The organism is Anaerobacillus sp. 1_MG-2023 (assembly GCF_030547345.1).
Lineage (GTDB): Bacteria > Bacillota > Bacilli > Bacillales > Guptibacillaceae > Guptibacillus > Guptibacillus hwajinpoensis_B.
The window spans coordinates 57,672-148,498 of sequence record NZ_JAUORD010000013.1 but is presented as its reverse complement, the minus strand read 5'-3'; the positions used below and the strand labels follow the sequence as shown (position 1 = coordinate 148,498).

At 39.2% G+C, this 90,827-nt stretch carries 94 protein-coding genes, 1 other RNA gene, 2 pseudogenes and 1 riboswitch (1 of these 98 only partly in view); of the genes and pseudogenes, 25 read left to right on the top strand and 72 right to left on the bottom strand.

What is annotated here, in order from left to right:
• Positions 1-684 precede the first annotated feature (684 nt).
• From Q4550_RS19175 to Q4550_RS19165, 3 genes are all read right to left on the bottom strand, one after another.
• Complete coding sequence (locus Q4550_RS19175; RefSeq protein ID WP_303535305.1) at positions 685-1,503, bottom strand: bacteriochlorophyll 4-vinyl reductase; 819 nt, start codon at positions 1,501-1,503, stop codon at positions 685-687.
• 281 nt (positions 1,504-1,784) lie between these two features.
• A complete protein-coding gene (locus Q4550_RS19170; RefSeq protein WP_303535303.1) occupies positions 1,785-2,600 on the bottom strand; it encodes a lipid II flippase Amj family protein in 816 nt (271 codons plus the stop codon).
• A 184-nt stretch (positions 2,601-2,784) separates the two neighbouring features.
• Complete coding sequence (locus tag Q4550_RS19165; RefSeq protein WP_303535302.1) at positions 2,785-3,609, bottom strand: S1 family peptidase; 825 nt, start codon at positions 3,607-3,609, stop codon at positions 2,785-2,787.
• A gap of 410 nt (positions 3,610-4,019) precedes the next feature.
• On the opposite strand from Q4550_RS19165, the gene Q4550_RS19160 reads away from it, so the two are divergent.
• Complete coding sequence (locus Q4550_RS19160; protein ID WP_303535301.1) at positions 4,020-4,568, top strand: restriction endonuclease; 549 nt, start codon at positions 4,020-4,022, stop codon at positions 4,566-4,568.
• 5 nt (positions 4,569-4,573) lie between these two features.
• A complete protein-coding gene (locus Q4550_RS19155) occupies positions 4,574-4,987 on the top strand; it encodes an endonuclease domain-containing protein (protein ID WP_303535300.1) in 414 nt (137 codons plus the stop codon).
• 116 nt (positions 4,988-5,103) lie between these two features.
• Here the strand turns inward: Q4550_RS19155 and Q4550_RS19150 are convergent, their stop codons facing one another.
• Positions 5,104-6,006: a GIY-YIG nuclease family protein gene (locus tag Q4550_RS19150; protein ID WP_303535299.1), complete on the bottom strand. Its 903-nt coding sequence runs from the start codon at positions 6,004-6,006 to the stop codon at positions 5,104-5,106.
• A gap of 175 nt (positions 6,007-6,181) precedes the next feature.
• Here Q4550_RS19150 and Q4550_RS19145 point away from each other — a divergent pair, with 175 nt between their 5' ends.
• Genes Q4550_RS19145 through Q4550_RS19135 form a run of 3 tightly spaced genes read left to right on the top strand, consistent with a single transcriptional unit; the run spans position 6,182 to position 7,522 of the window.
• The gene (locus Q4550_RS19145) at positions 6,182-6,871 is read left to right on the top strand and encodes an HNH endonuclease signature motif containing protein (RefSeq protein WP_303535298.1); all 690 of its coding nucleotides are present in this window, start codon (positions 6,182-6,184) and stop codon (positions 6,869-6,871) included.
• The gene (locus Q4550_RS19140; RefSeq protein WP_303535296.1) at positions 6,868-7,251 is read left to right on the top strand and encodes a hypothetical protein; all 384 of its coding nucleotides are present in this window, start codon (positions 6,868-6,870) and stop codon (positions 7,249-7,251) included. The genes Q4550_RS19145 and Q4550_RS19140 overlap by 4 nt, the downstream gene beginning before the upstream one ends.
• Positions 7,235-7,522 (top strand): nucleotidyltransferase family protein, encoded by a 288-nt coding sequence (locus tag Q4550_RS19135; RefSeq protein ID WP_303535294.1) that lies wholly within the window; start codon positions 7,235-7,237, stop codon positions 7,520-7,522. The genes Q4550_RS19140 and Q4550_RS19135 overlap by 17 nt, the downstream gene beginning before the upstream one ends.
• 637 nt (positions 7,523-8,159) lie before the next feature.
• Here Q4550_RS19135 and Q4550_RS19130 read toward each other — a convergent pair.
• On the bottom strand, positions 8,160-8,882 hold the full coding sequence (locus Q4550_RS19130) for a YebC/PmpR family DNA-binding transcriptional regulator (protein WP_303535292.1): 723 nt from the start codon (positions 8,880-8,882) through the stop codon (positions 8,160-8,162).
• 204 nt (positions 8,883-9,086) lie between these two features.
• Between Q4550_RS19130 and Q4550_RS19125 the strand changes: the two genes are divergently transcribed.
• On the top strand, positions 9,087-10,103 hold the full coding sequence (locus Q4550_RS19125; RefSeq protein ID WP_483298573.1) for a DmpA family aminopeptidase: 1,017 nt from the start codon (positions 9,087-9,089) through the stop codon (positions 10,101-10,103).
• Between the two features lie 36 nt (positions 10,104-10,139).
• Here the strand turns inward: Q4550_RS19125 and Q4550_RS19120 are convergent, their stop codons facing one another.
• Positions 10,140-10,898: an SDR family NAD(P)-dependent oxidoreductase gene (locus tag Q4550_RS19120; RefSeq protein WP_303535289.1), complete on the bottom strand. Its 759-nt coding sequence runs from the start codon at positions 10,896-10,898 to the stop codon at positions 10,140-10,142.
• 96 nt (positions 10,899-10,994) lie between these two features.
• Here Q4550_RS19120 and Q4550_RS19115 point away from each other — a divergent pair, with 96 nt between their 5' ends.
• Positions 10,995-11,363 carry a MerR family transcriptional regulator gene (locus tag Q4550_RS19115; RefSeq protein ID WP_303535287.1) on the top strand — a complete coding sequence of 123 codons (369 nt, stop codon included), beginning with the start codon at positions 10,995-10,997 and terminating at the stop codon, positions 11,361-11,363.
• A gap of 66 nt (positions 11,364-11,429) precedes the next feature.
• Here the strand turns inward: Q4550_RS19115 and Q4550_RS19110 are convergent, their stop codons facing one another.
• The 11 genes from Q4550_RS19110 to Q4550_RS19060 form a co-directional block, all read right to left on the bottom strand.
• Positions 11,430-12,536: a glycerate kinase family protein gene (locus Q4550_RS19110; RefSeq protein WP_303535285.1), complete on the bottom strand. Its 1,107-nt coding sequence runs from the start codon at positions 12,534-12,536 to the stop codon at positions 11,430-11,432.
• Positions 12,537-12,552: 16 nt separating this feature from the next.
• Positions 12,553-15,168, bottom strand: coding sequence for a mannosylglycerate hydrolase (gene mngB, locus Q4550_RS19105; RefSeq protein WP_303535284.1), 2,616 nt, complete (start codon positions 15,166-15,168; stop codon positions 12,553-12,555).
• Positions 15,169-15,190: 22 nt separating this feature from the next.
• Entirely contained in the window at positions 15,191-17,134 is a 1,944-nt protein-coding gene (gene mngA, locus Q4550_RS19100) for a PTS 2-O-a-mannosyl-D-glycerate transporter subunit IIABC (RefSeq protein ID WP_303535282.1), read from the bottom strand.
• 120 nt (positions 17,135-17,254) lie between these two features.
• Positions 17,255-17,986, bottom strand: coding sequence for a MurR/RpiR family transcriptional regulator (locus Q4550_RS19095; protein ID WP_303535281.1), 732 nt, complete (start codon positions 17,984-17,986; stop codon positions 17,255-17,257).
• 152 nt (positions 17,987-18,138) lie between these two features.
• Positions 18,139-19,233, bottom strand: a complete 1,095-nt coding sequence (gene proB, locus Q4550_RS19090; protein ID WP_303535279.1) for a glutamate 5-kinase — start codon at positions 19,231-19,233, stop codon at positions 18,139-18,141.
• A 157-nt stretch (positions 19,234-19,390) separates the two neighbouring features.
• Positions 19,391-20,428 carry a ribonucleotide-diphosphate reductase subunit beta gene (locus tag Q4550_RS19085; protein WP_303535277.1) on the bottom strand — a complete coding sequence of 346 codons (1,038 nt, stop codon included), beginning with the start codon at positions 20,426-20,428 and terminating at the stop codon, positions 19,391-19,393.
• A gap of 14 nt (positions 20,429-20,442) precedes the next feature.
• Positions 20,443-22,674 (bottom strand): ribonucleoside-diphosphate reductase subunit alpha, encoded by a 2,232-nt coding sequence (locus Q4550_RS19080; protein ID WP_303535275.1) that lies wholly within the window; start codon positions 22,672-22,674, stop codon positions 20,443-20,445.
• Between the two features lie 136 nt (positions 22,675-22,810).
• Positions 22,811-22,986, bottom strand: a riboswitch (cobalamin riboswitch).
• 358 nt (positions 22,987-23,344) lie between these two features.
• Positions 23,345-24,682 (bottom strand): sensor histidine kinase, encoded by a 1,338-nt coding sequence (locus tag Q4550_RS19075; protein WP_303535273.1) that lies wholly within the window; start codon positions 24,680-24,682, stop codon positions 23,345-23,347.
• The gene (locus tag Q4550_RS19070; RefSeq protein ID WP_303535271.1) at positions 24,654-25,391 is read right to left on the bottom strand and encodes a response regulator transcription factor; all 738 of its coding nucleotides are present in this window, start codon (positions 25,389-25,391) and stop codon (positions 24,654-24,656) included. The genes Q4550_RS19075 and Q4550_RS19070 overlap by 29 nt, the downstream gene beginning before the upstream one ends.
• Before the next feature lie 95 nt (positions 25,392-25,486).
• Complete coding sequence (locus Q4550_RS19065; protein WP_303535269.1) at positions 25,487-26,017, bottom strand: hypothetical protein; 531 nt, start codon at positions 26,015-26,017, stop codon at positions 25,487-25,489.
• A 103-nt stretch (positions 26,018-26,120) separates the two neighbouring features.
• On the bottom strand, positions 26,121-27,206 hold the full coding sequence (locus tag Q4550_RS19060) for a mechanosensitive ion channel family protein (protein ID WP_303535268.1): 1,086 nt from the start codon (positions 27,204-27,206) through the stop codon (positions 26,121-26,123).
• A gap of 172 nt (positions 27,207-27,378) precedes the next feature.
• Between Q4550_RS19060 and Q4550_RS19055 the strand changes: the two genes are divergently transcribed.
• Positions 27,379-28,278, top strand: coding sequence for a DUF4349 domain-containing protein (locus tag Q4550_RS19055; RefSeq protein WP_303535266.1), 900 nt, complete (start codon positions 27,379-27,381; stop codon positions 28,276-28,278).
• Between the two features lie 11 nt (positions 28,279-28,289).
• Here Q4550_RS19055 and Q4550_RS19050 read toward each other — a convergent pair whose 3' ends face one another.
• From Q4550_RS19050 to Q4550_RS19030, 5 genes are read right to left on the bottom strand one after another with little or no spacing between them, the layout of a single operon-like run.
• On the bottom strand, positions 28,290-29,231 hold the full coding sequence (locus tag Q4550_RS19050) for an ABC transporter permease (RefSeq protein ID WP_242057283.1): 942 nt from the start codon (positions 29,229-29,231) through the stop codon (positions 28,290-28,292).
• A gap of 1 nt (position 29,232) precedes the next feature.
• Complete coding sequence (locus Q4550_RS19045) at positions 29,233-30,159, bottom strand: ABC transporter ATP-binding protein (protein WP_303535264.1); 927 nt, start codon at positions 30,157-30,159, stop codon at positions 29,233-29,235.
• A 1-nt stretch (position 30,160) separates the two neighbouring features.
• Positions 30,161-30,859, bottom strand: a complete 699-nt coding sequence (locus Q4550_RS19040; RefSeq protein ID WP_303535262.1) for an ABC transporter ATP-binding protein — start codon at positions 30,857-30,859, stop codon at positions 30,161-30,163.
• Complete coding sequence (locus Q4550_RS19035; RefSeq protein ID WP_303535260.1) at positions 30,856-31,236, bottom strand: GntR family transcriptional regulator; 381 nt, start codon at positions 31,234-31,236, stop codon at positions 30,856-30,858. Before Q4550_RS19035 ends, Q4550_RS19040 begins: the two co-directional genes overlap by 4 nt.
• Before the next feature lie 3 nt (positions 31,237-31,239).
• Positions 31,240-32,010: a hypothetical protein gene (locus Q4550_RS19030; RefSeq protein ID WP_303535259.1), complete on the bottom strand. Its 771-nt coding sequence runs from the start codon at positions 32,008-32,010 to the stop codon at positions 31,240-31,242.
• A 187-nt stretch (positions 32,011-32,197) separates the two neighbouring features.
• Between Q4550_RS19030 and Q4550_RS19025 the strand changes: the two genes are divergently transcribed.
• Positions 32,198-33,166, top strand: coding sequence for a class F sortase (locus Q4550_RS19025; RefSeq protein ID WP_303535257.1), 969 nt, complete (start codon positions 32,198-32,200; stop codon positions 33,164-33,166).
• 76 nt (positions 33,167-33,242) lie between these two features.
• Here Q4550_RS19025 and Q4550_RS19020 read toward each other — a convergent pair whose 3' ends face one another.
• From Q4550_RS19020 to Q4550_RS18985, 8 genes are all read right to left on the bottom strand, one after another.
• Positions 33,243-34,652 carry an alanine/glycine:cation symporter family protein gene (locus tag Q4550_RS19020; protein WP_303535256.1) on the bottom strand — a complete coding sequence of 470 codons (1,410 nt, stop codon included), beginning with the start codon at positions 34,650-34,652 and terminating at the stop codon, positions 33,243-33,245.
• A gap of 209 nt (positions 34,653-34,861) precedes the next feature.
• Entirely contained in the window at positions 34,862-35,500 is a 639-nt protein-coding gene (locus tag Q4550_RS19015) for an SDR family oxidoreductase (protein WP_303535255.1), read from the bottom strand.
• An 82-nt stretch (positions 35,501-35,582) separates the two neighbouring features.
• On the bottom strand, positions 35,583-36,632 hold the full coding sequence (locus Q4550_RS19010) for a GGDEF domain-containing protein (RefSeq protein ID WP_303535254.1): 1,050 nt from the start codon (positions 36,630-36,632) through the stop codon (positions 35,583-35,585).
• A 186-nt stretch (positions 36,633-36,818) separates the two neighbouring features.
• Positions 36,819-37,922: an NADH:flavin oxidoreductase gene (locus tag Q4550_RS19005; RefSeq protein ID WP_303535253.1), complete on the bottom strand. Its 1,104-nt coding sequence runs from the start codon at positions 37,920-37,922 to the stop codon at positions 36,819-36,821.
• A 261-nt stretch (positions 37,923-38,183) separates the two neighbouring features.
• Positions 38,184-38,651, bottom strand: coding sequence for a divergent PAP2 family protein (locus tag Q4550_RS19000; RefSeq protein WP_303535252.1), 468 nt, complete (start codon positions 38,649-38,651; stop codon positions 38,184-38,186).
• 229 nt (positions 38,652-38,880) lie between these two features.
• Positions 38,881-39,252, bottom strand: a complete 372-nt coding sequence (locus Q4550_RS18995) for a VOC family protein (protein ID WP_303535251.1) — start codon at positions 39,250-39,252, stop codon at positions 38,881-38,883.
• 132 nt (positions 39,253-39,384) lie between these two features.
• Complete coding sequence (locus Q4550_RS18990; RefSeq protein WP_303535250.1) at positions 39,385-41,313, bottom strand: endonuclease MutS2; 1,929 nt, start codon at positions 41,311-41,313, stop codon at positions 39,385-39,387.
• 413 nt (positions 41,314-41,726) lie between these two features.
• Positions 41,727-42,494 carry an SDR family NAD(P)-dependent oxidoreductase gene (locus tag Q4550_RS18985; protein WP_303535249.1) on the bottom strand — a complete coding sequence of 256 codons (768 nt, stop codon included), beginning with the start codon at positions 42,492-42,494 and terminating at the stop codon, positions 41,727-41,729.
• Positions 42,495-42,672: 178 nt separating this feature from the next.
• On the opposite strand from Q4550_RS18985, the gene Q4550_RS18980 reads away from it, so the two are divergent.
• Positions 42,673-44,043 carry an alanine/glycine:cation symporter family protein gene (locus Q4550_RS18980; protein WP_483298572.1) on the top strand — a complete coding sequence of 457 codons (1,371 nt, stop codon included), beginning with the start codon at positions 42,673-42,675 and terminating at the stop codon, positions 44,041-44,043.
• A gap of 38 nt (positions 44,044-44,081) precedes the next feature.
• Here Q4550_RS18980 and Q4550_RS18975 read toward each other — a convergent pair whose 3' ends face one another.
• The 7 genes from Q4550_RS18975 to Q4550_RS18945 form a co-directional block, all read right to left on the bottom strand.
• Positions 44,082-45,836: an ABC transporter ATP-binding protein gene (locus Q4550_RS18975; RefSeq protein ID WP_283153657.1), complete on the bottom strand. Its 1,755-nt coding sequence runs from the start codon at positions 45,834-45,836 to the stop codon at positions 44,082-44,084.
• Positions 45,837-46,054: 218 nt separating this feature from the next.
• Complete coding sequence (locus Q4550_RS18970; protein WP_194218849.1) at positions 46,055-46,690, bottom strand: nitroreductase family protein; 636 nt, start codon at positions 46,688-46,690, stop codon at positions 46,055-46,057.
• Positions 46,691-46,804: 114 nt separating this feature from the next.
• A complete protein-coding gene (locus tag Q4550_RS18965; protein WP_283153656.1) occupies positions 46,805-47,305 on the bottom strand; it encodes a Crp/Fnr family transcriptional regulator in 501 nt (166 codons plus the stop codon).
• A gap of 71 nt (positions 47,306-47,376) precedes the next feature.
• Positions 47,377-47,793, bottom strand: a complete 417-nt coding sequence (locus tag Q4550_RS18960; protein WP_194218847.1) for an RrF2 family transcriptional regulator — start codon at positions 47,791-47,793, stop codon at positions 47,377-47,379.
• 70 nt (positions 47,794-47,863) lie between these two features.
• On the bottom strand, positions 47,864-48,214 hold the full coding sequence (locus Q4550_RS18955) for an IDEAL domain-containing protein (RefSeq protein WP_303535247.1): 351 nt from the start codon (positions 48,212-48,214) through the stop codon (positions 47,864-47,866).
• Between the two features lie 84 nt (positions 48,215-48,298).
• Positions 48,299-49,306, bottom strand: a complete 1,008-nt coding sequence (locus Q4550_RS18950; protein WP_194218845.1) for an LLM class flavin-dependent oxidoreductase — start codon at positions 49,304-49,306, stop codon at positions 48,299-48,301.
• Positions 49,307-49,524: 218 nt separating this feature from the next.
• A complete protein-coding gene (locus Q4550_RS18945; RefSeq protein ID WP_283153654.1) occupies positions 49,525-50,286 on the bottom strand; it encodes a DeoR/GlpR family DNA-binding transcription regulator in 762 nt (253 codons plus the stop codon).
• A gap of 285 nt (positions 50,287-50,571) precedes the next feature.
• Between Q4550_RS18945 and purU the strand changes: the two genes are divergently transcribed.
• A complete protein-coding gene (purU, locus tag Q4550_RS18940; protein WP_428845873.1) occupies positions 50,572-51,438 on the top strand; it encodes a formyltetrahydrofolate deformylase in 867 nt (288 codons plus the stop codon).
• 43 nt (positions 51,439-51,481) lie between these two features.
• Here the strand turns inward: purU and Q4550_RS18935 are convergent, their stop codons facing one another.
• The 5 genes and pseudogenes from Q4550_RS18935 to Q4550_RS18915 form a co-directional block, all read right to left on the bottom strand.
• Positions 51,482-51,568 (bottom strand): YjcZ family sporulation protein, encoded by an 87-nt coding sequence (locus Q4550_RS18935; RefSeq protein WP_136948892.1) that lies wholly within the window; start codon positions 51,566-51,568, stop codon positions 51,482-51,484.
• Between the two features lie 119 nt (positions 51,569-51,687).
• Positions 51,688-51,792, bottom strand: a pseudogene (locus tag Q4550_RS18930) (YjcZ family sporulation protein); the annotation flags it as partial.
• A gap of 376 nt (positions 51,793-52,168) precedes the next feature.
• Positions 52,169-52,786, bottom strand: coding sequence for a flavodoxin family protein (locus Q4550_RS18925; RefSeq protein WP_283153652.1), 618 nt, complete (start codon positions 52,784-52,786; stop codon positions 52,169-52,171).
• Positions 52,787-52,896: 110 nt separating this feature from the next.
• The gene (locus Q4550_RS18920; RefSeq protein WP_283153651.1) at positions 52,897-53,199 is read right to left on the bottom strand and encodes an EthD family reductase; all 303 of its coding nucleotides are present in this window, start codon (positions 53,197-53,199) and stop codon (positions 52,897-52,899) included.
• Between the two features lie 99 nt (positions 53,200-53,298).
• The gene (locus Q4550_RS18915; protein ID WP_283153650.1) at positions 53,299-53,880 is read right to left on the bottom strand and encodes a TVP38/TMEM64 family protein; all 582 of its coding nucleotides are present in this window, start codon (positions 53,878-53,880) and stop codon (positions 53,299-53,301) included.
• A 354-nt stretch (positions 53,881-54,234) separates the two neighbouring features.
• Here Q4550_RS18915 and Q4550_RS18910 point away from each other — a divergent pair, with 354 nt between their 5' ends.
• Positions 54,235-55,521, top strand: a complete 1,287-nt coding sequence (locus Q4550_RS18910; protein ID WP_303535243.1) for a hemolysin family protein — start codon at positions 54,235-54,237, stop codon at positions 55,519-55,521.
• A 54-nt stretch (positions 55,522-55,575) separates the two neighbouring features.
• On the opposite strand, the gene Q4550_RS18905 is transcribed toward Q4550_RS18910, so the two are convergent.
• From Q4550_RS18905 to Q4550_RS18845, 13 genes are all read right to left on the bottom strand, one after another.
• Positions 55,576-56,355 carry a sulfite exporter TauE/SafE family protein gene (locus Q4550_RS18905; protein WP_283153649.1) on the bottom strand — a complete coding sequence of 260 codons (780 nt, stop codon included), beginning with the start codon at positions 56,353-56,355 and terminating at the stop codon, positions 55,576-55,578.
• A gap of 56 nt (positions 56,356-56,411) precedes the next feature.
• The gene (locus tag Q4550_RS18900) at positions 56,412-56,639 is read right to left on the bottom strand and encodes a sulfurtransferase TusA family protein (RefSeq protein WP_194218836.1); all 228 of its coding nucleotides are present in this window, start codon (positions 56,637-56,639) and stop codon (positions 56,412-56,414) included.
• 16 nt (positions 56,640-56,655) lie between these two features.
• Positions 56,656-57,777, bottom strand: coding sequence for an MBL fold metallo-hydrolase (locus Q4550_RS18895; protein ID WP_303535242.1), 1,122 nt, complete (start codon positions 57,775-57,777; stop codon positions 56,656-56,658).
• A gap of 79 nt (positions 57,778-57,856) precedes the next feature.
• Entirely contained in the window at positions 57,857-58,420 is a 564-nt protein-coding gene (locus Q4550_RS18890; RefSeq protein WP_303535241.1) for a sulfurtransferase TusA family protein, read from the bottom strand.
• A gap of 17 nt (positions 58,421-58,437) precedes the next feature.
• Positions 58,438-58,746 (bottom strand): rhodanese-like domain-containing protein, encoded by a 309-nt coding sequence (locus Q4550_RS18885; RefSeq protein ID WP_283153646.1) that lies wholly within the window; start codon positions 58,744-58,746, stop codon positions 58,438-58,440.
• An 11-nt stretch (positions 58,747-58,757) separates the two neighbouring features.
• The gene (locus Q4550_RS18880) at positions 58,758-59,117 is read right to left on the bottom strand and encodes a rhodanese-like domain-containing protein (RefSeq protein ID WP_303535239.1); all 360 of its coding nucleotides are present in this window, start codon (positions 59,115-59,117) and stop codon (positions 58,758-58,760) included.
• Positions 59,118-59,129: 12 nt separating this feature from the next.
• Positions 59,130-59,609: a DsrE/DsrF/DrsH-like family protein gene (locus Q4550_RS18875; RefSeq protein WP_194218831.1), complete on the bottom strand. Its 480-nt coding sequence runs from the start codon at positions 59,607-59,609 to the stop codon at positions 59,130-59,132.
• A 53-nt stretch (positions 59,610-59,662) separates the two neighbouring features.
• Entirely contained in the window at positions 59,663-59,923 is a 261-nt protein-coding gene (locus Q4550_RS18870) for a metal-sensitive transcriptional regulator (RefSeq protein ID WP_194218830.1), read from the bottom strand.
• A gap of 137 nt (positions 59,924-60,060) precedes the next feature.
• The gene (locus Q4550_RS18865) at positions 60,061-60,429 is read right to left on the bottom strand and encodes a YidH family protein (protein WP_226615201.1); all 369 of its coding nucleotides are present in this window, start codon (positions 60,427-60,429) and stop codon (positions 60,061-60,063) included.
• Positions 60,430-60,542: 113 nt separating this feature from the next.
• Positions 60,543-61,670, bottom strand: a complete 1,128-nt coding sequence (gene msrB, locus Q4550_RS18860; protein ID WP_303535236.1) for a peptide-methionine (R)-S-oxide reductase MsrB — start codon at positions 61,668-61,670, stop codon at positions 60,543-60,545.
• 3 nt (positions 61,671-61,673) lie between these two features.
• Positions 61,674-62,717 carry a sensor histidine kinase gene (locus Q4550_RS18855; protein ID WP_194218827.1) on the bottom strand — a complete coding sequence of 348 codons (1,044 nt, stop codon included), beginning with the start codon at positions 62,715-62,717 and terminating at the stop codon, positions 61,674-61,676.
• Positions 62,714-63,406, bottom strand: a complete 693-nt coding sequence (locus tag Q4550_RS18850) for a response regulator transcription factor (RefSeq protein WP_303535235.1) — start codon at positions 63,404-63,406, stop codon at positions 62,714-62,716. The genes Q4550_RS18855 and Q4550_RS18850 overlap by 4 nt, the downstream gene beginning before the upstream one ends.
• Positions 63,407-63,418: 12 nt before the next feature.
• On the bottom strand, positions 63,419-63,907 hold the full coding sequence (locus tag Q4550_RS18845) for a DM13 domain-containing protein (RefSeq protein WP_303535233.1): 489 nt from the start codon (positions 63,905-63,907) through the stop codon (positions 63,419-63,421).
• 240 nt (positions 63,908-64,147) lie between these two features.
• Here Q4550_RS18845 and Q4550_RS18840 point away from each other — a divergent pair, with 240 nt between their 5' ends.
• Entirely contained in the window at positions 64,148-64,516 is a 369-nt protein-coding gene (locus Q4550_RS18840) for a winged helix-turn-helix transcriptional regulator (protein WP_283153641.1), read from the top strand.
• A gap of 88 nt (positions 64,517-64,604) precedes the next feature.
• Here the strand turns inward: Q4550_RS18840 and Q4550_RS18835 are convergent, their stop codons facing one another.
• On the bottom strand, positions 64,605-65,582 hold the full coding sequence (locus Q4550_RS18835) for an acyltransferase family protein (protein ID WP_303535232.1): 978 nt from the start codon (positions 65,580-65,582) through the stop codon (positions 64,605-64,607).
• Between the two features lie 338 nt (positions 65,583-65,920).
• On the opposite strand from Q4550_RS18835, the gene Q4550_RS18830 reads away from it, so the two are divergent.
• The gene (locus Q4550_RS18830) at positions 65,921-67,363 is read left to right on the top strand and encodes a carbon starvation CstA family protein (protein WP_283153639.1); all 1,443 of its coding nucleotides are present in this window, start codon (positions 65,921-65,923) and stop codon (positions 67,361-67,363) included.
• A gap of 18 nt (positions 67,364-67,381) precedes the next feature.
• Here the strand turns inward: Q4550_RS18830 and Q4550_RS18825 are convergent, their stop codons facing one another.
• The 3 genes from Q4550_RS18825 to Q4550_RS18815 form a co-directional block, all read right to left on the bottom strand.
• Positions 67,382-67,987 carry a nitroreductase family protein gene (locus tag Q4550_RS18825; RefSeq protein WP_303535231.1) on the bottom strand — a complete coding sequence of 202 codons (606 nt, stop codon included), beginning with the start codon at positions 67,985-67,987 and terminating at the stop codon, positions 67,382-67,384.
• 176 nt (positions 67,988-68,163) lie between these two features.
• On the bottom strand, positions 68,164-69,156 hold the full coding sequence (locus Q4550_RS18820) for a Gfo/Idh/MocA family protein (protein WP_303535230.1): 993 nt from the start codon (positions 69,154-69,156) through the stop codon (positions 68,164-68,166).
• 15 nt (positions 69,157-69,171) lie between these two features.
• On the bottom strand, positions 69,172-69,828 hold the full coding sequence (locus Q4550_RS18815; RefSeq protein ID WP_283153636.1) for a GTP pyrophosphokinase: 657 nt from the start codon (positions 69,826-69,828) through the stop codon (positions 69,172-69,174).
• Between the two features lie 193 nt (positions 69,829-70,021).
• Here Q4550_RS18815 and Q4550_RS18810 point away from each other — a divergent pair, with 193 nt between their 5' ends.
• Complete coding sequence (locus Q4550_RS18810) at positions 70,022-70,219, top strand: hypothetical protein (RefSeq protein ID WP_303535228.1); 198 nt, start codon at positions 70,022-70,024, stop codon at positions 70,217-70,219.
• A gap of 43 nt (positions 70,220-70,262) precedes the next feature.
• Here the strand turns inward: Q4550_RS18810 and Q4550_RS18805 are convergent, their stop codons facing one another.
• Both Q4550_RS18805 and hpaB read right to left on the bottom strand, forming a co-directional pair.
• The gene (locus Q4550_RS18805; protein ID WP_371018773.1) at positions 70,263-71,585 is read right to left on the bottom strand and encodes a short-chain fatty acid transporter; all 1,323 of its coding nucleotides are present in this window, start codon (positions 71,583-71,585) and stop codon (positions 70,263-70,265) included.
• Between the two features lie 121 nt (positions 71,586-71,706).
• Positions 71,707-73,149: a 4-hydroxyphenylacetate 3-monooxygenase, oxygenase component gene (hpaB, locus tag Q4550_RS18800; RefSeq protein ID WP_303535225.1), complete on the bottom strand. Its 1,443-nt coding sequence runs from the start codon at positions 73,147-73,149 to the stop codon at positions 71,707-71,709.
• 190 nt (positions 73,150-73,339) lie between these two features.
• On the opposite strand from hpaB, the gene Q4550_RS18795 reads away from it, so the two are divergent.
• Positions 73,340-74,074: a SurA N-terminal domain-containing protein gene (locus Q4550_RS18795; RefSeq protein ID WP_303535223.1), complete on the top strand. Its 735-nt coding sequence runs from the start codon at positions 73,340-73,342 to the stop codon at positions 74,072-74,074.
• A gap of 25 nt (positions 74,075-74,099) precedes the next feature.
• On the opposite strand, the gene Q4550_RS18790 is transcribed toward Q4550_RS18795, so the two are convergent.
• Positions 74,100-74,513 (bottom strand): acyl-CoA thioesterase, encoded by a 414-nt coding sequence (locus Q4550_RS18790; RefSeq protein WP_303535222.1) that lies wholly within the window; start codon positions 74,511-74,513, stop codon positions 74,100-74,102.
• A gap of 209 nt (positions 74,514-74,722) precedes the next feature.
• Here Q4550_RS18790 and Q4550_RS18785 point away from each other — a divergent pair, with 209 nt between their 5' ends.
• Positions 74,723-75,145, top strand: a complete 423-nt coding sequence (locus tag Q4550_RS18785) for a VOC family protein (RefSeq protein WP_303535221.1) — start codon at positions 74,723-74,725, stop codon at positions 75,143-75,145.
• A 143-nt stretch (positions 75,146-75,288) separates the two neighbouring features.
• On the opposite strand, the gene Q4550_RS18780 is transcribed toward Q4550_RS18785, so the two are convergent.
• Both Q4550_RS18780 and ilvD read right to left on the bottom strand, forming a co-directional pair.
• Positions 75,289-76,269, bottom strand: coding sequence for a nuclease-related domain-containing protein (locus tag Q4550_RS18780; protein ID WP_303535310.1), 981 nt, complete (start codon positions 76,267-76,269; stop codon positions 75,289-75,291).
• A gap of 134 nt (positions 76,270-76,403) precedes the next feature.
• Positions 76,404-78,098: a dihydroxy-acid dehydratase gene (ilvD, locus tag Q4550_RS18775; RefSeq protein WP_303535220.1), complete on the bottom strand. Its 1,695-nt coding sequence runs from the start codon at positions 78,096-78,098 to the stop codon at positions 76,404-76,406.
• Between the two features lie 575 nt (positions 78,099-78,673).
• Here ilvD and Q4550_RS18770 point away from each other — a divergent pair.
• Positions 78,674-79,135, top strand: coding sequence for an SRPBCC family protein (locus Q4550_RS18770; RefSeq protein ID WP_283153628.1), 462 nt, complete (start codon positions 78,674-78,676; stop codon positions 79,133-79,135).
• Positions 79,136-79,146: 11 nt separating this feature from the next.
• Positions 79,147-79,566 carry an SRPBCC family protein gene (locus Q4550_RS18765; RefSeq protein WP_303535218.1) on the top strand — a complete coding sequence of 140 codons (420 nt, stop codon included), beginning with the start codon at positions 79,147-79,149 and terminating at the stop codon, positions 79,564-79,566.
• Positions 79,567-79,622: 56 nt separating this feature from the next.
• Here the strand turns inward: Q4550_RS18765 and Q4550_RS18760 are convergent, their stop codons facing one another.
• Complete coding sequence (locus tag Q4550_RS18760; protein WP_283153626.1) at positions 79,623-79,781, bottom strand: DUF1540 domain-containing protein; 159 nt, start codon at positions 79,779-79,781, stop codon at positions 79,623-79,625.
• A gap of 171 nt (positions 79,782-79,952) precedes the next feature.
• Between Q4550_RS18760 and Q4550_RS18755 the strand changes: the two genes are divergently transcribed.
• Positions 79,953-81,155 carry an MFS transporter gene (locus Q4550_RS18755; RefSeq protein WP_303535216.1) on the top strand — a complete coding sequence of 401 codons (1,203 nt, stop codon included), beginning with the start codon at positions 79,953-79,955 and terminating at the stop codon, positions 81,153-81,155.
• A gap of 89 nt (positions 81,156-81,244) precedes the next feature.
• The gene (locus Q4550_RS18750; protein ID WP_283153624.1) at positions 81,245-81,787 is read left to right on the top strand and encodes a DUF6944 family repetitive protein; all 543 of its coding nucleotides are present in this window, start codon (positions 81,245-81,247) and stop codon (positions 81,785-81,787) included.
• A 40-nt stretch (positions 81,788-81,827) separates the two neighbouring features.
• Here the strand turns inward: Q4550_RS18750 and Q4550_RS18745 are convergent, their stop codons facing one another.
• Entirely contained in the window at positions 81,828-82,379 is a 552-nt protein-coding gene (locus Q4550_RS18745) for a DJ-1/PfpI family protein (protein ID WP_226615226.1), read from the bottom strand.
• A 184-nt stretch (positions 82,380-82,563) separates the two neighbouring features.
• Between Q4550_RS18745 and Q4550_RS18740 the strand changes: the two genes are divergently transcribed.
• The 4 genes and pseudogenes from Q4550_RS18740 (at position 82,564) to Q4550_RS18725 (ending at position 85,194) form a co-directional block, all read left to right on the top strand.
• The gene (locus Q4550_RS18740; RefSeq protein ID WP_283153623.1) at positions 82,564-83,442 is read left to right on the top strand and encodes a LysR family transcriptional regulator; all 879 of its coding nucleotides are present in this window, start codon (positions 82,564-82,566) and stop codon (positions 83,440-83,442) included.
• Between the two features lie 116 nt (positions 83,443-83,558).
• Positions 83,559-83,982 (top strand): annotated as a pseudogene (locus Q4550_RS18735) (carboxymuconolactone decarboxylase family protein).
• A gap of 172 nt (positions 83,983-84,154) precedes the next feature.
• The gene (locus Q4550_RS18730) at positions 84,155-84,694 is read left to right on the top strand and encodes a PadR family transcriptional regulator (RefSeq protein ID WP_303535213.1); all 540 of its coding nucleotides are present in this window, start codon (positions 84,155-84,157) and stop codon (positions 84,692-84,694) included.
• Between the two features lie 14 nt (positions 84,695-84,708).
• A complete protein-coding gene (locus Q4550_RS18725; RefSeq protein WP_194218801.1) occupies positions 84,709-85,194 on the top strand; it encodes a DUF4188 domain-containing protein in 486 nt (161 codons plus the stop codon).
• A gap of 87 nt (positions 85,195-85,281) precedes the next feature.
• Here the strand turns inward: Q4550_RS18725 and ssrA are convergent.
• From ssrA to eno, 6 genes are all read right to left on the bottom strand, one after another.
• Positions 85,282-85,640, bottom strand: a transfer-messenger RNA (tmRNA) gene (ssrA, locus tag Q4550_RS18720).
• A 100-nt stretch (positions 85,641-85,740) separates the two neighbouring features.
• Complete coding sequence (smpB, locus tag Q4550_RS18715; RefSeq protein ID WP_194218797.1) at positions 85,741-86,208, bottom strand: SsrA-binding protein SmpB; 468 nt, start codon at positions 86,206-86,208, stop codon at positions 85,741-85,743.
• 98 nt (positions 86,209-86,306) lie between these two features.
• Positions 86,307-88,634: a ribonuclease R gene (gene rnr / locus Q4550_RS18710; protein ID WP_303535211.1), complete on the bottom strand. Its 2,328-nt coding sequence runs from the start codon at positions 88,632-88,634 to the stop codon at positions 86,307-86,309.
• Positions 88,635-88,672: 38 nt separating this feature from the next.
• Positions 88,673-89,419: an alpha/beta hydrolase gene (locus Q4550_RS18705; protein ID WP_283153609.1), complete on the bottom strand. Its 747-nt coding sequence runs from the start codon at positions 89,417-89,419 to the stop codon at positions 88,673-88,675.
• Between the two features lie 336 nt (positions 89,420-89,755).
• Positions 89,756-89,986, bottom strand: coding sequence for a preprotein translocase subunit SecG (gene secG / locus Q4550_RS18700; RefSeq protein ID WP_098445013.1), 231 nt, complete (start codon positions 89,984-89,986; stop codon positions 89,756-89,758).
• Positions 89,987-90,284: 298 nt separating this feature from the next.
• Positions 90,285-90,827: the final stretch of a phosphopyruvate hydratase gene (gene eno / locus Q4550_RS18695; protein ID WP_283153608.1), read on the bottom strand. Its footprint extends 747 nt past the window's final position; 543 of the gene's 1,290 nt are visible here — the last part of the coding sequence; its start codon lies beyond the right edge, outside the window; it ends in the stop codon at positions 90,285-90,287.

Below are 90,827 nucleotides of genomic sequence, written 5' to 3'. Positions count from 1 at the left end.
CCGTCTTCCGAAGTTTCAAGAAGAATAAAATCAACTTTTCCATACTCACTAGTGTCCTTAAATATCAAACCAGCTTTCTTTAATGACATATATAATTGATCCATACTTTGGCTCCCCGCCCCCTGTAATTGCATTTATGAGTTACTCTTGATTCGCTCCGAGATAGCAGAAGATTGGTTATCTTCTATTATTCTGCATAAAAGATTATCGATTAAAATGAATTCTTATTTATTATTGACTCTGTTGACTCTGCTTTTGTTATTCCTAGTTACTTTTATTATTCCTCTTATATTACGTATTACTTTAAACAGCCCCACTACAGTAGCGATAATAAATAAACCAGTTGTAAATGAATTCAAAAATATATCCACTTGACTAATAACAAAACAATAAAGAAGTATCCACGCTATTAAGTCTATTACTTTATTAGTAAGATCTGACTTGAAAATATCACAACATCCTTTCAATAAATGTGAAGTAATCGCTCCGATTTAATAGAACAATGGACTCAATTCAATATTCTTGAGTTGCCCCTATTCATGAAGACCTAGTTTCGAGCTAAAGTAAATAAAAGATGGTGTTAGAACATTAAAATCCATATGACCTGAGGAAACACTGGTAAAGGTATTTGATACTTAGCGTTGTAAATTCTCATTTTCCTGCGCTACCCCCTTCAGGATCGTCTTAATTATCTATGTCCGAAAAATCTATATCAATAATATCTGGGAAGTATTCTTTCATAGCCTTATATTCATCATATAAGCCTTCTTCAGATAGCACTAATGCTTCAGATAGTGCTTTATACAGCCTGTTACCCATTGGCCGCATACTTATATAGGTTAAAGTTCCACCAACTGCTCCTCCTAGTACTGGTACAACTTTTGCGACGCCCTTAGCAAATACATCTTTATTCACTTTTATCCCAATGTATAAAAGAGATTTCTTAATTATAGGGTAGTAAAGCGTTTTTGTAAGAGCTTTTTGCGGTAACTTTTTTAGCAATTGTTTAGATAATCCGTTCGAAATAAACTTTAAGGCATTTGCTGTTCCTGCAACGCTAAACATAACACCTAAAAACATGATTATTTCATTTCGAGCTTCTTCCATATCGGTATGTTCATCAAGCCATAAGTCATCATGCCCATATAAATAAGCCAATTCTTGGGCTAAAACCACCGAATTTCCAAAAAATTGATATAAGTCTGCCGGAATTGTCCCCGCCATTGCTAATCCACCTGGAACACCTGTAGCAAATCCAAGTCCAGCACTTTTTAATGATCTTTTATGAATTACAGCTTTTGCAACATTATCGAGCTCAGATCTATTAACCCCAGCTTTGTATGGTCCTAATGCTAAAATTTGATTCAACTTTTCCTTAGATACTCGATCAGCAAATCTTTTCGTTAAAAAGTCTTTTCGGTCAACTTTTACGGTCGGTACTTTTAAAGTTAGATCAATTAGTGAGGTTAAGTCAATTTGCTTCTTTTTAAGTTTATTTGCCATATGTATACCTTCTCTCTTCAATTTGGAGGTAATAATATTTTTCCATATTACTCATTTTAAGTAATTTATTCGACGAAGAACGGTGGAGCAGGGGTTTTAAAATTCATCGTGACCTCCAAAATGGATTTGCGCTTAAAATGTTCAGTTATGTACAACTTCAGCCAACATGTCAAATCCAATTAATTCAAAATAACGTTGATAAATCTACCTATTTCCCAAATAAAAGGAGCCTATCTTATTTAAGATAAGCTCCGAGATACTTGAGTAAGCAAAGAAACGGTTTAAACAATGAATTTAGTAAACCAAGCAATATATTTTGCTCCTGGAATAAACAAAATTTGTGCAAGTAAAGTGCCCAATAATCTTGATGTGACCATCATAAGTGACACATTCTTTAATTTTGAATAGTCGCCACGTTTGTTAATGACGTTATCAGCCATTACTGATATTTTTGGGTCTACGAACACAACCAAAAGGATAGTAGCTATCCCATTAATTAATCCTGAAGCCATTATAGCTGTTGACGATCTTTCCGGGGCTAGCAGCGCCGCATAAAGGGCTGATAAAACACCAATCGTGTATATCGCTGTTACTACCATATTGATCAGAAACAGCCTTTTAGGTATGTCATTTAATGAGATTCCCTGTAAATATGTACGGTTTGGGAAGTGCATCTGATTTAACCCTCGTTTTATATACTCCAATGAAAAAAGAGTTTTCAGCAAAGAAGGAATAGATCCTCCCTTTTTGGATAAGTGAATAATAGCTCTAGAAAATAAGGCAATAAAAGTAGGTAACAAAACGATGCCAACAAGAGTACCGATCGTTGAAGCACCAATAATTACCCTATACTGACTCTCCACAAAAGCCAAGGTGTTAGAGGAAGGAGCAGAGTCTACTAAACTTCCTGTAAAGGGTTGCTGCATCATATTGGCCATTCTTGAAACTATCACAATTAAATTAAAGAGAGATAAAGCAGAGGCAATTAAACCAACTCGTGCCCCAGATAGGCGAACAGCATAAGCCAATGTTTCAATTGTATGAATGATTAATATAAATAACGAAATGTACATCACTTTCTCAGTAAGAAAATCCAAACCTACACCTCTATTTCATTTTCCACTTAATAGTAACAATATTAACATAATAAGGAATTTAATATTAAAAAAAGATGCATTCCTATATTGGAAATGCACCTAGTTTTGTAGAATGTTTAGGGCGTTTAGCTTCTATAGTATTGCAGATATGCTCCGAGTTTACTGAATAAATATTTAACTTATATTAGTTGAATTCTTTTAAGATGGATTCAAAGTCATTAAGTATATAAGATTTAATGATTAAACCAAGATTGTTTGGAATTCTTGATATTGCAATAGGTTTTTCCACAGTTGGAACATTAATAACCTTAACTTCCCCCGAAGCAGTATGTTGTGGACCCGCATATAAAACTCCTAATAGTTTTATTCTTGAACCAATGACCGTATTACCCTTTTTATCATTATAACTGGATGGATTATATAAAAAGACCGGAGAACCACTGGAGCCCGGGAAACATGCTGCATCAATCATAAACTCTTGTTTTCCATTATAATTTAATCCTGGATGGGTAGCTGTAATTCCTCGTCTTATAATTGGCATATTGTTTATTGCATCCCATATTCCATTTGGATAACCTACCATTACAATTTCTTCAATTGAGTTTAATTCTTTTAATTGATTATTATCCATTAGAAGTGATTTGTCGACTGGAATATAAAATGGCTTTATCCCTTGTTCTTCAAATTTATATAGTATCTGAGCAAATGGAAAAATGCATAAATCAATTTCTGAATCAGGATGTTTTATCCAACTAGATTCAAAATTACTGATCACTACCTTATGATATTGTCCTTCAATAGGATCTCCGTTGTTATCTGCTAAATTAAAATGAATAACACCATCTTTAGAATCTTCGATTACATGTTTATTGGTTACTATAACTGGAATATACCTTTCTCCATCGTTCATTGCATAAAAGAAACCTGTCCCCGTAGATTTACCTTCATCTGAAGTACATTCAATCCTTACTGTACTGTAAGTTAATTTTTCCGATAATGATAACCCCATAAACTCGCCCCTTCAAATAAAAGTTTTTATGACTTTTTGAACCTCGTATGAGTAACTTCTTGATTTAATAACCTTGCATGGATGATTGAACATCTACCGAATTAATTTACTACATAACAGGTATGCTGCCTAAACCTTTAATACCAATTATTTCAAAACAATTCACATAACTCAATCTTTTATTTCAGATAAAAAGAGCCTATCTTATTACAGATAAGCTCAGATGCTCTGGAAGATATTATTTAATGAGTAGTTTTCTAGACATGAAAAGGTAATGAATTGAGAGAACGAATATTTTTACATTTTCTTTTATATAAAAATAAGTAATAAACGTTTAATATTAGAGCTCTTCTTAATGTATAAAAGGTAGCACCTTTCCCTAAAATAATATAAATAAAGAGGTGATTACCATGACAACTAAAGTATTTAAATTTATAAAAACTCGAGATAAAGAAACGATAATAATTGGAGGTATTTTTACATACGCCATATTGAATGTATACAGTAAACAAATTTTAAAGTCCTTGCTTATTATTCTTTTGTTATTTATTGTTATAAAAGCAATTACAATAGTTTATAAATTATATTTTAAAAATTTCACCTTAACGTCTGATATTAATATAATAGACGGAATGACAGGTACAGAATTTGAAGATTATTTAGCTGATATATTTCAAGCAAAAGGGTATAACATCAAGTTAACACCTCGGTCTGGAGATTACGGGGTTGATTTAATCTTGCGTAAGAGACGGAACAAGATAGCAGTACAAGTAAAATGTTACACAAGTAATATCGGTGTGGATGCAATTCAAGAAGTTATTGCAGGACGAATTTATTGGAGAACTAAAGAAGCAATGGTTATTACAAACCGTTTTTTTACCCCTAACGCTCAAAAATTAGCAAAAAAATCTGATGTAAAATTAGTAGATCGAGACAGTTTGATTAAGCTAATAAGGTGAATGCTATGGGTTTATTGGCTATTTTAGTACTTATTATTTTGATTTGGGTTTTTAACCGATTACTTGATATTAAATCTGACAAAGTTAACTTTAATCCCTCACAATTTCAACGCACAAAGTGCGAATCACCAATCGAACGCCGCCTATATGATGTCCTAGTTTTTAACAACTATTATGTTGAAACACAATATCCATTAGGAAATTATCGTATAGACTTGGCGATTCCTTACCTTAAACTAGCTATAGAATGTGACGGAAAACAGTATCATTCTTCTACCCAGCAAAAGGCCCATGACCGCCGTAAGGACAAGTATCTGCGCTCAAAAGGTTGGAAAGTAATGCGATTTACAGGGCGACAGATAAACCGAAATCCGAAAGCTATATTATTAAAAATCCAACAACATTCACATTACAATTAGAAGCTAATCGATTCCAGCAATGTTCAGTATGTAGAATAACAGGAAATTATACTCAAAGTGATGCAATAAGTTATTTTCCTAATTTGACTTTTATGTATCCATAGTTCTACTTTTATCTATATGAATTTTTTTATTCCTTCAGGATAATCCCCATTTATTATCCAGGCTAAATCATCAATTCTTATATCGAACCATTCACCATCTATTCTCTTTTTATCAAAATAATCGTGTAGCATTTTCTCGACTTGGTTACAATCACCGCATTCAAATTTATATATTAACTCTACTTCAAAAGGCAACTTCACCCCAAAATTTTCTAATCTTCTATCAAAATTTTGAGTTCTACCTATTTTTATACTCCCGGACAATTTTTCTCTTAAGAAATAAACTATCCCCCTGTTTCCTATATATCTTTTCTTACACCCAATATGTTCTTTTTTGACTATTCTTTGCGCTGCTTTACGAATATATTCTTTTTCATCGTTATCTGACATCCATAATATCTTCGTAAGTATTTCGCTCCTGAGTGTAAACCTTTCTAAAGTCGAAAGTGTATAATGTCTCACTCTAGGATGAGCATCATTCAGGTTCTTTGCTAATATATCCAAGGCTTTTTCTGAATCACTTGGAAATGCTCTAGCTAGCTTCTTAATGGCAGTTGTAGCTTGTGTTTTTTCTTGTAAATTATCGGACTCCAAAAAAGGAATTATATATTTTATCGACTCTTTTTTCCTGGTATTCCCCAACTCAATAGGACTCAGTTCTGACAAATCTATTGATTTATCAACATTTTTCTTCGATGTATTCGTTAATTGGCATTGGAATTCTTGAGGATTTGCTATTAATGCTTTTATAAATGCCAATGGATCTTTTAACTCAGCGGGATTTTTTCTTAATATCAATAATAACTCCAAGACTAATTTATATTCCAATCCCATTAATAATTTCATTATTTCATTTGTTGGATTTGATAGAGTAGCAATTTTCCATGATATTATAACTGCTTCTTCTTTCTTCAATATTCTTCCACCCTTATCTATCTTTATTTGAAACACTTGGTCAATTGCAGCTAAATAAAATGCACCTCTAAAAGTATTTTTAATAACTAACTATAGTTAATCTATACTTTATATAGTAGAATTAAAGTAAAAAAATGGAATGTTCGTTTGTAATTATACTATAGGAGGCTGAATATTGGGAATAACGGAAAAGGATATTAAACTCTTATGGGGGAGAGCTGCTGGTTTTTGCTCACATCCAGAGTGCAATGAAAATCTTACAAGAAATTATGAGTCTGGCTATATAACTTTAGGAGAAATGGCACATGTAATTGCTCGAAGTGAAAACGGACCCCGAGGAAGTGAGATTTATTTGAACAAAAGCAAAGATACATACGAAAATCTTATTCTACTTTGTCCAACACACCATAGGAATATTGATAAAGCACCTAAAGAGTTTAGTGTAGCCCAAATACTAGATTGGAAAAAAAATCATGAAAAAAAAGTAGAAAATGCTTTAAGTGAAGTAAGTATAGAAACGTTTGAAATGCTATGTAATAAGGTTTCAGAAATACTATTAGACAATAATCAAGTATATAAGCAATACGGTCCCGATTCATTGGTAGCTAACCATAACCCCTTTTCTGAAGTTGCAGAAATATGGGATTTAAAGAAACATACGACCATAATACCAAACAATAAAAAAATAATTAATTTAATATCTAACAATATTGCATTGTTGAATTATACACAAAAACTAATATTTTATCGTTTCAAAGAACATGCTCAAGCATTTGAAATGAACAGTCAAACCAGATTAGACCTGCAAGCAGTACCTCGTTTTCCAATTGAATTTTCACAAATGATAGAGGAGGGTTCTAAATGAAACCGCATAAGACAAGTCTAGCTTTCTTAGAGGAAAGACTTTCAGCACATAATAAAGTAGTTAATTTCACAAAGACAGATGAGTATTTCTATAAAATACAACGATGTACAGGTTTAGTAGAGATAAATTTATTACTAGTAGACTGTTACACAATTGGTTTTGCCGAATACATTTATTTTAAGAAAGAATTTCCCATTGCAAATGCGATAGTAACAAGTTCAAACTGGAATCGATATACTCTTGATGCGAAAAATGCGGCTAGACAAGAAGAAGTAGGATTATTTAATATTGGGGAATTTTTAGGAGCTCTGAATTTCGATGAATTTTGGAATTATGTTAAGAAAACAGATAAAGAGGATCCTTTTGCAAAGGACAATTAAAATAACAAATACTGAGTTTTATTTATTTGGCTCTTCCTTATTTTCTTCTGACTTTAATGATATAGACATCTTAATATTATTTGAAGCTAGTAGTTATAGCGATTATATAAAAGCCTTAGAAGTTAGAAGACAACTTACATCAAGTTTAGAGAAAATCTTTCATAAAGAAGTAGATATTACATTATTAACTTTTAAAGAAAACAGGGAAATAAATTTTACAGGTAAAGAGAATGCCCAATTATTACTGAGAGTCCCTCATACTCAGGACTAATTAGGAGTTTTATGAAGATAGAAAATTTCTTAAAAATACTTTTATTTATATTCAAGTCCATAAAGTATTAACTCTTGAAACTATATTATCTCGAATTCAAGTCTTCAAGAATCACTGCCCTTTAATTGAACAACTACTTCTATTATCCTCATAACCAATATTAACATATTATTCCACAAAATCACTGAACTTCCCTATTCACAAAACATAATTTCTAATAAAATTCGGTTAAAAACATTCAAAAAAGAAAAGACTAGAAGCATTCTATTGTATTGGAAAGGAATCATTTCCTGTTATTCATACAAACTTCTGTGACGCTGTTCTTCCGGTGCCTGTAGTGATGATTTTATACAATTAATCAAGATTCTCACACCGATACTTGGACTTTTGTTCCAACATCTAAGACTTGTGATATCAGACTTTTATAGCCATCCTCGTCACCTTGTAACTGGTATCTTTATGGTTATTTTTACGGATATACGGCGATTGGAAACTATGCATCCAAAAAGACATTGCTTTTAACATTAAAGAAGAAAAGAAGTAATAAAGAAATAAAGAACATTTTCATAATCGAATGTCAATCCATATTCAAAGAGCGGACTTCCCAAATCCGGAAGTCCGCTCTTTTGTCTTTGTTTTATTCTTCGCCTAGTTCAACGTTATGATATACCTGTTGCACATCTTCTAATTCTTCAAGCGCATCGATCATTTTTAAGAACTGCTCCTGATCTTCTCCGGCAAGCTCAACGTCGTTTTGTGCAAGCATCGTAAGTTCAGCTACGGTAAACTCAGTAATCCCCGCATTTTTAAATGCTTCCTGCACCGCATGGAACTGGTCAGGCTCAGCATAGACGATAACAACCTCATTTTCTTCCATAATGTCACGCACATCTAGATCTGCTTCCATTAACAGCTCAAGTACTTCATCTGCTGATTTGCCTTCAATCCCGAATACGGCTGTTGAGTCGAACATGTAGGCAACTGAACCGTTCACGCCCATGTTTCCACCATTTTTCCCAAATGTTGAACGAACGTCAGATGCCGTGCGGTTTACGTTGTTTGTTAACGTATCAACGATCACCATGGATCCGCTTGGACCAAATCCTTCATAACGAAGCGTGTCGTAATTTTCATCCGCTCCGCCTTTCGCTTTTTCAATCGCACGGTCAATAATTGCTTTTGGTACGTTGTATGTTTTCGCACGTTCGAGAACTAAGCGAAGAGCCTGGTTAGCTACTGGATCCGGTTCCCCCTGCTTTGCTGCTACATAAATTTCACGACCAAACTTTGCATAAATTCGACTTGTATTCGCATCTTTTGATGCTTTCTTTTCCTTAATGTTATTCCATTTACGGCCCATTCTATTTCACTCTTTTCTACTAGTTATCTGTTGCATGACAAATTCACATTACTCTTTATACGTCTCGTCAATTATACCATATTTTACAGTTAACATTTGCTTGAGGGACTTGGCTCAAATTGAAATAATAGTAAACTAATAGAAAAGAGGAGTGATGATTTGAGTCAGAAAAGATTGCGAGATTACGGAGTTACCATTGGGGAAATGGAACCAGGCGAAAAAAATGCGATTACGGACGTGGAAGGAGTAACCGTCGGACATACTACTCTAAATAATGGGGAAGTGCAAACTTGCGTAACAGCGATCTTACCCCATCAAGGGAATTTGTTTCAGAATAAACTAATTGCATCGTCCTATATTCTTAACGGGTTTGGTAAAACAATGGGAACCATTCAGCTGAATGAGCTTGGTACGCTTGAGACGCCAATTATCTTAACGAATACGTTAAGTATCGGAACGGCTGCCGATGCGGTGTTTGATTATATGTTGGAACAAAATCCTGAGATTGGCAACACGACCGGGACTGTTAATCCTATTATCGGCGAATGTAATGATATGTTCTTAAATGATATTCGAGAACGTCACGTTCGAAAGCATCACGTTCATGAAGCAATCGCAAATACTTCTAGTACATTTGAGGAAGGCTCTGTTGGAGCTGGGAGAGGCATGCTATGCTACTCGTTAAAAGGTGGAATTGGCACTGCTTCAAGAAAAATAAAACTCCAACATGGGAGCTATACCCTCGGTGTCCTTGTTGTCACGAACTTTGGTATTCTTCGTGATCTGCACGTGAATGGAAAGAAAGTAGGCAAGAAGTTAAAAGAAGCTCTTCTACATTCATGGGAAGAAAGAGATAAAGGGTCCGTCATGGTGATTGTTGCAACAGATCTTCCCGTTTCTGAAAGACAACTTCATCGTATTATTAAACGGGCTTCTACAGGTCTTGCAAGAACAGGATCCATTATCACAACAGGTAGTGGTGAGGTTATCATTGGGTTTTCCACCGCTAACACAGTCTCTCATCAATATAAACCGCAAACTCAAACACTGGAAACCATTCATGAAGAAGAAATCGACACCGCTTTTCGTGCCGTTGGGGAAGCAACGGAAGAAGCCGTTCTGAATTCATTAGTAACCGCAACACATGTAATTGGACGAGCTAATAATGAGAGACCAGCGTTAATGGATTTACTTCAGAAATTTAGTATGAAACTTACATAAGGAAATCCTCCTGTCGAAATGACAGGAGGATTTTCATTAACGGTTTCGTGCTACATAAGGATAGATTGGGTTTTTCAATTGGAATTCATACGTATTGCCATCAACGATTCCAACGACCTTATTGCTATCGTAAAGATCTAGCATAAAGTCTGCCATTTCTTTTGCTGTATGAAACTTTGGCACAGTGCCTTCATATTCGAAATTATCTACATCCATTGAACGGTTTGCAAATTCTGTCTCCGTCGCTGCAGGTGCCAGAACTTTAGCCTGCATTTTTGCCCCCTGTCCTTGAAGCTCCTGTGCAAGACCTTCTGTAAAGGCACTTACAAAGAATTTCGTTGCACAATACGTCACGGCATCGGCTACGATCGTATAGCCTCCACCAGATGAAACGTTAATCAATTGCGTTCCTTCTACATTCGCATAGTCACGAACATACAAGGACGAAAGAATCGTTAACGCCTCATTGTTCAAACGAAGCATTGTTTCAATTTTAGGAAGCTTCTGCTCACCAACTGGATCGAAATTACCGAATCCTGCATTGTTAATGAATGTTTCAATTTCAATATTTTCTAAGCTTTCATAGAATGCGTAAACATTATCATTCAAAGATAAATCCGCTTCACGAATAATCACATCAAGGTCAGAATTGATCTTGTGTACTTCGCTTTTCAATTCTTCTAATTTCGCTGTGCGACGCGCGACAATCACAAGGTTCTTCCCTCTTGCCGCAAACGCTAGTGCAGCTTCATATCCAATACCTGAACTTGCTCCTGTAATAACGGTGTACTTCATGTCAATCCCTCCACTTAGTCATTATGATACAATCTTATTGTAGACGTTTGAGTGCACTCTAAGTCAAACGATAACTAAAAAGTGAGAGGCGATTGAATGTACTCGATAAGTGAAATAGCCGAAAAGGTTGACATAAGTGCTCATACCCTTCGTTATTATGAAAAAGAAGGAATCATTGATCCTATTCGTAATGATAGTGGTGTTAGACAATTCGACGAAAAGCACTTGCATTGGTTGCAATTTGTTAAGAAATTAAGAGAAACCCAAATGCCCGTATCCCAGATCAAAAAATATACGAGGCTATTTCTAGAAGGAGAGCACACGGCGAATGCCCGTCTTAATCTTCTTGAAGAACACCAGCAGTATATTCGTGATCAAATAGAAACACTGCTCGCGACGGATGACATGTTAACAAAGAAGATTTCAACTTATAAAGAACTCATGAGAGAATCTTTAGTTAAATAATGGAGAGAAAAGCCCGATTCCTTTCGTGCGTTAGAAAGGAATCGGGCTTTGATCACTATTCATCGTTTACTTGTTTCTTTCGCTACTCCAAATGCGCATTACTTGTTCAGCTGAAAAAGCAAGTTGTGCTTTCGTGATGTCTGGTTTAAGCGCATGTTGTAGTGAATGGCATCCCTGCTGTATCGAAACAACTCCCGTTAATTTCTCATATAAGTTATGCACTGGTTCAACGACCTGCCCTGCTAATGCAAAGCAAGAAACACGATGCTTTTTGGCTAGTTCTCCAACACCAGCTGGTACTTTCCCATAAGCCGTTTGACAATCGATTTGCCCTTCACCAGTAAAGGCAATGTCTACGACAGACAGCTTTTCTTCAACTTTCAAAAGTTGAAGCATCCACTTTATACCGGGTACATAAGTTGCACCAAGAGAATAGAGAGCTCCGCCAATTCCACCGGCTGCACCAGCACCTTTTTGTCGTTCGGATATAGAAAGAAGGTCTGCCACTCTATGAAGGGCAGCATCGTAGGAGGGAATCTCTTCTTTCTTCATCCCTTTTTGTGGTCCAAAAACATAAGCCGCTCCACGTTTTCCTGCGTAAGAATTATCTACATCTGTCACCAAATAGAGGTTAGCGCTCAGCTTCGTGTTACTTTTACGGATCGTCATAGTATGTTGCAAAGGATTCTGGAGGAGTGGCAGTTCTTTACCGGAGTGATCTAAACACGTATATCCAAGTGCTTGTAACAATCCAAGTCCTCCATCCGTTGTACCAGTCCCCCCGAGAAAAACGTAAATGTCACTTGCGCCTTTGTCCTCTGCATCCTGAATTAATTCACCGACACCGTAGCTTGTTAACCGTGAAGGTTTAAGTTCTTCAGAAGAGATCAAGTGCAATCCAACTGCTTCAGCTGATTCAATATAAGCAGTTTGACCCGCTCGATAATACCGAGCTTTCTTTAACTTCCCATCTAGCTGATGAATCTCCGCCGTCTCGAACTGTCCGGGAATTGTCTGGATTGCCTCTAGTGACCCTTCTCCTCCATCTGCCACAGGAATAATTTCAACGAAACTATTTGGGAAGACTCTCTTAACACCTACCTTAACCGCTTCACCTGCATCCTTCGAGGAAAGAGAACCTTTGAATGAGTCCATTGCAATCAATACATTCATTTCTCCACCTCCCTGGCTATTGAATCAAGAAGCTCTTCACCTGACTAGGTAAAAACAAAACGTTGGATTCTTTGTGATGATTATCAACCCTAACTTCATTTAAATTCGCTTCCTCCACTTTATGAATAGCGGGATGATCTAACCTAATCGTTTGATCTTGACGAGAAGGATTATAGTATCGAATGATGAAAGCATCTTCAGATTCAGCCTTTTTCAACGTACTCATCACTAGCTCTGTTTCTTCAAAAGAAAACCAACTGAATTCAGAAGGAACTTGAACGTTTTCTTTATTTAACTTCATTGCATTATGTGGGATTTTGTTATACGAAAGAAAAGGACTGACATATCTTTTCACACGTTGGGCTACTTTAGCTGCATCTCGATTTCCTTCCACATAAGCGAATCCAAAGTCAAAGGTATATTCGCCAAGCATTTGTGAATCAGGTGTTGGTAATTTGATTCCTGATGGACGTCCTGGTCGTCGAACAAGTTCTTCCTTTCCAAGAACCCCAACACTTCTAAATAACGTAAGCGCAATAGTGTCATAGGAGTCTCCGATAATCTCATATTCTCGAACGCTTTTCGTCATGACAAACGCGCTCTTCTCCAGATCCTCAAGGCCCACATAACTAAGGAAAGGATAAATCGCATCCGGTCGTTCATCCCAACCTTCTGACTCCCAAACCGCCATTCCATCATCGATAACGTTACGATCAATTGTACCAAATTGTTGATCGGCAAAAGAAAAGGAACTGGAAATATTTGTTGGAATCATGACGCGGATCCGGTGATCTTTCGCAATATTTTTAACTTTACATGAAACTTCGATCGCATTACTTTCAATTGGAATCGTAAGCTCAATATGGAAATCTACGTTTTCCATACGCCCATCATCTTGCTTTCTCGCTTCAAGATCCGCCGGTACAATCCATTGATAAGCGATCTTAACATGATGAGTATGTGGTGTTGACTGTAAACTGAATTGAGCATCCGTTATTTCCTCAGCACTAAAGCGTGGTATTTCTCCTTCTAAAGGAGAGAAATCATATTCATCACCATCATCCCCAACATTCTCAAGTCCAAGAACGCCAACATGAGTTTGACCAGTCTGTTTATCAGTTAGTGATAACGTACCGTTTTGCTCAAACTGAATCGAGTAAGCAACCGTTTCAACGGAGCGATGGTTTTCTCTTGGAAGTGCTCGTTGATGATCGTTTGTTTCAACTACATAGTAAGTGTGATATCCGATACCAGGAAGTTGGGTTTTCACTTCAATTGTAAATTCTACAAAAGGATCATAGTTTCCGTAATGTACGATTTGTCGGTCAATTAAGCCGGGATCAATCACTTTTGTAGAAAGAATTTCGTATTCGAGTTCTTCTCCATGGTCGTCCATGAGTTTAAATGAACTAAACTTTGTCGTGACAGTCGTTGTTGTTACTTCTTCGCGGTCCTCAGGAAGAAGATTAAAGAAAACAAGACGATCCTCTTTGCGATCTGTATTGATATGGTCTGTGATTTTACGTTTATAGAAATCGATCAAGCGGTCTGTCCGTTCTTCAGCATTCTGGAAGCGCGCCATAATTTCCGCATGAACTTTATCAGAACAGCAACATCCGATACTATCATGTGCATGGTTTTTCATAATTTCTTTCCATATCGGCTCAAATAAACCGTGATGATACTCAAATCCTAGTTTGTAGGCGAGTGATGCTAAAGGTTCTAGATGATTCGTCAGTTTATTCTCAATCCGAGTATTTGCTGCTTTTATATCCGCTCTAGTTGAGTAAATACTTCTATGGACGCGCTGGTATTTACCGTGAAGAAACTCTCCGTAAATCTCATCAAGACCTTCATTTTTTTCGATTTTTTCGAGTAAGTCCTCGTATCTGCTTAAGAAAAACTCTCTATCTGGATAAAGTTTTTTCAATACCGAGATTACTTCATATATGTTTTGCTGGATAGGCATCTGGTCATGTCCATTTGGAAGGAGCACATCTTCGCCTGTAGCGCCTCGATCGAGCACAGTAAAATATTTATCCATTCTTTTTTGTAATGCAGCTTCTTCTTCAGGTAGATACTTCCCAATGGCATAACCAAGCGGCATAAGTTGTACAAGAACTTTTGACTCCCCAGGAGCAGTCCAATAAAATTCGGTTTTATCCGTACCGTGATTCTCAGAAGTTCCTCTCCAGAAAATCGAATATTTAATATCAAACCCATTTAGAATTTGCGGCATCTGAGCAGATTGTCCAAAAGAATCAGGGAGATAGCCAATTTTCATTGGCTCACCAAATTCTGCGCTATCTTTCATACCGTAATAAAGATTTCGTACAATGGACTCTCCCCCAACAACCATCTCGTCCGTCTGCGTGTACCACGGGCCAATAATCAACTTACCTGCTTGAACAAGTTTCTTCACGCGTTCTCTTTGGTCCGGACGAATCTCAAAGAAATCCTCTAAGATCGCTGTCTGTCCATCTAGTACATAATAAGGATAATCAGGATCATTTTCTAATCTTGTTAATATTTCTTCCATATTATTCACAAGTAATATACGTGATTCTTCTGTTGAAAAATACCATTCTCGATCCCAGTGCATGTGAGGAACGATGTGGACGTTTTTTGTCATAGCTGCTCACCTCATTCAAAAATTATGCTGCTTGTTGCTTTAATGCTTTTTCATATCCATATTTTTTGATCTTTTGTTTTCTCGTTAAAATAAGAAGTACAGTTGAAATGGCTGCACCAATTACGGCGGCACCAAACCAAATGATTGCATTCATAATCCCGCCCGTTCCTCCTTGAAGGAGAGCAAGTGAAAAAATACCTGCACCTGGAACATTCAAACCAATGTTAGCCACTGAAATAATCGCTCCAGTAACAGCTGATCCTGCTACTAGTGAAGGAATAACGCGTAAAGGGTCATTTATCATAAACGGGATTGCCCCCTCCGTAATTCCAGCTAAACCAAGAATCCACGTTTGTTTCCCAACGGCTTTTTCACTTTGACTAAACGATTTATTCGCAATGATAGTAGCTGCAGTAACAGAGAAGGCTGATACCATTTTGACTGAAGCGAAAGTGGCATAAGGAATAAAGTTACCGCTCGCCATGGCTCCAATACAAAATGTGTATGCTGCTTTATTGACTGGACCGCCTAAATCAAAGGATACAAACCCTCCAATTAATGCTCCTAGAATAATCGCATTCGTTCCTGTCATACCATCAAGCCAGTTAAGTAGCGTTTCATTTAGCCACGTAACTGGCTCGCCAACGACAAATAACATAATTAAAATGGTGATAAGAGAACCGAGCACCGGATACACCCAAAAGCTTACAAATCCTGCGAAAGTACCACTAGGCTTAATTTTTTGCTTCATGTATTTCAATAGATAACCAGCAAGGAAACCACCAAGCATCCCACCAAGGAATCCGCTTCCAATCATATTGGCTGCGACACCAGCTGCAAATCCAGGTCCGAGACCAGGTTTATCCGCGATGGAGTATGCCATGTAGGCAGCAAGAATTGGAACCATTAGTGTGCTAAGTAACAGGCCACCTAACGTTTTAACCTGGAATAACCACGATCCCTCGGTTGCTAGCACATCTTCTAACCCAAATCCCTGCGCAATAAGTGTGGCAAATGCTGAAATCATTCCACCTGCGACAATGATTGGAATAATGTACGAGATTCCCGTTAGAATTGAATCTTTTATTTCGGTTTTAAAAGGTTTGTTGTCTTCATCTTCACTCATCTTATCTAGATGTTCCGTGTTTGAAGTGGAAGATTGTTTCTTCTGAAGGACTTTTTCAATTAATCCTTTGCCCTCTTTCATAGGGGAAGCGACATTCGTTTTCACAGTTGGTAAGTGTTTGAAGCGTCCCTGGTCCTTTACAGCTACGTCATTTGCAAAAATAACACCAACTGCTTCACTTAAGTCTTTCTTTGTATGACGACCTTCGATGCCATTGGCACCTTGCTTCTCTACTTTCATTCTTACATTCAATTCTTTTGCGGCCTTCATCAGTGCTTCTGCTGCCATATAAGTATGGGCAATTCCTGCGGGACAGGCCGTAACACCTAGCACAAGCGGTCGAGTCTCCTTACTTGTGACTTCTTCCTCTTGAGGTTTATCTTCAGCGTCACCAAGAGCCTCATATACTTCATCTGCTGTTTTCATTTTGACTAATTGATCTTTATAAGTTGAATCCGATAGGCGTGTGACTAACTCTGCTAAGAGAGAGACATGTGTTGATCCTGCTTCCGCTTCAGGGATAGCCAGTAGAAAAACCAAATCAACCTGGTTTGTCGGATCCACACTTTCCCAATCTTCTATCGGCTTTTTTACTGTCGCTACAGCGAAGGCTGCCTCTTTAACACCTTTCGATTTACCGTGCGGAATCGCAAGTCCACCTTCAAAACCTGTCGGTGAAAGCTTCTCTCGTTCTAACACAGCGTTGAAGTATTGATCTCTATCTGATAGCTTTCCTGCTACTTCCAGCGCTTCAGTTAATGATTCAATCGCTTCACGTTTTGTAGCATAATTTTGATTTATCTTAATTAAATCGAGAGAAGTGACGTTTTGTAGATTCATTTTTTTTACCTCCCCATAAAGTAATCGCTTACAAATTCATCATAATTGTTTTAAAGGTTCGGATCGCCATTTTGTTAGCGCATTCACAAAAACTATTAGAAATAGATAAGCTCTGTGTATTTATACACAGAGCTTACGGTAAGATTCAACTAATAATCGGGCAATCATGGCCATAGGAACGAAATTTGTAGTGTTATAGCCTTTTGTCTCTTCTTTTGGAGCGTAACAATATAACATTAAATCAGCTAGCTCAGTTAAGCTACTTTCGCCAATATGACTCATTCCAATGATTCTAGCTCCTTGATTTTTTGCATATTTCCCAAGATCAAGAGTTTGCTCTGTTTCTCCTGATTGACTTAGCAGAATGACAACGTCTTTCTTAGTAAAGCGTTGTAAAGATGCCATATTCTCATGACGGTGTTCGGAAAAAGTAACATCTTTATGAAATGGCCTAATGTTCATCACAATTAATTCACTTATATAAGAATGTGCACCCGCCCCAAACACTAGAAGACGTTGAGAATGATGAATCCACTCACTAGCCAATTGAATCAACCGCTTATCCGTTAGTTCCATCGTTCGTTCCATTTCATATTGAAAAGACGGGCTTTTTGTTTCTTTCGTGGCCATTTCATCTTTCAATCTAAGTTTCAATTGCGTAAACCCTTCATACTCCAATTTCTTCATAAGTCTCATAACAGAATTCGGTACTGTATGAGTTTGCTGGGCAAGATGTTGCACTGACATGTTGACAACATCCGATCGATTTTGGAGAATGTATTGAATAATTTGATCTTCGAGATCCGATAATTGGAATTCAAATTTACGATATCGATCTGCTAAAGATAACATGCTATACCAGTCCTTCAGTTAGATTAGTAGCTCTATTCTACCATCCTTTACTATTATGTACTAAAGCCATATGTTTTTTGTATCGTCGATTTTTACTTCGAAGAAAGAGATGCGCCCTCATTCCATCTTCGGACACATCTCTTCTTTTTTTCTTATGACCTCATCATCTCTGACACCCATTGATCTCTATGAATGACTTCAACTGTGGCGTTCTCATTCTCGTGATCTTGAATAACGTTCTCCAAGAAAGCAGATGAATATCGGACCTGTCCTTTTCCTAGTTTTCCATTCTTTCCGAGTACTTCCACAACATCTCCAACCTCAAAAGAGCCAACTACTTGCTTGATTCCCCCATAAAGCAAGCTCTTGCCATTTAAAACAATCGCTTTTTCTGCACCCTCATCAATATAAAGCTGACCTGATACGTGAGAGTGCATCGCAATCCATTGTTTTTTAATCGGGAAAGATATTGCTTTCTCTCGACTGATATAAGTTCCATCTCCGACACCAGAGAGAATTCGAAGTAACTTTTCGCTGCCTGTTTCATGACCAATAAAAACTCGAACGCTCAGGTTTAAAGCTGTCTTTGCTGCGATTAGCTTTGATTTCATGCCCCCAGTTCCAGCACTCGAACCAGCTCCCCCTGCTTGCCCAATCATCTTGTCGCTAATTTCAGTGATAGAATGAAACTTGATCGCATCAGGGTTAGTTGTTGGGTTGGAATCATATATACCGTTCACATCCGTCAAAATGATCAACTCATTTGCATGAACAAGTCCACTTACAAGAGCTGAAAGCATATCGTTATCACCAAACTTTAACTCTTCAGTTGAAACCGTATCATTTTCATTAATAATCGGCATGACCCCTCTTGCCAGTAATTCAGACAGCGTATCAAACGCATTTTTGTATCGTTCTTGATTCGAGAAATCAGGGCGTGTTAATAGAATTTGAGCGACTGAAATGTTTCGCTGATTGAATTCCTCGATATAAGATTTAATAAGTAAACTTTGTCCAAGAGCGGCTGCAGCCTGCTTTCCTTTTAACGTGACGGGTCTTGCTGGATATCCAAGTTCTTTAAAACCTGCCGCAACTGCTCCTGAAGAAACAAGAAGTACTTCATGTCCTTCCTGACGAAGTAATGTGAGGGCATTAACATGATCAATGAGCTTAACTAGATCAATTTCTCCCTTACCGTTTGTTAATGAACTGCTCCCAATCTTAACAACAATTCGCTTCTTTCTCATATGACATCTCCTTATATAAATACGTTCTTTCACGTTAAAGTGCAAAATGATTTTAAGTATCTTACCACAAAACTTCTTTTTTGTCGTACATTACTTTCATTCTTAATGTCAAAAAAAAGATCAACTCATTATTTGAGTTGACCTTTCTCTCATTTCTTTATAAATCATCAAACCCATTATCATCAGACACTTTTGTATACTGACGTGATTTCTGTTCGAAGAAATCACTTTTCCCAGCGTTCACATCCGCGTAGGCTTTGATCCACCGCATAGGGTTCTCTCGGTGACCTTCAAAAGGGCGTTCGATTCCAAGCTGATTCACGCGATTGTTTGCCATAAATTTAATGTAGTCATTGAGTTCGTTCATTGTAATTCCAGGGAAACGATTACCAATAATGTATTCTCCCCATTTCATCTCAAGCTCAGCAGCTTCACGAAATGTATTCGTGATGAAATCATGATTTTCTTTCGTATTCAGTTCAGGATGCTCATTGAACAATTCTTTCACTATATTAACGAACAACGTCACATGCAGCTGCTCATCGCGGTTAATATAGTTAATCATTGTGGAAGTAGACACCATCTTTTGATTTCGAGCAAGGTTATAAAAGAAAGCGAACCCGGCGTAGAAGAAAAGTCCTTCAAGAATAATGTCATAAACAATCGATTCAAAAAACGTTTGTGGTGTTGGATTTTGAACAAATGCTTCATAACCAGAAGCAATAAATTGGTTACGTTCTAAGAGCACGTCATCGTGCTTCCAATATTCAAAAATCCGGTCTTGCTCATTTTTATTTACAATGGAAGAAAGTACATAGCTATATGACTGATTATGCACAACTTCCTGGAACGAAAGCACCTGCATGAGCGCTGATAGGCTTGAATCTGTTAAATAATCCGCGACCTTACTTGAATAGTCGGTTTGAATCGAATCTAGGAAGGCAAGAAGGCCAATAATTTTCTTAAACGTATCTTGCTCATCTTCGCTCAATGCCTCCCATTGCTTCACGTCGTTCGACATATTGATTTCAAACGGAGTCCAAAAGTTTCCTAGCATATTTTTGTACATAGGATATGCCCAGCTAAAGCGGACATCATCCCAGTTTAAAACGTTTGAGCTTTCTCCATTAATAATTCCAGTCGAGCTATTCGGTGCGGAGACATCGTATAGCTTTCGTTGTTGAATCGTAGCCATTTCCAATTCCTCCTTTAGCTTGCGCAGCTTTCACAGTCGTCAATATCTACAGATGTACTTCGTGTATAGTAGGTTGTTTTCAACCCTTTTCTCCAAGCTGTCATATGAATGTTCAATAAGTCCTTCGCTTTCACCGTACTTTGCACATAGATATTAAACGATATTGATTGATCCACATGACGCTGTCTGGCTGCATTCTGCTCAATACTCCAAAGCTGATCAATGTGATAAGCCGATTTGTAATACCAGGTCGTTTCAGGTGAAAGATCAGGCGCTGTAACAGGAATTTTGTAATTCTTCTTTTCTTCAGAGTATTCTTTTTGGAAAATCGGATCGATTGATGCTGTCGATCCAGCTATTAAACTTGTTGAACTGTTAGGAGCAACCGCTAAAAGATAGGCATTTCTGATACCATTCGTTTGGACCCTTTCCTTAAGAGACTGCCATTTTTCACTAACGTAACCTCGTTGATTAAAGTACTCCCCATTTTGCCAATCAGAGCCTTCAAAGAGAGAGTAGCTTCCTTTTTCAACGGCAAGCTCATGACTTGCCTGTATCGTTAAATAATTAATTGTTTCATATAGTTCGTCCGCATAGTCTGCCGCTTCATGACTTTCCCAGACAATCTCTTTTTTCGCAAGGAGGTGATGCCAACCAAACGTTCCAAGACCAATGCTTCTATACTTCTCATTCGTTAACTGGGCTTGAGGCACTTCGATCGTATTAATATCGATCACGTTATCCAGCATTCTTACCTGAATTGGAATTAATCGCTCTAGTGCATTAGCTGTAACCGCACGTCCAAGATTAATACTAGATAGATTACAAACGACATAGTCACCAGGCGTTTTCGTAATGATAATTTTACCGTCTTTCGTGATTTCCTCTTCAACAGTCGTTGCACTCATATTTTGCATAATTTCCGTACAAAGATTGGAAGCATAGATCATACCAGCATGCTTATTAGGATTCGCGCGATTCACCGTATCTCGATAGAACATATAAGGCGTCCCAGTTTCCAATTGTGATTTCATGACACGCTTCATAATCTCAATCGCCGGCACTGTTTTTCTTGAAAGCTCAGGCTGATTCACACATTGCCTATATTTCATACGAAACTCTCCTGATCCTTTTTCTTTGTCATAAGCATCTTCAAGAGAGAACCCCATCACCTGACGGACTTCATGCGGATCAAATAAATGCCATTCTCCACGGTCTTCCACTACTTCCATAAAGATATCTGGAATACAAAGACCCGTGAAAAGATCATGTGTCCTCATTCGTTCGTCTCCGTTATTAAGCTTGGCATCAAGAAATTCGAAAACGTCCTTATGCCAGACATCAAGATATACAGCAACAGCACCTTGACGCTGTCCTAGCTGGTCTACGCTCACAGCTGTATTGTTTAATTGCTTCATCCACGGTAAAACCCCAGATGAATTGCCTTTAAACCCTTTAATATCACTCCCACGAGAACGAATTTTCCCGAGATATGCTCCAATTCCTCCTCCATTTTTCGAAACGGTCGCTACATCTGTATTGCTGTCATAGATTCCTCTAAGACTGTCATCCACCGTATCGATAAAGCATGAGCTTAGCTGTCCATAGCTTTTCCCTGCATTTGAAAGAGTAGGAGTTGCTACTGTCATATATAAATTAGATAGCGCCCAATACGCTTCTTCAATTAGATTTAACCTCTTATCTTTTGGTTCATTTAACATGAGCGTCATAGCAATGACTAGAAAGCGCTCTTGAGGCAATTCATATACATTCTTTTCATGATCAGTAGCTAGATAGCGGTCTGCGAGCGTTCGTAGGCCGATGTATGTAAACAAACGATCTCTTGATGGCTCGATTAACTTAGCAACATGCTCTACTTCATTCTTGGAATAAGACTGAAGAAGTGTTTTGTTATAAATCCCTTCATCTGTCAGCTGTTGAAGAAGGCGATAGAAGCTTCCCCCGCCATAAACCTCTTTCTCAGTTCGATGTGAAAGAGACTTACGATAGAGCGAACGAAGATGAAAAGCTGCTGCCACATAAGTCCAGTCAGGTTCTGTTGCGCTAATTCGTTCAAGGGCATTTAAAACTAGAATGTTACCAACCTCTTCTTGCGTTGATTTTTCTGAAATACCATCAATTGTTTTTTCAATAAAACTCTCACTAGCAAGTGACGGGTACTCATCTAGGAGCGTTCTTACTTCCTCCATTATTTTTGTTACTGTCATTTCTGCTACAGTACTCATATACCTCTCTCCTTTATCCATCCAAAATAAAAAGCTCACTCTCGGAAGAGTGAGCCTGGAGAAAACGACAACGTATAAATGAACGTACTCGTACATTTACCCTGCCATTTCTCACCCTCAACCCCCGAAGAATAGAAACGTTTTTGACTATACGGCAGGTCTACTGGCTTGTGCTTCTCCCTTGGCAAACCTTCCCAGAATTAACTCCAGTGGTTTCTTGCCTCGTCCACACGACAGTTGCGGGGACAGCTCCGGATTCAGACCGGATTCCCTATTAAGTCGTTCTACGACACCGCATACTCAATTATTTAATTACGTACACTTTACCCCATATATAGTATCTGAAACATTTATTAATCACTAAATATTGATAACCTCATCTTACATGATGCTTTGATTTAGCACAAGCTTTATTGTTACATTGACTTCGATTTATTTCAACTCTAAAGACACTCACCTATCACTTTCAACTTGCTCATGCATATATTGTTGATACCTAAAAAAGTTTCCCAAAGGAAAGAAAGGTGAGTATGATGAAAAAATCATCTTCGGTTAATTTCAAGAAATTGGTTGGTTATACACAACTTTGTCAGAAATTCGGTATTTTGAGTGAACAAGAAAGCAAAGAAATTCTACAAAAGTTAAGTGAGCATAAAACATAAAGCTTTAACTACGATTGAAAAGGAAGCGAGATCACGATCCTTCCTCCCTTTTTGTTTTCTTCGGCGTATATGTTACCATTATGTTTTTCTACTATTGTTTTTGTAATCGATAGACCAATGCCTGAACCTGACTTGTCACCTGTATAGAACCGGTCGAAAACGCGCTCTGGATTCTCGCCAAAGCCTTTACCATCATCTTCAACCCTAATAAAAACTTGACGATCTTCTGGATGGACATGTACTTCTATAACGGATGAAGCGAATCGTAGGGCATTACCGAATATATTCATAAATGCTTGTTTCATTTTATCACTATCCATCTTAACGCCTATGGTATGATCAGTGTCATACCTCACCTCTATTTCCCGTTGATGTGCAAGTGGTTTTACCGCAGTGATGACTTCCATTAACACATGATGAAGATCGACTACTTCATAAGTAAAAGATTCATCTACTGTTTCTAACCTCGTTAAATAAGAAATGTCCTGCACGATTTTTTTTAAACGCTGCGTTTCTTTCACGATCACTTCAAGACTATGCTCTACGTCCTCTCCTACGATTACTTCATCTAGAATCCCTTCCGCATTCCCTTGAATCGCCATTAGAGGGGTCTTTAATTCATGAGACGCATTTTGAAGGAATTCCTTCTGATCAAAATCATTTTTTCGAAGTTGCTCCGTTAGTTCTTGAAATGTCTTAGCAAGTTCATTGATTTCATCCTTTGTCTTAAGCTTCAACGGGGGTGGTTCCTTACGCATCGTAAATTCCCGCATGTGATTGGCTAGTAATCGAATTGGCCCCGCTATTCCTTTCTGCATGATAGCAGCAAGGAGGACGGCAACAGCAGCAGATACTAAAAGACTGACAACCTGTGATTGCTGAATAATCCGATTGAAACCTTCAAGGCTTTCTACCTTCGTAAATAGCACAATATTGCCAACTTGCTCTCGTGAGAGACTAATTGGCACTTCCTCTGTAACATATAAATTTCCTTTGTTTTCTTCATAATCAATTCGAACCACTTCATCGACATTCGAATAAATTGCCTTCTCATTTGCATTATAAATTATAAATTGAGATGAGATTAAATTGCCTGCCATTTCAATTCTTCTGCGATCAAGTAACCCATTAGGTGGATTTTCGCCCTTCCACTGTCGATCTTCGAGCATCTGACTAATTTGCAATCCCTCTTTTTGCAGCTGTTCTCTCGTTTCGCGCACAAGATATTCTTGAAATAAATATTGAAATGAAATAGTAGTAATAAGCAGAATAACAACAATAAGAACGATATAACTAAGAAACAATTTGGTACCGATATTAAACTTCTTCATCGATTTTATAGCCATACCCCCAAACTGTTGTAATCTTCGCTTGTGCCTTTGCGTCTGACATCTTTTTACGTAGCCTTTTCACAAGGTCATCAATAATTCTGCCATCACCTACATATTGATAACCCCAAATGGCTTCAATTAATCTCTCTCTTGTAAACGGTTGTTCTGGATGTTGAAGAAGATAGGCGAGCACATCGTACTCTTTCGGCGTTAAAGCCATTTCTTCCTCATTCACTAATAACAGTCGTTTTTTCTTATTTAAACGTACGTTCTGAACAGTGATTTCTTGTGAAGAATGGTTTTTCTCTAGGCGATTCATCCGTTTGAATAGGTTCTTAATACGCACAACAAGTTCTCTAGGGCTAAAAGGTTTCGTTAAGTAATCATCAGCGCCAAGTTCAAGGCCTAGTATCCGATCAAGCTCTTCATCTCTTGCGGAAACAACGATAACGGGAATGTAAGAATGCTTTCTTAACCGTCGAAGGAGTTCAAGCCCATCAACATTTGGCATCATAATATCTAATACTAATAAATCGGGTTCAATTGTCTCTAGAGCACTTAACACTTCTGCCCCATCTGTAAAGGTTGAGACAATAAACCCTTCTTTTTTTAAATACTTCTCTAAAATATCACGTATATTTTGTTCATCATCAATCACAAAAACGTGCTGCATCTCTCTCAACTCCGTTCCCTTTTCACCTCTAAGACGAAATATGCTTTTCATACTCTTTATATTATCCTAGCCTTATCTGACAGTAAATCAGCCAGATGTCTTCAAGACATACGAAAGAGATAGGGGGCCCCTATCTCTCACTAAGACTAGCTAAGTTTTTCAATCAGCTGATCAAGTATATCATTTTTTTGTTTCACAATTTCTTGAGCCTGCTCTCGCTTGGCTTCCATCTCTTCATGCATTTCTTCTCTTGCGGCTTTCTCTTCGTCGGTTAACTCTGGACGCTCTCCACTTTCTACAAGTTCCTGCCTCTTAGACTCTCTCTCTTCATGAGCAGCCTGGGCTTCATCATGCATCGCACCAAGCTGTGAGTTTAGATCCGCAAGCTCTTTCTGAAGCTCATCGACGCCTTCAACACTTGAAGCATCTTGATCAAGCAGGAGGTTAATTAATTGATCTTTTTTCTCAGCAGTTTCCATTTTCAGTTCGCGATCTAGAGAGCGGTCTTCGAAGTGACCTCTTTTTCCATGATGTCCTTTAGGACCTGCCATCTCCTGGGTTTGCCCTACTGTCTGCTCTTCTATTTCAGTTGACTCGTCATCTGCTGCATTAACATTTGCTCCAGCTATCCCCCCAGCTAAAACCATAGAGGCAACACCAATCATCCATTTGTTCATCTTCATCAATCTCCCTTCATAGGTATGTTCTTACAATACCTATTATGGACAACAACTTACGAAGAAATTTGTAAGAATGATGTGAAAATGATGTGAGTTTGCTTTATCTCTTTTTTAATTGGTCGATCACTTTAGCATCCAAACTACGTACATGCAAATCACGCTGTGGAAATGGTATCTCTACGTTGTGATCTGCAAGGATCCGGTTGATGCGGAAGTTTAAATTACTCTTTGTTTCTACCGCTGCTTTTGGTGACGAGATCCAAATAAATAGTTGAAAATCAAGTGATGAATCACCAAAACCAAGGAAATTCACAAAAGGAGGAGGAGTTTCAAGCACATACATTGAATTCTCTTTTTCTTCCACAGCTACTTGGAGCAATAGCGATCTCACAAGCTCCACATCTGAACCGTATGCCACTCCTATTGGTAAAACGAGGCGCAATCTTGAGTCTCCATATGAGTGGTTCACAACCTGCTCTTCGATAAAATACGAATTTGGCATAATAATCCGTTCATTGTCTAGCGTTCGAATAATCGTGGCACGCATATTAATTTTTTCAACGTCTCCAATAACATCGTTTATGATCACTCGATCACCTACTTTAATTGGTCTTTCAAATAAAATAATCAAACCAGAAATAAAGTTATTTGCGATGTTCTGCATTCCAAAACCGATTCCGACCCCAAGTATTCCTGCAAAGACCGTTAAAGCACTTAGATCAATCCCGACTTTTGTTAAACTAATAACGACCGCTATCACCATCAATGTGTAATGAAAAACACGATTGAACGTAAATTGTAAACCTGTATCCAGGCTGTATCGATCATAAAGCGGTGGCATAAGAAAGGAAGTTGCAATCTTTGAAAATCGATTTGCAAGAGTAATGATAAATAGTGCAATTAATACAAGAAACAACGAGATTTCAACACTACCAATTGCAAATAATTGGCTAAACATCCAACTGTTATCGGAAAAATAAAATAAAACAAATAGCAGGATGGCATACCCTGTTGTCCAATTTATAAATGAGAGGAAAGCTGGGCGAATACCGTTTGGGTAATTCTCCTCTTTGTCTCGTTTTGTCAGCCATAATTTGATCAGAAATCGAATCAGGAATAGACCTAGTATCACAGAAATTGTAATGACTATGTCCATAATGTTCGCATTTTCTAAAATTGAATGCACAAAAGGCAACCCCTTATTTATTCATTTATCCTTTATCATATCACGGAAATTGTAACCTCCGCAGGTCTTAAACCGTCTAATTCATTGAGAAACTTCTAAACGCACCAAAAATCGAGATAACAAAAATTTAAGCTAACATAGCTAAAAATAAAAACGAAGCGGGGACAAACTTATGAGAAGATGGATCCTTCTTATCTGTACATCAATTCTTTTACTAGCAGGATGTAGTTCTAATAATGGAAACTTTTCAAATGAAAGTAGCGATATAGCTACTTCAACTGATCAATCCACAGATGAAAACCAAGGAGGAAATGAAAGAGAAAAAGAAAAAAATTCGTCTTCTATAGAAAAATCAGAAATGCCTGCCTTACAGCAAGAGCGCAAGGTAATCTTCAATGCAAACCTTTCCTTAACAGTTGAAGATTTACCTAAGGCTACTGACAAAATCAAAGATCTAACTAGAACTTATAAAGGTTATGTTGTCGAAGAAAGTACTGCTTCAGAAGAAGATTCTCTTTTTGGATCAATGACCGTACGCATACCCCAACCTGAATTTGACTCTTATCTCGATGAAGTTGAAGGTCTTGGAAAAGGGACTCCTCAAAAATCGACATCCGGAACCGATGTCACCGAGAACTACGTTGATCTTACCTCAAGACTGAAAGCAAAGGAAGCTATTCAAAAAAGACTGGAAGCATTTCTTAATGAAGCAACCAAAACAGAAGATCTGTTAGCTATATTTAATGAGCTTTCCCGTGTACAGGAAGAGGTCGAACAGCTAAAAGGTCAAATAAATTACCTCAATAACCAAAGTGAATATTCGACTGTTACAGTTTCACTCGAACAGCAGAAAATTATTGTTCCTTCTATAGATAAGAATGAATTTCAAACGCTAACAGAGGCAAAAAAACTGCTAATGACAACTGTAAATGGGCTCCTTTCCTTTTTCTCCACAGCGGCTGTACTCTTGATTGGTCTCTCACCTATTTTGGTCCCGCTCATTCTTATAGGATTATTTTTCTTGTATAGAAAGCGAAAAAAGAAGAATCAAAAAGCCGATCAGCATACCTGATCGGCTTTTCCTTATGATGCTACATCACGTTTCGTGAATAGTAGCCATGACAATGACAAGAACAAAACAAAGTAGACGAGAAGCATGGTCAACGAGAAACCGAGCGTCATACTTTCAATTATAGGTGAACCATCGAAATAAACACTTAAGTCCGTATTGGCAAAGAGGATATACTTCACCCAATCGTATTGACTAAGAATAAAAGTAAGTTGGCTCCCTGTAAACATAAGGAATATAGCTAATCCAATCGCAAGAGAGGAACTTCTAAAGATACTCGATAGCATGAAAGCAAATGTTACCATCATAAGCAAATTCACACTGGCAAGTGCATATTCAACAATATAATGAATGGCCATACTCGTTTCGGCCACTTCCCCACCTGAATAAGTTAGGTATGGTTGATCGACTGCACTAAAACCGAGGAATAACCCGCCGATAATAAAAGAAGAAATGTATAAGATGACGAGAGAAAATAGCGCAAATAATAGCGTTGAAATAAATTTAGAAGCAAGAATTTTCGTGCGTGAAGCAGGTCTGATCAACAATAACTTAATGGTTCCCCACGAATATTCACTCGCTATAACACCTGCGCCGATAATGATCGTAAAGATGGAAATTAAACTCACAATGCCAGTTGAACTATCCATAAAACTCCATATTGAATCACTTTCTAAAGGGGGAATATCATTCTCTAACCGATATTCATTTATCGCAATAGAACGTTCCTGACTGTCTTTAAAGGCTTTGGGCATTCCCTCTGAATCTTTTAGCGTTTGTTCTGCCTGTTGGATCGCATTTTCAGAATCAGTGCGCCAGTTCGTAGTCTCATCACTTGCATTCATATTAGTAAAAATGCCTGCTACAAGTACGGCTGCCACCACAAGTCCGATCATCACCCACGTTCCAACTCTTCTATAAATCTTCATGTTTTCATTTTGTATTAAATGTAGCATACTAGACAACTTGCTCACCCCCAGTTACTTCTAGGAACACATCTTCTAACGTTTTCACAGAGGATTGAATACCGTATACGCGGACGCCCTTTTCCACGAGAACAGCTGTTACCTCTGGAATAAGCTCATGTTCTATTTTAATCGTCAACTTACGCTCCGATTTTTCCATCTCACAATCAGGGAAATTTGCTTTAACAGCGTGAACCGCGTGTTCTACTGGATCGACTTCAAATGAAACCATAACGGCGTGATCATTTTGAACAAAGTCATTCACTCGCTGCACATCGACCATTTTTCCGGCCTGAATAATGCCAATTCGATCACACATGAGTTCGATTTCGGATAATAAATGACTAGAAACAACTACAGCAACATTTTCTTCTCTTGCAAGTGTTCGTAAATATTGTCTGATTTCTCGAATACCTGCGGGGTCTAGTCCGTTTGTTGGCTCGTCTAGAATAAGTAGCTTAGGTCGGTGAAGCAGTGCCTGGGCAAGTCCAAGACGCTGTCGCATCCCAAGGGAGTATCCCTTCACTTTTTCATTGATACGACCTTGGAGTCCAACCAATTGAATGACTTCTTGAATGCGTTCTTTTGAAACACCTTTGACCATTCGAGCATAATGGACAAGGTTTTGGTACCCAGTCAAAAATTTGTACATTTCAGGATTTTCAACAATCGCTCCTACTTTTACAATCGCATTCTCGTAATCTGTTTTAATACTGCTTCCATCAATGAGAACTTCGCCTTCCGTCATTCTCATTAGCCCAACCATCATCCGAATTGTTGTTGTTTTTCCTGCTCCATTCGGCCCCAGAAAACCAAACACTTCACCTGGGTATACATCAAATGAAAGTTGATCAATGATTGTGTTCTTTCCAATTACTTTTGTTAAATCTTGAATCTGAACAACTGGTTTTACAGCCATTTTATTCCTCCTCTTGATACAACTTTTTCAACCACTCCACTATTCTCATACGATCTCGCTCGCGAATGGTTTCAACATCTTCGAGCGCGAGAACCTTACCATTTCGAATCGCAATAACCGTTTCAAGCAATGGTTCGATTTCCGTTACTTCATGTGTTGTGATGATCACCGTTTGTTTTTCTAAGTCGATAAAAGAAAGTAAGCTCTTCACAATTGAATCTCGCACCATCGGATCAAGACCTGATAACGGCTCATCCATCAGAATAATAGGTACATCTCTCGCAAGGGTAAGAGCAATCTTCAATCTCCCACGATTTCCTTTAGATAAATGCTTCACCTTTTGATCCTGATTCACTTCCATAAATTTAACAATATCGTGAGCTTTTTCAAGATTAAAATCGCTAAATTGACTTGCAAAAAAGCGGATTGTCTCTTTCACTGTGAAGAATGAATAGTAAGCGTCTAACTCTGATAAATAAGCAACTTTTTTTGCCGAACGTCTCGAAACCTTTTCTTCATTAAGCATTACTTTGCCTTCACTTGGCACTACAAGACCTGCGATTATCTTCATGAAAGTAGATTTCCCACTACCATTGGAGCCAACAAGGCCAATGATTTTTCCTTCAGGAATTCTCACGTTCACATCCGATAGAGCTTGTTTTCTAAGATACCGTTTAGACACGTTTTCGAATGTAATCATGATTGATTCTCCTTTTCATTCGTAACATAAGTTCGAATACCTTCAATCATATCTTCCGAGGAAAATCCCATTTGCTTCATTTCATCAATGAAATTCTGGATGTGGTTAATCTTGAGCTGTTCTCGAAGTTCGGTCAGTCTTTCTTTTTGCTCCGTTACAAACGTCCCTTGCCCTCGTTTCGTTTCCACAATCTCCATCCTCTCCAGTTCATTGTAGGTTCTCGACACTGTATTTGGATTTACTCCTGATTGAATGGCCATTTCTCTTACAGAAGGAAGTTTTTCACCAGTTTTTCGTTCCCCTTTAATAATCTCCCAGCTAATGCGGTCCACTAGCTGCAGGTAAATCGGCTTTGAGGGATTAAAATCTTCTCCCATCCCTTACACCTCCACTTTTCGATCAAGTAGCCAGCATGTCATCATGAAAACAAGGACGATAGTAATGAAATCAAATATTACATTCCCAATTGCAAACGGAAATGTTGAAACGGTTAATTCAAATGCCTGCTGACTAACCTCCATATTTAACGGTGACGGTAGCTCGACATACCCCCACTCAATCATTACTTCATAAAGACGAGTCCCACTCAACCATGAACCAAACCAACTAATAAAACCAACGATTAAGAGAATAAGAAGAAGCGCCCACTTGCCTATATACGTTTTCAGTACTTGATACAAAGTCCAATAGAAGATTAGCCAAATCCCCATGTAGACCGATCCTGTAATAATAACGGTGAGAAAATAAAATCCGAACAGCCACACGTTATCAATTGGAAGTTGAATTAGGCTCGGTTCGAGATTATAAGCTAGAAGAGATAAACTACTGATAATACCAATAGAAAGCAGTAATGCTAATAACCCATTTAGCAATTTAGCCCCGAGTAAACGAGCTCCTGATTGTGGATTGTGTAGCCAGAGGTGTAGGTTCCTCCCTTCAGTGTTCAAGCTAATTAATAAATATAGTGGCAAAAAGAAGACGTGCATAGCCGTTAGTACGGCTCCGATAATAGCTGTTAAATAAGGGACTTCCCATCTTGCAGAGGCAAGAAAAAATCCAATCATTACTAGCAAATCAAACGCTGTAACGCCTAATAGAAGGGTTCTTGAGAGACGAAATTCCTTTCGTAGTAACCCACTCCAATTCTTCATGATAAAGTTCCCCCTTAACGTGTTAGTGTATTAGTTACATAGTACACCAGTACTTTGGGGTGGTCAACATTTTTTATTTTCAATTTCATAAAAAAATGATCCACATGAACATTGATTTCGTTAGCTATGTAAGAGTATAGTCAATAAAAAACGCTAAGATATAAGTTAAATAAAAGAGGTGAAGAACGTGAAAAAAGTCTTATTGCTCGTAGTTGGTGCGATTATTTGGCTCGTTCTCGCAGGGTACAACAACTATGCTGAACCCGTAACGAATACAGCCGTTGAACAAGAACAAACGAACGCTGAGTTAGAGGTAGAAGAGATAGAGAAACCTGATGTGCTATCAGACGAATTTCTTCTTCTAGATGATCAGAAGAATAAAATCGAAGAAGCCAAAGAATCCCAAAACGTTCAAGAGGGAATGGCGCCTGTACAAGTAGAAATTCCTGCAATTGATGTTAAAGCTCCCGTTGAAAATGTCGGCATATTAGAAAATGGACAAATGGGTGTTCCTGAAGACATCAACAAAGTTGGTTGGTTTGAACCTGGCTTTAAACCAGGAACAAAAGGAAATGCTGTCTTAGCCGGGCACGTCGATAGTAAAACAGGACCGGCCATTTTCTTTTATCTTGAAAAGCTTTCAAAAGGTGACGAAATCATTTTGACTGATAAAGAGGGGGAAAAAATGACGTTCGTTGTCACTGGTAAAGAACGATACCCTTACAACGATTCCCCTATCGAAAAAATATTCGGACCAACTGATTCACGCACGTTGAATCTTATTACGTGTGTTGGTACATTTAATCGCTCAAAAGGAACACATGAGGAGAGACTTGTTGTTTCTACAGAGTTAAAGAAAGATCCGAGTAAAGAGAAGGAAGAAGCAGATCCTAACGAAGTTCCAGATGCTCCAACAAACCTTAGCGTTAATGGGAACTTCTTATCATGGCATGCTGTGCGCGACGAAAATGTTGTAGGATACCGCATTTACAAAGCTGACGCATACGGTGTTTATAAGCAAATTGAGAGCATTTCTAACCTTGAACGTAAGAGCTTCTCAGATCCCGATGCTTCAACCTCCTCATACTATGTAACTTCTGTAAATATATTTGGTAACGAATCAGCTCCATCTAAAAAAATAACTCCTGAAAAATAAGAAAAGCGCGGCTGGATGTTTTCCAGCTGCGCTTTTCTTTCATTTAAAGAAGAAAATGTCTCTATACCTCAAATGATTAACTCGCTTTTTTCATTTGAGATTCTACAAGATAACGATTAAAATAATCATCTGTTTCGCTTCGAATGACTTTATAAAGTAATAATAACGCAATTAAGTTTGGAATCATCATCAGAGCATTTGCCATATCCGCAAAAGCCCAAACAGTAGTTAGATTCGCAACCGTACCAACAAAGCATGCCAAAACATATACTGCTCCATAATAAATCGTTACTTTCGTACCAACAAGGTATTCAAAGCATTTATAACCATATACATACCAACCAAGAATGGTCGAGAACCCAAAGAAAATGACAGAGAATGTCACAATATATTCCCCAATCAAACCTAAACTTGAACCGAATGCAGCCGTTGTCAAAGCACCCGCTTCTAAATTCGGATCATGCACGATTCCCGAAAGGTCTCCTCCTGTTGGGTCCCAAAATCCTGTAATAAGGAGCACAAGAGCTGTCATTGTACAAACAATGATCGTTACAATAAATGTACCGGTCATGGCTACGAGAGCCTGTTTCACTGGATGATCGGCTTTCGCATTACCAGCAATAAGGGCAGCCGTACCAAGTCCTGCTTCGTTCGAGAAAATTCCTTTGGAAACCCCTGATTTTACAGCTTCCATTACGATAACACCCGAAAATCCTCCTACCGCCGATATAGGTGAAAAGGCATATGTAAAAATCAGCTTCATAGCTGGGATAACGGCATCTATGTTAATGACAATAATAATGAGTGCACCAACTACGTAGAGAACCGCCATAATCGGAACAAAGAAACCTGCAACAGAACTAATTCGCTTTACACCACCAAAGATGATAAGCGAAGTAAGTGCAGCAAGGACAACCCCAGTTATCCAACCATCAATTTGGAAGCTTTCATCAACAACACTTGCGATTGTATTTGATTGTACGCTATTCCCGATTCCGAGTGAGGCAATCGCTCCAAATAAAGCGAACGAGATAGCGAGCCACTTCCATTTAGACCCCAGTCCCTTTTCGACATAATACATCGGCCCTCCGGCATACTCTCCGTTATCATTCTTCACACGATATTTCATCGCAAGCAAAGCTTCTCCATACTTCGTTGCCATTCCAACAAGACCTACAATCCACATCCAGAAAATCGCACCTGGACCCCCAATTGTAATCGCTGTAGCAACTCCTGCAATATTACCATTTCCTATCGTGGCAGCTAGTGCTGTCATCAGAGCTTTATAGTTACTAACGTCACCTTCAGCACTGCTATCCTCTTCTTTTTCTTTTGAGAATGCTAATTTGAAAGCATATCCCAGCTTTCGAAACTGCAGTCCTTTCAGAATAAATGTGAGAAAGACACCTGTCCCAAATAATAAAATTAGGCTTGGTGCTCCCCAAAGAACTCCATTAATTTTCTCTAGCCAATCTAAGATGTTCATTCTCTCTCTACTCCTTTGTGTTAACGCTTTCATGCACTGACCTTTACCACATTATCATTTGTAAGCTTGAAGCGCAATTCCCACCTTTAAATTTGGGGAAATAGTCACTATTCAATTTTTACTATAGCCCATTAAGAAATTCAATTAGTAACTTTCTCCAACGTAAAAGAGAGACTTAACATAAGTTAAGTCTCTCTAAATAACTGCTCTTACAATTGACCAATGGCATCACTTATCGATTGATCGCCGTTCAAAACTTCAAATGTTCGGTTAAACGTATGCTTGTTCTCCAAGGCTTCAGTAAGTACAGCAGCTACATCTTCACGTGGTATTTCACCAGATTTATCTTCAAGCGTTTCAGCTGCTCTGATTTGTCCTGTTCCAGGCTCATTTGATAGACGACCTGGACGAAGAATAGTATAAGTTAAGTTCGTTGCTTTCAAGTGCTCATCGGCACGTTTCTTCGCATGTAAATATGGCTTCATATTATCTGGACCTTTTTCAGGATAATCAGATCCAACAGTACTTAGCATGACAAAGCGTTTAATTCCTTGTTGCTTCGCTTCATCAACTGCTTTAATCGCACCTTCCTGGTCAATCATAATCGTTTTATCTGCGCCAGTATGCGGTCCTGAACCTGCAGCGAAGATAACCGCTTCACAGCCGTACAGCGCTTGTGAGAAATCTTTTTCAAGATCGCCAAGCACCGTTTTACCTCCTGCATCTTCAATCGCCTTAACTTGGTCTGTATCGCGAATCATACCAACTGGTTCGTGACCGCGTTCTGCTAATTTTGTAATTAAATGTGTTCCTACTTGTCCGTTTGCTCCAATAACGAGTACTTTCATGACAATTCGTCCTCCTTTAAAAACCTTAACACTTGTTATATTCCGCAAATTCACCTTTTTAAACCAACGAATGTGCAAAATGCTAAAAGCATACTTCGTTTCGACCATTTTTCTTCGCTCTGTAAAGAGACTTGTCTGCTTGTTCAACGGATGCCATTAACGGTTTTTCAAGATCAAGTTCAGCCAATCCGATTGAAACAGAAACATTCTTTATTTCGTCTCCCATCTCGGTCATAAATCGCTGCTTACTTAAATTGTGCTGCAAATCCTTCATCCGATGATATGCCTCCTCTTTCGTTGATGCTTCAAGCATCACAATAAACTCTTCTCCTCCGTATCGTGCAACGAGCCAATTATCGCCTTGATCTGAAAGGAACATGGCAAAATCAGCCAAGACGCGATCCCCGTTAAGATGACCATATTTATCATTAACTTGCTTAAAAAAATCTAGATCAAGCATGGCTACCATTTTTATCAAATGAGTCTCATGAGCTTTCGCTTTCTTTAGAAAACTTCTCAGATTAAGTAGTCCGGTCAGAGAGTCGTGTTCAGCATAAAAGCGAAGCTGCTTGCTCATCTCAAGATTATTAGTGCTCATTTGAATAAAGAAATACATAATTAGGGCAGATAGCTGAAAGGAGATAAATCGCATTAAATAAGAATAGAGCGTGATATCTTCTGAAATAATATAGCCAACGATCGCATCTGAAATAAACCAGATGCCAACAAAATAAAAAAACAGCTTCAAATATGTGAGGTTTCGAAAAAGCTTCTGTCGCACTAGCATTGTTACTACTGTTGGGATTAATAAGGTGAAAAAGATCTCCAAGTAAATAAAGTCACCTGGAAAGGCGAAGCGAGCTAGTGTAATCATTATAAGCACGGGTATGCCATATTGATACCCATGGTACAGAACTAGTATCACCATTGGAATGGTTCGTAAATCATATAGATACCCGTCTAACGATACCGGCAACATATAAAGGCAAATAATACCGATTGCCACAATGAATATGTGGGCGACAGCGACAACCTGACTGGGCCACCGCTTCTGAAAAGCGAGATAGTATGCGCTTTGGATGCATAGGTGCATAAATAATAAGATGGAAAAGTTCGCTAATAAAGATTGCATCTGCCGTTTCACTTCCATAATGGTTATTTTTTATTCATTCTTACTTACAGATTTTACACCTATCTTAGCATTTTATGGAAAATAATAGAACATTATTTATGTATTATGAATAAAACCAAGTATCCCTCTTTCTAGAGAAATACTTGGTTTTATTATAAGCAGTCAAATTATGACCACTTCTCTTATTTAGTATAATTTTTGGAGAGCTTCTTTATCAAATGGTAATAAATCATCTGCGCGGCCATCACGTACTTTGCTTACCCATTCAGGGTCCATTAATAACGAGCGACCAATTGCTACAAGATCAAACTCTTCACTATCAAGCTTTTCAATCAAACCATCAAGACTTGTCGTATTTGCTCCAGCAAAGCTTGTAAATTCTCCATCTAGTCCGACTGAGCCTACTGAAATAACCGGTTTACCAGTTAGTTTCTTCGTCCAACCAGCTAGATTCAATTCGGAACCTTCAAATTCAGGCTCCCAGAAACGACGTGTTGAGCAGTGGAAGATATCTACTCCAGCTTCAACGAGCGGTGTTAGGAACTGTTCTAATTCCTCAGATGTAGTCGCAAGCTTCGCTTTAAAATCGTTCATTTTCCATTGAGAAAAACGGAAAATAATCGGGAAGTCTGGCCCCACTTTACGACGGCAGGATTCGATAATTTCTACAGCAAATTGAGTTCTCCCTACAAGATCGCCGCCATAGCGGTCAGTCCGTTTATTTGTCTGCTCATAGAAAAATTGGTCGATCAAATAACCATGTGCTCCGTGAAGTTCAATCGCATCAAAACCAAGTCGCTTCGCATCTGCTGCTGCATCTGCATAGGCTTCAACTAGCTGTTCCACTTCTTCTGTTGTCAAAGGCTCGTTTACCTTCTCACCAGATAGAGCTAGACCTGAAGGACCAACTGGTTGTGCTTCTTCGTTTGGCAGTTCGCCCATTTTTCGAGTCATCCCAACATGCCAAAGCTGAGGTGCAATTTTACCGCCTGCTTCATGAACTTCTTTCACAACATTTCCCCAGCCTGCTAGTGCTTCTTCACCATGAAAGACAGGAATGCTCGCACCTGAAACCGATGAAGGATGGTTAATCCCAGTTCCTTCTGTTACTATTAGCCCCACGCCATTTTCTGCTCTACGTCGATAATAAGCTGCCACATCTTCACCTGGTACATTTCCTGGTGAAAACCCTCTAGTCATTGGCGCCATAACTGTGCGATTTTCTAAAGATAATTTTTCACTATTGAACGTTCTAAATAACGCTTCAGTTGTTTTGGTTGTTTGTGTCAATTTATTTCCTCCTCTAACCTGTTTGCATTCATTATTATTTCAAAACCATTCTCCAAAAGAAAGAAATCTGTTTATGTAATGTGCTGGTGATCCGATGAATCCTGTAGAAAGCTATTAATTCCGCGATACTTAGGATATTTCCGCGAAAAATCGTTTTTTTCCGCGATAACTGAAAGATATCCGCGATTTTGTGATTATTTCCGCGATCTGCCAATTTACGAAAAAAATCATAGGCGAAGCGCCTATGATTTCCTCTCTCTACTACTTATTCTCATATTTAGCTGAAAGAAAGCCTAAAGCTGCCCCAAGTATGGCTCCACCGAGGACCTCAACAGGTTGATGTCCAAGGAGCTCTTTCAACTCTTTTTCCCTTTCCACAAATTCCATGCTAGGGTAATCTCCAGAGATCGTCGCTAAATTATCCTCTAGATCGTTTACTAGAGCAGCAATTTCTCCTGTATGACGCCTAACCCCCTGAGCATCGTACATAACAATCACACCGAAAATAGTAGCGAGAGCTGTTTCTGTATGACGAGATCCTTTATTTGATGCAATGTAAGAAGTAAGGGCTGCAACACCAGCTGAATGCGAACTAGGCATTCCACCGGTTGTCGCAACTTGCTTCACATCCCATTCTCCTTTTAACATCTTATGAGTTAGGATCTTCAAACCCTGAGCAATCGCAATTGAGGAAACTGCTGTTAAAATTCCTCTGTTCATTTTTTGCATCTCTCTCATCCTCCACTTTGCCATCTTTTCTGCCTGAGCAGAATGTTCTATTAGATGCATTACCCTTTAGGAAGGAATTTTACGCAGAGAAATTGTTTTTCAGGAAATAGACCCCACTTACATTCAATTCACTTTTCACTGATAATAAAATAGTTTCCCCTGTTCACCTTCAGATTTCTTTCATGCAATCAAAGAAATCTTTAGTAGCTGATACAATCGCTTCTCGATCTCATCTATGCTGATCAACAAGAATGGGATTGCCATCAGGGTCTTCTATTGTAAAACTCGTTGGCCCTTCGCTTGATTCATCCGCTTCAGAAAGAAAATTCACTCCGTTTTCTTTTAGCTGCTTTTGAAGTGTTCGAATATCTGTAAACACTTCAAGATTTTCAGCGTTCTCATCCCAACCTGGATTAAACGTTAGAATATTTTTGTCAAACATCCCTTGAAACAGGCCAATGACCGTACTGCCATTCTTCATAATGAGCCAATTTTGAGAGATATCTCCTCCAAACGACTGAAAACCTAATTTTTCGTAAAAATGCTTTGAGGCTTGGATATCCTTTACATTTAAACTTACAGAAAAAGCTCCTAAATTCATGTTCATACCTCCTCATTATCGTTGCTATAAAAGATTCTTCTCTATTACCTCCTTTCCTCCCTTCTTTTAAGTGGATTAAGATAACGTTACTTATAGAATGATTCCAAACTAGAATTTTTTCTACGCTTTCCACTACTCTTCATAATCAATTCTCAACCCATCTACATGTTTGCGATTCATCAATTTCTTTTTCTTTCTGTTCTCAACAGTTTCAAATAGGATATCAAAATCATAATTCTCCGGATAAAGCTCGCTAGCAGGCAAGAGTAGTTTTAAGCGCTTTACATGAATGGTCTCTTTCTTACCATCTACCATGACAATCACATTCCCGAACTCATCAATAGGTTTATAAACGATGCCCTTTTCTTTCATAGAAGGTATCGCTACGCTGTCACCAATTTCATACTGATCGAAGTGCTTTTCGACCTGTACCTTCTGTTGGCTGCGAGGTTTTTCAACTTTTTTACTTTGGAGCTGTTGTTCATAGTGCCAATGGTACTTTTTATCAGTTTCCTTATTGTAAGTTACCTTCTCCTGATACGTAATTTCATGAGCACGCTCAATAATCTTCGGATGCATGCCAAGCCTGAGCGCAATTGCAAATGCTTGACTTTCACCTGGTATGCCTATGCAAAGCTTAAAGGTTGGTCGCAATGATTCAGGATCAAACTCCATGGACCCATTTTCGAAATCAGGATGAGTAGATGCAAAATTCTTCATCTCACTATAGTGGGTCGTGGAAAGAATTGTTGCTCCAAGGCGATTCAATTGTTCTAAAATGGATACGGCAATGCCCATCCCTTCACCAGGGTCTGTACCTGAACCTAGTTCATCTAGAATGACAAGAGCATCAGGCCCAGCATCTTGCAAAATAGTAATGATATTCGACATTCTTGAAGAGAAAGTACTTAGCGATTGTTCAATACTCTGGCCATCTCCAATATCGACGAGAATGGTCCCAAACATGCCAAACACAGAAGACTCATCAGCCGGAATGTGTAAGCCACATTGAACCATCATCGCAAGAAGACCTACTGTTTTAATGGCTACGGTTTTTCCACCTGTATTTGGTCCAGTAATCACTAAACCTTTATAATCTTTCCCAAGTTCAAGGGTTAGCGGAACAGGGTTTTTTGCTAACAAAGGATGACGACCATTTTGTAACTCAAGTATTGGCTCACTTGATAGCTTAACTTGATTGCCCTCAATCGCTACACTATATTTCGCTTTTGCAAAAATATAATCGTAGTGTGTCATTGTTTCAATATTGATTGAAATCTCTTGCGCATATCGCTCCACCTCTCCTGTTAGTCTGCTTAGAATTCGTTGTTCCTCCAAGTATTCATCTGCCTTTACTTCATTTAATTCCATTTGAACTTTCCGAACTTCTTCAGGTTCAATATAAACAGTCGAACCGCTTGATGATTGGTCATGAACGGTTCCTTTTATTTGTTTCCGATATTCTTTCTTCACAGCGACAACATAGTGGCCATTTCGATCGCTGATAATCGTATCCTGCAGTGCTTTTCGTTTCGAAGATGAACGCAGAAGATGATTCAGTTTTTCTTTCACCCGTTCTTCATAAACGGTTATTTTCTTTCTAATTCTCCCAAGTTCCTTACTCGCTGCATCATTAATTTCACCATTTCTGATTGCTCGTTTCAATTCTTCTTCAAGATCCGTAATCTCATAAAGAGAATAGATATAAGTTGAAATTGTAGGGGCCAGCCATTCTTTCCCCGTCATAAACTGCTTCAGTTTCCGGCCGCTTTCGATTAAATCCAGCACAGTTATCAGCTGATCTGCCCGTAAAGGAACACCTTTGTTTAATTGTTTCATCACCTGGATAATGCCATGAAGTCCATGAAGAGGGACGCTTGAGCTTTTCTTAATAATTTCTTTCGCCTCTGTCGTTTCATTTAATCGATTTTGCACAACCTCTTTATCATGCAACGGCTTCATTTTCAGGATCTCACTTTTTGCTTCTTCTGAAAGGGCATAGTGAGCTACTTCGCTTCGAATTTTATCAAATTCAAGTGTTACCATAGTTTGTTGGTTCAATGTTCTTCCTCCTCGATTCATATATGTTCGCGCATCTTAAGTAAAACTTCCATTCAATTAACATACATGTCACTTCCTTTCCAACAAAAAAAGAGCTACGAATGAACACAGGTTCATTCGTAGCTCTTCTATAAAGGGGTAGACGACCCCATTCCCCCATGCTTAAAAAGCATACAAAAAGCTGCGCACAGAGCGCAGCTGGAATGGTTGTTGTCATTCTTGAGCTTTTCTGTGTTCTTAACTAAATTGACAGAAGGCATATTTAAATAAGCATAGAATACATGCTACTTTAAAAGCCAATCCATCTATAAAATTACGTTAGTTAAGAATCACCGATAACATAAAATTTGCCCCTTTTACTTTTCAGGTTACATTTATTATAAATGGGAATCGTTGTTCTTTCAAGTTGCTTTTTAGAAAGCATGTGAAGTCGTTCCGCCATCAATAACAATATTTTGTCCGGTCGTATAGCTCGCATACGGTGATGCAAGAGATAAAAAGGCTGGAATCAATTCATCTAACCGACCAACTCGATGCATCGGATTACTTCCCTTGATTTTATTAAGAAGAATAGGATTCTCTAATGCTTTTTCGTTAAACGGCGTTTTAATAAAGCCAGGACTTATCGCATTAACAGTGATCCCGAGTGGGGAGAGTTCCTGGGATAACTGTTTTGTTAATTGCACTACAGCCGCTTTACTTGGACCATATGGGGTGGAAAAAGGAAGTCCAACTTCACTTGCCATCGATGCAATGTTAATAATCCTAGATCCTTCGCCTTCTTTTAAATCAGGGAGAACTGCTCTAGTCATCATATATACTGATTTCACGTTCGTTTCCATCACATCGTCCCATTCATCCGCTTCAAGATCTTCAATTGTTTTTCGAACAGTTTTCCCAGCATTATTAACGAGAATGTTAATTGTCCCTATGCTTTCATGAATGTCACTTATGATTTGCTGAATGCTTTCCTCATTCGTGACATCTCCTACAAATGCAACGACTGATCTATTTGTTTCCTTACTTATTTCTTTTGCTGTATCTTCAAGAACTTGTTTTGTTCTACCAACAATGGCGACAGTAGCTCCCGCTTCGGATAGAGCACGTGCAATTGTTTTGCCAATGCCTCTGCCTCCACCTGTAACGACGGCCACTTTATTTGTGAAATCAAAATACTTCATCTAGCATCCTCCTCTACTTTATCTACCATACAAAATATTCTTATTTCCATCCATTAGAGTGCTTCAAAGATGATGTAAAAACCTTGTTTGTATCATTATTCGACAGCATCCTAAAAAAATTATTTTGTATTTGAAAGGTAATTGCGGTAATTTGTTAGAATATTTAGTATTAAGATACATAAAGGAGGAGTTCTTATTGGAAGCAGCATTAAATAACATTAGTGGATTTGTATGGGGGTGGCCTCTGCTCGTCCTACTTGTGGGAACGGGTATTTACCTCACTATTCGCCTTGGGTTTCTCCAGTTTACCATGCTTCCATATGCGTTGAAGCAAGCCTTCTCAAAGAAACAAGATAAAAACGCAGAAGGGGATATCTCTCACTTCCAGGCTTTGATGACGGCACTTGCCGCTACGATCGGAACAGGAAACATTGCCGGTGTCGCAACGGCTGTATTTGTTGGTGGACCTGGTGCCGTTCTCTGGATGTGGATCAGTGCTCTCTTTGGAATGGCAACGAAATATGCTGAGGCAATCCTTGCTGTTAAGTACCGTTCGGTGAATTCAAATGGTGAAATGTCCGGTGGGCCGATGTACTACCTTGATAAAGGACTTAATATGAAGTGGCTTGGGATGATTTTTGCCTTTTTTGGTGCTTTCGCAGCTTTTGGAATCGGAAATATGGTACAGTCCAACTCAGTAGCAGACGCTGTCGCTACTTTCGGGGTCGCTCCGTGGATTACTGGACTTGTCCTAATGTTCTTTACTGGAATGGTTATTCTCGGTGGAATTAAAAGCATCGGTAAAGTGACGGCTTACTTTGTTCCAGTTATGGCCTTATTTTATGTTATTGGTGGATTAGTCGTGATCTTTATGAATCTTAGTCTTGTTCCTGCAGCTGTTTCCCTTATCTTCTCAGACGCTTTTACAGGTGAAGCTGCTGCTGGTGGTGCCATTGGTGCCGTAATCCGTTATGGTGTTGCACGTGGGGTATTTTCGAATGAAGCTGGACTTGGCTCTGCGCCAATTGCGGCGGCTGCCGCTAAAACCGATTACCCAGGACGTCAAGCACTTGTCTCTATGACACAGGTGTTCATTGATACGATTGTTGTCTGTTCCATCACTGGAATCGCGCTCGTTATGGGTGATCTCTATGGTGGAGATTTGAACGGAGCAGCCTTAACGACAGCGACGTTCGAGAAATTCCTGGGTGTTCCTGGAGCACTTATCGTTACAATTGGACTTATTTTATTTGCTTATTCAACTGTTCTCGGATGGTCCTACTATGGCGAAAAATGCTTCTCTTATCTTTTTGGAGACGCATCGATTAAATATTATCGTCTCGTTTTCGTATTGGCTGTTTTTGTCGGAACAACATTAAAACTAAACGTTGTTTGGCTTCTAGCTGATATTTTCAATGGTTTAATGGCACTACCAAACTTGATTGGACTTCTCGGTCTTTCAGGAGTTGTTGTCGCTGAGACAAAACGCTTCCTGGAGAAAGTGAAGGAAGAAAAGAGAGAAGCCCATTCAACGGGTGTATCTAATTAATACTAATAAAAGGTGTCGGGAGCTCCCGACACCTTTTATTATAAACTTTCTTCAATTTGAAACTGTTGCTGAGCAAGCTCTTTATAAAGACGGCTTGTCATATATAGCTCTTCATGTGTGCCCTGATCTGATACAATACCGTTTTCCATAACTAAGATTTGATCGGCATGAACAACGGTCGAAAGACGATGAGCAATAACAATCGTCGTACGTCCCTTCATTAAATTGTTCAACGCACGTTGAACCTGAACTTCTGACGTACTATCAAGACTAGATGTAGCTTCATCCAACAAGAGAATGTATGGATTTCGAACAATCGCTCTTGCAATTGCAATCCGCTGCCGCTGCCCACCAGAAAGCTTGATTCCTCTTTCGCCAATTTCTGTCTCAAAACCGTTTGGAAGATCTTGAATGAAAGGCAAGGCATAAGCTTGCTTTGCTGCCTCTTCAATTTTCTCATCCGAAATATCTTCTTCTAGCCCATAGACAATATTCTCTTTAATGGTTCCTGCTATGAGCGGACTTTCCTGAGAGACATAGCCAATTTGCTTCCGCCATGAGACAAGTGAAAAGTCATGAATATTTTTTCCGCCAAGTGCGATTTCACCTTTTTGAGGTTGATAAAATCGTTCAATTAATGAAAATGTAGTCGTTTTACCGCTACCACTAGGACCAACTATTGCAGTGATTTTACCGGGTGGTACTTCAAAGGAAGCCTTTTTCAACACAAGTTCTTTCCCATAGGAAAATTCAACGTTATGAAATGAAAGCAACTTTGCTGGATCTTCAACTTCATCTCCGCTAAGTCGTTCTTCACTATCATGATCAAGTAAAAATTGCAGACGTTCTGTTGCACCCATTGCTTTTTGGATTGCTGTTAAGAACCTCGCCATTGAGCTGAATGGAATAATGATTTGAAAAAGGTATAAAAGAAAAGCGACAAGCTCTCCAGCTGATAGTTCTCCTGTTGATACACGAACGCCACCGTAGCCAACAATGACTACGAGAACCCCCATTAACAATAACGTCATAAGAGGCATAAGAAGTGCATAGATTTTCGCTTCCTTCATGCTATATGAGAAGACATTTTTAATGCCATTTTTCCCATTCTCTTCTTCCACATTCTCAGCCATCGAGAATTTCACAAGACGAACTTCTGATAATACTTGTGTGATTGTTGCTGTAAACTTAGCCGTTTCTTCCTGCAATCCCTTTGATACTTTATACATTCGCTTTCCAATAAAACGAATCCCAATCATCATAATAGGGACAACCGCAAGTAAAATGGCTGTTAATTTCCAATCAAGGTATAGTAATATCCCAATCGAACCGACAATCGACAGCGTACTCGTCAACAAACTAATTAAATGATTCGAGACAAGATCTTTTATTACTCCAGTATCATTCACAATACGACTCGTCGTATCCCCAACCCTATTGCTGTCAAAATAAGATATTTGAAGAGAAAGGACTTTCTTCATTAAACGCTCTCTCAACCGAGCTACCACTGTTTCCCCTATATACAACAGGAGGTACATAGATAAACCAGAGAAGATCGCCTGAACAACAAAGGCAGCAATTAATAATGTAATAACTCCCGAAGAAAGCGAGCTACCTGAGAGCTGATCAACTAGATTTTTCGTAAAAAATGGCACGATTAATCCAGCTACGGTTCCAATCATACTCAATGCAATAGCAAGTGCTACAAGAGGCTTTGAAGGATTTGTATCACGAATTAATTTTGATATTCCTCGCCAATTCATTTTTTTCTCCGTATTTGCTTTTAGTCCCATTATATTCCCCCTTACGATCTCTCCTTAGTATACCTTGTCTTATCGTTAAATCAGAAAACGGAATGAAAATCATTCCGACGTTTCATTATTTCTCAAATACACGCTCGCTAGAACACTATGAAAAATATGTGCAGTGAGACTATTGCGTTTGGCTAACAAGACTATGTTAAGACAGAAAAAAGGAAGGGACAGTGCCCTTCCTTTAACATGATTTAAGATTAGAAGCTTTCTTTCACGACAACACGCTCAAGTGGGAAGCGAGCTGTTCCATGCGCTTCAACAGCTGCTTTACCAACAGAAATAAGCATTGTTGGTACATAACGTGAAGGAATGTTAAACTCTTCTACAAGGGCAACTGGATTAAAACCACCCATTGCCACTGTGTCATAGTCTTTTGCTTTTGCAGCAAGCATCAATTGCATTGCAGCCAATGAGCTATTCTTGATTGCTTCGCTTAAAGCAAAGCCTTCTCTTTCGTAAGCGCCATTGATTTGGCTAACAAGCGTTTCTTTTATAGCATTTTCCATGAATCCTAATTCAACTGCCTGGCCATAAATTTCTTCAGCATGTAGATTAGCTTCAAGGTCCCCTAGAATAACAATAGTAGCAGAGCTATCTACGATTTGCTGCTGATTAAAAGCAATTGGAAGTAGCTTTTCTTTTTGCTCATCACTTTCAATAACAAGGAACTTCCAATGTTGAAGGTTCCAAGAAGACGGAGCTTCAATCGTAGCATTTAAAATCTCATTCATAACTTCCTCAGGAATTTCGATTCCTTTCTCAAATTTTCTTACAGAATGACGATCTTTCATAACATCTAGAACACGATTGTTCTCTTGTACACTAACAGACATCGTTTATTTCTCTCCTTTTTCTATCCATAAAAATTCTCTATTGATGGTCTAATAACCCATCTCACCTATACTATAATGTAACATATATCATTACAGTTAGAAAACAAAAAATCATTAGCAATTGTGGCAGTATCTTCCCTTTTTGCTAGTATTTTTATTAATCAAATTCTGAAATCCATTTTTAACCTGCTTCACAAAAGAAGTTGCTGTGCGTTCAGGAAAATCAATGATTAATTTTAATCTTGAAAGCTCCGTTGTTAGTTTAATTGCTAATTCAGGGTAAGCCAGATACAAAGCACGATAGGACGTTTGATCAAGTTGAATGAGCTCAACATTAGTTATTGTTTTAGCATACAAGTTTTGATGTATAAAAATGGAGCGATTGCCCAAAACATCATTTGGCCCAAGAACTGCTAGAGACTCATCCATGTTATCCGCATGATAAATGGCAATACTACCACTTTTAATAATGTATACATCGCGATTTGTATGTTCTGGCTTTATCAAAAATCTTCCGTTGTTTCTCTTAATTAGCCGACCGGATCTTTCTAATCGATTCCAATCTTTCATATTAAGCTTGCTTCCTTCATTTCTTACCACCAGACCTGTACTCATGTCTGCTCACCCCCAATAATTTTATTGGAACATTTTTTGTTACAGTTAAGATATAAAACAAAAACAATTACTTATAATTGTTTTTGTTTTAGGCTTTGAATAATATCACGAATCGTATATTGTTTCAAGAATGCTGTTAAATGATTCTCAGCATCTGTGAAAATATCGCCCAGTACATTTGATAAATTCGCTCCCACAAGACAATACTGATTCGAATCAGGACACCTTGGTTGGAGAGTACCAATAGAAGTAAGGTTATAAATCTTATCAAGCGTGACATCTTCTACACGACAAGATAAAGTAAACCCACCTCCAGCACCCTCTTTTGAAACGATATAACCGTTTTTCTTGAGTAAACTAAGAATTTTTCTCATACGAACGGGATGGACAGAAGCACTTCCGGCAAGATAATCACTAGTTGCCATCTGCCCTGGCTTAATTGCGAGCAAAGCCAGACTGTGTACGGCGAGAGTAAAATCACTATTCAATTGCAGCGCCTCCCAACACTTTCTTCCACTTCCATCCTATCGTACTTCTTTTGTAGCTGGCAAGAAAATTTTAACAGGTAACTGCTTCCTCCGACTCATGTCGAAGCTGCTTAAGTTGTGCAGAAAGTTCCATAAACCATTGTTTATCTTTCGTAATTAAAGAAACTTCAATAAGATTTAACAAGAAGGATTCATCCTGTTCAAAATTTGGTTCCTCCAGCTGGGAAATACGATTCTGGAAAGTTTCGATTACTTTTCCTACAGTTTCAGGATTATCACATTCTAGAACAAATACTTTAATCGTTCCAAGATAGTTATTTACAGATTCAACATATCCATGAATTAGTTCATCATGGACTGACTTTCCTTTTACCCAATCACCTTTTTGATATTGAGTTTGTTGATGTAATTGATTCATCATCATTTACCTCCTTATTTGGAAGACTAGTTTGTGTTCCAACTGAGTCAAGGTATAGTGTAATTCTAATTATTACAGTTCATTTTGTCAAGAAGAGGGTTTCTCATCTATTTGAAATGCATCTGCAATGAGTTTATAAGACTTCAGTCGAGATTGAAAATCGTGTGTAATCGTATTAATGATCACTTCATCTGTTTGATAAGCATTTGCTAATTCTTCAATTTGTTTTTTTACCTGGGTCGGACTACCTACGATCATTCTTTTTCTGTTTTCCCGAATCCGTTCTTTATCAAACACTGTATATGGAAAGCTACGCGCTTCATCAGGGGATGGAAATCCGTCACCTGACTTTCCTTGTTCGATTAATAAGATCGATAAATCCAAACTAGATGCCAAATATTCTGCTTCTTCTTCTGTTTCACCACAAATGACAAATATAGCTACATTTGTTTTCGGTGTCTCGTTAAATTCAGATGGTACAAAACGAGAACGATATTTGTCAACCACATTCGTTCCACCATATCCATTAATGAAATGTGCAAAGGTAAACGCAAGTCCGCGCTGCGCTGCCATCATTCCACTTGCCCCACTTGATCCTAACAACCACATCTCAGGTGCCGTACTTCCAAGCGGTGTTGCTCGTACGTTCATTCTCTCAGGGTCTTCCCCTTTTAAATAGGCAGCTAGTTCGTTCACCTGCTCTAAATAGTTATCAATCCCCATACTGTTTCCCCCAGCGAGAGCTTTTGTAACATTCGGCATCCCCCCTGGAGCGCGTCCAAGTCCAAGATCAATACGATTGGGATTTAACGTTTCAAGCATACGGAAGTTTTCCGCTACTTTGTATGGACTATAATGTGGTAACAGCACCCCACCAGAGCCAATCCTCATACGCTTTGTGTTCGCTGCCAGATGTGAGATTAGGACTTCAGGACTAGACCCAGCCAGACTCTTCGTACTATGGTGTTCTGAAACCCAGAATCGATGAAAGCCTAACTTCTCAACTTCTTGTGCAAGTACTGTTGTTTCTCTAAGTGCTTCTGTTGGCGTATTGCCTCTTGATACAGGTGATTGATCAAGTACGCTTAACTTCATATTCTTTCCGCTCCTTTAATGTAAAGATCATCATTACAGTTTATCTTATCAGATGAAAAATTGTTGACCAATAAATATGCTTAATATTAGATGAACCTCTTCATACTAGTAGTTACCCTTTTAAGACACAAAAAAACGGACCGTCACGCCCAATTGGTTACGCCGGTCCATTCTTTAGAAAATCATAAGCTCTCTTTATATGACGTCATTGTAGAAACTTAAGTCTCTGCAACAACGAGCTTAACCTGATGTCGCCTTAGCATTTCCTGCACTTTCTCTTCAGGAATTTGATCCGTAATAATAAGATCAATATCTTCAAGATGAGCAAAAGTAAAAAACTCAGAACGATAGAATTTTGAATTATCAGCAAGAGCGATAACATACTGAGATTGTTGAATCATCTTTCTTTTCACCATTCCATCTTCTTCATGAGCAATGGTTAATCCCTGCTCTGATATTCCTATGACTCCTATAAAAGCAATATCTGCATTGTAGGTCGCCACCTTTTCGACTACAGCTGAACCATATAGGAAACGATGATCTTTCTCGAGTTTGCCTCCAAGAAGATGAATATCAATATGACTTCCGCTCGATAGAATATCTGCTTGATGAATGGAATTTGTAATCACTGTTGCTTGTTTTTCAATTAGAAATTCAGCGCATGACTGAACGGTTGTGGATGCATCAAGAATAACGACGTCACCTGCGTTAACATAGCCTGCGGCCATTTTGCCTATTCGCTGTTTTTCCTTTGACACAACTTTTAAGCGATCATGATAAGACTGGATCTCATGACGAAGCTGAGGAAGTACGGCTCCACCTCTTGTCCTCGTAACGGCTTCTTCTTCTTCAAGCTTCACAAGATCACGTCTCGCCGTGTCTCTTGACACTTGAAATAACTCGCAAATTTGATCTACGGATATTCTTCCGTGTTTTTTTAGATGATCTAAAATCGCTAGCATTCTTTCTTCTTGATACACTTCCTACACCTCATTTCCATGCACTTACATTATAAGTTTTCGTAAGTAATAAATCAATATTTATTAAGCGTTTTCGATTTTATATAAGTTTTTATAAGTAATGCTACTTATTTTTATTATTTCCTCTTATTGCTCCATGATGATTTTTCTCATCATTACAATGGTAAACAAGATAGAACTTAAATAGTCCGTTCACAGAAAGATCTCAGACCATAAAATCCTTTTGCGCTTTACCTTGAAATAATGTATTATTGAAAATATTTACTAGATAAATGGAGGCTAATGATGAAGGGAAATTTAGATAAAGGTATTTTATTAATATCTTGCCCAGATAGAGAAGGAATTGTCTCAGCTGTCTCAACATTTTTATTCACAAATGGGGCAAATATTATTCACTCTGACCAGCATTCAACCGATCCTGTTTTGGGACACTTTTTTATGCGCATCGAATTTAGCTACCCTCAATTAAACGAACAATTAGGAGAACTTAAAAGGGCTTTTGAAGAAACGGCAGCTCCATTTCAAATGGAGTGGTCCATAACGGCTTCTTCTAAAAAAACTCGTCTCGCTATTTTTGCTACGAAAGAAGATCACTGTCTTCAAGAGTTGATATGGAGATGGCAATTGGGGGAGCTACATGCAGAAATCGGAATGGTTATTAGTAATCATCTAGACTTTAAAGAATTAACAGAAAGCGCTGGGATCCCCTTTTATCATGTTCCAGTGACAAAAGATTCGAAAGCACAAGCAACAGCTGAACATCTTCATTTACTTGAAGAGCAACAGATCGATACGGTTATTCTTGCAAGGTACATGCAAATCATACCTGAAGAAATTATTAACCTTTATCACAACGACATCATTAATATTCATCATTCATTCCTACCAGCCTTTATCGGTGGTCACCCTTATCAACAGGCTTTTGATCGAGGCGTCAAGATTATCGGGGCAACAGCCCATTATGTGAATGCAAAGCTTGATGAAGGTCCAATCATCGAACAGGACATCACTCGTATTACTCACCGTTATAATGTGAGCGATTTGAAAAGACATGGCAAAGACATTGAACGCATCGTCCTCTATCGCGCAGTGAAATGGCACCTTGAAAAGCGCGTTATTGTTCATGGCAACAAAACAATTGTCTTTCAATAATGCTCCATAAGAAAAAGCACCCGAATCGGGTGCTTTGCTTATTTTAGTAAGCCCATACTGCGCCAACGATAATCAAAAGAATGAACAATACAACGATTAGCGCGAAACCTTGACCATAACCGTAACTCATGCGTATCCCTCCCTTCATGCTAATTTAACAAGAAAGGTTTAGTAGCCATATCCTCCGCCGTAACCGCCGTAGCCACCTTTTCCGTAACCACCACACTGACCGCCGTAGTTAGCTCCACCAACTGCCGCAGCTCCAACGATAATCAAAAGAATAAACAATACTACGATCAACGCAAAGCCTTTACCGTAGCCTCCGCCATGCCCTTGCTCTTTTCCACCACTCATTAGAAAACCCCCTTTCCTGGAAGGTTACTAATACTATATGTCGTAAGAAAAAGAAGGATTAGGCTGGTGTCCATAGTTAGATAGAATTATCATTTCTACTTATTTGTCACGCTTAAATAATGCCTGCTACAGCAAGTAAAATAATGACAAGAAGAATGAAAAGAATCAGAAACAAAATCAGTTCATCCACTGAGATCCCCCCGTATTTGGTCGTTTAATAACATATGTGACTCTGGGCGGGCGGGTGAATTGCGTTCTCGTTTTCCAATTCGTAACCAGATCATCTTATTGAGGTGTCGAATGAGCCGTCTTTCAACAATCCTTACCATGCGTTAAAAAAAGCCCCTTCCTACTGGAAGAGGCTTAGCTCATTGAATTATTCCATCGTGTTCCCTTTTGCAGGAATAGGATTTTCATTAAAGATTCGTGCAAAATGAATTAAGTTATACGCCATCGTTTTCGCATGACCGGTAGAAAAGTCATTCTTTTGACCATTAGCTTCGATATAAGAAGCGCCTGGTCCGGCTTCTCCAACCCAGTAAGCATCTACGTTTGGAGGAACGGTAATGCCAATATGAGAAAACCCGTATAGCACAGAAGCCGCTGCATGCTTAGCACCATCTTCGTTTCCTGTAATCACGACGCCGCCTACTTTATTGTAGTATAACGACTGCCCTTTCTCATTTGTTAATCCGCTTCCCCCATATAATCGCTCGATTGCAAGCGTAGCGACACTACTCTTTTCACCTAGCCAGAGAGGAGTACCTAGTATGATAATATCCGCTTCTTTTACTTTTTCAAAAATAGCCGGCCATTCATCACCATGACCTTCATCTTCCGAAATCCCATATGCGATCTTATAATCGCTTAAACGAATGCTTTCAGATTCAATTCCCTCTTCTTTAAAAATCGCTTCGGCCTCTTGATAAAGTGCATCCGTGTTAGAAGTCGTTTTACTCGTTTTAAGAGAACAATTTAGAAATAGTGCTTTCATAATAACAAACTCCTCCTTTAGCTTTGGTCATCCCTACCAACTCATTACCTCTTATAAAAAAACTTAAACAAAAAAGCACTCGAAATAGGATTCAAGTGCTCTTTCCATTGCTATTCTGTTAAAAGTAATAATGGTGGTTCATTTAAGAATTTCATCATGTTTTGTCCATCTTCTGATACTTTTGCCCACGCCGGTGATTGCATTGCTTCTTCTAATTGCTCTTTTGAACTAAATTCAATAGTAGCTGTTAAGAAGTAGTTTTCATCTGTATTCATTGCTGCCGTCACATAGTTAACTTCAGCATTCATAACGTTCGGAACATCCTTTACAAGAGCCATATGATTGTTCTCATAATAGTTCTTAAACTCATCTACATCTTTCGGTTCTTGATAAATCACTATGATTTTTGCCACTTTTCATCGCTCCCATTGATTTAGTTACTTATCTACATCATAAAGTCCGTGAGGCTGACAAGAAAGTAATATGCACCGCTAAGGTTTATACCGAGCGGCTTAGTTTTTTCGATTCGACCTCATTTTCCCGAATATAAGCAGAACAATGATGATCGCACTTGCCCATATAAACCGCGTTTGGTACTTTTCTAAATTTGCTAAATCATGACCTACAATTGTGTATAGAATGGTTCCAGGAATTTGACCTAGCGCAGTAGCTAACACAAACGATCGAAATGAAATGCGACTTAACCCTGCAAGAAAGCTAATAAAATCAAACGATACAATTGGGACTAATCTGGCTACGAGTATTAAGAAAAAACCATTTTTCCCACTGTACCGATTGGCATTCTCAAGAAGGTCGCTCTTCTTTGTTACTTTTTCAACAAATGCGGCTCCAAACCATCTTGCCAGCCAAAACATCACGAGAGCAGCTGCCATTCCACCTGACCAAGAAACGAGGAAGCCAAGTGGAATTCCAAAAGCGAGACCGTTAGCTGCTGTAATGACAAAGGATGGGAGCGGAGCGAGAATTCCTTGCGCAATCATTAAAGCAATACTAATAACAGGCGCCCATATTCCTAAGGAACGAAAGTAATCAGCGAGAAGAGGGAGTGAATCAAGCGAAATAAATGAACGCATTTGAGCCAACCATGGCGGATTAATTAAAAAGGTGATTATAATAACGATTAGGAGACATACTCCTATCCCTATCAAGGGTTTAGTGGACTTTTTCATAATTAACCCCGATTCTGAAAAAACTATAACATAAACGCTCACGATATCATTAGGAGATTGGTGAGGTATGGTCACAAAAATGATCATAGCATCTTATGAACGACAAAATCTATTTTTTACAACCTGGAGCGTTCAACATTCTCATTGAGGTAGAATTTTTTTGTTTTACGTTACCCCAAAAGAGGAAAACATCGTTATAATAACGTTACAATAACTATTACATAGGAGGTGAACCCTTACAACTCTGTAAGGGCCTTATTGGAACTAATCAAAGTAATTGCTGTGCTATTGTTAATTGTATTAACGGCATTTTTCGTAGCATCTGAATTTGCGATCGTAAAAATTCGAAGAACGAGAATAGATGCACTTGCGAGTGAAGGAAACAAGAAAGCCAAAGCCGTTCAAAAGGTACTTGGTAACTTAGATGGGTATCTTTCAGCATGTCAATTAGGTATTACCATTACAGCCCTAGCTCTTGGTTGGCTTGGTGAAGAAACCGTTGAACAGCTTCTGCATCCTTTATTTGAGCTTATTAACCTTCCTGACTCAATCGCTACACCAGTTACGATTGCGCTCGCCTTTGTGATTATAACCTTTCTACACGTTGTTCTTGGTGAGCTTGCTCCGAAGACATTTGCAATTCAAAAAGCGGAAGCTGTTAGTTTACTTCTAGCTGGTCCACTTATCTGGTTCTATCGTATAATGTATCCGTTTATTTGGGCATTAAATGGTTCAGCTAGAGGCGTGGTAAAGTTATTTGGTCTTAAATCAGCGAATGAGCATGAACAAGCCCATTCTGAAGAAGAACTTCGACTCATTTTATCTGAAAGCTACAAAAGTGGGGAAATTAATAAATCCGAAATGGAATTTGTGAATAATATCTTTGAATTTGATGAAAGAATGGCCCGAGAAATCATGATTCCAAGAACGGAAATGACCTGTCTATTTTTGGACAACACTACTGAAGAAAATCTTGAAATCATGAAGAACGGTAAATATACACGTTATCCTGTCGCTGACGGGGATAAAGATAAAATCGTTGGGGTCGTCAACATTAAAGAAATTTTAACACAGTACAAATGGGGCGAAGAGCTTATACTTAATGAATACATCCATCCCATTAATCACGTTATTGAAACAGCTCATATTAAGACACTGCTAGCGAAAATGCAAAAGAGTCATAATCATATCGCGATCGTCGTCGATGAGTATGGTGGAACGGCCGGACTCGTTACAGTTGAAGATATACTTGAAGAAATTGTTGGCGAAATTCAAGATGAATTTGATTTTGATGAAAAAGCGCCAATACGAGAAGATTCAAATGGACAAACAATCGTCGATGGAAAAGCCTTGATTAGTGATATCAATGAGCTACTCGGAACATCAATTGATCATACAGAAGTGGATACAATTGGTGGTTGGATCCTAACTCATGATATTGAACCGGAACAAGGAACATCCTTTACCGTAGACGGCTATCAATTTACAGTTCGTGAAGTTGATGGACATCAGATTAAAGAATTAGAAATTAAGCAACAAGTATAAAAAAAGCTGTCTCCTCAAATTGCATGTAGCAATGAGAGAGACAGCTTTTTTCGATTATGAGAGAAGGTCAATCCAAATCTTAATAGACGTTCCAAGAATAAGGGCAGCAAGCACCCACTGTAGAATTTTTGTATTTATTTTCTTACCAGCATTCGCACCAAGTGGCGAAGCAATTAAGCTTGCGACAATCATAATCGCAGCAGGAAGTAAAAGAACCTGACCTGTCGCGAATTTCCCTACCGTCGAACCTATCGAAGAAATAAACGTGATCGCAAGAGAAGATGCAATCGTCATCCGCGTCGGAATCTTTAGCACGACGAGCATGATCGGAACGAGAAGAAATGCTCCTGCGGCGCCAACGATCCCAGCGCCAATACCTACAATAAAGGCAAGAGCTGATGAAAGTAGTTTATTGAATTTCACCTGATCAAGCGGTATATCATCAATGCCTTTTTTTGGTATAAACATCATGACAGCTGCAATCGCAGCAAGCAGGCCATAGACGACATTGATTCCCTGTTCGGACATAATTGTCGAACCATATCCTCCGATAAAGCTACCGATTAGAATGCTAACCCCCATGTAGAGGATCAATTGCTTATTAAGATAACCACCTTTACGGTAAGCCCAAACACCACCAATGGTTGCGAAGAATACCTGAACCGCACTAATACCTGAAACTTCGTGGGCACTAAATGCCGCAAAACCGAGTAGTGGTGGGATATAAAGTAGCATCGGGTATTTAATAATAGAACCACCGATTCCAACCATTCCTGAAATAAAAGATCCAATAAATCCAATTGCAAAAATCGTTATAATAAAACTCAAATCCATCTTGTTCACCCCTTACATTAAAACGGAGGTACTTATCCAGTACCTCCTATCATTTGCTAAGCTTTTTTAATCCAGAAATAGAACACGCCGTCTGTTTCTTCAGACTTCATTAGTTCATGACCACCTGATTTCGCCCATGCAGTAAGGTCACTTTGAGCTCCTTTATCAGTCGCTTGAACTTCAAGAACTTCACCTGACTCCATGTCTTTCATTGCTTTTTTTGTTTTTACGATTGGCATTGGGCATGCTAGCCCTTTTGTATCTAATGTTTTTTGTGCATCCATTTTTAATTCCTCCTTATTAGTTAACCGCACAGCGGTTTGGTCCAATTTCCATTTCTCTTTTTGTTTCTTCATCAGGGGTAATTTTCCCCATATTTGTTTCACGAATTTCCTGATAAGCATTAGGCTGTGGCGGGAGATTCTCGGTTACCATTTTTCTGAAATCTTCTTCCTTCTCCACATTTAGACCATCATTCTTTTGGTAAAGATCCTGAAGTTTTGCAGACACGGCTCCAGTTTCATCAAGTTCAGCCATTTTTGAGAAGTGAGCTGGAAGAACAACTAATTCTCCTGCCATCACTTTATACCGGTTATAAAGTGTTGTGCGAAGGTCAAGAACCCAATCTTCAGCTTTGCCAGCTAAATCCGGGCGACCAATTGATTCAACAAATAGAATATCACCAGTTAAAAGGTAAGCATCATTGATCATAAGTGACGTACTTCCGATGGTGTGTCCTGGAGAGTAGATCGGTTCAACTGTTACGTTTCCAATAGACACTGAAGTTCCTTCTTTAAGTGCTGAATATTCGAATGTTACTTCACCAGCATCTTCTTCTGGAAGGTAATACGTTCCATTTACCTGGTCAGCTAACGTCTTTCCCCCAGAAATGTGATCTGCGTGAAGGTGTGTATCAAATGTTGCTTTAATCGTAAGACCTTTGTTTTCTGCAAAGGTTGTGTAATTCTCAATCATTCGATTCGCATCCACTATAGCAGCCTCTCCATTTGATTCAATCAAATATGAAAGACACCCTTTACCAAGGCGAACAAATTGATAGAGTGCTCCTCCCGGAAGATCGCCTACTTTAACAGGTTCAAGATATTCACTCCATGCCTTCATTCCGCCAGAAAGATAAGATACATTCTCCATTCCCGCTTCAACGAGTTCTTCACCTACAAAGATTGAAGAACCTTCTTTTGCACATACAACTAGAATTTCTTTATCCTTTGGAAGCTTTGGCAGGATCTCTTCAACGCCGTCAATTAAATCGAAGTACGGAACATTCATCGACGTAACAGATTCACCTTCGATTTTCCAATCGCCATAAGCTTCTTCATTTCTTACATCGAGAATAAAAAGCTCTTGCTTATTAATCACTTTTTTTGCTACTTCACTTGCATGTTTTTGTTTTAAACCCACTTCATATACCCCCATCCGTATTTATAATTCCAAAAAAATTTAAGTTGTACGCGGGGAAAAATCCCCGCCCTTTTATCATTTAAAGATCAGATGTAGTAGGACCATCCCACTCGGACATTCCTGGTACAACATTGATCACATCATAGCCATTTTCAGCTAACTTTTGAGCCGCAAGATCGCTTCTTGTACCTGTACGACAAACTACATAAATTTTCTTCCCTTTATCTAACTCTGCCATACGATTATCTAAATCGCCAAGTGGCAAAGAAATCGCATTTGGAAGGTGACTGAACGCATATTCTGCTGGCTCTCTTACGTCAACGATCGTCATTTCATCATCTGAGAGTTTAGCTGTAAGATCTGCATTTGAAATCACATGTGGATGACTCTGCTCAAGTGTCGTCTCACCATCTGAAGCTTTACGAAGATAATGTTTCAAAACGTCACCTTCTTCAATTGTTCCAAGATAGTGATGCCCTACTTTGTCAGCCCATGCCTTAAGATCTGCTTTTGATCCTTTATCTGTTGCTAGAATTTCAAGAACGACTCCTGCTTCAAGATCCTTCATCATTTTCTTCGTTTTCACAATTGGCATCGGGCACGCTAGGCCCTTTGCATCGAGTACGTGATCAGTTTGTATCATTAGTCTACCCCCTGTAGTTATTCTGTTTCTCCAGTCCATTCAAGCATGCCGCCTGTCATATTTAACACGGAATACCCGTTTGATTTTAGAACCATAGAAGCCATGCTGCTTCTGCCACCTGATCGGCAGACAATAATATGCTCCTTATCCTTATCAAGCTCATTCATTCTTCCCTGTAATTCATTAACCGGTAGATTGTAAGCACCAGGAATCTTTCCTTCTGCCACCTCTTCTGGTCCGCGAACATCGATAATACTAATTGATTTATTTTCCTTCAACATGTTATTCACTTCAGTTGGCGTTACATCTTTTACATAACCAGACATTCTAATTCCTCCTATTTCCACATATTCATTCCGCCACGAACATTTGATACAGACGTGAATCCTTGTCTCTTCAATTCTCCGCAAGCTTTTGAACTTCTCATTCCACTTTGACAAATCACGACGACTTCTTTATTAGAATCAAGTTCCTTTGTGCGTTTGCTCAGTTCGTTGAGCGGCATATTTTTAAATTGCTTCATTTTTTGACCTTTATATTCACCAGGTGTACGAACATCAATAAATTGAACGTTGCGATCGCCAAACTTCCTTTTTGCTTCTTCAGAGGTGATCGATGTTACACCTTTTCCTGGCCCTACCTTTTTATAAATGAACCATCCAGCTATCACAATGACAGCTATTAGCAAAAGTTCCATTCTTTTCGCTCCTTAAATGAAGAGATTGACGTTACCATCTTCAGCGTCGCCTAGATATGCAGCAACACCTGCATACTCGATTTCTTCTAGCAGCTCATCCTTTTGAAGACCTAAAAGATCCATTGTCATCGTACAAGCAACGAGCTTCACTTCCTGTTCTTGCGCAAGCTCAATCAGCTGCGGAAGTTCTGTTACATTGTGCTTCTTAATGACGTTCTTAATCATCTTCTTTCCCATTCCACCATAGTTCATTTTTGAAAGACCCATTTTATCAGCACCGCGCGGCATCATTTTGCCAAACATTTTCTCTAGGAACCCTTTATTGACTTCAACTTGCTGATCTTTCCTAAGAGCGTTTAATCCCCAGAATGTATGGAAAATGGTTACCTCATGGTCATATGCGGCGGCACCATTCGCGATAATGTAAGCAGCCATTGCTTTGTCGTAATCTCCACTAAATAGGACAATCGTTGTTTTCTTTTGTTCACTCATTCTATTTCCTCCTCTTATACACCTAGGGGTATATAATGTGTTAAATTTTTTTATTATCGACTTCTTACTAAAAGATTAACAGCTTCTTTCACAACATCATCAGTAGATTCTCCCTGTTCAATCTGTTGGTGAAGACACTGTTCAAGATTTGAACTTACAATTAATCCAATCGAACGATCGATACCAGAACGAGTGGCAGAAAGCTGATTTACAATGTCTTCACAGCTTTTCTCTTGTTCCATCATCTGGATAACACCGCGAATTTGTCCTTCAATCCGCTTCAATCGATTCATAACTGCTTTATCGTATTGCATTTCATTCCCTCCCCATTTTATACCCTTAGGGGTATAAAATAAAGTAAAAAAATTTATCTGTAAATCAAATTCGTTTGTGTTTTTAATACCTATAGGGGTATTATAACGCACCTATATGAAATGTCAACACCCTGGTCTTAAGAAAGCCAATTGATTTGAATGATAAAATACGTGGCGATCAGTGCAATCATTAACAACACTACTATAAGAAGAAACACAACAATCCATGAAGAAGAAGGAACCTCAAATTTCATAATGCGTTTTTTCGTTCGGTAGAACTGCACCGCTCCTCCAGCGATCGTTAATAATCCAAAAAATAAAGATGAGAAACTAATGAACACGGCGACCTGATCATCAGCTCTCTCTCCAGCAGCTCTAGTAAAATGTAAGCTTGCTGTTAGAAAACCAATACCAATGATCGCAATAGATGTTCGAACCCATGCTAGAAACGTGCGCTCATTCGCTAATAACTGTTGCACACGTCCATCTGCCTTTTTATTTTCCATTCTTATTCACCTCACATGACCTGTATTATATACCCCTATGTGTATGTATTCAATGTAGAAATCTTATTCAACTACTCTTATTCTTCTATCATGAACAAAAAAAGCAGAATCCATTAGGATTCTGCCCCTTCTTCAAATTCATCCAAATATTCTCCGTAACCCTTTTCTTTCATTTCTTCTTTTGGAATAAAATCAAGCGCTGCAGAGTTTAAGCAATAGCGGAGACCTGTTGGTTCAGGGCCATCTTCAAAAACGTGACCTAAATGAGAGTCAGCGTTCTTACTTCTTACTTCCGTCCTAACCGTAAACCAACTTTTATCCTCTTTCTCTACAATATTCTCAGGTACAAGGGGCTTTGTGAAGCTAGGCCATCCTGTTCCTGATTTATATTTATCCGCTGAACTAAAAAGAGGTTCTCCTGAAACGATATCGACATAGATTCCTTCTTCTTTGTTATCCCAATACTCATTATCAAAAGCTTTCTCTGTGTCGTCCTCTTGCGTCACACTATATTGAATCGGTGTAAGCATCTCTTTTAGCTCTTCATCAGAATACGTGAGATTTGTCTTCGCTTCTGGTGCATCTACCTCAAGATCATCTCCCCATGCTTTCTCAAGAAACTGATCTCGTCCTGAATTATTTCGATAATATTTATACCGCAGTTCATTTTCTTTGTAATAATCTTGATGATACTCTTCCGCTACATAAAATGTTTCTGCTTGTTCGATAGGCGTGACAATAGGTTTATTAAATCTGTTTGAACTTTGAATATCTTCCTTAGACGCTATAGCAGCTTTCTTTTGCTCTTCATTATGATAGAAAATTCCAGATAAATATTGGTCTCCCCTATCAACAAACTGTCCTTCATCATCAGTAGGATCGATTTGTCTCCAAAATACATCTAACAATGTTTCATAGCTCACAACGGAAGGGTCATAATATACTTGGACAGCTTCCACATGCCCGGTTCCACCAGAAGATACCTCCTCATAAGAAGGATTTTCTGTATTCCCGCCAGTATAGCCTGAGACCGCTTCTCTTACGCCATCTAATTTCTCAAACGGCGGCTCCATACACCAGAAACATCCTCCTGCAAAAGTCGCCACCGCTTCATTATCCTGTACAGCTTGTGCTGGCTCGCTTCCATAAGAACGTTTAAAAATCACATCATAAAGTTTTGGAATAGCAAATACGAGCACTGCCGCAATCCCAATTAACAGAAACCATCTCGTTATCTTCATTCATTATTCCTCCTTCTTCTCAAGTGGAAGCATAAACCAAAATTCGCTGCCATGACCTACGTTACTTTCAACGCCTATCTTCCCTCCATGAAGCTCAATCAATTGTCTTGATATAGCTAGACCCAGTCCGGAACCTCCGTACCTTGTGTTACGCGATTTCTCTACACGGTAAAAACGATCAAAAATCCGTTCTTGTTCTTCTTTCGGAATTCCGTTTCCTTCATCTCTTATAAAGAAGAGAGCAGCTGTCTCAACCTTTTTCAGTGTAATATGGATCGTAGAATGATCATCTGAGAACGCGATTGCATTTTGAATTAAGTTCGTAAGCACGCGTTTGATATGGTCTGGCATCATAGGGATGACACCTAGCTCTTCATCAATTTCAACTGCAAGTTCAATCTCTCTCTCTTGTAGCTTGCGATCGAACTGCTGTAGCGTTTCAACTAAAACGACGTCAGGATGAACGAACCTAGGTTCATATGGTAAAGTGCCACTTTCTAGTTGAGATAAATTCAACAGCTCTTCAATCAAGTGGCTAAGCCGTTCTGTTTCTCTTTCAATCGTATCTAGATACTGTCTTTTTGTTTTCTCATCTGTAACGACGCCATCTTGAAGTGCTTCAGCAAAAGATCGAATCGAAGAAACAGGTGTCCTTAAATCATGGGAAACGTTCGCAATCAATTCTGTTTTGTATTGCTCAGAACGCTTCACTTCTGAAAACATTAGATTTAGCTTCTCGGACATCACATTGAAATGCTGTGCAAGCTCCTGTATTTCTGTTGGCCCTTGCTCTGCCACCTTGACATCGAACTTTCCTTCAGCAATTCTGCTCGTATCTTCCGTCATCTGATTCACTGACTTCAAAATTTGCGATGTGAATATAAAATGAGCCAACATCGATAGAGAACCAGCTCCAATCGTAATGAACGTAAGGGTGAGGATCAGTTCAGGTGAAAGGACCATTCTTACGTAACTAATAATGAGAAAGACTAGGATAAAAGCAATCGATATCCCATTGGCAAGCATTAGCATCGTTCGCAATTTCATGTTGATTCTCCTTCAAACTTATACCCGATGCCCCATACGGTTTTAATCCATTTAGGCTCTGCTGAATCTTTTTCAATTTTTTCACGTAGACGTCTTATATGAACATTTATCGTATTGCCATCACCGTCGAATTCATACCCCCATATCGCTTCAATCAATTGTGAGCGAGGAAAGACACGCGTAGGATGACTGGCTAACAAATAGAGAAGTTCAAATTCCTTAACAGTCAATTCCACTTCATTCCGATCGACTGTTACTTTTCTTCGAGATTCATCAATTGTAAGCTCACCGTACGTTAAGAAAGAGGCTTTCTCCACATGTTGTCGTTTCGTCCGGCGCAATATATTTCGCACTCTAAGAACAAGCTCTCTTGGGCTAAACGGTTTAGTTAAATAATCATCCGCGCCGATCGTTAATCCTAAAAGACGATCTCGTTCCTGACCTAAAGCTGTCAGCATAATAATAGGAACATCATCGACCGCTCGAATCTCCTCCGCCGTTTCCATTCCATCTTTTAACGGCATCATCAAATCAAGTACAATGAGATCAGGCTTCTCTTTTTCCCACCTACTCATAGCCTCTTCTCCATCTGCTGCAGTAATCACGTGATACCCCTCTCTCTCCAAATACCTCCTACTAACGTCAAGTATGGATTCTTCATCATCCACGAGCAGGATTTTCTCTGCCATTGCACTTCACCTCTATTCCTTAAGAAGCAGTTCCGCAAAGCCGAAGTCAACTTCAAATGCTTTGCACCAAACGACAATCCGATCGCCTTCTTCAAGTGAAGACGAATCAGGAATGCGATAGTTCTGACTGCCAACATTTCCTTTCAATTTCCCAAGTATCGTTCCTTCATCTGTTGACTGCCCTTCTTTTACGAGTACAGTATATAAGTCAGGACCATTCGTCACTTCGAAGTTCTCAAACCTAACCCATTGTTCCGAAGCGGTGTAAAATGATGTAACGTTCCCTGAAGCATGATGGGCATCGACGAACATCCCTGAGTGGGATACAGCTGTTGATTCTTCATTGGATGTCTCTTCAGCATTAGTCGTTGCTTCAATCGTTGGCGGGAGATCTTCATCAACCACTTCATCAAGAAAAAGAGGAGAAACCATCCACCATCCAACCACGATCAAAAACACAAGAAAGATACTTCCAATCCATCCTTTCTTACTCATCAACATCGTTCCTTCCTCTTATAGGATATCCTCATCATAAGTAATAAAAATTAGTGATTCCTGAAGAAAGTATTACGATTTGATTAACTCTTCTCTAGTGTAACTCATTTTAAACGTTGCGTAGATATTTGATCGGTTTTGAAAAGGCTGCCGGGTGTATCATCATTTTTCTGGTTAAACAAAGCTATAGGTGATAGGATATGGGTATAGAATTCAAACATATATTTATTGTAAGGAGTATATACGATGAAAAAATATAATATTCCTGTCGAAGCTGCCCTGGAAGTGATCGGAGGAAAGTGGAAAGTCGTCATACTCTGTCATTTAATAGAAGGCACAAAGCGTACAGGTGGACTTAAAAAGTTAATGCCTGGCATTACTCAGAAAATGCTGACCCAACAGCTACGTGAGTTAGAGACAGATGGTGTGATACTAAGAAAGGTCTATAACCAAATCCCCCCTAAGGTTGAATATTCTCTTACGGACTATGGATGGTCTTTAAAAGAAATTCTGGATTCACTTTGCGCCTGGGGAGAACAACATATTGAGAAAACCTATCCGTGTAAAGAAGACGTTCTTCTTCTGCCTGAAGAGCGTGACACAATGAAAGCCTAATTGCCATTCTTTCCACGGAGCTCATATCAGAATCAACCATCCCATATAAAAACGGTACGTCACTGAATAGTGACGTACCGTTTTTTTGTTATCTTCGTGCAGATGTCAATTTGTCAGGAGATGGTAGCCACCTGTCGAACGCCAATAGTTTCGAAAAGAAAGGCAATGCGAACAAAGTGGAAATAAATAAAGTAAAGACTAAAATAAAAGGTACGCCCCATATCGTGGCGATCACTTCAGACGACTGCTGTTCTAAGAACCATTTAATAACAAATCCATGGAACAAGTAAATCGCAAACGTTCTTGATCCGAGTGGTGTAACTACAATGGGTCCCTCTGGAATCATTGAAAAGAACAAGAACATCACAATTGCTGTACCAACATAATAAGTTAGTCGAATCAACAAGTCTGTGTTAGATTCATAAACATACGTACCGTAAAGTAGATCAGCAAGTCCTTCTATTTTGTATAAATAAAACAGTAGGAACAGTCCGCCGAGCACAACAGGTGCTATCCACTTCATATGTGGAAATCTGATCGGTTTTTTTCGACATCCCATGACCATCCCAAGTACGAAGAAAGGCAAGAAAACAAAAAGTCGATCTAATGATAAAAATCTCTCAACATCAAAATAACCCACAGCGAGCCCTGCACCAATACTTAATGGAAGCAAAATGCTTGCTTTCATTTTAAGCAAAAGCGGTGAAATCAGTTTATAAGCGGCTATACATAAAAGGAACCACATTGCCCATCGCGGCGTTAGAAATTCGATTGCAAATGACTTTTGATAAAGGTTTGTATAATAAATCGAATAAACAACTTGAAAAATCACATAAGGCAATAAAAATGTTGTGAATATTTTCCAGAAATACCTAGTTCCAGAGGCCTTTCTAGTGAAATAACCAGCTAGGAAAATAAATGCAGGCATGTGAAAAATAAAAATAACGTGGTAGAGACTATACAAAAAACGTGAATCGTCAATAAATGGAGTCAGCATATGTCCGCCCACTACTAACAATATTAATATAGCTTTACTATTATCAAAATACGCAATACGTTCTGACACGAAAAACAACCTCCTCAAAGGATTGAAAGACGATCACACGTATCGTCTTTCTCTATATACCCACTTTTTCGTATTTTCACCCTATATCTTTGTAAGTTATTCGCACCTCACCTATATTAATCTGTCAATATCACTAAAAGAAAGAATATTCAGATGATGTTTTCGTGTTATTCACATCCTTTTTACTAGTTAACACCAGGTCAAACGAACCAATTTTTAGTGAAAACGTTTGAATTAATAGAAAAATGTATTTTTTCTGAATAATTCTATTGTTTTTTCTCCCGGTGGTGAGTAGAATGAATGTTATATTTTCATACATCGAAAAGGAGGCGGGAGACATGATCACATTTGTCGGAGCCATTTGTTTATTGATTGTTGGCTATTACGTTTATTCTAAGGTGGTTGAACGAATTTTCGGCATAGACGATGATCGTGAAACGCCTGCATATACAAAGCAAGACGGCATGGACTTTATGCCAATGAGCTGGTGGAAAGGAAGTTTGATTCAGCTACTTAATATTGCTGGACTAGGTCCTATTTTTGGAGCCGTTCTTGGTGCTCTTTATGGACCAGTTGCGTTTATTTGGATCGTCATTGGTTCCATCTTCGCAGGGGCTGTTCATGATTATTTCTCCGGTATGATGTCGCTTAGACATAACGGTGAACAATATCCATCTCTCGTAGGTCGTTACCTTGGGAAGGGCGCAAAAGGAACAATCAATATTATCTCGATCGTTCTGATGATTCTAGTAGCTGCTGCCTTTACAGCTGGACCTGCCCAGCTGATGGCGCAGGTTACACCGCTTAATTTTACAATGAGCTTAGTCTTAATCTTTGCTTATTTCGTTTTAGCAGCCATACTTCCAGTTAATAAAATTATCGGGCGTATTTATCCGATTTTCGGCGTCATTCTTATCCTGATGGCCGTGTCAATCGCAATCGGCTTGTTCTTTATGGACAATCCTGTACCAAACTTAACATTAGCCAATCTTCATCCAGATAATTTGCCATTATGGCCACTCTTAATGATTACAGTATCTTGTGGAGCGATTTCAGGATTCCATTCGACTCAAAGCCCAATCATTGCAAGAACAATGAAACGTGAAAGCGATGGAAAAAAGGTTTTCTATGGAGCGATGATTGCAGAGGGAGTCATTGCTCTTATCTGGGCGGCTGCCGGAATGACTTTCTTTGGAAGTACAGGTGGACTTCAAGGTGCCCTTGCAGCAGGAGGACCGTCTGGGGTTGTAAATGAAATCAGTTCATCCTTACTTGGAACGTTTGGAGGCATCTTAGCAATCGTCGGCGTCATCATACTTCCGATCACAACGGGGGATACATCACTTCGATCGTCTCGAATGATGTTAGCTGATTTGTTTACTAAAAAAGGAAAGTCAGAAGTGGCAGATGGAAAAGGCAAAACGCTTTTGTTAACGGCAGCTGTTGCCACACCAACTTTTCTTTTAACCCAAATTGATTACACTTTCCTTTGGAGATACGTAGGATTCACGAATCAGCTTGTTGCCACTGTGATGCTTTGGACAGCGGCCATGTATCTAGTTAAAAAACAAAAATTCCATTGGATTTGTAGCGTTCCAGCACTTTTCATGACTATGACCGTAGCTACCTATCTCTTTCTTGCACCAGAAGGATTTCAGCTACCTTATGCGACTTCCATGTTCATGGGTGGAGGCATCACATGTTTAACTGCTGGATGGTTTGGTTATCAACTGTGGAATGCACGCAAAAAAGAACACGTACCAGTAGAAAAAGTAGCATAGAAAAAAGAACATTCCTCTTTACATACAAGAGGAATGTTCTTTTTTAGATTGGGGCGCCGTGTCGCAAATTGTGAGGCTGTTCTTAATGGATTTCCGCTCTTTAGGATTCGGAATAACAGCGGGCTTTCCAATATGAAGCATACCAACAATAACATCATCAGCTTCTAGCCCGATTCCTTCTCGAAACACCGGATCAAAAATAAATCCATTTGTTTTCCACACGACACCAAGTCCTTTTGACCAGGAAAGAAGCTGGACATTTTGTATGAACGCACATGTAGCTGCAAAATCTTCATGTCTTTCTTTAGCTGATTCAGAGGACTTCATATAAACAACTAAATGAATGGGGATTTCATTAATGAATTGATTGATTTTCTCCTTCTTCTTCTCGCTCTTCTCTTCATCCAACTCATTACGGACAATGCTTTCCTGCACTTGATCAATGAGTTGACCTTTCCCATCCCCTTTATATAGGACTACTTCCCATGGTTCTCTAAATTTATGGTTTGGAGCCCATTTGGCATCTTCAAGTATCTCCACAATTGTATGTAGAGGAATATCGTCTGGATGAAATTTGCGAATCGTTCTTCTCGAAACAATTGTATCCTGAATCATCTCATACATATCTAAAGCACCCTTTCTATATATACCTGCTTATCGTTGTGGCAATTAGATTTATTCAGATAAACTATTCTAATACTCATTTTATTGATAATGATTATCAATGTCAAATGGAAAATGATCATATTATGAATTTTATCCATTTGACCACTTTTAACGAATTAAAAAAGAAGCCTACTTTATAGGCTTCCGCTTTTCTGATAATAATTTGCCACAAGCTGATCCATTACTTTACTTGTTCGTAAAGCTGTCTTACCAGTACTTGGTGAATGACTTTCTCCATTCAACTCATTCACGATCGTCTGAATCAAAGGCTGTTGAACATGCTCAGGGTAGACGACTTCGATTTCACGTTCGCCCTGTTCATCTTTCAGAATCATTGGACGCTCTTGGAGAGTGGAATAGAGGAGTGACCCTTTATCACCAACAATCTCATTCCAATCTTCATTCTTATAAGAATTAAAACACCATTGCCCCGTACCGTGAACACCTGATTCAAAGATGTATGAACCAGAGACAATATCTTCAGCCTGATACAACTCCGCCTGATTCGTTGCAAATCCATTTACACTTTCAATAGGCCCAAGTACATAATCAAGAAAATCTAACGTATGACTTGCTAGGTCAAAGAAGTGACCACCGCCTGAAATTTCTGGCTGCACGCGCCATGGCAAGTTTCCGTTCTTTTCTTGTTCTGATGCTTTCTTATGGTGCACCGTAGTAACAAATCGAATGTTACCAAGAGCTCCACTCTCGATTACTTCCTTCACTTGCAGTAAGGCAGGCATAGCACGGCGATAGAAGGCAACAAACAGTGGCACGTCGTTCTCATCGCATGCCTTAATCATCTCCTCGCATTCCTCTGTATTTAGTGCCATTGGCTTTTCCACATAAACAGGCTTTGATGCTCTAGCTGCAAGAATGGCGTATTCTTTATGTGTTGATGGTGGTGTAGCGATATAAATCGCATCTACTTCTTCATCATGAATGAGTGCTTCTGCATTTGTGTACCACTTTGGAACATTGTGTCTTCTAGCATAGTCTTCAGCAAGTGTTGCGTTACGACGCATAACAGCAACGAGCTCTGAATTCTTGGCTTTCTGAAAACCCGGGCCGCTCTTCTTCTCTGTTACATTTCCACAACCGATGATTCCCCAGCGAATTTTCTTCACATGAACACCCCTAAGTTAAGTTATTGTTTGCTTCTCTTCTTTTTCATGCTCTTTAAATTCATTTACTTCGTTTTTAATTCTCATCATTTTGGCATCAAGATAATGTACAATCTCGGCTGCCTCTTTTAATTCATCACTAAGATTTCCAGGTATTTCACCTTCAAATTTATAATAAATTTTGTGCTCTAAGCTTGCCCAGAAATCCATTGCAATTGTACGCAGTTGAATTTCAACTCTTACTAATTCAGGACCCTTTGATAAAAAGACCGGAATTTCAACAATCAGATGCAAACTTTTATAGCCATTCGGCTTTGGATTCTTAACATAATCTTTTACATCAATTAAGCGAATGTCATCCTGACTTTCAATCATTTCATAGATTCGATAAATATCATTTGTAAAGGAACACGTAACCCTTACTCCAGCAATATCGTTTATATGTTTTTTCACATTTTCAGTTGTTATTTCAAGACCTTTACGTTCAAGCTTCGCCATAATGCTTTCTGGTGACTTAATGCGAGACTTTACATGCTCAATAGGGTTATGTTGATGCACAAATTGAAATTCATCATTTAAGATAGTTAACTTTGTATTAATTTCATCCAGAGCAAATTTATAAATAAATAAAAAATTCTTCCATTCTTCTATTCGTTCTTGGAATTCCTTCTTCATACTGAAATCATCCTCTCACCACATACGGTACCACATTTTTGTGAATGGAGTATGAACGACCTTTGACGAACTCTAAACAATATTCTTTTACGTGTCCTTAGATTGATAGAAATTTATTATGTCTGTCGATTTTATTTTGTCGCCTAATTATTTTGAGAAATTATGTTAAACTAACAGGAAAAGGAGGAGAATAATGGATAAACCAAAATTTCATCCTTTCACCCTTATCAATTTATTCATTAGCGCTGTGGCAATGGGGATGTTTGCCTATGATATGTATAGTGAGAGCAAATTAGTTTACACCCTTACTTTTGTTATACTTTGTCTCTTTTTCACTTCTTCTGCAATCTATGGAATCATACGAAACCAAAAGCTAGATCGTGCGAATTAAATCCTTCCACTACTCTATTGCAAAGGGGAGGAAATTCCCTCCCTTATCTTATGAAAACAAGCCCTAGCGAAATCGCCACTCCACTTACGATTAGAACAATAAAGCAGTATCCCATAATGTCTTTTGCTTTTAATCCGGCAATCGCAAGAGCAGGTAATGCCCAAAACGGTTGAATCATGTTTGTCCATGCGTCTCCCCATGCGACAGCCATTGCCGTTTTAGGAACGGAAACCTCAAGCGTCTTTGCTGCATCTAGCATAATAGGTGCCTGAACCGCCCATTGTCCCCCACCAGAAGGGACAAAGAAATTCACAATTCCCGCACTTAAAAAAGCAAAGAATGGAAAGGTAAATTCGTTTGAGATGGAAACAAACCCTTCTGAAAGCTGAGCAGCAAGACCAGAAGCCACCATCATCCCCATTATTCCTGCATAAAAAGGAAATTGAATAATAATCCCGCTAGCTCCTTTAACTGCATTACCTACAGATTCAAGAAACTGACGAGGTGTACCATGAAAAAGAATTCCCAGGAAGAGAAAGCCAAAATTCACGATATTTAAATTTAGTTCAAATCCGGCGTTTACGAAATAATAAACAAGATAAGCAAGCCCAACAAATGAAATGATCATCGAGATGACGCGACTGTTCTCGAGACGCTCAGCAGGTGTTAAATCTCCCTCCAGAGTTGCAGCATGAAGGTTCCCTTCTTCTAGCAAATTGCGATCAATTTGGACACGCTCTTCTTCCGTTGGAGACATAAAGTAATTAATAAGGGGTAACAGAATAAATAATGACGCAACAATCACGATATTAAATAGGGAAAAGATCGTTTCCTTCGTTGATATGGTTCCAATGAGATCGGCTGTAAAATGATCAGGTGTTGCAATAGTCAATGGTATCGATCCAGCTAACCCACCATGCCACACAAGAAATCCACTATAGGCACTTGCAATCAGCAATCGGTAATCTACTTTTTCTACTTTTTTAGCAAGCTCTTTCGCATATAATGCTCCGATCACAAGACCAAATCCCCAGTTGATCCAGCTTGCTAGTAACGATACGAGTGTGACATACACAATGGCTTGTCCAGGTGTTTTTGCTCTCGCCGCAAGAAAACGAAGGCCTTTCTTGAAAAGAGGACTACTCGCAAGAACATATCCTGTTACAAGAACGAGTACCATTTGCATAGAAAAAGCTAGTAAACTCCAAAACCCTTCTCCAAAGTATTGCACCATCTGAACCGGTGAACTTCCAGTAAAAACAAGTCCAAATGCAAATACCACGAAAGTGAGGATGATTACAAATAAAAACGGATCGGGTAAATAGCGTTGCATGATGCGATTTGATAATGAAATAGATGCTTTTATCATATCTTCAACTCCTCTATGTATTGTGCCCCCTTCACATCATTCGTTAATAACAATCCCGTCTCCTTCCGCATTAAAGAAAACGCTTACAAATCAAATTAAAAGCCGCACAGCGGCGACTTTATTCTCCTACTTTATTTAAGAATGCCTCAACCATATCGACATATGGCTGAGTATAATATCGGTTGTAATGAACAGCTGCAAGACGGACGGGATCCCCAAAGAAAAACCTTTCAAATTGTGTTTGACGAGAACCAAAGGCGCTCATACCAAGATCCCAGGCCATTCGAAACAACTGAACTCGCTCTTTCGCTTCAATATTCGCTCCTTGCAAATATTGTGCTAAATCTTCTTGGATATCGGAATTGAAATCTTTTTCAGTTGGTATGGAAATTAATCCACTTGCGCCGAGCAACTGAATAATTTCAATTATCCTCGGGTAAACAGCTGGAAAGTATTGACTGGCAGCTTTCAACGGCTGACTATCAGGTACAAGCGTTCCATATTGATTGAGGTGACTATTGACCTCCGATGCTAGTAAAAGAGCTTTCATAATCTCAAGAGTTGTGATAATTTCACTCATTTTTTGCTTCACATGCTCATACTCTTGAATTTGAATGGCATCTCCCATTAATTCGCAAAGCCCAAGAATATACTCTAACTTCACAACCTGCCTGCACACTGATTGAAATTGTAGAAACGTGTACATACCAGTCGCATCTTCCATTCCAGCAACGGTCTGGATGTTCTTATATATAAAAACACATTCCCACGGTACAAGCACTTGATCAAACACAACAATAGAGTCAATTTCCTCAAATTGTGAGCCTAATGGATGATCGAACTTCGAATCACTATAGCAAAATGATTCCCTACATAGAAATTTGAGACCTTTTGTGTTTGATGGAATCATAAAACCAAAGATATACGAATCATCTATCGTATGCCCACCTGCGGGCAAGACGAGCAGTTCATCCGTCAATCCTCCCTGTGTCGCTAACAATCTTGCACCATGAATGACAATGCCTTCCTTCTTTTCTTCTACAACCTTAGCAGCTGTGATCGTAGAGTCATTAAAATACTGACCAATGGACCGATTTACCTGGGGATTAATAAATGTATGCGTTATGGATAGATCTTCTGTTCTTGCTTTTTCATATAATCTTTTGATGTTGTCACCAAAGGCTTCCCGGTCCTCGGCAAAATGTGGAGCCGCAACACCAAGTGTCATAAGTAATGTATTCATATAGTCAGGCGAGCGCCCCATTAACCCCGCATTCAACCTTGCCCACTCCTGTGTTGCTTTTCGACGATTGGATAAATCTTTTATCCGTTTTGGTTGATGATAGGAAAACCCATATGCTTCCTTTAAATGAGGTAACGCATAACGAAAAAGCTCTTCGTTTTTCTCCTTACACTGATACTCGTATAGAGCAGCTTTGCTTTTCACTATTCCTTTAAATGGTGCTAACTCCGATATTTTGCCTGTGCATTTCTCTCCTGCAATCCATACTTCATTATTAAGCGCATCAATACGCTCAACATACTGCTTCCCATTAATCATGGAGTCTCACCTCTTAGTAATAAACTTCTTATTACTCTATGCGCTAGGCATCCTAGAAGTTAGTGCTTCCACCTGAATCACGAAAGAATGTAATAAGAATGTGGTATTTATCCCATACTTATTGTTAGGGGTTTTCAACTCTATCTTTTTGTGGAACAATAGACACAGCCTTTTGAAAGGAGCATGTGAATTGCGTAAATTAACTTACTTACTCATAACAGGTTTACTAATTGTTGTATTAGCTGCCTGTGGAGGAAATGAAGAAAGCAGTAATGACAAGAAAGAAGAAGATACAAATACAGAAGAACAAGCACAATCCGGAGAGCAGGAACAACCGGAAGTTGATAAAGTTGATGCAGATAAGGTAGTAGCAACCGTTAATGGTGAAGAAATTAAAGGCGAAGATTTCAATGCCCTTTATAGCCAGAGCCAAATGGAGTACGTACAAATGGGCCAGGAAGTGCCTAAAGATCAGCTAGACCAAATGAAAAAACAAGTCGCTGAAAGCATGGTTGGACAGGAATTAATTCTCCAAGCCGCTCAGAAAGAAGGCATTGAAGCTTCCGACGATAAGATCAAAGAAGAGCTTGCCGGTATTAAAGAGGGCTATGAAGATGAGAAGAAGTTCGAAGCAGCACTTGAACAAAGCGACATGACAATGGAAGATCTTGAAAAAGAAATTGCAAAGAACATCCAATATACAACTTACATCGACCAGGAAATCGAAGTGGATGAAGTGACTGAAGAAGAAATGAAAGAATATTATGATCAGGCAAAAGAACAGGGTACTTCAGAAGAAATGCCAGCTTATGAAGATGTGAAACCTCAGATCAAAAAAGGTCTAGAAGATGAACAAAAATCGAAGAAAACTCAAGAATTAGTTGAGAAATTAAAGAAAGATGCTGACGTTAAAATCAACATCTAACTTTTATGAAAAGCCACTAGCGAAGTTACTCGCTAGTGGCTTTTTGAGTTGTGTAAAGATGTGCTTCAAGCTGATTTCGTATGTCATCTGGTATTGGCATGCTTTTTTGTTGATCAAAATGGTAGTTCACATACGTGGCCGATCCTGTTACACAAACTTTTTCTTTCTGATGAATTTCCTCATAAACCTCAAAACTCGTTCGCCCCATTCTCTTGATCCAAGTGTATACAGTTATCGGCGTTCCGTAATAGAGTTGGGATATGTATGTCACATTCATTTTTAGAAGGACGCAGTGCCAATCATGAAAGGTTAAATCTGGATTAAACAATCGAAAAATCGGATCTCGACCAGATTCAAACCACACTGGAATGACTGTATTATTAATATGTCCTGCTCCATCTGTTTCTGAGACCCTTGGATCAATTAATTTCTGATACATAGAGCACCTCCTATTGTTTTACTAATTCGCTCTGAAAAGCCACTCTTCCTTTCTCTAAAAGAGCGTGAGTTTTCTTTCATATGCCCTACGAAAAACCCTCGATGAATTGTGACACTTCGTGACGAACGAATGTTCTTTAGTATTTCTCGTCATAACGTTATACTAGATCTAGATAGACAAGCGACCTCATTTAAAGGAGAGTGAAGACTATGAAGCACCACCCGATTCCTTATTTCACATTTGAAGGCACAGCGCGAGAGGCTTTGGCATACTACGAAGAAATCTTCGAAGGCGAAATAACCGATCTCCAAACGTTCGGAGAAGCAGACTTCGAAACACCACCAGAAATGGACAATTACATCATGCACGCACGATTCAAAAAAGATAAGCTCTTTTTCATGGTATCGGATACTTTTTTGAATCAAAACGTAACTGTAGGTAATAACATCTCTCTTGCCCTCGAACTGGATAGCGCTGAAGAAATTGAGTCGCTCTATGCGCGCTTGAAAGAAAAAGGCACCGTTTATATGGAGCTTCAGGATACCTTCTGGGGAGCGACATTTGCGAAGGTTAAAGATGCCTATGGAGTGATTTGGGATCTTAACTTTGAGAAATCCGGGTCTTCTCAATAGTAATGGGGTCCTCCACGTGTGTGGGGGGCTTTTTTTGTGGTTGTTTGGTGGAGGAAATCCAGTTAATTCCGCGATCTTCTGGATAATTCCGCGAAATTCGATTTTATTCCGCGAAAACACGTATTATTTCCGCGGAAATTCAATTAATTCCGCGAAACATCAAAAAACCGAAAATCTAACTTATAGCGTCTTCCTTTTGTGTATCCAGTTGACTCCATTTTTAAAGATTTTAATAAACGAGTAGCAGCATCTCCGGAATCCATCTTCAAAAACCATCTCGCCTCCTGATTCGTAATCTCTCTAGACACAAGTAACGCATAGTCTTGAAGCGCTCTTAAGTGGGCATCACGCGAATAAGCACGACACCTCTCGCAATACCATCTACCGTGCAGCCTCCTCATAGCCAGGCGAGCACACTCTGGACAAGTTACACCAACTAACAAGTCTTCCCGAGAGATTGAAAATCGCTTCAGTACAGCTCGGTCAAGCGGCTCATGTAGTTTAACAAGATTACGCCCCAGCTTTCGTACTTCTTTCATCGTTAAACATAATTCCCCATATCGTTGATCCAGTGACTTCACTTTTGTAGGCAGGTACTCACTTCGAATAACTTTTGAAGAAATGAATTGAACCGCCTCGGTCGCTTTTATTACTGCTCTTCGGTTAGCGATGACAATAAGCGTTTCAATAGGTACTTCTGGGATATTCATTTTTTGAAGTAAAGCGCGAAGTTGGGAACGCTGACGTTCCACCTGAGTGAGGGGATTTGGGAAGGCTTCTTCTTTCGTGTCAGAAATGCGTATTAATTGATTGAATGTAGGATCAAAATGAAGAATTCCTGAAATGTTTTTCACTTCAAGAACCAGAAGATAGTGCTGGCTGATTACAAGCGTATCTATTTGAAAATGATGAACACCGTCAGAAATACGCAAGTCATGATAGATTGAAAACCGCTTATCGTCTAAAAAACTTAGAGGGAAATCAATGGATTTCTCACCTGATATTCCTGCTTGGTACATGGAAGGTTGCTCTTTCACTTCTTCAAAGCGTAGATGATGAGAAGGGAGGCGATCCAATAAGGTACTTAATTTGTGGAGATGTAGCGGGGGATCGTGTTCTTTCATTATCAAATGGGTACTCACTCCTCTAGCTTTTATTTTACCTATACAAATTCATTCTCCGCCGCTCAATCATTTCCTTTGCTGAATAAAATGAAAAAGCCAGCTTCTTCATACAGAAGAAAGCTGGCTTTTTCATTTTATTCAATATCCAAATCCGTTACGGCACCTTTTGCGGATGAGGAAACGAGTCTTGCATATTTACCGAGAATACCTGTCTTATATCGAAGCTCAGGTCGTACCCATTCTGCACGGCGACGCTGTAGTTCTTCGTCTGTCACATCAAAATTAATTTGTTGCTTATCACTATCGATGGTAATGGTGTCGCCTTCTTTTAAGAGGCCAATCGGTCCACCAACAAATGCCTCTGGAGATACGTGGCCGATAACGAAACCGTGCGATCCACCTGAGAAGCGACCGTCTGTCATAAGCGCTACCTTACCATTCAACCCTTTCCCAACAATCATGGAAGTAATGGATAGCATTTCCGGCATTCCTGGTCCGCCTTTAGGACCTACATTACGAATAACGAGAACGTCACCTTCTTTAATATCATCCGCTTCGATTGCTGCAGTTGCTTCTGCTTCGTTATTATAAACGCGAGCTGGTCCTGCAAAATGGCTAATCTTTTGACCGGACATTTTTGCAACAGAACCTTCAGGAGCTAGATTACCTCGAAGTACAACAAGTGGTCCGCTTGCTTTAATCGGATCATTTAAAGAACGGATAATTTCTTGTCCTTCTTTTAGCGATGGGGCTTCGGCCAAGTTTTCTGCGACTGTTTTTCCAGTCACTGTGAGGCAATCTCCGTGAAGCAAGCCATGCTCATGAAGAAGCTTCATGACGGCAGGTACGCCGCCAATCTCATAAAGGTCTTGCATCACATATTTGCCGCTCGGCTTCATATCCGCGATGTACGGAACACGTTCGCGAACGCGTTCGAAATCATCCAATGATAAGTCCACACCAGCTGAGTGAGCCATTGCCGTTAGATGCAAGAAGGCATTAGTTGAACCACCGAGGGCCATTACGACTGTGATCGCATTCTCAAATGCTTCTTTAGTCATAATGTCACGAGGGTAGATATCTTTTTCAAGAAGTGAAACCACCAGTTCCCCCGCCTGACGACATTCAGATTCTTTGTAATCATTTACTGCTGGTGTTGAAGATGATCCCGGGATACTCATTCCAAGTGCTTCAACTGCAGATGCCATTGTATTTGCGGTATACATTCCTCCACATGCTCCTGCTCCAGGACATGCAGAGCATTCGACTTTGTGCAACTCTTCATCGTTAATCGTACCAGCTTGGTATTGGCCAACCGCTTCAAATGAAGAAACTATGTCGATATCATTTCCATTAAGTTTACCTGGTTGGATGGTTCCTCCGTATACATAAACGGACGGAATGTTCATACGACCAATAGCCATTAAACAGCCAGGTGTTGTTTTGTCACAGCCGCCAATGGCTACAATTCCATCAAGTCGTTCAGCATTTGTGACCGTTTCAATCGAGTCAGCGATAATCTCACGACTTGGGAGAGAATAAAACATTCCTTCATGCCCCATCGCAATTCCATCAGAAACGGTAATTGTGTTAAAGATCATTGGCGCGCCGCCGTTATCCTTAGCACCCGCTTTCGCCTCACGCGCAAGAGAGTCAATATGTACATTACACGGCGTAACTTCACTCCACGTACTCGCTACACCAATCATTGGTTTTTTGAAATCTTCATCCGTAAACCCTACAGCTCGAAGCATCGAGCGGTTTGGCACTCGGTTAACCCCTTCACTGATGACTTTACTTCTGATTCGTAGGTCCTTTTTGCCTTCCATTCTAATCACCCTTCCAAATCGCAAATATAATTAGATAATTAATTCAATTCCAAATTTATATTCTTTGATGATACTAGTTTTCATGCTTTAACGCAAACAAATATCAGAAATTTCTTATAAACATTTGACAACAAAGTAAATATTCCATTCATTACCTGTCATTTTCACTTGTTCGCTTGGTTAGAATACGTTACGATTGGCCACTTATTTATGTTACCTTATAGTCACATTTTGGAGTGCTGAGATGAACAAAGAAGAAGAACTATCGATCACATTCAAAGCATTAACGCACCTCATTCGAAGAGAGATTTTGGACTTGCTTAATAACGGTCCAAAACAATGGGTGAAATAAGTAAGGCTTCCGCTAATATAAGTCGCTATGCAGTTATGAAACATCTCACTATACTTGCAGAAGCCAACCTCGTGCTTGTTCGCCGCAAAGGAAGACAGCGGCTGAATTTTTTAAACGCAATCTCGCTACAAAATATGGCTGATCGGTGGATGAATTATGTTCAATCAAACGTTGCTTCCTCTTTATTAACATTACAATCAACTATTGAAAGGGCAATACTCAAATGGAGAACGAATTTAAGCTAAATACGTTTCAAATTGAACATGAAGTGCGCATTGAAGCACCGATCGAACAAATCTTTACTTCATTGACAGATGACATTAACTCCTGGTGGGCATATCGCTTATGTGGAGAAGACTCAACACTTTCATTTGAAAATGAAATAGCGGGGCGATTTATAGAGAAGGGAAAAAACAGTCAGGCTCTTTGGGGTACCATCACTTATCTACATGCACCATATGAAATTTGCTTAAATGGCCTTCTTGGCATGACTGGTGCTGTTACGAGTGCTTACGCATATACACTAAAAGAAGATCGTGGGGCAACGCTCCTCTCCCTTTCTCATCAAGCATCAGGTGTACTTGATCCTAACTGGCATTCCGCTTATGAGGAAGGGTGGAAAGAGTTGCTTGGGACATTCCTTAAAAATTATGTAGAGCAAGGGAAAAGATACAATGAAAACTAAAAAAAATCGAAGTGAAAACAAGTATTTTGATTGAGCGGACACCTGAAGTTGTTTTTAACTACATCGCAAATTTCGAGAACAATCCAAATTGGCAAAGCGGTATGGTTTCGGCTACGTTTACCAATGGAGAATTGAGAAAAGGGGCGACATATGATCAAGTAGCTAAATTTCTCGGAAAAGAAATCAAAACCACTTTTATTGTTCGTCAATTCAATCCGTACCACAAAATTCAAATCGAAAGCGTTGATAGTACGTTTCCGATTAAAGTCACAAGAGAAGTCCAAGTTGCAGGTGACGGTTGTGTCGTTAAGGCTTTCGTCGAAGGAAATCCAGGAACACTTTTTTCACTCGCTCGTCCTGTTCTGAGTAAATTGGTGCAGCGCTCCATTGAGAAAGACTATGCTCGTTTAAAACAACTATTAGAAGCGTAAACGAGAAGCCGCCCTCGCTTGAGGACGGCTTTTTTTATGGTAACGCCTCAAAGAGTTTAAAGGGTACCAGGCTCAAATGTTTTACAATCCGTTTCTTCACTATTGCTTGCTTGATTTCCTTTATGACTGACAACGTAGATTTCGTCTGCTCCACACTGCTTACCATTTCGGTTGTGGACACAATTTGCTACCTCGCACAATACATCCATAGCCATTCCCTTCACCTCCTTCTTTCTAGCATAAACAAAATAGGCTGAAGGCATACCGAACGGATTATATTAGGTCCTTAACCATTCCTTAGCATTAAAACTTTCTTCGAATTCCGTAATTTATGTTTACCGCTCATGGTATGATATTAGAAACTAAAGAAGATCGAGGTCAAAATGATGTGGCAGAACAAAAATGTCTGGATTTTATTAATTGGTGAATTTGTAGCTGGACTCGGCTTATGGCTCGGTATTATTGGCAACTTAGAATTTATGCAAGAGAAAGTGCCTTCTGATTTTATGAAAGCTGTCATACTTGCGATCGGACTTCTTGCTGGTGTAGCGATTGGCCCCTATGCAGGACGAGTGACCGATCAAGTGAAAAAGAAGACGGTGATGATCGTAGCTGGACTTGCACGAGCCATTAGCGTGATCTTTATGTTAGTGGCTCTTCAAACGGGGTCCGTTCTCTGGATGGTTGTTTTTCTCATTCTTATTCAGACCGCTGCGGCTTTTTACTTTCCTGCTCTCCAAGCAGCCATTCCACTTGTCGTGAAAGAAAAAGAGCTCCTGCAAATGAACGGGATTCATATGAATGTCGCTACACTTTCAAGAGTACTGGGTACAGCTATTGCCGGAATCTTTCTTGCGATCATGTCTTTATCGACTATGTATATTCTTTCTTTAGGAGCCTACCTTTTACTTGTAATCTTTACGCTTTTTCTTGCGATCGATGAACCGACCGTCTCTGTTTCGCATCGATCAAAAGCAGAAAGTGGCTTCAAGCATTTGTTTCCAATTATTAAACAGCTGCCCATTGTGACAATGACACTAATTATGACGATGGTTCCTCTTTTGTTTATTGGTGGTTTTAATTTGCTTGTTATTAGTATTAGTGAGCTTCAAGATAATCCTCTCATCAAAAGTTGGATTTACACCGCTGAAGGTCTTTCCTTCATGATCGGTGCTTTCGCAGTCAAAAGGCTTTCTAGGAAACAATCACCATACACAATTTTATTTCTTTTTTCATTTATTATTGGACTCTCTCAACTGCTGCTCTTTTTCGCAAACAGCCCGATTCTTTCCGTTGTAGCATTTGCGGTATTCGGTTTCTCAGTCGGCTGCTTCTTTCCAACAGCTGCTACCATTTTCCAAACGAGGGTACCTAAAGAATATCACGGTCGTTTCTTCTCATTCCGTAACATGCTTGATCGCATCATTTTTCAAGTTGTACTCCTATTAACGGGATTGATGCTTGATTTGATCGGGCTTCAAATGATGTCTGTCATCTTTGGTATAATGTCGATGGCGATCACAGCTATTTTCTTTTTTAAATATCGCCAGAACGTCTATGTTAAGCCTTTGAATGTTGATGTGAGTTAGTTTCCCATCAAATCCTCCCGTTTGATTAACCTATTTTGCTATTTTGTATAGAATACAATAGGGCGACTTTTGAAGAAGGCGATCACATCATGAACAATGAAGTAAAAGGTGTTTTTGGATCATGGGTACAGGCAATTGGAACGATCTTAGCCGCTATTGGAAGTACACCTATAAAAGAAATCCCCTCATCAATACTTGATAGTTTAAATCTTATTGGAAATGTGATGCAGGGAACAGGAAACGCTCTAATCGCTGATACGATTACTCCCCCTTCATTAGACAAGATTGGCAATCAGCTTCAGGCAATTGGGAATTCGACGGTTGTGACAGGGATTCTGATTGATTTTGATGATCGAGTGAAGCAAATACTGAATATTGATGGAAACTGGCTCCAAGCTCTCGGTGGAGGGGTATCTCTTGCAGATGCATTAGAAGGAGAAGTCTCGGCTTCAGCATTGTATAGCATTTATGGGAACTTCCTTCAGGCGGTCGGCAATTCGCTTCAAGCGATTTCAGGAATTAAAGAGCTCAACAATGAAGATGCAACAAATATTAATGTCGTAGGAAGCTGGATTCAAGCGGTTGGGTCTGTTATTTCAGCTATTGGCCAAACGAAATATCCTTCCTCTTAAAGAACCCCCTGATCTCTCAATCAGGGGGTTACGTGTATCATTATTTTAATAAACGGAGAAATTCTTTCATGAATCCTGGTAAATCTGGCCATGCCTGCCCTGAGACGAGATTATCACGCGTATGGACCTTTTCATCAATGTATGTAGCGCCACATGCGGTTACATCTGGTTTACAAGCTGGATACGCGGTATACTCGCGATCTTTCATAATATCAGGAACCACATTAAGAACCTGTGCCGCATGACAAATTGCACCTACTGGTTTATTTTCCTCAAAGAAATGTCTTACGATGCCAGGTACGCTCTCATCCATTCGAATGTATTCTGGTGCTCGTCCGCCTGGAATAATTAAACCATCGTACTCTGCCGGCTTGATTTCTGCAAACGCTACATGTGATTCAATTCCATAGGCTTGCTTCTCAACAAACGTTTCCATTTCATCTGTAAAGTCGTGGCATACCGTTTGTAGTTTTTTAGCGGTAGGGGATGCGATCGTCACGTCAAAACCTTCCTCTAGACAGCGATAGTAAGGGTAGAAAATCTCAAGCGCTTCAACAGCATCACCGGAAATGATTAATACTTTTTTACTCAAAACGAGCACCTCCATAAGATATTTGATTGCCTTCTTCCTTACCCCTCTTTTCTACATATGTAACAGCTCTCGTAAAAAATAGGTCTAGAATCCCCGTCTATGGTTGAATTCACAGATCATTTGCGACTACAATAAACCATAATGCATTTCTCATTCTGATGGGAATAGAGACAGGAGCTTCCATATGGACATTAAGCAGTTAGCCTATTTCGTTGAAGTTGCGAAGCAAAAAAGCTTTACGAAAGCCTCACACTCGCTCTACATCTCTCAGCCTACTTTAAGTAAAATGGTGAAAAGTTTAGAAGCCGAGTTAGATGTTGAACTACTCGATCGCTCGGCACGATCGAGCGAACTAACCGATGCAGGAAAAATCGTGTATCTTCAAGGTGAAAAAATACTGAATATGGTAGACGATCTTTCTTCTCACTTATATGACATGATGAACTTAAAGAAAGGGCACATTAAAGTTGGTCTCCCGCCACTCATCGGCGCCCTCTACTTCCCAGGTATTTTGAAAGGGTTTCAACAACTTTACCCCGATATTACGATTGAACTAATGGAGCACGGAGCTAACATTGCTCAACAAAAAATCCTTGATGGAGAACTAGATTTTGCAGTCGGCCTCTTACCTGTTAATGAAACAAAATTTGAAACACTTCCGTTCACAAAGGAAGAATTAATGCTTTTTGTGCACAGTTCGCATCCATTCGCCGAAAAAAGTGAGGTCTCAATTAGTGATTTACGTAATGAGCAGATCATTCTATTTAGTGAAGACTTCATGCTACATGATCAGATGATTGAACAGTGTCGCCAAGCAGGTTTTGAGCCTCAAATATCGTATGTTAGTTCTCAATGGGATTTCATTAGCGATATGGTTAGTCACAATTTAGGAATTACGTTCTTCCCTAAATCTATTCTCAGAAAAATCAATCAAGATAATGTGGTCTCTGTCCCAATTGTAAATCCTTCAATACCATGGGACCTCGGAATTATCCTCCGAAAAGAAAAATATATCTCTTACGCATCCCGTGCTTTTATAAACTACATTAAGTCTTCTATCTAGTTGTATATCTTATTCGAATAGACTCTATTTAAAATAGGTATTTCACACAAGAGATTCCGCATGGTATAGTAGGAAACTTTATCTTACTAAAGGATATATTATAGGAGACTTTTACAATGGAAAAAGATCGCCTGCAGCAAGGTCTAGATAAATTAATGGAATACACATTATCATCAAATGACGACATATCAACTCATTTGAAAATCTCAGATGATCTGGAGGAAATTCCTCCTGATGTTGGTAAATATATTATCGAATTTCCTTGAGACATCTACTCTCGTGATGGGTTAACGAATCAGCAAAGAGCACTCGTTACCCTTTCATCACTTGTGACTCAAGGAACAGAACCTCTGCTTGAACTTCACATCAATACCGTACTCACCTCCGGGCTGACGGCATCATAGATCGTGGATCATACAACTCATTCCCTATACAGGCTTTCCACGAGCTCTTAATGCGCTTACGCTTGCCGAAAAAGTGTTTACTCAACGCAACTTGGAAGTTTCAGACCACGAAGAAACCAAAGTAGCATCTGAATAGAAAACCAAACAAGTCGTCCAAAAGGGCGGCTTGTTTTTTAGAGTGTATTTGAACAAGTTGATAGACATAATGCCAACTCTAAATAATAACCAAAATTTAATTTCTATATTTTCAAAAAACATGCTATCATATATCTAATTGATACATATCTTTTAGATATAGGGTGAGAAATATGGAAAAACAATCAAATACGAAATTTGCTATTTTAGGCTTACTAACTACCGGTTGTCGCACTGGCTATTCAATGAAACAAATGATGGATGGTAGCTTGAATCATTTTTGGAAAATCAGCTACGGTCAAATTTATCCGACACTGAAAAGTCTTCTAGATGAAGAACTTATAACGGTCCAAAAACAAAGCGAATCCGGTAAGCCAGACAAAAAGGAATATGAATTAACACAATTGGGATGGGATGCGCTCAAAAAGTGGATGGAAACGCCTGTTGAGGAAGTAGCTTTAGAGAAAAATGAGTTATTGCTTAAGCTATTTTTTAGTCAGCATCAAAGTGATGAAGCAGTCAAAAAGCAATTGGAAAGCTATCTCGCCAAACTCCTCGATCGCTTCAAAACTTATGAAGCCATCGAGGAGATGATTGTAAAAACGTATGGTGATCAAGGGGATGCAAAGTTCTGGCTTATGACTCTTGACTATGGGAAACGAACGACAAAAGCTGCTATTGAATGGGCAAAGGATGCGAAAATAAAGCTCTAGAGGAGGAAATTCAGATGGCAAATCAGGTCTTTAGCGGGCGCTACACGGTGGATAAAGGACAGGACGTTGTAGTATTTCTCATTGGCATGCGAATCAATCAGTGGTGGGCTGTGCATAAATGGCTTCCAGTCTTTCTTGCGATGCCTGGCATGATTCGTGAGCTTAGCACCAATAAACAGTTAGGGTGCCTTTCTATGGAAAACTTCTTTAGTTTCCGTACAACGCTACTTCTTCAATACTGGCGCTCATCTGATGACCTACGCCATTATGCGCATGGTCAAGCTCATTTAAAAGCATGGAAAAACTTCAATCAAAAGATCGGAAATAACCGTGCTGTCGGTATTTATCATGAAACATACGTCCTTCCGAGCTCTCACTATGAAACCCTTTATGGAAATATGCCTGCTTTTGGATTAGGAAAAGCACTCGGCCATGTTGCGGTCACCCCTCAAGCTGATTCTTTTACTAAACGTCTCCAGGGGAAACAAATTAGTCACTAAAAAAAGCGGAGAACGTGAAAGTTCACGTTCTCCGCTTTTTTTTAGTGAAGTGATTTTTTTCAAATAAAAAACCACCAAATATGTATTTGGTGGAGACGGTGGGAGTCGAACCCACGTCCAGAGATATCGGCACTTAAGCTTCTACGAGTGTAGTCGTTATATTAGTGTTTCACTACAATTCTGCCCAACGACAGGCGTCCTTGTAGCTAGTCTGGTTAATCTCTTCCAACTTTCCTCAGACGGTGGATTGTTGGCGTATCCCACTTAAGTTGAGTCCCTTACCCTACCACATGGGCGATGGAGGGGGGAACCGCAAAACAGCTTACGCTGCTAGTGCGAAGTTGTTGTTTTCTTTGCCAGTTATAGGCATGGCGTTTTTAACGTAGCTCGCCAACTCGACTCGCGACTTAAGCTCGACCTATCCCTGTCGAATCCGTAACGTCCCCATATAAGAAATGAGAACCGAAAACGGGAAAGCACTTAAGCTTCATATGTTGTTTCGGTAATAGTTAGTATAACACAGATCAGCTTCCAATCAAATGGAAACTATATCCGCTGACGCTCTTTCAACGCTTTATCCACTTCACGCTTCATCGTTTTATCTTTCAGATCTTGGCGCTTATCGTACTTTTTCTTACCTTTGGCAAGACCTAGAAGTACTTTCGCATAACCATTCTTAATATATACTTTAAGCGGAATAATTGTATAGCCCTGTTCTTTCGTTAAGCCAAGGAGCTTATCAATCTCTTTCCTCTTCATCAATAGCTTACGAGTACGGGTTGGATCGTGATTAAAACGATTTCCCTGCTCATATTCATTGACGTGCATATTGATAAGAAAAATTTCGCCTTTACGAATAATGGCGTGAGAGTCTTTCAGGTTTACGCGTCTTGCCCTGATGGATTTAATTTCAGTTCCCTGTAGAACTAGACCTGCTTCATATGTTTCAATAACAGAATAATCGTGTCTTGCTTTCTTATTTTGTGCAATGAGTCCACCATCACCTTTTGGCATGACCGTCCCCCCTCTCAAACGTCGAACTCCAGTATATCAATTTGGTCAGAATAAGTCAAGATGACTTACTCCGACCGACATGATCGAAATATCGCTAGTTAGGCATTATTATTTCGACGTTTTTTCTTTTTGTTTTTTGCTTTCTTTTTCGTTCCCTGACCATCTTTAGGTGGAGAGAACTTTCTTTTTTTCTGTCCTGCATCAGTTGTTTTATTCGATGACTTCCCACGTTTTTTACGCTTTCCGCCTTCAATAACTTTAGGACTTTCTCTACGACGACGTTCTTTCGGTGGCTTCATGCCAACAATTTCGAAGTCGATCGCTCGTTCGTCAATGTTAACATTTAAGACGCGAATGGCGATTTCGTCACCGATGCGGTATACGTTACCGGTACGTTCGCCGATCATCGCATAAGCACCTTCGTCATAATGGTAATAGTCATCGGTTAAATAGCTAACGTGGACAAGCCCTTCGATCGTATTTGGCAATTCAACAAATAAGCCAAAGTTTGTTACGCCGCTAATCACGCCTTCGAACTCTTCCCCAATTTTATCTTTCATAAACTCAGCTTTTTTCAGATCATCGGTTTCACGTTCAGCGTCAACTGCACGTCGTTCCATCGCTGAAGCGTGCTGAGCGATTTCACCAAGCGCTTCGCCCCACTTAGAAGTTGTCTGATTGTCGACTTTTTTCTCAAACAGGTACGTACGAATTAAACGATGCACAATTAAGTCAGGATAACGACGAATTGGCGATGTGAAATGCGTATAGAAATCTGTCGATAAACCGAAGTGGCCGAGACTTTCAGGGAAGTATTTCGCCTGTTGCATAGAGCGAAGCATAACCTTACTGATGACCGCTTCTTCTGGCTCACCTTTCACTTCTTCTAAAAGCTTTTGAAGCGCACGCGGGTGCACCGTGTTAGCATTACCTCGTACGACATAGCCGAAGTTTGTAATAAACTCAAAGAATGTATTGAGTTTGTCTGAATCTGGATCTTCGTGAATACGGTACATAAACGGAACTTCCATGAAATGGAAGTGCTGTGCAACTGTTTCGTTCGCTACAAGCATAAATTCTTCAATTAAGCGTTCAGCTACCGAGCGTTCTCGTTGAACAATCTCCTGTGGTGCCCCTTCTTCATCTACAAGGACTTTCGCTTCCGCAAAATCAAAATCAATAGCGCCTCGTTCGAAGCGACCTTTTCTTAAGATTTCAGCTAGTTCTCCCATGCCATCGAAGAATGTAACTAGAGATTTATAGCGCTCAAGTACTTCATCGTCTTCACGTTTAAGAATTTTACGTACATCCGTATATGTCATTCGCTCATTTGTACGAATAACGCTTGGGAAAATTTCATGATTCACAACTTCACCCTGCGTTGTAATTTCCATTTCACACGAAATCGTTAAACGATCCACTTGAGGATTTAAACTACAAATACCGTTTGATAACCGGTGTGGAATCATCGGGATTACACGATCGACAAGATAGACACTCGTACCACGATCAAGCGCTTCTTGATCGATTGGAGAGTTCTCAGTGACATAATACGTAACGTCTGCAATATGAACACCTAATTTATAGTTCCCGTTTGGAAGTTTAACAACGTTAACCGCATCATCAAGGTCTTTTGCATCAGCACCATCAATCGTTACAATCGTTTCTTCACGCAAATCACGTCTACCCTCAATTTCCTTCTCATCAATTTGATCAGGCGTGTCATTGGCCTGTTTCATCGTTGCATCCGGAAATTCGCCTGGTAATTCATGTTTATAAATAATGGAAAGAATATCTACTCCAGGATCATTCTTGTGTCCTAGTATTTCTGTAATTCGTCCTTCAGCACTCATACGTCCTTCAGGATACTTCGTAATTTCAACAACGACTTTGTGGCCGTCAACCGCACCACCAGTAGCCCCTTTTGGAATAAAAATGTCATGTGGGATTCGTTTATCATCCGCAATCACAAAACCAAAATGCTTGCTGTCAGAGTATGTACCAACTGTGCGCTTAACACCTCGCTCAATGATACGAATAACGGTCCCCTCTGGGCGTGTCCCTGATGATTTTTGATGTAGTCGTGCGATGACACGGTCTCCATTCATCGCTCCCTCAAGGTCACTCTGGTTAATATAAACATCCTTCTCGCCAGTGTCGCTATCTGAAATCAGGAATGCAAAGCCTTTTGCATGCACCTGCAGCTTTCCTCTTACAAGATTCATTTTCTCAGGAATGCCATAGCGGTTACTTCTTGTTCTTACAATTAAACCTTCATCTTCCATCCCGTTTAAGGTTTTCACAAACTCCTTAAACTCACTTGAATCTTTCACTCCAAAAACTTCTTCAAGTTCTTGTACAGTTAGTGGTTTGTATGCTTCCTCTTTCATGAAGCTCAATATTCTCTGTTCATGTTCTTCTGCCATTGTCTTCCACCTTCTTTCTAGTAAAATATATCCGTAGATTATTCAGACCAATCAAGTCCATCAAGAAATGCGTGTACGTCCTTATGAAGTTCCTCTTTCTCTTTTCCAAGCGTAATGGCGTGTGTTGAATTCTCATACCATTTCAAACTCTTCACATCTGATTCTACATGATCATGAATAACATTCGCACTCTCCGTATTAATCATCTCATCGTGTCTTGCCTGAGCGACAAATGTCGGAGCATAAATCATATCAATGTTATCACGCACATCATAGATCAGGTCTCGAAGTTCTCCGAGCGTGTTCATTGGGGTTTCTTTGAACGCTTCCATTTCTTCTTCAATTTGTTCAGGAGACTTCCGTTCAAATTTCTTATATTCTTTTGCGTAAGAAAGAACACCCTGATACATCGATTCTTCATCCTTCATATCCATTGGGGCGCACATGGGTACGATTCCCTTTACAGGAACAGTATAACCGAGCTTTAAAGAAAATACGCCTCCAAGCGATAATCCCACAACAGCTATTTCCTCATGCCCCATGCTTTTAAGCTTTTCATACCCCTCTTTAACGTTTTTCCACCAGTCTTGAGGACCTGTATGTACTAACTCTTCTGGGGGAACGCCATGTCCTTCATATTGCGGGGCATGACAAGTATATCCCTGTTCCTGCAAATAACGTCCCATCATTCGGACATCTGCTGTATTACCAGTAAAGCCATGCAACATGAGTACCGCGCGATTACCTCCTTCAAATGTAAATGGCTTGGGTGCTACTACTTTCATGATGTGATCCTCCTCTAAATAATCCAGTCCTACTCATTAGTTTGACCTTCAAAAAACGATTTATCCTGTCTATTGAAGTCCTTATATGCATTTTAACGGTTTCCGTCCTCAGTAAAAAGGAATGTGTTCTTCTAGCTTATTTCCCTGTTTCATTCGACAAAAAACTTGCTTTTCTTTCTTCTTTAAAAAAGCACAAGCGCCTATTTCACCCGCAACATGCTTAAGACCTCGAGCGGATATAAGCGCCAGATCTCGGCTTCACTGAAATTGATACTTTCATTTCCTCCAATGAAAAAAGCAGCAAGTGGTTCAACACCTGCTGCTTCCTTTATCACATTACACGAGATACGCAACGAGAATTGAAAGAACAAAGAACAATACGGCAAGTACTACCGTTACTTTATTTAAAACCGCTTCAAAGCCGCGGGCCTTTTGCTTTCCGAATAATTGCTCAGCTCCACCTGTAATGGCTCCTGATAACCCGGCGCTTTTACCAGACTGAAGCAATACGACAGTAATAAGTAAGATTGAAACGATAACTAATGCAATTGTAGCTGCAAGATGCATGATTCCACCTCCCGGACTATAGCCTTTCCAATACTATCAATTTACCATAAATTTTTCAGTAAAAGCAATCTATTTCGGTAATACAAGACATTCTCATACCTTCTTAACATTGTGTTAACACTTCTTGAACGGTAACGACTGTTTTTGTAGACGTTGTTCCGATAAGAGTAGTGACTGATTTGCGTGAAATCTCAACTTCACGCAAATCAGCCAAAAATCACACTGTTCATTAACAAAGGCTAAAAAAGAAAAGAACCCAACAAAAACCCCCGCGTCTTCACGCGGGGGTTTGTTCAACTTACTTCTTATCTAAGTTGTAGAAGCTAGTGCGGCCACCGTAGATTGCAAGGTGCTCAAGCTCATCTTCGATACGAAGAAGCTGGTTGTATTTAGCTACGCGGTCCGTACGAGACGGTGCGCCTGTCTTAATTTGTCCAGCGTTAGTCGCAACAGCGATGTCAGCGATTGTTGTATCTTCTGTTTCACCAGAACGGTGAGAGATAACAGCTGTGTATCCAGCGCGCTTCGCCATTTCAACAGCATCAAACGTTTCAGTTAGTGTACCAATTTGGTTCACTTTGATTAGGATAGAGTTACCTACACTGCGCTCGATTCCTTCAGAAAGTTTGTTTGTGTTTGTAACGAAAAGATCGTCACCAACAAGTTGAACTTTCTCACCAAGAGCTTGAGTAAGTTTCTCCCAGCCTTCCCAGTCGTTTTCGTCAAGACCATCTTCAATTGAGATGATTGGGTATTTTTCACATAGCTGGCTGTAGAATTCGATCATTTCTTCAGATGTCTTCACTACGCCTTCACCAGCAAGATTGTACTTACCGTCGCT

Excerpts from the sequence above, each read along its gene's own strand:
- Q4550_RS19175 (WP_303535305.1), bottom strand. The coding sequence starts at position 1,503 with ATGGCAAATAAACTTAAAAAGAAGCAAATTGACTTAACCTCACTAATT.
- Q4550_RS19165 (WP_303535302.1), bottom strand. The coding sequence starts at position 3,609 with ATGGGGTTATCATTATCGGAAAAATTAACTTACAGTACAGTAAGGATT.
- Q4550_RS19160 (WP_303535301.1), top strand. The coding sequence starts at position 4,020 with ATGACAACTAAAGTATTTAAATTTATAAAAACTCGAGATAAAGAAACG.
- Q4550_RS19155 (WP_303535300.1), top strand. The coding sequence starts at position 4,574 with ATGGGTTTATTGGCTATTTTAGTACTTATTATTTTGATTTGGGTTTTT.
- Q4550_RS19140 (WP_303535296.1), top strand. The coding sequence starts at position 6,868 with ATGAAACCGCATAAGACAAGTCTAGCTTTCTTAGAGGAAAGACTTTCA.
- Q4550_RS19130 (WP_303535292.1), bottom strand. The coding sequence starts at position 8,882 with ATGGGCCGTAAATGGAATAACATTAAGGAAAAGAAAGCATCAAAAGAT.
- Q4550_RS19125 (WP_483298573.1), top strand. The coding sequence starts at position 9,087 with ATGGAACCAGGCGAAAAAAATGCGATTACGGACGTGGAAGGAGTAACC.
- Q4550_RS19120 (WP_303535289.1), bottom strand. The coding sequence starts at position 10,898 with ATGAAGTACACCGTTATTACAGGAGCAAGTTCAGGTATTGGATATGAA.
- Q4550_RS19115 (WP_303535287.1), top strand. The coding sequence starts at position 10,995 with ATGTACTCGATAAGTGAAATAGCCGAAAAGGTTGACATAAGTGCTCAT.
- Q4550_RS19110 (WP_303535285.1), bottom strand. The coding sequence starts at position 12,536 with ATGAATGTATTGATTGCAATGGACTCATTCAAAGGTTCTCTTTCCTCG.
- mngB (WP_303535284.1), bottom strand. The coding sequence starts at position 15,168 with ATGACAAAAAACGTCCACATCGTTCCTCACATGCACTGGGATCGAGAA.
- mngA (WP_303535282.1), bottom strand. The coding sequence starts at position 17,134 with ATGAATCTACAAAACGTCACTTCTCTCGATTTAATTAAGATAAATCAA.
- Q4550_RS19095 (WP_303535281.1), bottom strand. The coding sequence starts at position 17,986 with ATGTTATCTTTAGCAGATCGATATCGTAAATTTGAATTCCAATTATCG.
- proB (WP_303535279.1), bottom strand. The coding sequence starts at position 19,233 with ATGAGAAAGAAGCGAATTGTTGTTAAGATTGGGAGCAGTTCATTAACA.
- Q4550_RS19085 (WP_303535277.1), bottom strand. The coding sequence starts at position 20,428 with ATGGCTACGATTCAACAACGAAAGCTATACGATGTCTCCGCACCGAAT.
- Q4550_RS19080 (WP_303535275.1), bottom strand. The coding sequence starts at position 22,674 with ATGAGTACTGTAGCAGAAATGACAGTAACAAAAATAATGGAGGAAGTA.
- Q4550_RS19075 (WP_303535273.1), bottom strand. The coding sequence starts at position 24,682 with ATGGCTATAAAATCGATGAAGAAGTTTAATATCGGTACCAAATTGTTT.
- Q4550_RS19070 (WP_303535271.1), bottom strand. The coding sequence starts at position 25,391 with ATGAAAAGCATATTTCGTCTTAGAGGTGAAAAGGGAACGGAGTTGAGA.
- Q4550_RS19065 (WP_303535269.1), bottom strand. The coding sequence starts at position 26,017 with ATGAACAAATGGATGATTGGTGTTGCCTCTATGGTTTTAGCTGGGGGG.
- Q4550_RS19055 (WP_303535266.1), top strand. The coding sequence starts at position 27,379 with ATGAGAAGATGGATCCTTCTTATCTGTACATCAATTCTTTTACTAGCA.
- Q4550_RS19050 (WP_242057283.1), bottom strand. The coding sequence starts at position 29,231 with ATGCTACATTTAATACAAAATGAAAACATGAAGATTTATAGAAGAGTT.
- Q4550_RS19045 (WP_303535264.1), bottom strand. The coding sequence starts at position 30,159 with ATGGCTGTAAAACCAGTTGTTCAGATTCAAGATTTAACAAAAGTAATT.
- Q4550_RS19040 (WP_303535262.1), bottom strand. The coding sequence starts at position 30,859 with ATGATTACATTCGAAAACGTGTCTAAACGGTATCTTAGAAAACAAGCT.
- Q4550_RS19035 (WP_303535260.1), bottom strand. The coding sequence starts at position 31,236 with ATGGGAGAAGATTTTAATCCCTCAAAGCCGATTTACCTGCAGCTAGTG.
- Q4550_RS19030 (WP_303535259.1), bottom strand. The coding sequence starts at position 32,010 with ATGAAGAATTGGAGTGGGTTACTACGAAAGGAATTTCGTCTCTCAAGA.
- Q4550_RS19020 (WP_303535256.1), bottom strand. The coding sequence starts at position 34,652 with ATGAACATCTTAGATTGGCTAGAGAAAATTAATGGAGTTCTTTGGGGA.
- Q4550_RS19015 (WP_303535255.1), bottom strand. The coding sequence starts at position 35,500 with ATGAAAGTACTCGTTATTGGAGCAAACGGACAAGTAGGAACACATTTA.
- Q4550_RS19010 (WP_303535254.1), bottom strand. The coding sequence starts at position 36,632 with ATGCAATCTTTATTAGCGAACTTTTCCATCTTATTATTTATGCACCTA.
- Q4550_RS19000 (WP_303535252.1), bottom strand. The coding sequence starts at position 38,651 with ATGCAAAAAATGAACAGAGGAATTTTAACAGCAGTTTCCTCAATTGCG.
- Q4550_RS18995 (WP_303535251.1), bottom strand. The coding sequence starts at position 39,252 with ATGAATTTAGGAGCTTTTTCTGTAAGTTTAAATGTAAAGGATATCCAA.
- Q4550_RS18985 (WP_303535249.1), bottom strand. The coding sequence starts at position 42,494 with ATGAAGTATTTTGATTTCACAAATAAAGTGGCCGTCGTTACAGGTGGA.
- Q4550_RS18975 (WP_283153657.1), bottom strand. The coding sequence starts at position 45,836 with ATGGGACTAAAAGCAAATACGGAGAAAAAAATGAATTGGCGAGGAATA.
- Q4550_RS18970 (WP_194218849.1), bottom strand. The coding sequence starts at position 46,690 with ATGTCTGTTAGTGTACAAGAGAACAATCGTGTTCTAGATGTTATGAAA.
- Q4550_RS18965 (WP_283153656.1), bottom strand. The coding sequence starts at position 47,305 with ATGAGTACAGGTCTGGTGGTAAGAAATGAAGGAAGCAAGCTTAATATG.
- Q4550_RS18955 (WP_303535247.1), bottom strand. The coding sequence starts at position 48,214 with ATGATGAATCAATTACATCAACAAACTCAATATCAAAAAGGTGATTGG.
- Q4550_RS18950 (WP_194218845.1), bottom strand. The coding sequence starts at position 49,306 with ATGAAGTTAAGCGTACTTGATCAATCACCTGTATCAAGAGGCAATACG.
- purU (WP_428845873.1), top strand. The coding sequence starts at position 50,572 with ATGAAGGGAAATTTAGATAAAGGTATTTTATTAATATCTTGCCCAGAT.
- Q4550_RS18935 (WP_136948892.1), bottom strand. The coding sequence starts at position 51,568 with ATGAGTTACGGTTATGGTCAAGGTTTCGCGCTAATCGTTGTATTGTTC.
- Q4550_RS18925 (WP_283153652.1), bottom strand. The coding sequence starts at position 52,786 with ATGAAAGCACTATTTCTAAATTGTTCTCTTAAAACGAGTAAAACGACT.
- Q4550_RS18915 (WP_283153650.1), bottom strand. The coding sequence starts at position 53,880 with ATGCGTTCATTTATTTCGCTTGATTCACTCCCTCTTCTCGCTGATTAC.
- Q4550_RS18905 (WP_283153649.1), bottom strand. The coding sequence starts at position 56,355 with ATGGATTTGAGTTTTATTATAACGATTTTTGCAATTGGATTTATTGGA.
- Q4550_RS18900 (WP_194218836.1), bottom strand. The coding sequence starts at position 56,639 with ATGGATGCACAAAAAACATTAGATACAAAAGGGCTAGCATGCCCAATG.
- Q4550_RS18890 (WP_303535241.1), bottom strand. The coding sequence starts at position 58,420 with ATGATACAAACTGATCACGTACTCGATGCAAAGGGCCTAGCGTGCCCG.
- Q4550_RS18885 (WP_283153646.1), bottom strand. The coding sequence starts at position 58,746 with ATGTCTGGTTATGTAAAAGATGTAACGCCAACTGAAGTGAATAACATG.
- Q4550_RS18880 (WP_303535239.1), bottom strand. The coding sequence starts at position 59,117 with ATGGAACTTTTGCTAATAGCTGTCATTGTGATAGCTGGATGGTTCATT.
- Q4550_RS18875 (WP_194218831.1), bottom strand. The coding sequence starts at position 59,609 with ATGAGTGAACAAAAGAAAACAACGATTGTCCTATTTAGTGGAGATTAC.
- Q4550_RS18870 (WP_194218830.1), bottom strand. The coding sequence starts at position 59,923 with ATGCAATACGATAAAGCAGTTATGAATCGATTGAAGCGGATTGAAGGA.
- Q4550_RS18865 (WP_226615201.1), bottom strand. The coding sequence starts at position 60,429 with ATGGAAAATAAAAAGGCAGATGGACGTGTGCAACAGTTATTAGCGAAT.
- msrB (WP_303535236.1), bottom strand. The coding sequence starts at position 61,670 with ATGAAGATAACGAGATGGTTTCTGTTAATTGGGATTGCGGCAGTGCTC.
- Q4550_RS18855 (WP_194218827.1), bottom strand. The coding sequence starts at position 62,717 with ATGAAATTGCGAACGATGCTAATGCTTGCCAATGGGATATCGATTGCT.
- Q4550_RS18850 (WP_303535235.1), bottom strand. The coding sequence starts at position 63,406 with ATGGCAGAGAAAATCCTGCTCGTGGATGATGAAGAATCCATACTTGAC.
- Q4550_RS18845 (WP_303535233.1), bottom strand. The coding sequence starts at position 63,907 with ATGTTGATGAGTAAGAAAGGATGGATTGGAAGTATCTTTCTTGTGTTT.
- Q4550_RS18840 (WP_283153641.1), top strand. The coding sequence starts at position 64,148 with ATGAAAAAATATAATATTCCTGTCGAAGCTGCCCTGGAAGTGATCGGA.
- Q4550_RS18830 (WP_283153639.1), top strand. The coding sequence starts at position 65,921 with ATGATCACATTTGTCGGAGCCATTTGTTTATTGATTGTTGGCTATTAC.
- Q4550_RS18825 (WP_303535231.1), bottom strand. The coding sequence starts at position 67,987 with ATGTATGAGATGATTCAGGATACAATTGTTTCGAGAAGAACGATTCGC.
- Q4550_RS18815 (WP_283153636.1), bottom strand. The coding sequence starts at position 69,828 with ATGAAGAAGGAATTCCAAGAACGAATAGAAGAATGGAAGAATTTTTTA.
- Q4550_RS18810 (WP_303535228.1), top strand. The coding sequence starts at position 70,022 with ATGGATAAACCAAAATTTCATCCTTTCACCCTTATCAATTTATTCATT.
- hpaB (WP_303535225.1), bottom strand. The coding sequence starts at position 73,149 with ATGATTAATGGGAAGCAGTATGTTGAGCGTATTGATGCGCTTAATAAT.
- Q4550_RS18790 (WP_303535222.1), bottom strand. The coding sequence starts at position 74,513 with ATGTATCAGAAATTAATTGATCCAAGGGTCTCAGAAACAGATGGAGCA.
- Q4550_RS18785 (WP_303535221.1), top strand. The coding sequence starts at position 74,723 with ATGAAGCACCACCCGATTCCTTATTTCACATTTGAAGGCACAGCGCGA.
- Q4550_RS18780 (WP_303535310.1), bottom strand. The coding sequence starts at position 76,269 with ATGAAAGAACACGATCCCCCGCTACATCTCCACAAATTAAGTACCTTA.
- ilvD (WP_303535220.1), bottom strand. The coding sequence starts at position 78,098 with ATGGAAGGCAAAAAGGACCTACGAATCAGAAGTAAAGTCATCAGTGAA.
- Q4550_RS18770 (WP_283153628.1), top strand. The coding sequence starts at position 78,674 with ATGGAGAACGAATTTAAGCTAAATACGTTTCAAATTGAACATGAAGTG.
- Q4550_RS18760 (WP_283153626.1), bottom strand. The coding sequence starts at position 79,781 with ATGGCTATGGATGTATTGTGCGAGGTAGCAAATTGTGTCCACAACCGA.
- Q4550_RS18755 (WP_303535216.1), top strand. The coding sequence starts at position 79,953 with ATGTGGCAGAACAAAAATGTCTGGATTTTATTAATTGGTGAATTTGTA.
- Q4550_RS18750 (WP_283153624.1), top strand. The coding sequence starts at position 81,245 with ATGAACAATGAAGTAAAAGGTGTTTTTGGATCATGGGTACAGGCAATT.
- Q4550_RS18740 (WP_283153623.1), top strand. The coding sequence starts at position 82,564 with ATGGACATTAAGCAGTTAGCCTATTTCGTTGAAGTTGCGAAGCAAAAA.
- Q4550_RS18730 (WP_303535213.1), top strand. The coding sequence starts at position 84,155 with ATGGAAAAACAATCAAATACGAAATTTGCTATTTTAGGCTTACTAACT.
- Q4550_RS18725 (WP_194218801.1), top strand. The coding sequence starts at position 84,709 with ATGGCAAATCAGGTCTTTAGCGGGCGCTACACGGTGGATAAAGGACAG.
- smpB (WP_194218797.1), bottom strand. The coding sequence starts at position 86,208 with ATGCCAAAAGGTGATGGTGGACTCATTGCACAAAATAAGAAAGCAAGA.
- rnr (WP_303535211.1), bottom strand. The coding sequence starts at position 88,634 with ATGGCAGAAGAACATGAACAGAGAATATTGAGCTTCATGAAAGAGGAA.
- Q4550_RS18705 (WP_283153609.1), bottom strand. The coding sequence starts at position 89,419 with ATGAAAGTAGTAGCACCCAAGCCATTTACATTTGAAGGAGGTAATCGC.
- secG (WP_098445013.1), bottom strand. The coding sequence starts at position 89,986 with ATGCATCTTGCAGCTACAATTGCATTAGTTATCGTTTCAATCTTACTT.